This is a genomic window from Pseudomonas sp. GYB4201 (genome assembly GCF_056312595.1).
Window position 1 is genome coordinate 1 of the sequence record NZ_JBWGIG010000021.1, and the last position, 111,952, is coordinate 111,952.

The 111,952-nt window shown below is 63.7% G+C and carries 102 protein-coding genes and 2 pseudogenes (1 of these 104 cut by a window edge); 64 read left to right on the forward strand and 40 right to left on the reverse strand.

Annotated features, from left to right (window positions below; genetic code table 11):
- Nucleotides 1-119 precede the first annotated feature (119 nt).
- From AC0Z2B_RS19630 to AC0Z2B_RS19650, 5 genes are all read right to left on the reverse strand, one after another.
- Nucleotides 120-3,869, reverse strand: coding sequence for a sulfite reductase subunit alpha (locus tag AC0Z2B_RS19630; protein WP_476298849.1), 3,750 nt, complete (start codon nucleotides 3,867-3,869; stop codon nucleotides 120-122).
- Nucleotides 3,870-4,177: 308 nt separating this feature from the next.
- Nucleotides 4,178-4,555 carry a hypothetical protein gene (locus AC0Z2B_RS19635; RefSeq protein ID WP_476298851.1) on the reverse strand — a complete coding sequence of 126 codons (378 nt, stop codon included), beginning with the start codon at nucleotides 4,553-4,555 and terminating at the stop codon, nucleotides 4,178-4,180.
- 13 nt (nucleotides 4,556-4,568) lie between these two features.
- Nucleotides 4,569-4,964 (reverse strand): hypothetical protein, encoded by a 396-nt coding sequence (locus AC0Z2B_RS19640; RefSeq protein WP_476298853.1) that lies wholly within the window; start codon nucleotides 4,962-4,964, stop codon nucleotides 4,569-4,571.
- Nucleotides 4,954-6,132 (reverse strand): hypothetical protein, encoded by a 1,179-nt coding sequence (locus tag AC0Z2B_RS19645; RefSeq protein WP_476298855.1) that lies wholly within the window; start codon nucleotides 6,130-6,132, stop codon nucleotides 4,954-4,956. Before AC0Z2B_RS19645 ends, AC0Z2B_RS19640 begins: the two co-directional genes overlap by 11 nt.
- A 226-nt stretch (nucleotides 6,133-6,358) precedes the next feature.
- Nucleotides 6,359-6,745: a hypothetical protein gene (locus AC0Z2B_RS19650; protein WP_476298857.1), complete on the reverse strand. Its 387-nt coding sequence runs from the start codon at nucleotides 6,743-6,745 to the stop codon at nucleotides 6,359-6,361.
- 584 nt (nucleotides 6,746-7,329) lie between these two features.
- Here AC0Z2B_RS19650 and AC0Z2B_RS19655 point away from each other — a divergent pair.
- Both AC0Z2B_RS19655 and AC0Z2B_RS19660 read left to right on the forward strand, forming a co-directional pair.
- Complete coding sequence (locus AC0Z2B_RS19655) at nucleotides 7,330-9,135, forward strand: di-heme-cytochrome C peroxidase (RefSeq protein WP_476298859.1); 1,806 nt, start codon at nucleotides 7,330-7,332, stop codon at nucleotides 9,133-9,135.
- Nucleotides 9,132-10,307, forward strand: coding sequence for a catalase family protein (locus AC0Z2B_RS19660; RefSeq protein ID WP_476298861.1), 1,176 nt, complete (start codon nucleotides 9,132-9,134; stop codon nucleotides 10,305-10,307). Before AC0Z2B_RS19655 ends, AC0Z2B_RS19660 begins: the two co-directional genes overlap by 4 nt.
- 263 nt (nucleotides 10,308-10,570) lie before the next feature.
- Here AC0Z2B_RS19660 and AC0Z2B_RS19665 read toward each other — a convergent pair whose 3' ends face one another.
- Complete coding sequence (locus tag AC0Z2B_RS19665; protein WP_473005651.1) at nucleotides 10,571-10,825, reverse strand: DUF3077 domain-containing protein; 255 nt, start codon at nucleotides 10,823-10,825, stop codon at nucleotides 10,571-10,573.
- Between the two features lie 537 nt (nucleotides 10,826-11,362).
- Here AC0Z2B_RS19665 and AC0Z2B_RS19670 point away from each other — a divergent pair.
- A complete protein-coding gene (locus AC0Z2B_RS19670) occupies nucleotides 11,363-11,515 on the forward strand; it encodes a DUF3309 family protein (protein ID WP_249676383.1) in 153 nt (50 codons plus the stop codon).
- Between the two features lie 63 nt (nucleotides 11,516-11,578).
- Here AC0Z2B_RS19670 and AC0Z2B_RS19675 read toward each other — a convergent pair whose 3' ends face one another.
- From AC0Z2B_RS19675 to AC0Z2B_RS19685, 3 genes are all read right to left on the reverse strand, one after another.
- The gene (locus AC0Z2B_RS19675; RefSeq protein ID WP_416422963.1) at nucleotides 11,579-13,237 is read right to left on the reverse strand and encodes a cation acetate symporter; all 1,659 of its coding nucleotides are present in this window, start codon (nucleotides 13,235-13,237) and stop codon (nucleotides 11,579-11,581) included.
- A complete protein-coding gene (locus AC0Z2B_RS19680) occupies nucleotides 13,234-13,545 on the reverse strand; it encodes a DUF485 domain-containing protein (RefSeq protein WP_416422962.1) in 312 nt (103 codons plus the stop codon). The genes AC0Z2B_RS19675 and AC0Z2B_RS19680 overlap by 4 nt, the downstream gene beginning before the upstream one ends.
- A 323-nt stretch (nucleotides 13,546-13,868) precedes the next feature.
- On the reverse strand, nucleotides 13,869-14,726 hold the full coding sequence (locus AC0Z2B_RS19685; protein ID WP_416422961.1) for a glycine betaine ABC transporter substrate-binding protein: 858 nt from the start codon (nucleotides 14,724-14,726) through the stop codon (nucleotides 13,869-13,871).
- Nucleotides 14,727-14,997: 271 nt separating this feature from the next.
- Between AC0Z2B_RS19685 and AC0Z2B_RS19690 the strand changes: the two genes are divergently transcribed.
- Entirely contained in the window at nucleotides 14,998-16,548 is a 1,551-nt protein-coding gene (locus AC0Z2B_RS19690) for a glycoside hydrolase family 17 protein (protein WP_476298863.1), read from the forward strand.
- Nucleotides 16,549-16,634: 86 nt separating this feature from the next.
- Here the strand turns inward: AC0Z2B_RS19690 and AC0Z2B_RS19695 are convergent, their stop codons facing one another.
- Nucleotides 16,635-16,991, reverse strand: coding sequence for a hypothetical protein (locus AC0Z2B_RS19695; RefSeq protein WP_416422959.1), 357 nt, complete (start codon nucleotides 16,989-16,991; stop codon nucleotides 16,635-16,637).
- Nucleotides 16,992-17,204: 213 nt separating this feature from the next.
- On the opposite strand from AC0Z2B_RS19695, the gene AC0Z2B_RS19700 reads away from it, so the two are divergent.
- The 3 genes from AC0Z2B_RS19700 (at nucleotide 17,205) to AC0Z2B_RS19710 (ending at nucleotide 20,353) form a co-directional block, all read left to right on the forward strand.
- Entirely contained in the window at nucleotides 17,205-18,503 is a 1,299-nt protein-coding gene (locus tag AC0Z2B_RS19700; RefSeq protein ID WP_416422958.1) for a serine/threonine protein kinase, read from the forward strand.
- Nucleotides 18,496-19,272, forward strand: a complete 777-nt coding sequence (locus AC0Z2B_RS19705) for an MlaA family lipoprotein (protein ID WP_473005647.1) — start codon at nucleotides 18,496-18,498, stop codon at nucleotides 19,270-19,272. The genes AC0Z2B_RS19700 and AC0Z2B_RS19705 overlap by 8 nt, the downstream gene beginning before the upstream one ends.
- A gap of 226 nt (nucleotides 19,273-19,498) precedes the next feature.
- The gene (locus AC0Z2B_RS19710) at nucleotides 19,499-20,353 is read left to right on the forward strand and encodes a pirin family protein (protein ID WP_476298866.1); all 855 of its coding nucleotides are present in this window, start codon (nucleotides 19,499-19,501) and stop codon (nucleotides 20,351-20,353) included.
- 97 nt (nucleotides 20,354-20,450) lie between these two features.
- Here the strand turns inward: AC0Z2B_RS19710 and AC0Z2B_RS19715 are convergent, their stop codons facing one another.
- Both AC0Z2B_RS19715 and AC0Z2B_RS19720 read right to left on the reverse strand, forming a co-directional pair.
- Nucleotides 20,451-21,587: a patatin-like phospholipase family protein gene (locus tag AC0Z2B_RS19715; RefSeq protein WP_476298868.1), complete on the reverse strand. Its 1,137-nt coding sequence runs from the start codon at nucleotides 21,585-21,587 to the stop codon at nucleotides 20,451-20,453.
- A 140-nt stretch (nucleotides 21,588-21,727) separates the two neighbouring features.
- Nucleotides 21,728-22,663 (reverse strand): lipid A biosynthesis lauroyl acyltransferase, encoded by a 936-nt coding sequence (locus AC0Z2B_RS19720; RefSeq protein WP_416422954.1) that lies wholly within the window; start codon nucleotides 22,661-22,663, stop codon nucleotides 21,728-21,730.
- Between the two features lie 112 nt (nucleotides 22,664-22,775).
- Between AC0Z2B_RS19720 and minC the strand changes: the two genes are divergently transcribed.
- The 8 genes from minC to AC0Z2B_RS19760 all read left to right on the forward strand — a co-directional run bounded on the left by minC (nucleotide 22,776) and on the right by AC0Z2B_RS19760 (nucleotide 30,088).
- Entirely contained in the window at nucleotides 22,776-23,519 is a 744-nt protein-coding gene (gene minC / locus AC0Z2B_RS19725; RefSeq protein ID WP_416422953.1) for a septum site-determining protein MinC, read from the forward strand.
- A 139-nt stretch (nucleotides 23,520-23,658) separates the two neighbouring features.
- Nucleotides 23,659-24,471 (forward strand): septum site-determining protein MinD, encoded by an 813-nt coding sequence (gene minD / locus AC0Z2B_RS19730; RefSeq protein ID WP_027977290.1) that lies wholly within the window; start codon nucleotides 23,659-23,661, stop codon nucleotides 24,469-24,471.
- A complete protein-coding gene (gene minE / locus AC0Z2B_RS19735) occupies nucleotides 24,471-24,722 on the forward strand; it encodes a cell division topological specificity factor MinE (protein WP_008366588.1) in 252 nt (83 codons plus the stop codon). The genes minD and minE overlap by 1 nt, the downstream gene beginning before the upstream one ends.
- Before the next feature lie 89 nt (nucleotides 24,723-24,811).
- Entirely contained in the window at nucleotides 24,812-25,447 is a 636-nt protein-coding gene (locus AC0Z2B_RS19740; RefSeq protein WP_027977289.1) for an RluA family pseudouridine synthase, read from the forward strand.
- A 179-nt stretch (nucleotides 25,448-25,626) separates the two neighbouring features.
- Nucleotides 25,627-26,916 carry a M18 family aminopeptidase gene (locus tag AC0Z2B_RS19745; protein WP_416422952.1) on the forward strand — a complete coding sequence of 430 codons (1,290 nt, stop codon included), beginning with the start codon at nucleotides 25,627-25,629 and terminating at the stop codon, nucleotides 26,914-26,916.
- A 186-nt stretch (nucleotides 26,917-27,102) separates the two neighbouring features.
- Entirely contained in the window at nucleotides 27,103-27,270 is a 168-nt protein-coding gene (locus AC0Z2B_RS19750; protein WP_416422951.1) for a hypothetical protein, read from the forward strand.
- Nucleotides 27,271-27,350: 80 nt separating this feature from the next.
- Nucleotides 27,351-29,516 carry a mechanosensitive ion channel domain-containing protein gene (locus AC0Z2B_RS19755; RefSeq protein WP_473005643.1) on the forward strand — a complete coding sequence of 722 codons (2,166 nt, stop codon included), beginning with the start codon at nucleotides 27,351-27,353 and terminating at the stop codon, nucleotides 29,514-29,516.
- Nucleotides 29,517-29,605: 89 nt separating this feature from the next.
- Complete coding sequence (locus tag AC0Z2B_RS19760; protein ID WP_476298871.1) at nucleotides 29,606-30,088, forward strand: MEKHLA domain-containing protein; 483 nt, start codon at nucleotides 29,606-29,608, stop codon at nucleotides 30,086-30,088.
- Here the strand turns inward: AC0Z2B_RS19760 and phnR are convergent.
- On the reverse strand, nucleotides 30,063-30,782 hold the full coding sequence (gene phnR, locus AC0Z2B_RS19765; protein ID WP_476298873.1) for a phosphonate utilization transcriptional regulator PhnR: 720 nt from the start codon (nucleotides 30,780-30,782) through the stop codon (nucleotides 30,063-30,065). The genes AC0Z2B_RS19760 and phnR overlap by 26 nt on opposite strands.
- A gap of 343 nt (nucleotides 30,783-31,125) precedes the next feature.
- Between phnR and AC0Z2B_RS19770 the strand changes: the two genes are divergently transcribed.
- The 6 genes from AC0Z2B_RS19770 (at nucleotide 31,126) to AC0Z2B_RS19795 (ending at nucleotide 37,079) form a co-directional block, all read left to right on the forward strand.
- Entirely contained in the window at nucleotides 31,126-32,190 is a 1,065-nt protein-coding gene (locus AC0Z2B_RS19770) for an ABC transporter substrate-binding protein (protein WP_416422947.1), read from the forward strand.
- Between the two features lie 106 nt (nucleotides 32,191-32,296).
- Nucleotides 32,297-33,103: an alkaline phosphatase family protein gene (locus AC0Z2B_RS19775; RefSeq protein WP_476298875.1), complete on the forward strand. Its 807-nt coding sequence runs from the start codon at nucleotides 32,297-32,299 to the stop codon at nucleotides 33,101-33,103.
- Entirely contained in the window at nucleotides 33,100-33,942 is an 843-nt protein-coding gene (locus AC0Z2B_RS19780; RefSeq protein ID WP_473005641.1) for an ABC transporter permease subunit, read from the forward strand. The genes AC0Z2B_RS19775 and AC0Z2B_RS19780 overlap by 4 nt, the downstream gene beginning before the upstream one ends.
- Nucleotides 33,929-34,726, forward strand: a complete 798-nt coding sequence (locus tag AC0Z2B_RS19785) for an ABC transporter permease (RefSeq protein WP_416422944.1) — start codon at nucleotides 33,929-33,931, stop codon at nucleotides 34,724-34,726. The genes AC0Z2B_RS19780 and AC0Z2B_RS19785 overlap by 14 nt, the downstream gene beginning before the upstream one ends.
- Before the next feature lies 1 nt (nucleotide 34,727).
- Nucleotides 34,728-35,717, forward strand: a complete 990-nt coding sequence (locus tag AC0Z2B_RS19790; protein ID WP_473005639.1) for an ATP-binding cassette domain-containing protein — start codon at nucleotides 34,728-34,730, stop codon at nucleotides 35,715-35,717.
- Between the two features lie 708 nt (nucleotides 35,718-36,425).
- A complete protein-coding gene (locus tag AC0Z2B_RS19795) occupies nucleotides 36,426-37,079 on the forward strand; it encodes an HAD family hydrolase (RefSeq protein WP_476298877.1) in 654 nt (217 codons plus the stop codon).
- Here the strand turns inward: AC0Z2B_RS19795 and AC0Z2B_RS19800 are convergent.
- The 4 genes and pseudogenes from AC0Z2B_RS19800 to AC0Z2B_RS19815 form a co-directional block, all read right to left on the reverse strand.
- Complete coding sequence (locus AC0Z2B_RS19800) at nucleotides 37,064-37,654, reverse strand: tRNA-uridine aminocarboxypropyltransferase (protein WP_476298879.1); 591 nt, start codon at nucleotides 37,652-37,654, stop codon at nucleotides 37,064-37,066. The two genes, AC0Z2B_RS19795 and AC0Z2B_RS19800, sit on opposite strands and share 16 nt — an antisense overlap.
- A 156-nt stretch (nucleotides 37,655-37,810) precedes the next feature.
- Nucleotides 37,811-38,926 carry a methyl-accepting chemotaxis protein gene (locus AC0Z2B_RS19805; protein WP_476298956.1) on the reverse strand — a complete coding sequence of 372 codons (1,116 nt, stop codon included), beginning with the start codon at nucleotides 38,924-38,926 and terminating at the stop codon, nucleotides 37,811-37,813.
- A gap of 138 nt (nucleotides 38,927-39,064) precedes the next feature.
- Nucleotides 39,065-39,442 (reverse strand): annotated as a pseudogene (locus AC0Z2B_RS19810) (PAS domain-containing protein); the annotation flags it as partial.
- 93 nt (nucleotides 39,443-39,535) lie between these two features.
- Nucleotides 39,536-40,429, reverse strand: coding sequence for a LysR family transcriptional regulator (locus tag AC0Z2B_RS19815; RefSeq protein WP_416422940.1), 894 nt, complete (start codon nucleotides 40,427-40,429; stop codon nucleotides 39,536-39,538).
- Between the two features lie 249 nt (nucleotides 40,430-40,678).
- Here AC0Z2B_RS19815 and speB point away from each other — a divergent pair, with 249 nt between their 5' ends.
- From speB to AC0Z2B_RS19845, 6 genes and pseudogenes are all read left to right on the forward strand, one after another.
- Nucleotides 40,679-41,629, forward strand: coding sequence for an agmatinase (speB, locus tag AC0Z2B_RS19820; RefSeq protein ID WP_027977277.1), 951 nt, complete (start codon nucleotides 40,679-40,681; stop codon nucleotides 41,627-41,629).
- A gap of 10 nt (nucleotides 41,630-41,639) precedes the next feature.
- Complete coding sequence (locus AC0Z2B_RS19825) at nucleotides 41,640-42,047, forward strand: YybH family protein (RefSeq protein WP_416422939.1); 408 nt, start codon at nucleotides 41,640-41,642, stop codon at nucleotides 42,045-42,047.
- Nucleotides 42,048-42,096: 49 nt separating this feature from the next.
- Nucleotides 42,097-43,604, forward strand: a pseudogene (locus AC0Z2B_RS19830) (purine-cytosine permease family protein); the annotation flags it as partial.
- Nucleotides 43,605-43,685: 81 nt separating this feature from the next.
- On the forward strand, nucleotides 43,686-45,065 hold the full coding sequence (locus AC0Z2B_RS19835) for a sodium:solute symporter family protein (RefSeq protein WP_476298957.1): 1,380 nt from the start codon (nucleotides 43,686-43,688) through the stop codon (nucleotides 45,063-45,065).
- 137 nt (nucleotides 45,066-45,202) lie between these two features.
- A complete protein-coding gene (locus AC0Z2B_RS19840) occupies nucleotides 45,203-45,430 on the forward strand; it encodes a hypothetical protein (protein WP_476298881.1) in 228 nt (75 codons plus the stop codon).
- 10 nt (nucleotides 45,431-45,440) lie between these two features.
- Complete coding sequence (locus tag AC0Z2B_RS19845) at nucleotides 45,441-45,689, forward strand: phosphopantetheine-binding protein (protein WP_476298883.1); 249 nt, start codon at nucleotides 45,441-45,443, stop codon at nucleotides 45,687-45,689.
- Nucleotides 45,690-45,740: 51 nt separating this feature from the next.
- Here AC0Z2B_RS19845 and AC0Z2B_RS19850 read toward each other — a convergent pair whose 3' ends face one another.
- The 3 genes from AC0Z2B_RS19850 to AC0Z2B_RS19860 form a co-directional block, all read right to left on the reverse strand.
- Complete coding sequence (locus tag AC0Z2B_RS19850; protein WP_416422934.1) at nucleotides 45,741-45,866, reverse strand: PA1414 family protein; 126 nt, start codon at nucleotides 45,864-45,866, stop codon at nucleotides 45,741-45,743.
- A gap of 163 nt (nucleotides 45,867-46,029) precedes the next feature.
- On the reverse strand, nucleotides 46,030-46,434 hold the full coding sequence (locus tag AC0Z2B_RS19855) for a transcriptional regulator (RefSeq protein ID WP_416422933.1): 405 nt from the start codon (nucleotides 46,432-46,434) through the stop codon (nucleotides 46,030-46,032).
- A 218-nt stretch (nucleotides 46,435-46,652) separates the two neighbouring features.
- Nucleotides 46,653-47,990 (reverse strand): DEAD/DEAH box helicase, encoded by a 1,338-nt coding sequence (locus AC0Z2B_RS19860; RefSeq protein WP_416422931.1) that lies wholly within the window; start codon nucleotides 47,988-47,990, stop codon nucleotides 46,653-46,655.
- A 164-nt stretch (nucleotides 47,991-48,154) separates the two neighbouring features.
- Here AC0Z2B_RS19860 and AC0Z2B_RS19865 point away from each other — a divergent pair, with 164 nt between their 5' ends.
- The 3 genes from AC0Z2B_RS19865 to AC0Z2B_RS19875 all read left to right on the forward strand — a co-directional run bounded on the left by AC0Z2B_RS19865 (nucleotide 48,155) and on the right by AC0Z2B_RS19875 (nucleotide 51,940).
- Entirely contained in the window at nucleotides 48,155-49,408 is a 1,254-nt protein-coding gene (locus tag AC0Z2B_RS19865) for a mechanosensitive ion channel family protein (RefSeq protein ID WP_476298885.1), read from the forward strand.
- Between the two features lie 117 nt (nucleotides 49,409-49,525).
- Nucleotides 49,526-50,710, forward strand: a complete 1,185-nt coding sequence (locus AC0Z2B_RS19870; protein ID WP_476298887.1) for an MFS transporter — start codon at nucleotides 49,526-49,528, stop codon at nucleotides 50,708-50,710.
- A 12-nt stretch (nucleotides 50,711-50,722) separates the two neighbouring features.
- Entirely contained in the window at nucleotides 50,723-51,940 is a 1,218-nt protein-coding gene (locus AC0Z2B_RS19875; RefSeq protein ID WP_476298889.1) for an ATP-grasp domain-containing protein, read from the forward strand.
- Nucleotides 51,941-51,944: 4 nt separating this feature from the next.
- On the opposite strand, the gene AC0Z2B_RS19880 is transcribed toward AC0Z2B_RS19875, so the two are convergent.
- From AC0Z2B_RS19880 to AC0Z2B_RS19895, 4 genes are all read right to left on the reverse strand, one after another.
- Nucleotides 51,945-52,361, reverse strand: a complete 417-nt coding sequence (locus AC0Z2B_RS19880) for an Lrp/AsnC family transcriptional regulator (protein WP_476298891.1) — start codon at nucleotides 52,359-52,361, stop codon at nucleotides 51,945-51,947.
- Nucleotides 52,362-52,363: 2 nt separating this feature from the next.
- Nucleotides 52,364-53,227, reverse strand: a complete 864-nt coding sequence (locus AC0Z2B_RS19885) for a carboxylate/amino acid/amine transporter (protein ID WP_476298893.1) — start codon at nucleotides 53,225-53,227, stop codon at nucleotides 52,364-52,366.
- Nucleotides 53,228-53,507: 280 nt separating this feature from the next.
- A complete protein-coding gene (locus AC0Z2B_RS19890; RefSeq protein WP_416422925.1) occupies nucleotides 53,508-54,107 on the reverse strand; it encodes an FMN-dependent NADH-azoreductase in 600 nt (199 codons plus the stop codon).
- 143 nt (nucleotides 54,108-54,250) lie between these two features.
- Nucleotides 54,251-54,565: a 3-phosphoglycerate kinase gene (locus AC0Z2B_RS19895; protein WP_416422924.1), complete on the reverse strand. Its 315-nt coding sequence runs from the start codon at nucleotides 54,563-54,565 to the stop codon at nucleotides 54,251-54,253.
- Nucleotides 54,566-54,615: 50 nt separating this feature from the next.
- On the opposite strand from AC0Z2B_RS19895, the gene AC0Z2B_RS19900 reads away from it, so the two are divergent.
- From AC0Z2B_RS19900 to AC0Z2B_RS19915, 4 genes are read left to right on the forward strand one after another with little or no spacing between them, the layout of a single operon-like run.
- Nucleotides 54,616-55,539: a LysR family transcriptional regulator gene (locus AC0Z2B_RS19900; protein ID WP_416422923.1), complete on the forward strand. Its 924-nt coding sequence runs from the start codon at nucleotides 54,616-54,618 to the stop codon at nucleotides 55,537-55,539.
- A gap of 12 nt (nucleotides 55,540-55,551) precedes the next feature.
- On the forward strand, nucleotides 55,552-56,367 hold the full coding sequence (locus AC0Z2B_RS19905) for an alpha/beta fold hydrolase (protein ID WP_476298895.1): 816 nt from the start codon (nucleotides 55,552-55,554) through the stop codon (nucleotides 56,365-56,367).
- Nucleotides 56,361-56,924 carry a peptidylprolyl isomerase gene (locus AC0Z2B_RS19910; RefSeq protein ID WP_476298897.1) on the forward strand — a complete coding sequence of 188 codons (564 nt, stop codon included), beginning with the start codon at nucleotides 56,361-56,363 and terminating at the stop codon, nucleotides 56,922-56,924. The genes AC0Z2B_RS19905 and AC0Z2B_RS19910 overlap by 7 nt, the downstream gene beginning before the upstream one ends.
- 44 nt (nucleotides 56,925-56,968) lie before the next feature.
- Entirely contained in the window at nucleotides 56,969-58,801 is a 1,833-nt protein-coding gene (locus AC0Z2B_RS19915) for an ATP-binding cassette domain-containing protein (protein ID WP_473005629.1), read from the forward strand.
- Between the two features lie 25 nt (nucleotides 58,802-58,826).
- Here AC0Z2B_RS19915 and AC0Z2B_RS19920 read toward each other — a convergent pair whose 3' ends face one another.
- From AC0Z2B_RS19920 to hrpA, 4 genes are all read right to left on the reverse strand, one after another.
- Nucleotides 58,827-59,948 (reverse strand): GNAT family N-acetyltransferase, encoded by a 1,122-nt coding sequence (locus tag AC0Z2B_RS19920; protein WP_476298899.1) that lies wholly within the window; start codon nucleotides 59,946-59,948, stop codon nucleotides 58,827-58,829.
- A gap of 181 nt (nucleotides 59,949-60,129) precedes the next feature.
- Nucleotides 60,130-61,488, reverse strand: coding sequence for an OprD family porin (locus tag AC0Z2B_RS19925; RefSeq protein ID WP_476298901.1), 1,359 nt, complete (start codon nucleotides 61,486-61,488; stop codon nucleotides 60,130-60,132).
- Nucleotides 61,489-61,866: 378 nt separating this feature from the next.
- A complete protein-coding gene (locus AC0Z2B_RS19930) occupies nucleotides 61,867-62,988 on the reverse strand; it encodes a beta-ketoacyl-ACP synthase III (protein ID WP_476298903.1) in 1,122 nt (373 codons plus the stop codon).
- 205 nt (nucleotides 62,989-63,193) lie between these two features.
- Nucleotides 63,194-67,105 (reverse strand): ATP-dependent RNA helicase HrpA, encoded by a 3,912-nt coding sequence (gene hrpA, locus AC0Z2B_RS19935; RefSeq protein WP_476298905.1) that lies wholly within the window; start codon nucleotides 67,103-67,105, stop codon nucleotides 63,194-63,196.
- A gap of 258 nt (nucleotides 67,106-67,363) precedes the next feature.
- Between hrpA and AC0Z2B_RS19940 the strand changes: the two genes are divergently transcribed.
- The 3 genes from AC0Z2B_RS19940 (at nucleotide 67,364) to AC0Z2B_RS19950 (ending at nucleotide 70,374) form a co-directional block, all read left to right on the forward strand.
- A complete protein-coding gene (locus tag AC0Z2B_RS19940; RefSeq protein ID WP_416422915.1) occupies nucleotides 67,364-67,528 on the forward strand; it encodes a hypothetical protein in 165 nt (54 codons plus the stop codon).
- Nucleotides 67,529-67,590: 62 nt separating this feature from the next.
- Entirely contained in the window at nucleotides 67,591-68,955 is a 1,365-nt protein-coding gene (locus AC0Z2B_RS19945) for a glutamine synthetase family protein (RefSeq protein WP_476298907.1), read from the forward strand.
- A gap of 135 nt (nucleotides 68,956-69,090) precedes the next feature.
- Complete coding sequence (locus AC0Z2B_RS19950; RefSeq protein WP_476298909.1) at nucleotides 69,091-70,374, forward strand: NAD(P)/FAD-dependent oxidoreductase; 1,284 nt, start codon at nucleotides 69,091-69,093, stop codon at nucleotides 70,372-70,374.
- Between the two features lie 104 nt (nucleotides 70,375-70,478).
- Here the strand turns inward: AC0Z2B_RS19950 and fadD1 are convergent, their stop codons facing one another.
- A complete protein-coding gene (gene fadD1, locus AC0Z2B_RS19955) occupies nucleotides 70,479-72,176 on the reverse strand; it encodes a long-chain-fatty-acid--CoA ligase FadD1 (RefSeq protein ID WP_476298911.1) in 1,698 nt (565 codons plus the stop codon).
- A gap of 280 nt (nucleotides 72,177-72,456) precedes the next feature.
- Nucleotides 72,457-74,145, reverse strand: coding sequence for a long-chain-fatty-acid--CoA ligase FadD2 (fadD2, locus tag AC0Z2B_RS19960; RefSeq protein ID WP_476298913.1), 1,689 nt, complete (start codon nucleotides 74,143-74,145; stop codon nucleotides 72,457-72,459).
- Between the two features lie 207 nt (nucleotides 74,146-74,352).
- Here fadD2 and AC0Z2B_RS19965 point away from each other — a divergent pair, with 207 nt between their 5' ends.
- The 4 genes from AC0Z2B_RS19965 (at nucleotide 74,353) to AC0Z2B_RS19980 (ending at nucleotide 78,025) form a co-directional block, all read left to right on the forward strand.
- Entirely contained in the window at nucleotides 74,353-75,297 is a 945-nt protein-coding gene (locus tag AC0Z2B_RS19965; RefSeq protein ID WP_476298915.1) for a lysophospholipase, read from the forward strand.
- A 31-nt stretch (nucleotides 75,298-75,328) separates the two neighbouring features.
- On the forward strand, nucleotides 75,329-75,799 hold the full coding sequence (locus AC0Z2B_RS19970; RefSeq protein WP_416422909.1) for a MaoC family dehydratase: 471 nt from the start codon (nucleotides 75,329-75,331) through the stop codon (nucleotides 75,797-75,799).
- A 145-nt stretch (nucleotides 75,800-75,944) separates the two neighbouring features.
- Entirely contained in the window at nucleotides 75,945-77,393 is a 1,449-nt protein-coding gene (locus AC0Z2B_RS19975; RefSeq protein ID WP_476298917.1) for a PAAR domain-containing protein, read from the forward strand.
- Complete coding sequence (locus tag AC0Z2B_RS19980; RefSeq protein WP_476298919.1) at nucleotides 77,390-78,025, forward strand: hypothetical protein; 636 nt, start codon at nucleotides 77,390-77,392, stop codon at nucleotides 78,023-78,025. Before AC0Z2B_RS19975 ends, AC0Z2B_RS19980 begins: the two co-directional genes overlap by 4 nt.
- Before the next feature lie 321 nt (nucleotides 78,026-78,346).
- Here the strand turns inward: AC0Z2B_RS19980 and AC0Z2B_RS19985 are convergent, their stop codons facing one another.
- Nucleotides 78,347-78,508, reverse strand: a complete 162-nt coding sequence (locus tag AC0Z2B_RS19985; RefSeq protein WP_416422904.1) for a hypothetical protein — start codon at nucleotides 78,506-78,508, stop codon at nucleotides 78,347-78,349.
- 59 nt (nucleotides 78,509-78,567) lie between these two features.
- A complete protein-coding gene (locus AC0Z2B_RS19990) occupies nucleotides 78,568-78,912 on the reverse strand; it encodes an aspartate-semialdehyde dehydrogenase (RefSeq protein ID WP_416422903.1) in 345 nt (114 codons plus the stop codon).
- Nucleotides 78,913-79,102: 190 nt separating this feature from the next.
- Between AC0Z2B_RS19990 and rapA the strand changes: the two genes are divergently transcribed.
- The 6 genes from rapA (at nucleotide 79,103) to AC0Z2B_RS20020 (ending at nucleotide 87,259) form a co-directional block, all read left to right on the forward strand.
- Complete coding sequence (gene rapA, locus AC0Z2B_RS19995) at nucleotides 79,103-81,949, forward strand: RNA polymerase-associated protein RapA (protein ID WP_416422902.1); 2,847 nt, start codon at nucleotides 79,103-79,105, stop codon at nucleotides 81,947-81,949.
- 694 nt (nucleotides 81,950-82,643) lie between these two features.
- A complete protein-coding gene (locus tag AC0Z2B_RS20000; RefSeq protein ID WP_476298921.1) occupies nucleotides 82,644-82,796 on the forward strand; it encodes a hypothetical protein in 153 nt (50 codons plus the stop codon).
- Between the two features lie 84 nt (nucleotides 82,797-82,880).
- Nucleotides 82,881-84,083 carry an MFS transporter gene (locus AC0Z2B_RS20005; protein ID WP_476298923.1) on the forward strand — a complete coding sequence of 401 codons (1,203 nt, stop codon included), beginning with the start codon at nucleotides 82,881-82,883 and terminating at the stop codon, nucleotides 84,081-84,083.
- Nucleotides 84,067-85,044: a ThiF family adenylyltransferase gene (locus AC0Z2B_RS20010; protein ID WP_476298925.1), complete on the forward strand. Its 978-nt coding sequence runs from the start codon at nucleotides 84,067-84,069 to the stop codon at nucleotides 85,042-85,044. The genes AC0Z2B_RS20005 and AC0Z2B_RS20010 overlap by 17 nt, the downstream gene beginning before the upstream one ends.
- Nucleotides 85,031-85,888 carry an aKG-HExxH-type peptide beta-hydroxylase gene (locus AC0Z2B_RS20015; protein ID WP_476298927.1) on the forward strand — a complete coding sequence of 286 codons (858 nt, stop codon included), beginning with the start codon at nucleotides 85,031-85,033 and terminating at the stop codon, nucleotides 85,886-85,888. The genes AC0Z2B_RS20010 and AC0Z2B_RS20015 overlap by 14 nt, the downstream gene beginning before the upstream one ends.
- A 3-nt stretch (nucleotides 85,889-85,891) precedes the next feature.
- Complete coding sequence (locus AC0Z2B_RS20020; protein WP_476298929.1) at nucleotides 85,892-87,259, forward strand: ABC transporter substrate-binding protein; 1,368 nt, start codon at nucleotides 85,892-85,894, stop codon at nucleotides 87,257-87,259.
- Between the two features lie 128 nt (nucleotides 87,260-87,387).
- Here AC0Z2B_RS20020 and AC0Z2B_RS20025 read toward each other — a convergent pair whose 3' ends face one another.
- Entirely contained in the window at nucleotides 87,388-88,743 is a 1,356-nt protein-coding gene (locus AC0Z2B_RS20025; RefSeq protein WP_476298931.1) for a spinster family MFS transporter, read from the reverse strand.
- A gap of 244 nt (nucleotides 88,744-88,987) precedes the next feature.
- Between AC0Z2B_RS20025 and AC0Z2B_RS20030 the strand changes: the two genes are divergently transcribed.
- Entirely contained in the window at nucleotides 88,988-91,258 is a 2,271-nt protein-coding gene (locus AC0Z2B_RS20030; RefSeq protein ID WP_476298933.1) for a putative bifunctional diguanylate cyclase/phosphodiesterase, read from the forward strand.
- Between the two features lie 129 nt (nucleotides 91,259-91,387).
- A complete protein-coding gene (locus AC0Z2B_RS20035) occupies nucleotides 91,388-93,574 on the forward strand; it encodes a hypothetical protein (RefSeq protein ID WP_476298935.1) in 2,187 nt (728 codons plus the stop codon).
- A 99-nt stretch (nucleotides 93,575-93,673) separates the two neighbouring features.
- Here AC0Z2B_RS20035 and AC0Z2B_RS20040 read toward each other — a convergent pair whose 3' ends face one another.
- The gene (locus AC0Z2B_RS20040; RefSeq protein ID WP_476298936.1) at nucleotides 93,674-93,979 is read right to left on the reverse strand and encodes a DUF2288 domain-containing protein; all 306 of its coding nucleotides are present in this window, start codon (nucleotides 93,977-93,979) and stop codon (nucleotides 93,674-93,676) included.
- Between the two features lie 373 nt (nucleotides 93,980-94,352).
- On the opposite strand from AC0Z2B_RS20040, the gene AC0Z2B_RS20045 reads away from it, so the two are divergent.
- From AC0Z2B_RS20045 to AC0Z2B_RS20065, 5 genes are all read left to right on the forward strand, one after another.
- Nucleotides 94,353-95,471 (forward strand): branched-chain amino acid ABC transporter substrate-binding protein, encoded by a 1,119-nt coding sequence (locus AC0Z2B_RS20045; protein WP_416422894.1) that lies wholly within the window; start codon nucleotides 94,353-94,355, stop codon nucleotides 95,469-95,471.
- A gap of 224 nt (nucleotides 95,472-95,695) precedes the next feature.
- Entirely contained in the window at nucleotides 95,696-96,619 is a 924-nt protein-coding gene (gene livH / locus AC0Z2B_RS20050) for a high-affinity branched-chain amino acid ABC transporter permease LivH (RefSeq protein ID WP_476298938.1), read from the forward strand.
- The gene (locus AC0Z2B_RS20055; RefSeq protein ID WP_476298940.1) at nucleotides 96,616-97,872 is read left to right on the forward strand and encodes a high-affinity branched-chain amino acid ABC transporter permease LivM; all 1,257 of its coding nucleotides are present in this window, start codon (nucleotides 96,616-96,618) and stop codon (nucleotides 97,870-97,872) included. The genes livH and AC0Z2B_RS20055 overlap by 4 nt, the downstream gene beginning before the upstream one ends.
- Nucleotides 97,869-98,636 carry a high-affinity branched-chain amino acid ABC transporter ATP-binding protein LivG gene (gene livG / locus AC0Z2B_RS20060; RefSeq protein ID WP_416422891.1) on the forward strand — a complete coding sequence of 256 codons (768 nt, stop codon included), beginning with the start codon at nucleotides 97,869-97,871 and terminating at the stop codon, nucleotides 98,634-98,636. Before AC0Z2B_RS20055 ends, livG begins: the two co-directional genes overlap by 4 nt.
- On the forward strand, nucleotides 98,637-99,338 hold the full coding sequence (locus AC0Z2B_RS20065) for an ABC transporter ATP-binding protein (protein ID WP_416422890.1): 702 nt from the start codon (nucleotides 98,637-98,639) through the stop codon (nucleotides 99,336-99,338).
- 114 nt (nucleotides 99,339-99,452) lie between these two features.
- On the opposite strand, the gene AC0Z2B_RS20070 is transcribed toward AC0Z2B_RS20065, so the two are convergent.
- On the reverse strand, nucleotides 99,453-101,294 hold the full coding sequence (locus tag AC0Z2B_RS20070) for a potassium transporter Kup (RefSeq protein WP_476298959.1): 1,842 nt from the start codon (nucleotides 101,292-101,294) through the stop codon (nucleotides 99,453-99,455).
- A gap of 266 nt (nucleotides 101,295-101,560) precedes the next feature.
- On the opposite strand from AC0Z2B_RS20070, the gene rimO reads away from it, so the two are divergent.
- From rimO to tsaA, 6 genes are all read left to right on the forward strand, one after another.
- Nucleotides 101,561-102,898 carry a 30S ribosomal protein S12 methylthiotransferase RimO gene (gene rimO, locus AC0Z2B_RS20075; protein WP_476298942.1) on the forward strand — a complete coding sequence of 446 codons (1,338 nt, stop codon included), beginning with the start codon at nucleotides 101,561-101,563 and terminating at the stop codon, nucleotides 102,896-102,898.
- Between the two features lie 188 nt (nucleotides 102,899-103,086).
- Entirely contained in the window at nucleotides 103,087-103,554 is a 468-nt protein-coding gene (locus tag AC0Z2B_RS20080) for a GNAT family N-acetyltransferase (RefSeq protein ID WP_416422888.1), read from the forward strand.
- A gap of 50 nt (nucleotides 103,555-103,604) precedes the next feature.
- Nucleotides 103,605-104,315 carry an rRNA pseudouridine synthase gene (locus tag AC0Z2B_RS20085; RefSeq protein ID WP_416422887.1) on the forward strand — a complete coding sequence of 237 codons (711 nt, stop codon included), beginning with the start codon at nucleotides 103,605-103,607 and terminating at the stop codon, nucleotides 104,313-104,315.
- A gap of 34 nt (nucleotides 104,316-104,349) precedes the next feature.
- A complete protein-coding gene (locus tag AC0Z2B_RS20090; RefSeq protein WP_416422886.1) occupies nucleotides 104,350-104,811 on the forward strand; it encodes a YehS family protein in 462 nt (153 codons plus the stop codon).
- Between the two features lie 128 nt (nucleotides 104,812-104,939).
- Nucleotides 104,940-105,122: a hypothetical protein gene (locus AC0Z2B_RS20095; RefSeq protein ID WP_416422885.1), complete on the forward strand. Its 183-nt coding sequence runs from the start codon at nucleotides 104,940-104,942 to the stop codon at nucleotides 105,120-105,122.
- A gap of 9 nt (nucleotides 105,123-105,131) precedes the next feature.
- The gene (tsaA, locus tag AC0Z2B_RS20100; protein ID WP_476298944.1) at nucleotides 105,132-105,824 is read left to right on the forward strand and encodes a tRNA (N6-threonylcarbamoyladenosine(37)-N6)-methyltransferase TrmO; all 693 of its coding nucleotides are present in this window, start codon (nucleotides 105,132-105,134) and stop codon (nucleotides 105,822-105,824) included.
- Between the two features lie 159 nt (nucleotides 105,825-105,983).
- Here the strand turns inward: tsaA and fpr are convergent, their stop codons facing one another.
- Nucleotides 105,984-106,763 (reverse strand): ferredoxin-NADP reductase, encoded by a 780-nt coding sequence (gene fpr / locus AC0Z2B_RS20105; protein ID WP_416422883.1) that lies wholly within the window; start codon nucleotides 106,761-106,763, stop codon nucleotides 105,984-105,986.
- Nucleotides 106,764-106,883: 120 nt separating this feature from the next.
- On the opposite strand from fpr, the gene AC0Z2B_RS20110 reads away from it, so the two are divergent.
- Nucleotides 106,884-107,810, forward strand: a complete 927-nt coding sequence (locus tag AC0Z2B_RS20110; protein WP_416422882.1) for a LysR family transcriptional regulator — start codon at nucleotides 106,884-106,886, stop codon at nucleotides 107,808-107,810.
- A gap of 11 nt (nucleotides 107,811-107,821) precedes the next feature.
- Here AC0Z2B_RS20110 and AC0Z2B_RS20115 read toward each other — a convergent pair whose 3' ends face one another.
- A complete protein-coding gene (locus AC0Z2B_RS20115; RefSeq protein ID WP_416422881.1) occupies nucleotides 107,822-108,184 on the reverse strand; it encodes a diacylglycerol kinase in 363 nt (120 codons plus the stop codon).
- Nucleotides 108,185-108,257: 73 nt separating this feature from the next.
- Nucleotides 108,258-108,908 (reverse strand): response regulator transcription factor ErdR, encoded by a 651-nt coding sequence (erdR, locus tag AC0Z2B_RS20120; protein ID WP_416422880.1) that lies wholly within the window; start codon nucleotides 108,906-108,908, stop codon nucleotides 108,258-108,260.
- 226 nt (nucleotides 108,909-109,134) lie between these two features.
- Here erdR and AC0Z2B_RS20125 point away from each other — a divergent pair, with 226 nt between their 5' ends.
- On the forward strand, nucleotides 109,135-110,064 hold the full coding sequence (locus AC0Z2B_RS20125) for a DMT family transporter (protein ID WP_416422879.1): 930 nt from the start codon (nucleotides 109,135-109,137) through the stop codon (nucleotides 110,062-110,064).
- Nucleotides 110,065-110,127: 63 nt separating this feature from the next.
- On the opposite strand, the gene AC0Z2B_RS20130 is transcribed toward AC0Z2B_RS20125, so the two are convergent.
- Entirely contained in the window at nucleotides 110,128-110,841 is a 714-nt protein-coding gene (locus tag AC0Z2B_RS20130; protein WP_473005612.1) for a DTW domain-containing protein, read from the reverse strand.
- A gap of 172 nt (nucleotides 110,842-111,013) precedes the next feature.
- Between AC0Z2B_RS20130 and AC0Z2B_RS20135 the strand changes: the two genes are divergently transcribed.
- Nucleotides 111,014-111,442: a PA3611 family quorum-sensing-regulated virulence factor gene (locus AC0Z2B_RS20135; RefSeq protein ID WP_416422877.1), complete on the forward strand. Its 429-nt coding sequence runs from the start codon at nucleotides 111,014-111,016 to the stop codon at nucleotides 111,440-111,442.
- On the opposite strand, the gene AC0Z2B_RS20140 is transcribed toward AC0Z2B_RS20135, so the two are convergent.
- Nucleotides 111,443-111,637 (reverse strand): hypothetical protein, encoded by a 195-nt coding sequence (locus tag AC0Z2B_RS20140; protein WP_416422876.1) that lies wholly within the window; start codon nucleotides 111,635-111,637, stop codon nucleotides 111,443-111,445. It abuts the gene before it with no gap.
- A gap of 281 nt (nucleotides 111,638-111,918) precedes the next feature.
- Between AC0Z2B_RS20140 and AC0Z2B_RS20145 the strand changes: the two genes are divergently transcribed.
- Nucleotides 111,919-111,952, forward strand: the 5' portion of a protein-coding gene (locus AC0Z2B_RS20145) for an LOG family protein (protein ID WP_476298948.1). Its footprint extends 1,097 nt past the window's final position; the window shows 34 of its 1,131 coding nt (coding positions 1-34); its start codon is at nucleotides 111,919-111,921; the stop codon falls past the right edge of the window.

Consider the following 111,952-nt stretch of genomic DNA (forward strand, 5'->3'; position numbering starts at 1 on the left):
CCAGGCTGCGCTGGCCCTTGCGTACACTCACAAAATCCTGGTTGCAATACCGGCCAGCGCAGCCTGGCGGCAGCGGCTACGGGGCCAGGTTGGTGCGAAAACCTGCGCCGTGCCTTGTTTCAGTACACATCGCGCAGGTAGCGCTTGGCCTTGCTCATCTGCGCCACATAAGCCTCGGCGTCCACGCCGCCATGCTCGGCGATCACCGCCTTCAGCGCCGCGTCGACGTCCTTGGCCATGCGGCTGGCGTCGCCGCACACGTAGAAGTGCGCGCCCTGCTGCAGCCACGCCCACAACTGCGCGCCCTGCTCCAGCATGCGCTGCTGCACATAGACCTTCTGCGCCTGGTCGCGGGAAAAAGCCGTGTCCAGGCGTTGCAGGTGGCCCTGCTGCAACCAGCGCTCCAGCTCGTCGCGGTAGTAGAAATCAGTGGCCTGGCGCTGCTCGCCGAACAGCAGCCAATTGGGGCCGCTGGCGCCACTGGCCTGGCGCTCCTGCAAGAAGGCGCGGAACGGCGCGACGCCGGTGCCGGGGCCGACCATGATCATCGGCGCGGCGGGGTCGGCGGGCACTTTGAAGTGCTTGGACGGCTGCACGAAAATCGACACCAGGCCGTTGCTGGCGCGGTCGGCGAGGAACGCCGAGCACACGCCGCTGCGTGCGCGGTCGTTGTGGCGGTAGCGCACGGTGGACACGGTGAGGTGCACCTCGTTGGGGGTGGCCTGGGCGCTGGAGCTGATGGAGTACAGCCGTGGTTGCAGCGGTTTGAGCAGGCCCAGCAATTCATGGATGCTGACTTCGGTGGGGAATTCGTCCAGCAGGTCGAGCAGCTGTCGGCCCCATAGCCACTGGTTCAAGCCTTCCTTGTTGTCCGCCACCAGCAACTCGGCCAGCCGCGCGCTGCCGCTGCGCTCGGCCACCAGCGCCAACCAGGCGGGGGTGATACGGGTGATTTCGTAATGCTTGTGCAGCGCCTGGGCCAGGGCCATCTCGCCCTGCTCGGGCACCTGCACGTGCTGGCTGCTGTCCAGGCCCAGGGCGGCGAGCAGTTCCTCCACCAGGGTCAGGCAGTTGGTGGGCCACACGCCCAGGGCATCGCCGGCCTGGTAGTGCAGGCCGGTGTCGCTCAGGTCGAAGACGATCTGCCGAGTTTCCTTTTCCGCACCTGCTGCGTTGAGCAGGCGGTTGTGCTTGATGCGCACCTGGCAGGGGCGCTGGCGGCTGTAGCCGCTGTAGTCCCTGGCCACCGCAGGCCGGGCTGGGGCAGTGCCCGTCAGCGCCAGGTTGATCTGGCCCAGCCACTGCTCGGCGACCTCCTGGTAGTCGGGCTCGCAGTCCACCCGCGGCACCAGCGTGGTGGCGCCCAAATGTTGCAGGCGGGCGTCGAGCTTGCGGCCGAAGCCGCAAAACTGCTCGTAGCTGCTGTCGCCCAAGGCCAGGACCGAATAGCGCACCCCGGCCAGTTGCTCGGCGCCCCCCTCCTGCAACGCTGCCCATAGCCCACTGCCGTTGTCCGGCGCCTCACCGTCGCCAAAGGTGCTGGTGATCAACAGCACGCTGCGCGCCTGGCGCAATTGCGGCAGGCTGACTTCATCCATGCAGTTGACCTGCACCTGCAGCCCCGCACCCCGCAACTGCTCACCGCAGAGGCTGGCCAAGGCCTCGGCGTTGCCGGTCTGGGAGGCCCACAGCACCCACTGCTCGGGCACCGCCGCGTCAGGCTGGCAAGCGCCGGCTTCGACCGTGGGTATCAAGGCACCGCTGACTCGGCTCAGGGCCACGGCGCTGAACTTGAACTCCGGCTGCCACGACACCGGGTCGATGGCGTCGCTGGTCATGGCGTTGACCGCCAGGTCGTCGCCGTACAGGTCGTTCCAGTGGAACGGCGCGAACAGGTTGCCCGGCAGCACCCGGTCGCTGAGCCGCGCCGGCAGCACCGCGTGGCCGCGGCGGGTTTGCAGGCGCACCTGGTCGCGCTCGGCGATGCCCAGGCGCGCGGCGTCCTCAGGGTGCACTTCCACGAACGGCCCGGGGTTGAGCTTGTTGAGACTGGCAACCTTGCCGGTCTTGGTCAGGGTGTGCCATTGGTGCTGCACGCGGCCGGTGTTGAGCACCAGCGGGAAGTCATCGTCGGGCAGTTCGGCGGGGGCCATATGCGGCCGGGCGAAGAACCGCGCGCGGCCGTCGTCGCTGGGAAAGCGCAGGCCGTCGGGTGTGAGGTAGCGCACCGGGTTGCGGTCGTCGCCGCGGCCAGGCTCGCACGGCCATTGCAGCGGCGTCTGGCGCAGGCGCGGGTAATCGGCGCCGCGCACGTCGTAACCGGTGTCGGGGTTGTAGAAGCCCTTGATCTCTTCGAAAACGGCTTCGGCGCTGGGGTAACTGAACGCGGCCTCAAAGCCCATTTCGCAGGCCACGCGGGCGATGATCTGCCAGTCCGGCAAGGTCTCGCCGGGCGCGTCCACGGCCTTTTGCATCAGCGTGAGATTGCGCTCGGAATTGATCATCACGCCTTCGGCCTCGGCCCACAGGGCGCCGGGTAGCAGGATGTCGGCGTAGCGGTTGGTTTCGGTGTCGAGGAAGGCGTCCTGGGTGATCACCAGTTCGGCGGCTTGCAGCGCGTCGATCACCCGCTGGCGGTTGGGCACGCTGGCCACCGGGTTGGTGCAGATAATCCAGCAGGCCTTGATGGCGCCGTCGCGCATCTGTTCAAACATATCAATGGTACCGGCGCCGGTGTCGCTGCGCAGGGTGCCGGGCGGTAAATGCCACTGTTGCTCGACGAAGGCGCGGTCGCGGTCCACCAGCAGCGAGCGCTGCCCCGGCAAGCCCGGGCCCATGTAGCCCATCTCGCGGCCGCCCATGGCATTGGGCTGGCCGGTCAGCGAGAACGGCCCGCTGCCGGGGCGGCAAATGGCGCCGGTGGCCAGGTGCAGGTTGCACAGGGCGTTGGTGTTCCAGGTGCCGTGGGTGCTCTGGTTCAAGCCCATGGTCCAGCAACTCATCCAGTTGGGTGCCTCACCGATCCAGTCGGCGGCCTTGCGGATATCCGCTTCGGCAAGGCCAGTGAGCTGCGCGACGGTAGCCGGGGTGTAGTCGGCGAGAAATTCGGGCAGTGCCTCCCAGCCCTGGGTGTGACGGGCGACGAAGGCCTGGTCGACCTTGCCGTTGTGCAGCAGCAGGTGCAGCAAGCCGTTGAGCAGCGCCAGGTCGGTACCCGGGCGGATCTGCAGGAACAGGTCGGCCTTGTCCGCCGTGGCGCTGCGCCGCGGGTCCACCACGATCAGCCGGGCGCCCGCCTTGACCCGGTCCAGCAGGCGCAAAAACAGGATGGGATGACAGTCGGCCATGTTCGCGCCGCTGACGAAAAACAGGTCGGCCTGGTCGAAATCCTGATAGGAGCCCGGCGGCCCGTCGGCGCCCAGCGACTGCTTGTAGCCGCTGCTGGCGCTGGCCATGCACAGCCGCGAGTTGGACTCGATGTGGCGGGTGCGAATGAACCCCTTGGCCAGCTTGTTGGCCAGGTACTGCGCTTCCAGCGACATCTGCCCGCTGACATAGAAGGCCACGGCGTCCGGCCCATGGGCGTCGATCAGCGCGCGCAGGCGCCGGGCGGTGGCGCTGATGGCCTGGGCCATGGGCGTGCGCGCCGGGTCGCGGGCCCGCTCGCTACGCACGTAGGCGTGCTCCATGCGGCCGCTGTCGGCCAGCGGCTGGTGGCAGCTGCTGCCCTTGGTGCACAGCCGGCCAAAATTGGTGGGGTGGGCCTTGTCGCCGGCCACCTTGGTCACGCGGTTATCGGTGACGCTCATGATGATGCCGCAGCCAACACCGCAATAGGGGCACACACTGCGAACCGTGGTACTGCTCATGGGCCTGCCTCGACCTGGAAAAACAAAAAGGCGCCGGCTGCCCCGCGCTCTACTGAGCGGGGGCAACACGGCGCCTTTGTCGTGATGGGTGCAGTCGACGTTGACTGCGGATACGTGAGTATTTGCAAAGGACGCGCCAGCTTGGCGCAGGGCCCTGTTTGCGGGGTGGGATGTGCAGGGCGGCCTTCAGTGACGCACTACCTTGCAGCACACGCACCAAAACAGGCTGCGCTGGGCCTGTGCCTCACCGGAGATTTCCGGAGTGCACGCAGGCCAGCGCAGCCTGACGGCTGCGGCTTAGCAGTGGATTAATCGACCAGTAAAAATCCGCCTATGAGCCACATGAACGAAATCGCCGAGAGAAAAAACTTCACCTTCGCCAGACGCATCAACCGACTTGGGAAATTGGCGATGTCGTCAGCGCTTAGCTCTCCCGATCGGATGACCAAACCGGAAAGCGTCACCATCCCGGATATTTTCGAGACCAGCATCATTCGCCCCAGCAGCCCGCCGGAGTCAACGGTCCCTGCCCGCATGGCGATGTGGGGGCTGCGGCTCAATGCTTCGATCATGGATGTTAGGTGATACCGGCTCAGGTATAGGCCCAATAGTAGATTACCCAAGGCCAACGGCAGTACAGGGCCGTAGGCGATTAGGGTCAGTACGGGAGCATTGGAAATATCCACTTATAGCATCGCCTTACAGTTTTCTACCCATGTCCAAAACAAAGTAAGCGGCGGCAAACCAGACGATAATCAAGTAAGTCATCAGGCTTTTGATGAGGAACAACCGTCTGAGATGCGGTGGGAACTGCTTGATATCCAGAGGATCAAGAACACCGGCACGAATCCCTGGCCCAGACCAACCAAGCGCCCCCCAGATTTTTGCGATCAAGACCATCCGACCGAACCAGCCTTGCCCCAGAAGCACCGGAGCGCCTACGCTGAATTGGCGAGAGTTCCTTAGCGCCTCAAGCATCTGGCCCAAGTATCGACGGCTTAAGTAAAAGCTGTATCCCGTACTCACAAAGCACATGAGAATTGGACCGCCCGCAAAAACGAGCGTCAGCCAAAACTTGACCGAGTCATAGCCCATTCTGCTGCCCTCCTTCGAAAATCAGATCACCAACGTACTCTCCCCCTACCCCGCCATAATTCGTACCAACCCAAGCCCCCGCGCCTACCAGCGTGGCAACACATACAACACCACCGACACCCGTGGTAACGCCTAGCGCCAGGCAAATGGGGCCGGATACCTTCAGCCCCACATCTGCGCCTAAAAGCCCTCCCCCTGCCGAGCCGATAAACTTCCCTCCTTCGACGTACTTTATCTTCCGGCAAGCAACTGACTGCCCTTGCGCGCTGCATACCTCCTGGATAGCCAACAAGCCAGACAGGCCGCCGATCCCGATGCCTATGTACCCGCCAACATTCATGTACTTGGCGGCTCGGCTGATCGCATTTACATGCGTTGCGTACCCAGGAATTTGTGCGGGGGCTCCGGCCTTGTTCCAACTATGCACCAGACTGCGGCTCGAAATGCCTAACGCTGTCTTCAATTTGGGATTGTCACCAAAGGTGGTAAAGGATCGTAACTTGGTTGAATTCAGCATGTGCGCATCCAACTGTGCCAACAGTTGCCTGCGCCGAAGCAGGAACTCGGCAGACTTCAAATCACGATGCTGCCCATACGCTTGCTGATGAAGCACCTCAATGCTCTTCAACGTATCGCGCACACTCACCAAATGCTTCTCCATTATCGCCGCACTCACCCCCAACCACGTCGAGCCCTCGCCGATAAAGCTGCCGATTTCCGCGCGATGGCGCACCATGAAATTCGCCTCGTCAGGCGTGAGTGGCCCTAGGGCAATTTTGACCCGTTCGGCGGCCTGCATCATCTGGGCTTCAGCGAAGGTGCAGGAGGTGTTGGTGGGATCGCTCAGCACGATCAGGCTGCCGGCTTTGATGATGCTAGGCAGCGCTGGATTGAGCGCACTGAACTTCGGCATTGCCCCTGGAGGCAAGTCATCGAACAGGTCTCGGTAAAGCCGCCCAATGGGCATACTTTCAGGAACGATATAGAAACCTGGGTCAGCGGGGGATAACTGCGGGGGCCGAAGCATTTCGCGTGCAGGCAAAGTAGGTGGCTGCACAGAGGCGGCAGCCGCCATCCGGTTTGGCATCGCAGGTTGAGGAACACGTGGCATCGGGCTGCGCTCCCCGCGAGAATCTGTACGCAGATTGGTTTTGTTATTTTCAGTCACTGACGATTCCTTTTGGCAGGCACGCAGCCTAGCAATCCAGGAAATCAGGGCAATAAACGCTTTGTCAGGAAATGTTGCGTTCTGCGAGTAGTTTGCAGCACACGCACCAAAAATGTATCCGCATGCAGCTCTGGGCCTATACCTGGCTGGAGGTTCTAAGCGGCACACGGGCCAGCGCAGCCTGGCGGCAGCGGCAACGCGGATTGGGCATCAGATGAAAATGGCTTTATTGAGCAAGCTTCGCCACCAAGGTGGCGGTAATCGCCCACAGGATGATCACGCACGTCAGCACATCCTTGATTCGAAAAAACCTCCTGAGACCGGGAGGGAAATTCTGAATATCCGCAGGGTCAAGCACACCAGCACGAATGCCCGGCCTCGGCCATGAAATGGCGCCCCACACGGTTGCCAACAGCATCATTCGGCTGGACCAGCCTTGCTTGAGCAGCGCCGGGGCTAGGAGCGAAAACTGACTCGACCGCCCCAAGGCATGCACCATCGCATCCAAGTGACGACGGCTTAGGTAAAAACTGAACCCAAGGCTGACGAAACACAGCAGTATCGGCCCGGCGTAAAGCGCCAGGGCCCACCAGGTGGAAGAAAAGTCACTCATTAGCGCAAGGCTTTCTCATAGACAACATCTCCCAAGTTTTCACCAATGATGGCGCCGATTGTAGTACCGGCCCACGCGACCATTCCCACCACTGATGCAACACGCACTACCCTCCGGTGCCGGTTTATACCCCCAAGGTCAGACATCGCGGCGCCGCAGCCTTCAACCTTGCCTCTGCACCACCACGTTATGCGGCGGGCAGAGCCAAATTGAGCACCTTGGACTTCGCTGTCTACGCCTGCGCCATTTCGTCCAACAATGGTTCAGTACAGGCGTGCAATGGGCATGCTTTTGGGGAGGAAATAGAAGCCTGGGTCGAGCAAGGGCGACGCTGGCTGGCCAGCGCTCTCGTCCTTGGCAGTGTTGTAGCGGGTCACTGACGATTCCTTTTGGCAGGCCCGCAGCCTAGCAATCCAGGAAATCAGGGCAATAAACGCTTTGTCAGGAAATGTTGCGATACCAGCGCCGATGCCGCAGAAAATTTTGGTGTTAAAAAAGCTACACAATGTAGGGGAATAGCCACTTGCCACTGTATATATAATCAGGCATAAAAGGGGACTGTTTCCCTGATATGGATATCTGCCGTGCGTTTCGTCTCCCGCGCCCTGCTGGTGCTATTGTTTGGCCTTTTCGTCGTGTTGGCGGTGGTGCTGTACTACACCGCGCGCCCCAACCTGCCCCGCTACGAGCCGGCGCAGACCCTGCGCTACCTGGACCAGTGGAGCGCCGCCGACCGCCAGCTGTACTACTTCACGCCCCAGGGCACCCAGGTCAAGGGCCTGCATTACGACTGGTTCACCAACCTGGAATTGCCGTTCTCCCAGGACCGCTTCGCCGCCCCCGAGTACCTGGCGCGATTCGGCTTCCTCACCGAGCCGCACCAGCAGGCCAGCGCCGCCAACCCCGGCAACCTGCCGGTAGGCTTCGCCCGCCACCGCAACGACGGTGACAACGCCGAGTACCTGGACATCACCTGCGCCGCCTGCCACACCGGCGAGCTGCGCCTGAACGGCCAGGCCGTGCGCATCGACGGCGGCACCGCCCAGCACGTGCTGCCTTCCAGCGTACCGACGCTCAAGGGCGGCAGTTTTGGCCAGGCGCTGGTGTCGAGCCTGGCGGCCACCTACTACATCCCGTGGAAGTGGAGCCGCTTCGCCCACCGCGTGCTCGGCGAGCGCTATGACAGCGACCGCGACCTGCTGCGCAAGCAGTTCAAGGCCTCGCTGGACACCTTCGCCCACACCGCCTGGAACGACTGGCACCGCAACCTCTACCCCACCCAGGAAGGCCCCGGCCGCACCGACGCCTTCGGGCGCATCGCCAACGCCACCTTCGGCGACGCCATCTCGCCCACCAACTACCGGGTGGCCAACGCCCCGGTGGACTACCCGCAGCTGTGGGACATCTGGACCTTCGACTGGGTGCAGTGGACCGGCTCGGCGCAGCAGCCCATGGCCCGCAACGTCGGTGAATCCCTGGGCGTGGGCGCCACCCTGAAGTTCTTCGACGAGCACGGCCAGCCGCTGACCGGCGACGACCGCTACGCCTCCAGCGTGCGGGTCAAGGACCTGTACAGCATCGAAACCGCACTGCAGCACCTCAAGGCGCCAGCCTGGCCCGAAGACATCCTCGGCAAGGTCGACCTGCAGAAGGCTGCAGCGGGCCACGTCTTGTTCACCGACAACTGCGCGGGTTGCCATGTGCCGCCCACTGACAAGAGCAGCGGGCGCCCGGTGCGCCAGATGGTACTGGTACCCACAGAAACCATCGGCACGGACCCCACCGCCGCCAACAATATCGCCACCTACCGCTACGACGTCAGCAGCCTGAAGTGGACACCCGAAGACCTGAAGGGCCTGAACGTGACCCTACAACCCGACCCCGGCCCGCTGGACCTGACCAAGGTTTCGGTGGCCCAGGGCCTGGCGTACGTCACCGCGTTCGTGGAGCGGCACGCCTACAAGGCCGCCGGCATCAGTGAAGCCGACCAGGCCCGCTACAACGGCTTCGGCCTGCCGATCGGCGTGCTGGAAGTGCTGGCCTATAAAGCCCGCCCCCTGGCCGGCGTATGGGCCACCCCACCGTTCCTGCACAACGGCTCGGTGCCCAGCGTGTACCAGTTGCTGTCGCCCCAGGATGAACGCCAGCGCACCTTCTACCGTGGCAGCCTGGAATATGACCCGGCCAACCTGGGCTACCACACCGTGCGCTTCGACGGCGCCTTCCTGTACGACACCGCCATCACCGGCAACCACAACAGCGGCCACGAATTCCGCGACGGCCCGCGCGGGCGTGGCGTGATCGGCCGCTACCTGGCCCCGGAAGAACGCCGCGCACTGATCGAATACCTGAAAGTTCTGGGCGGCCCGCTCGAGGAAAAATTGCCATGATGTTCAGCGACTCGTCCCGCCTGCCGGGCTTCTTCGGCCGCCTGTGGCTGCGCCTGGGCCGCGGCCTGTTCAAACTGGCGCTGTGGTTGCTGGTGCTTGGCGCCCTGGGCCTTGCCATCGGCTACGGCTACTACGCGTGGAAATTCTCCGGCCCCGTGCCGGCCGAGGAACAGGTGCCGCCCGGCGAGGCGGCCATGACCCAGGACATCATCCAGACCGCCATTCGCATCGTCGACCAGCACCGCGAGCCCACGCGCTACCTGCGTGACGCCCACGCCAAAGCCCACGGTTGCGTGACCGCCGAAGTCAGCGTGCCGCAGAACCTGCCGGCCGACCTGCGCCAGGGCGTGTTCGCCCAGCCGGGCAAGGTCTGGCAGGCCTGGATGCGCCTGTCCAACGGCAACGCCTACCCGCAGTTCGACCAGCTGCAGGACGCCCGCGGCATGGCCATCAAGCTGCTCGACGTACCCGGCCAGCAACTGATGGCCGACCAGGCAGGCAAGCACGAGCAGGACTTCGTGATGTTCAACCACGCCAACTTCTTCGTCAGCGACGTGGCCGAATACCGGCAGAACATCGGCGCCCAGGCCGACGGCAAGCAGGTGCTGGCCTTCTTCCCCAGCTGGGACCCGCGCAGCTGGCAGCTGCGCCACCTGCTGATCGCCAAGGCCACCCTGGCCGACGCGCCCGCCAGCCCTACCCTGGCCACCTACTATTCGGTGTCGCCGTACAAGTTCGGCAGCGCCAACGCCAAATTCCGCGTGGTGCCCGACCCTGGCAGCTGCCCGCCCTACACCGTGGCGAAGCAGAACCAGGACCTGCCCAACTTCCTGCGCACCGCCCTGCACCAGCAGCTGACCACCGACCAGCAGCCGGCGTGCTTCATGCTGCAGATCCAGCGCCAGGATGCGCGCAAGTACATGCCCATCGAGGACACCAGCGTGCAGTGGAAGGAAAGCGATGCGCCGTTCCAGACCGTGGCCATGATCCGCGTGCCACCCCAGGACTTCGACACCCCGGCGCAGAACCTGATGTGCGACAACCTCTCGTTCAACCCCTGGCACGGCATCGAGGCCCACCGCCCCATCGGCGGCATCAACCGCCTGCGCAAGGCCGTGTACGAAGCCGTCAGCGACTACCGCCACGCACGCAATGCGGCGCTGAACCCGTAGCAGCTGCCGCCAGGCGGCGTCCGCGGTGAACCTGAAACTACGCGGCGCCTGTGACGCGGCCTGGTGGCCGCTGCTACGGGGCGGTGTGCGTAGGATTTCGCGTAGCCGCTGCCGCCAGGCTGCGCTGGCCCCTGAGTGCACTGGAGATCTCCAGCGAGGTTGAAGGCCACCTCAGCAATCGCCGCGAAGACCGTGGTTGCTACGGGTATCAGGTTTTGCGCACGGTATCAGCGGTCATGATGCCGTGCGGGAACGGTGATATTTCAGACGCAGGCGTCTACCAGCGCCTTGGCCTTGGTGAGCAGCGGCAGCACCGCGCGGGCGAAGGCCTTGTCGTGGGTGGCGTCGCTGTCGGCGATTTCGTAGGCGGTGGCGTGGGCGTAGCCCAGCAACAGGGAAACCTGGGCCAGGGCGTCTTCGCTGGGGATGCCGGGGTTCACGGCGAACATGGGTTGGCCCGTGCTGTCGGTGGGGCCGAAGGGGGTGAGTTGGGTGACGGTTGGGATGTCGGAAGTCATGAACAAGTCTCGTATTGGTTAGGTAAGCCAACCACCGCTTGCACGCGATGGGTGGCAGCTGCACGCAGGTGTGCAAGACCAGGAACGAGTAAACCCGGCAGGACCGAAGCCCTCCCGCGCACAGCTACCATAATCGTCGAGGCGTACGGATACGCCGGCTCGAATCTTACAATAGCCGCACTCGTTTGACCCAGGCTTGCACGCCTGCTCGCTGTGTTTGCAGCGAGGCCCGGAGACTAGCCCCCCTGCCCCCGAGGCTCAAGTCAGACGTTTCCGAAACTGTTTCCGCGCTTGTAGGACGCACCCCGGCCCGTAGCAGCTGCCGAAGGCTGCGTCCGGGGCACTGCGGGGCTGGGGACGCAGCCTTCGGCAGCTGCTACGGGGGGTGTTGTTTTTGGGGGTGGGGGAAGTTCGACAAACGGCGGGCAAAATATTTTCGGACTTTTTTACGAACCCCAGAGTCGGACTTAATAAGCCGTCACGCTTTTTCCTGACGCTAAAAGCCTGCACCCCAAAAGTCGAATAAAGGATAACGCCATGGGCACCATACTTATCATCATCCTCATCCTGCTGTTGGTCGGTGGTCTTCCTGTGTTCCCGCACTCCAGAAGCTGGGGCTACGGGCCGTCCGGTATTATCGGCGTGGTGCTGGTAGTGCTGTTGATATTGGTATTGCTCGGCAGGATATAACCGGTAAAAAGCCATACAAAAAAGGCAGCCCGAGGGCTGCCTTTTCATTACGCGCTTTATAACTTAGTGGGCCACTGCCCCGCTGGCGCCCAGGCCGGTTTGCGAACGCACGAACTGTGGCATGAACAACGCCCGTTCATCATCGGCCGCCTTGGACTTGTCGGTGATGGAGAAGAACCAGATACCCACGAAGGCAATGATCATCGAGAACAGCGCCGGGTATTCGTAGGGGTAGATGGGTTTCGCGTGGCCGAGAATCTGCACCCAAATGGTCGGGCCCAGGATCATCAGGCCCACGGCACTGATCAGCCCCAGCCAGCCGCCGATCATGGCACCACGGGTGGTCAGGCGTTTCCAGTACATGGAAAGGAACAGCACCGGGAAGTTGCAGCTGGCGGCGATGGAGAACGCCAGGCCCACCATGAACGCAATGTTCTGGTTCTCGAACAGGATGCCCAGGCCGATGGCCAGGATCCCCAGGGCGATGGTGGTGATTTTCGAGACGCGAATCTCTTCTTTCTCGTTGGCTTTGCCCTTCTTGATCACGCTGGCGAACAGGTCATGGGACACCGCCGAGGCACCGGCCAGGGTCAGCCCGGCGACCACCGCCAGGATGGTGGCGAAGGCCACGGCCGAGATGAAGCCCAGGAAGATGCTGCCGCCCACGGCATCGGCCAGGTGCACCGCTGCCATGTTGTTGCCGCCGAGCAGCGCGCCAGCCGCGTCCTTGAACGCCGGGTTGGTGCTGACCAGCAGGATGGCACCAAAGCCGATGATGAAGGTGAGGATGTAGAAGTAGCCGATGAAGCCGGTGGCGTACAGCACGCTTTTACGCGCTTCCTTGGCGTCGGACACGGTGAAGAAACGCATCAGGATATGCGGCAGGCCAGCGGTGCCGAACATCAGCGCCAGGCCCAGGGAGAACGCCGAGATCGGATCTTTCACCAGGCCGCCGGGGCTCATGATGGCCTCGCCCTTGGGGTGAACCTTGATGGCTTCGGAGAACAGCGTGTTGAAGTCGAAGTTGACGTGCTTCATCACCATCAGCGCCATGAAGGTGGCACCCGACAGCAACAGCACGGCCTTGATGATCTGCACCCAGGTGGTGGCCAGCATGCCGCCGAACAGCACGTACAGGCACATCAGGATGCCTACCAGCACCACGGCCACGTGGTAGTCCAGGCCGAACAGCAGCTGGATCAGCTTGCCGGCGCCGACCATCTGCGCGATCAGGTAGAACGCCACCACCACCAGCGAACCGCAGGCCGACAGGGTACGGATCTCGGTCTGCTTGAGGCGGTAGGAAGCCACGTCGGCAAAGGTGTATTTGCCCAGGTTGCGCAAGCGCTCGGCGATCAGGAACAGGATGATCGGCCAGCCCACCAGGAAGCCGATGGAGTAGATCAGGCCGTCGTAGCCAGAGGTGAACACCAGGGCCGAAATACCCAGGAAAGACGCCGCCGACATGTAGTCACCGGCAATGGCCAGGCCGTTCTGGAAACCGGTGATGCGCCCGCCCGCCGCGTAATAGTCGGCCGCGGACTTGTTGCGTTTGGAAGCCCAGTAGGTGATGCACAGGGTGGCGCCCACGAACACCACGAACATGACAATGGCCGAGACGTTGAGTGGCTGTTTCTGCACCGCGCCGGTAATGGCATCGGCGGCGAACAGCGCCGGGGCGAACCCAAGAAGGCCGAGGCTGGCCAATAATCGCTTGATCATTGTTGCGCCTCCTTGAGAATTTCCTTGTTCAGGTCATCGAACTCGCCGTTGGCACGGCGTACGTAGATGCCCGTCAATATGAATGCACTGAGAATCAACCCGACACCAATGGGAATACCCCAGGTGATGGACGATTCGGGGGTCAGTTTGGCGCCCAATATATGGGGACCGTAGGCGATCAGTAGAATGAACGCCGCATAAAGCCCAAGCATGATCGCCGAGAGTATCCAGGCGAATCGTTCCCTTTTTTGCACCAGCTCCTTGAAGCGCGGGCTGTTTTGTATCGATAGGTAAATGCTGTCGTTCATTGTTTTTATCCTCGCAGCACAGATGGGGTGACGCTGTTCCACTTTAGGCTGCTGTGAAAGCGGCTCCAGACGACCTTAGTATTAGATCGACATTACCGCTTTGCCAGTCGACATAGTTGCTTAGCTTACTTATGACAATAATAAAACCTGTAGCCGCTGCCGCGAGGCTGCGCTGGCCCGCATTAACAACCGGATATTTATAGCGTACAAGGGGGCCAGCGCAGCCTGCGGCAGCGGCTACGGGATTTGCGCAAACAATAAAAAACCGCCGAGGCAGTTAAACCCCGACGGTTCTGGAAGTTGCGGTATAGAGCGGTTGCGGGTTATTTAGCCGTCCACTCCGCCACGCGGTCAGGGTGCTTGGCCACCCAGTCCTTGGCCGCGGCTTCAGGCTTGGCGCCTTCCTGCACGGCCAGCATCACCTCGCCAATCTCGTCCTTGGAGTTCCAGTGGAATTTCTTCAGGAAGGTAGCCACTTCCGGCGCCTTGGTGTCCAGTTCCTTGCTACCGATGCTGTTCACGGTTTCAGCCGCGCCGTACACGCCTTTCGGGTCGTCGAGGAAGCGCAGTTTCCACTTGGCGAACATCCAGTGCGGCACCCAGCCGGTCACGGCGATGGATTCATGCTTGTCGTAGGCGCGGCCCAGTTCGGCGGTCATGGCGGCGCCGGAGCTGGCCTGCAGTTTGTAGCCGGTCAGGTCGTAGTCCTTGATGGCCTGGTCGGTCTTGAGCATCACGCCGGAACCGGCGTCGATGCCGACGATCTTGTCCTTGAAGGTCTTGTCGGTCTTCAGGTCGGCGATGGACTTGGCGGCCACGTACTCGGGCACGATCAGGCCGATCTTGGCGTCCTTGAAGTTGGGGCCGTAGTCGACCACCTTGTCCTTGTTCTTGGCCCAGTACTCACCGTGGGTAACCGGCAGCCAGGCCGACAGCATGGCGTCGAGCTTGCCGGTGGCCACGCCCTGCCACATGATGCCGGTGGCCACGGGCATCAGTTTCACGTCGTAGCCCAGCTTCTGCTTGATCACTTCCGAGGCCACGAAGGTGGTGGCGACGCTGTCGGACCAGCCATCGACATAGCCGATGCTCAACGTTGGCTTGGTCTCGGCGCTGGCCAGGGTGGAACTTGCAGCAAGTACCAGAGCGGTGGCCGCTCCCAGGATTTTCTTCATCTTCATCCAGACTTCCCCAAAAGGCTGCGCTCGACGGCGGTCGAGCATCGTTGGCGTGCACGGCGCTGGCAAATCGCCTTGTAGTGCCCAGTGATCATCAACCTCGCGGGCCGAGCATCCTGCTCTGGCTGCGACCTTGAGGCAGCGAGAAACGACATCACCTTGCCATTAGCGCCACCGACCAACGGTCGTCTGCCCGAACTTTGCATGGTGAATGCATAAGCGCCGGGCAAATACAGGTAACATGCGCGGCTTTGTTGCCTGACGAAAATAGCCAATGCCCGCCACATCCCGCTCCACCCTGTTGCCGTACCTGTTTGCCTGTGTGCTCGGTCTGCTTGCCCTCGCCGGTTTCTGGTACGGGCTGGGCAAGCCGGTGGTGCTGCCCGACGCGGCCAGCGCCACGCATAAACTGCAGTGCGCCTCGTACACGCCGTTCGACAAGGACCAGTCGCCGTTCGACCAGCCGTTCAAGCTGCGCCCCGAGCGCATGGACGCCGACCTTGCGCTGCTGGCCACCCGTTTCGAGTGCATCCGCACCTACTCCATGACGGGCCTTGAGAGCATCCCCGCCCTTGCCCGCAAGCACGGCCTGAAGGTGATGATCGGTGCCTGGGTGAACGGCAACCCGGTGGACACCCAGAAGGAAATCAAGGCGCTGATCACCGCCGCCAACGCCAACCCCGACGTGGTGACGGCGGTGATCGTCGGCAACGAAACCCTGCTGCGCAAGGAAGTCACCGGCAAGCAGTTGGCCACGCTGATTCGCCAGGTGAAGAGCCAGGTCAAGCAGCCGGTCACCTACGCTGACGTCTGGGACTTCTGGCTGCAGTACCCGGAAGTGGCGCCGGAGGTGGACTTCCTCACCATCCACCTGCTGCCCTACTGGGAAGACAACCCCAGCGGCATCGACAAGGCCCTGGCCCATGTGGCCCAGGTGCATGACGAGTTCGCCAAGCGCTTCGCGCCCAAGGACATTCTGATTGGCGAGACCGGCTGGCCCAGCGAAGGCCGCCAGCGCGAGACCGCCCTGCCCAGCCGCGTCAACGAGGCGCGCTTTATTCGCGGCGTGGTGGCCATGGCCGAACAGCGCGGCTGGCACTACAACTTGATCGAGGCCTTCGACCAGCCGTGGAAGCGCGCCAGCGAAGGCGCCGTGGGCGGCTACTGGGGCCTGTTCGACGCCGACCGCCAGGACAAGGGCGTGCTGCAGGGCCCGGTCACCAACGTGCCGTTCTGGCCGCAGTGGCTGGGCGCCGGCGTGCTGCTGTGGCTGGCCACCCTGGCCTTCGCCGGGCGGATGAACAACCGCCGCAGCGCCCTGCTGCTGCCGCTGCTGGCGGCCGTGGGGGCCAGCAGCCTGGGCGCCTGGGGCGAGCTGGTGCGCATCAACGCGCGCTTCGCCGAAGAATGGGTGTGGGCAGTGCTGCTGGTGGGCTTGAACCTGATCGTGCTGGCCCATGGCGTGCTGGCCCAGGCGCAGCGCAGTGGCTGGCGCGAGCGCCTGTTCGCCTGGCTGGACCGCCGTGGCGGCTGGTGGCTGGGGGCCGCAGGCTTCGCGGCAGCAGTGATGATGCTGGCGCTGGTGTTCGACGCCCGCTACCGCAGCTTCCCGAGTGCGGCGCTGGTGTTGCCGGCGCTGGTGTACCTGCTGCGCCCGGTGCGAGTGCGCAGGCCCGAGGCGCTGCTGCTGACGGCGATCGTGGCCGTGGGCATTCCGGTGCAGCTGGCCATCGAAGGCCTGCAGAACCAGCAGGCCTGGTGGTGGGCGATTGTCAGCGGCCTGATGGTGTGGGCGCTGGCGCGCAGCCTGCGCACCTCGCGGTAACCGCGCGGGCCTCATCGCGCCCAAGGGCGGCTCCTACACCGATCCGCGTAGGGGCCGGCCTTGGCCGCGATGCAGGCGACGCCAAATCAGCGTCTTACCAAGCGCAGGCCGGCGATCACCACGGCGAACACCGCCAGGCTGGCGCTGTACAGCACCAGCCCGGGAATGCCGATGACCAGCGCCAGCACCGCAAGCCACCAACCCAGGCAGCGCGGCACCAGGAAGCCAACCACGGCGGCCGCCAGCGCCGCCATGGAAATCATCCGGAAGTGAATCAGGTAGCCCAGCCCCGAGCGCAGCTGGCATTCCCAGCGGCTGGCCTCGTCGCTGCACAGCCCCACCCAGCGGGCATCCTCCATCAACCCGTAACGCACGCCATAGCTGGCAGCCAGGCTCAGGGCAACCAGGACGAAAAGCACGATCAGCGACGTACGGCGGGACATGACACACTCCGGAAAGGAAAAACGGCGCCAAGAATAACCACCCCGCCCTGTTATGCAAGGCGAAAACAGCCAATGTAGCTATTGTGTCTGTTGGTGTATCACGCCCGTACAATATTTAGCGTGTCAAAAGCAGTCATACTGGGCAACTTGCCACCAACGCGGTGGTCAGAGCCTGCGTACTTCACTTAGCTTTCGCCTTTTAGGGACACCGTCATGCTTCGAATACTGCACTTCGCTGCCTTGCTGGGCGGCCTCATTCTGAGTGCGTCCGCGCTAGCCAAGGATGTCGACGTCGCCACCTACGGCTACCCGTTGACCAACCCGTTCGAAGCCACGATTGCCTCGACGCCGCCGGACCTGCGCCCCAAGTTGCCCGCCGATGATGACATCAAGCAGGCCGACCACACGCTGAACCTGCGCCCGGACCGCGACTTCACCCTGCCGGACAACTTCTGGGCGGTGAAGAAACTGCGCTACCGCCTGGCCTACCAGGACCACGCCGCGCCGCTGATCTTCATCATCGCCGGCACCGGCGCGCCGTACACCAGTAGCCTCACCGAGTACCTGAAGAAGCTGTACTACCAGGCCGGCTACCACGTGGTGCAGCTGTCGTCGCCCACCAGCTACGACTTCATGAGCGCCGCCTCGCGCTTCGCCACGCCCGGGGTCACCAAGGAAGACGCCGAAGACCTGTACCGGGTGATGCAAGCCGTGCGCGCGCAGAACCCCAAGCTGCCGGTCACCGACTTCTACCTGACCGGCTACAGCCTGGGCGCGCTGGACGCCGCCTTCGTCAGCAAGCTGGACGAGACCCGCCGCAGCTTCAACTTCAAGAAGGTGCTGCTGCTCAACCCGCCGGTGAACCTGTACACCTCCATCAGCAACCTCGACAAGCTGGTGCAGGCGCAGGTGAAGGGCATCAACAACACCACCACCTTCTATGAAGTGGTACTGCAGAAGCTCACCCGCTACTTCCAGCAGAAGGGCTACATCGACCTCAACGATGCCCTGCTGTATGACATCCAGCAGTCCAAGCAGCACCTGTCCAACGAACAGATGGCCATGCTGATCGGCACCTCGTTCCGCTTCTCGGCGGCCGACATTGCCTTCACCTCGGACCTGATCAACCGCCGCGGGCTGATTACCCCGCCCAAGTTCCCGATCACCGAGGGCACCAGCCTGACGCCGTTCCTCAAGCGCGCGCTGCAGTGTGACTTCGACTGCTACCTGACCGACCAGGTCATCCCCATGTGGCGCGCCCGCACCGACGGTGGCAGCCTGCTGCAGCTGGTGGACGAGGTGAGCCTGTACGCCCTCAAGGACTACCTGCACGACAGCCCGAAAATCGCCGTGATGCACAACGCCGACGACATCATCCTCGGCCCGGGCGACCTGGGTTTCCTGCGCAAGACGTTCGGCGACCGCCTGACCGTTTACCCCCACGGTGGCCATTGCGGCAACCTCAATTACCGCGTCAACGCCGACGCCATGCTGGAGTTCTTCCGTGGCTAAGACCTTCCTCCTGGCCGCCGCACTGCTGTGTGCCGGCATGGCCCACGCCGACGAGCAACCGACCCACGCCGACGCCGATGGCTTCACCGAGCCGCTCAAGCAGCTCAAGTTCAACCCCGGCCTGGACCAGCGCGAGTTCGAGCGTTCGAGCCTGACCGCGCTGAACGTCTACGACCCGGTGGAGAACTGGAACCGCCGCGTCTACCACTTCAACTACCGCTTCGACGAGTGGGTGTTCCTGCCGGTGGTCAACGGCTACCGCTACATCACCCCCGGCTTCCTGCGCAGCGGCGTGAGCAACTTCTTCAGCAACCTGGGCGACGTGCCGAACCTGGTCAACAGCCTGCTGCAGCTCAAGGGCAAGCGCTCGCTGCAGATCACCGGCCGCCTGCTGCTCAACACCACCATCGGCGTGGCCGGCCTGTGGGACCCGGCGACGAAGATGGGCCTGCCGCACCAGACCGAGGACTTCGGCCAGACCCTGGGCTTCTACGGCGTGCCGGCCGGGCCGTACCTGGTGCTGCCGGTGTTCGGGCCGTCGAACCTGCGTGACACCACGGGCCTGCTGTTCGACTACGGCGCCGAGTCGCAGATCAACTTCCTCAACGTGTCCCAGGAAAGCAGCCGCCACCCGGAAATCTGGGCGTTGCGCGCGGTGGACAAGCGCTACACCACCAGCTTCCGCTATGGCTCGCTGGACACCCCGTTCGAGTACGAGAAGGTGCGCTACATCTACACCGAATCGCGCAAGCTGCAGATCGCCGAGTAATAGCGCGGCGCTTCGGACGCGGCCTGGCGGCCGCTGCTACAAAACCCGTAGCAGCGGCCGCCACGGGCCCCCCCCACAACCACCCCCCGCCGCCCCGCCCCCCAGGCCGCGTCGCCTTCACAAAGCATCAATCCCATCGATAGTTGATAGCCAAAATAGTCGCTATTCGTTCGATATTTCCCGCGCAACAATAGAGCCATTCCCACCCTCCTACAGGAGTTGTGCAATGACTCAATTTCGCAAGATCATCGGTATCCAGGCCGGCCAGGCCACTTCCGACGGCGCTGGCGTCAGCCTGACACGCGTTATCGGCGGCCCCGGCATCGAACGCTTCGACCCCTTCCTGATGCTCGACGAGTTCGGCTCCGACAACCCCGACGAATACATCGCCGGCTTCCCGCCGCACCCGCACCGTGGCTTCGAAACCATCACCTACATGCTCGAAGGGCGCATGCGCCACGAAGACCACCTGGGCAACGTCGGCCTGCTGCAAGGCGGTGGCGTGCAATGGATGACCGCTGCCCGCGGCATCATCCACAGCGAGATGCCCGAGCAGGAGGAAGGCGTGATGCGCGGCTTCCAGCTGTGGCTCAACCTGCCTGGCAAGGACAAGCTCGGCACCCCCGGCTACCGCGACATCCAGCCCGAGGACATTCCGCGCCTGACCACCCCGGACGGCATCGACGTGGTGGCCATCGCCGGCACCTTCGACGACGGCCAGGTGCAGCAACTGGGCGCCGTGCAGCGGCCGCACACCGAACCGCACCTGTTCGACCTGCGCCTGCCAGCCGGCGCCAGCATCAGCCCGCGCCTGCCCGAGGGGCACCGGGTGATGCTGTACGTGTACGAAGGCGCGGTGCAACTGCCCGGCCATGCCGGCAGCGTGGCGGCCAGCCGCCTGGTGCGCTTGAGTGACAGTGGCGAGCTGCGCATCGACAGCGCCGAGGGCGCACGGGTACTGGTACTCGCCGGCAAGCCGCTGAACGAACCGGTGGTGCAATACGGCCCGTTCGTGATGAACAGCCGCGAAGAGATCGAACAGGCCCTGCGCGACTTCCGCGACGACCGCCTGACGGCCTGACCCCACCACCCCCCGTAGCAGCGGCCGCAGGCCGCGTCCTGAAGCGCCACGTATCACTTGATACAACGGGGGCGCCGGACGCAGCCTGCGGCAGCTGCTACGGGGGTTGGAGGAAGGCCAGGATTTCAGCCTGCTTGGCCAGCGCATCGCGCCGCCCCAGCTCGATCAGTTCACTGCAGTATCCCGCCTCGAACAGCAGGTAACTCAACAACCCCGCCCCACTGGTTTTCGTCGCCCCCGGCCCGCGCAGGAACAGGCGCAACGCCGCTGGCAGTTCATGCCGGTGCCGCGCGGCGATCTCGTCCAGCGGCTGGCTGGGCGACACCACCATCACCTCCACCGGGTTCAAGCCCAGCGGCGCGCTGTGCACGTCGGCCGGCAACAACCGCCCCAGCTGGTTGAGGCGTTGCAGCAGTTCCAGGTCGTCTTCCAGGCTGTCGATGAAGGCACTGTTGAGCAGGTGCCCGCCGATCTGCGCCAGGCTCGGCTGCTGGTCGCTGCCGGCCAGTTGGCCGCCGTCCGGGCCGCGGGCGTTGCCGCTGACGCCCACCACCAGCACCCGCTCGGCGCCCAGGTGCAGCGCCGGGCTGATGGGCGCGGACTGGCGCATGGCGCCGTCACCGTAGAAGTCATCGCCGATGCGCACCGGAGGGAACAGCAGCGGGATGGAGGCGCTGGCCAACAGGTGCTCGACGCTCAGGCGGGTCGGCACGCCGATACGGCGGTGGCGCAGCCAGGGCTGGATGCCGCGGCTGCCCTGGTAGAAGGTCACTGCCTGCCCGGAGCTGTAGCCGAACGCCGTCACCGCCACCCCGTGCAGGGCGCCAGCGGCCAGGGCGCCCTCGATGCCGGTGAGGTCCAGACGCTCGCGCAGCAGCGCGCCCAGCGGGGCGTTGTCCACCAGCGCCACCGGCACGCTGCCGCCAATGCCCAGCAGGCTGTGACGGATGAAGCGGCTGGCTTGGCGCACCACGCCGGGCCAGTCGCTGCGCACCACCTGGTGGCTGGCGAAACCGCGCCAGAACCCTTCCAGGCGCTGCACCGAGGGCACGAATTGGCGGGCGCCGCTGGCCAGGGTCACGGCGTTGATGGCGCCGGCCGAGGTGCCGACGATCACCGGGAAGGGGTTGGAGGCGTCGGCGGGCAGCAGCTGCGCGATGGCCGCCAGCACGCCCACCTGGTAGGCGGCGCGGGCGCCACCACCGGAAAGGATCAGCCCTGTGATCGCAGGCATTGCTCCCCCTGACCTAACGACTACCTCTAAATCGGCGGGGCACACCGCCGCCTGTAGCAGCTGCCGAAGGCTGCGTCCGGCGCACGCACTGCATCAGCTAGACCCCAGCGCCTGCGACGCGGCCTTCGGCCGCTGCTACGTTACCGGCGGCGCTTTTCGTAGAGTCTAGGCGAGCCCGGCGGCCGCGACTTGAAGCGCCGGTGCGCCCACAGGTACTGCTCCGGGCACTCGCGAATCGAGGCTTCCACCCACTGGTTGATGCGCAGGCAGTCGGCCTCTTCGCTCTCGCCGGGGAAATCCGCCAGCGGCGGGTGAATCACCAGGCGGTAGCCGCTGCCATCGGCCAGGCGCTGCTGGGTGAAGGGAATCACCCGAGCCTTGCCCAGCCGCGCGAATTTGGTCGTGGCCGTGACCGTGGCCGCCGGAATGCCGAACAGCGGCACGAAGATGCCCTGCTTGGCGCCGTAGTCCTGGTCAGGCGCGTACCAGATGGCGCGGCCCTTGCGCAGCAGCTTGAGCATGCCGCGCACGTCCTCGCGCTCCACAGCCAGGGAATCGAGGTTGTGACGCTCGCGGCCCTGGCGCTGGACGAAGTCGAACAGCGGGTTGCCGTGCTCGCGGTACATGCCGTCGATGGTGTGGCGCTGGCCCAGCAATGCGGCACCGATTTCCAGGGTGGTGAAGTGCAACGCCATGAGGATGGCACCCTCGCCGGCCTGCTGGGCAGCCTGCAGGTGTTCAAGCCCTTCGATGTGCGCAAGCCGCGCCAGGCGGGCCTTTGGCCACCACCAGCTCATGGCCATTTCGAAGAAGGCGATGCCGGTGGAAGCGAAATTTTCCTTGAGCAAACGGGTTCTTTCGACGAGCGGTAGTTCTGGGAAACACAGCTCCAGATTGCGCGCCGCAATACGGCGGCGTTCGCCGGCGATGCGGTACATGCCAAGGCCCAGCAGGCGGCCGATCACCAGCAAGGCGCGGTACGGCAGCTGCACCACCAGCCACAACAGGCCCAGGCCCAGCAGCAGCGGCCAGAAACGGGGGTGAAGAAAGGTTCGGTTAAAACGCGGGCGATCCATTACAGATTCCGGACAGACAACATGGCCGCGCATTCTACATGGGTTCGCCCGGCTTGCGGCTGGCGGGCGTTCTCGTTATAAGTCTCGGCACTTTTCGTTACAAGGCGCCTTTTTGCCGACCATGAGCCAGACCGAACCGCTAGACCAGGAAAACGTGTTCCAGCTGAAGGGCAGCATGCTCGCCATCACCGTGCTGGAACTGGCCCGCAACAACCTTGAAGGCCTGGACCGCCAGCTGGCGGCCAAGGTTGCCCAGGCCCCGAATTTCTTCAGCAACACCCCGCTGGTACTGGCGCTGGACAAGCTGCCGGCCAGTGAAGGGGCGGTCGACCTGCCCGGCCTGATGCGCGTGTGCCGCCAGCATGGCCTGCGCACCCTGGCCATTCGCGCCAGCCGCATCGAGGACATTGCCGCCGCCATCGCCATCGACCTGCCGGTGCTGCCGCCGTCCGGCGCGCGTGAACGGCCGATCGAACTGGAGCCGCCCAAGCCCAAGCCGCCGGAGAAACCGCCGGCGCCGGTGGTAAATCCGACGAAAATCATTACCTTGCCGGTGCGCAGTGGCCAACAGGTCTATGCTCCGGGGGGCGACCTGGTGGTCATGGCCACCGTCAGCTCCGGTGCGGAACTTCTGGCCGATGGCAACATCCATGTGTACGGCCAAATGCGCGGCCGGGCCCTGGCGGGTATCAAGGGCGACACAAAGGCGCGCATCTTCTGCCAGCACCTGGGTGCCGAGCTGTTGTCCATCGCCGGCCAGTACAAGGTCTCGGAAGACCTGCGCCGCGACCCCTTGTGGGGGGCGGGCGTACAAGTCAGCTTGTCTGGTGATGTGTTGAACATCACCCGCCTTTAACGGATACTGCCGCCATTTTCCGTACAACTTTTAAACTTGGCGGCAAACGGCCATTATCACGGCCTGCCGACTGCAGTTGTTTACAAGTCATGCTTTCATTCAGGGACTAGCAATCCTTTTTCATTAGGGGTGATACACCTTGTCCAAGATTCTCGTGGTTACATCCGGCAAAGGTGGTGTGGGCAAGACCACCACCAGCGCCGCCATCGGTACCGGCCTGGCCCTGCGCGGCCACAAGACTGTCATCGTCGACTTCGACGTGGGCCTGCGCAACCTCGACCTGATCATGGGCTGTGAACGCCGCGTGGTGTACGACTTCGTCAACGTGGTGAACGGCGAAGCCAACCTGCAGCAGGCCCTGATCAAGGACAAGCGCCTTGAGAACCTGTACGTGCTGGCGGCCAGCCAGACCCGTGACAAGGACGCGCTGACCAAGGAAGGCGTGGAAAAAGTGCTGATGGAACTCAAGGAAACCTTCGAGTTCGTGGTTTGCGACTCGCCAGCGGGCATCGAGACCGGCGCCCACCTGGCCATGTACTTCGCCGACGAAGCCATCGTCGTCACCAACCCCGAAGTGTCCTCGGTACGTGACTCGGACCGCATGCTGGGCCTGCTGGCCAGCAAGTCGCGCCGCGCCGAGCGCAACGAAGACCCGATCAAGGAACACCTGCTGCTGACCCGCTACAACCCCGAGCGCGTGAGCAAGGGCGAGATGCTGGGCGTGGAAGACGTCAAGGAGATCCTGTCGGTGACCCTGCTGGGCGTGATTCCCGAGTCCCAGGCGGTGCTCAAGGCCTCCAACCAGGGCGTACCGGTCATCCTCGACGACCAGAGCGACGCCGGCCAGGCCTATAGCGACGCCGTCGACCGACTGCTGGGCAAGAACGTGGAACACCGCTTCCTCGAACAGCAGAAGAAAGGATTCTTTGAGCGGCTCTTTGGGGGTAACTGATGAGCATTTTTGACTTCTTTCGTTCCAAAAAGGTCAATACCGCGTCGGTAGCGAAAGAGCGTCTACAGATCATCGTGGCGCACGAACGTGGCCAGCGCAGCACCCCGGACTACCTGCCTGCCCTGCAGAAGGAGCTGGTGGAAGTGATCCGCAAGTACGTCAACATCGGCAACGAGGACGTACAGGTGGCGCTGGAAAACCAGGGCAGCTGCTCGATCCTGGAACTCAACATCACCCTGCCTGACCGCTAACCCGGCCTGGCAGCACCCGCGGCGATTGCCGGTGTCCCCTGGTGGGAATACCGACAATCGCCGTTGGCGTTTCTACCGAGACAATTTCAATGCCGCTGTCGAACATCCACATCCTGCATCAGGATGACGCCATCCTGGTGATCAACAAGCCGACCCTGCTGCTGTCGGTGCCTGGCCGTGCCGAAGACAACAAGGACTGCCTGATCACCCGCCTGCAGGAAAACGGCTACCCCGAGGCGCGCATCGTGCACCGCCTGGACTGGGAAACCTCGGGCATCATTCTGCTGGCCCGCGACGCCGACACCCACCGCGAGCTGTCGCGACAGTTTCATGACCGCGAAACCGAAAAGGCCTACACCGCCCTGGCCTGGGGCCAGCCGGAGCTGGACAGTGGCAGCATCGACCTGCCGCTGCGCTACGACCCGCCCACCAAGCCGCGCCACGTGGTGGACCACGAGCAGGGCAAGCACGCCCTGACCTTCTGGAAGGTGCTGGAGCGCTGCGGCGACTGGTGCCGCGTGGAGCTGACGCCGATCACCGGCCGCTCGCACCAGCTGCGCGTGCACATGCTGTCCATCGGCCACCCGCTGCTGGGCGACGGCCTGTATGCGCACCCCGAGGCCCTGGCGGCGTACCCGCGGCTGTGCCTGCACGCCAGCATGCTGAGCTTCACCCACCCCACCACCGGTGAGCGCGTACGCTTCGAGTGCCCTGCGCCGTTCTGACTTCGCCCCGCCTTGAAACCTTCCACCGTAGCCGCTGCCGCAGGCTGCGCTGGCCCTCAACCACACTGAAGATCTCCAGTGTGCAAGCGGGCCAGCGCAGCCTGACGGCAGCGGCTACAAACGCGCCCACAGCTGCGTTCAATACGTTAAACTCGCGCCATTGCTGTCTGGAGCCAACTATGCGCGAAGCTTTGAACCAGGGCCTGATCGACTTCCTCAAGGCCTCCCCCACGCCCTTCCACGCCACCGCCAGCCTGGCCATGCGCCTGGAAGCGGCCGGCTACCAACGCCTCGACGAGCGCGACACCTGGGCCACCGTGGCCGGCGGGCGCTATTACCTGACCCGCAACGACTCCTCCATCATCGCCTTCAAGCTGGGCCGTCATTCGCCCCTGCTGGGCGGCATCCGCCTGGTGGGCGCCCACACCGACAGCCCGTGCCTGCGCGTGAAGCCGCAGCCCGAGCTGCAGCGCCAGGGTTTCTGGCAGCTGGGCGTGGAAGTCTACGGCGGCGCCCTGCTGGCGCCATGGTTCGACCGCGACCTGTCGCTGGCCGGCCGTGTCACCTTCCGCCGCGACGGCAAGGTGGAAAGCCAGCTGATCGACTTCAAGCTGCCGATCGCCGTGATCCCCAACCTGGCCATTCACCTCAACCGTGAAGCGAACCAGGGCTGGGCCATCAACGCCCAGACCGAGCTGCCGCCGATCCTGGCCCAGGTAGCCGGTGACGAGCGCCCGGACTTCCGCGCCCTGCTCACCGACCAGTTGGCCCGTGAACACGGCCTGAACGCCGACGTGGTGCTGGACTACGAGCTGAGCTTCTATGACACCCAGAACGCTGCGGTAGTGGGCCTGCACGGCGAGTTCATCGCCGGCGCGCGCCTGGACAACCTGCTGTCGTGCTACGCCGCGTTGCAGGCGCTGCTCAACGCCGACAGCGAGGAAACCTGCGTGTTCGTGGCCAACGACCACGAAGAGATCGGCTCGTGCTCGGCCTGCGGCGCCGACGGCCCGATGCTGGAGCAGACCCTGCGGCGCCTGCTGCCCGACGGCGACGACTTCGTGCGCACCATCCAGCGCTCCTTGCTGGTGTCGGCCGACAACGCGCACGGCGTGCACCCCAACTACGCCGAGAAGCACGACGCCAACCACGGCCCGAAACTCAACGCCGGCCCGGTGATCAAGGTCAACAGCAACCAGCGCTACGCCACCAACAGCGAGACCGCCGGTTTCTTCCGCCACCTGTGCATGGCCGAGGAAGTGCCGGTGCAGAGCTTCGTGGTGCGCAGCGACATGGGTTGCGGCTCCACCATCGGCCCGATCACCGCCAGCCACCTGGGCGTGCGCACCGTGGACATCGGCCTGCCGACGTTCGCCATGCACTCCATCCGCGAGCTGTGCGGCAGCCAGGACCTGGCACACCTGGTGAAAGTGCTGGAAGCGTTCTACCGCAGCCGCGAGCTGCCGTAACCCCCGCCCCCGTAGCAGCGGCCGCAGGCCGCGTCCACTGGCGCCGCGTAGTTGAAGCCGAACCGCGCCGGGGCCGGACGCAGCCTGCGGCACCTGCTACGGGGTAAATTTCATGATCCGGATCAAACCCGGCTGCGCTGGCGGGCCTAAACTTAGTACAGGCCCCCTCGCACAAGGACAACGGTCATGGACGAATTCACCTCCCTGCTCATCCAGGTCAGTGCCAGCCTCGGCTTGCTGACCTTCGGCTTCAGCCTGCGCGAACGCAATATCGGCGTGCTGATGCTCTGGCTCGGCATGCTCTGCCTGCTCGGAATAGTCCTGTATAAAATCCTCGTGCGAATCGGCGCATAACCGCTCGCCTTGGGCCTTGGCGCCTCGTACACTCCCTCGATCAAGAATTACCCTGGGTTCATTGTCGAGTGTCTGTCTCCTTGCGTCTGCCTGCCCTGTTTTTCCTCCTGCTGACCTGCCTGCTGGCCGTGCTGCCACAGGCTGAGGCGGCCGGCCTGCCGAGCCTGCTCGGCAGCGGCCAGAAAGCCCAGCCACAACCCACCGAGCCGTTGGCGCAGTCACTGGACCAGGTGATCAATTCCCTGGAAAACGACCAGCAGCGCACGCAACTGCTCACTGACCTCAAACGCCTGCGCGACACCACCAAGAAAGCCCAGCCGGCCGGTGAAGAAGGCGTGCTGGGGTTGATCGGCAGCACCCTGGGGCAGTTCGAGAAACAGTTCGCCGGCGAAGACAGCCCATTCAACCGCTGGTCCAACGAGTTCGACCAGGCCGGGCAAGAGCTGTCCGACCTGATGCTGCCGGTGGCCCAGTGGCCGCCGATCATCTTCGGCTTCGTGCTGATCATCCTGGTGTGGAGCCTGCTGGCCTACGCCCTGAACTGGATCAGCCACCACATCCGCATGCGCTTCGGCCTCAGCGAGGAACTGCCCCAGCACCCGCGCACCCTCGACCTGCTGCGCTTCGCCCTGCGCAAGCTGGGGCCCTGGCTGGTGGCACTGATCATCACCGTGTGGGTGGGCTACGCCCTGCCCTCGTCGCTGGGCAAGGACCTGGCCATGGTGCTGGCCTACGCGCTGGTGGTGGGCACCTGCTTCTCGGCCATCTGCGTGGTGGCCTTCTCGCTGCTGGACGGCCCGCACCGCCACCGCGCCCTGTACATCCTGCGCCACCAGGCGTTCCGGCCGCTGTGGCTGATCGGCAGCTTCGCCGCCTTCGGCGAGGCGCTGAACGACCCGCGCCTGGTGGCCAGCCTGGGTTCGCACCTGGCCCACACCGCCGCCACCCTGGCCAACATGCTGGCGGCGCTGTGCACCGGCATGTTCATCCTGCGCTTCCGCCGCCCGGTGGCCCACCTCATCCGCAACCAGCCGCTGGCCCGGCGCCTCACCCGCCGCGCCCTGAGCGACACCATCGAGATCCTCGGCACCTTCTGGTACCTGCCGGCGCTGGTGCTGGTGGGCATTTCGCTGCTGGCCACCTTCATCGACGCCGGCGACACCAGCACCGTGCTGCGCCAGTCACTGGTGTGCACGGTGCTGCTGGTGCTGTGCATGGTCTGCAACGGCCTGGTACGCCGCCACGCGGTGCGCCCGCACAAGCGCATGAAACGCCACGCGGTGTACTCCGAGCGCCTGCGCAACTTCGGCTACACCCTGGTGCACCTGCTGATCTGGCTGTGCTTCATCGAGCTGGGGCTGCGGGTGTGGGGCATGTCGCTGATCCGCTTCACCGAAGGCGACGGCCATGACATCAGCGTCAAGCTGTTCAGCCTGGCCGGCACGCTGATCCTGGCCTGGCTGGTGTGGATCCTGGCCGACACCGCCGTGCACCACGCCCTTACGCACTCGCGCAAGGGCCTGGCCAACGCCCGCGCGCAAACCATGATGCCGCTGATCCGCAACGTGCTGTTCATCGCCATCTTCATCATCGCCGCCATCGTCGCCCTGGCCAACATGGGTATGAACGTCACGCCGCTGCTGGCCGGTGCCGGCGTCATCGGCCTGGCCATCGGTTTTGGCGCCCAGTCGCTGGTTGCCGACCTGATCACCGGCCTGTTCATCATCATCGAGGACTCCCTGGCCATCGACGACTACGTGGACGTGGGCGGCCACCTGGGCACGGTGGAAGGCCTGACCATCCGCACCGTGCGCCTGCGCGACATCGACGGCATCGTCCACACCATTCCGTTCAGCGAGATCAAAAGCATCAAGAACTACTCGCGGGAGTTCGGCTATGCGATTTTCCGGGTCAACGTGCCGCACACCATGGACATCGACACCGCCATCAAGCTGATGCGCGACGTGGGCCAGAAAATGCGCACCGACCCACTGCAACGCCGCAACATCTGGTCGCCGCTGGAGATCCAGGGCGTGGAAAGTTTCGAGTCTGGTACAGCCATCCTGCGCGCCCGCTTCAAGACCGCGCCCATCAAGCAATGGGAGGTGTCGCGGGCGTTCAACCTGGCGCTCAAGCGCCAGCTGGACGAGTCCGGCCTGGACCTGGCCACCCCGCGCCTGAGCGTGCAGGTGGTGACCAGCGCCGGTGGCACGGTGACAGCGGAGGCCGCTGCACCTTCGACCTGAGTTTGTCCGATCCGACAATAGACCTAGGGCGCCACACGGGTTAGCGTTGTGGCTTCGACTTCTTCCAAGTGCAGTAGAGGGAACCCGCGATGCTTGGCCCCGACCTTGCCAGCCAGCTGATGCAGATCGACGAGGCGTATTTCAGGCACACCGGCAAGCACCTGCCCATGGCCATCCCCGGCGCGCCGGTGGACCTGTCGTGGGTGCACGACCAGGCGCCCTACGGCCTGCTGGCCCATGACGGCAGCGACAACCCGCGCTTCATCTACGCCAACCGCCAGGCGCTGCGCTGCTTTGACTACCCGCTGGACAGTTTCCTCGGCATGGTCTCGGAGCTCAGCTCGCCGCCCGAGCAGCGCGCCGCACGCCAGCATTACCTGGAGCGCGTGCGCAAGGCCGGCTACAGCTTCAACTACCAGGGCGAACGCTACTCGCGCAGCGGCCAGACCTTCCAGATCTACGACGGCGAGATCTGGGAGCTGTCACCGCCCGAGGCGTCGCTGCGCATCGGCCAGGCGTCGCTGTTCTGGCTGACGGAAGTGGAAATCAAGGCGGCGAGACATCGGCACTGAGCCGGATGGCGTCGTGCCGCCAATACTCCAGGTCACAGTCGATCAGCCGCCCCTGCTGGTCATGGTTGACCCGGGTGATGCGCAACCCGGGGCTGCCCAGCGACACCCGCAACGCACTGGCGGCCTCGGCCCGCAGCGCCGTCGGCGCCATTTCAAAACGCACCCGGCCATACTCGATGCCGTAGTGGCGCGCGTAGATCTCGGTCAGCGGCTGGTTCAGGTCAAGGTCGAGAATGCCGGGGAAGTACTGCGGGTTCAGGTAGTGCTCCACGTACAGCACCAGGCGCTGGTCGATGCAGCGGGTGCGGCACAGCTGGATCACGCTGGACAGCGGCGGCAATTGCAGGTTGGCGCAGATCGCCGCCGACGCGGGCACCAGCCGGCCTGACAGCAGCTGGGTGGACGGCTCGCGGCCCTGCTCGCGGACCATGGCGTGGAAGTGGCTGCGCTTCATCAGGTCGTAGGTCAGGCGTGGCGGCGAGATGAACCAGCCGCGGCGTTCCTCGCGGTAGATCAGCCCCCGGGCCTCCAGTTGCACCAGCGCCTCGCGCAGGGTGATGCGCGTGGTGTCGAACACTTCGCTGAGCTTGCGCTCGGCCGGCAGCTTGCAACCGGCGGCCAGCAGGCCATGCTGGATTTGCTCTTGCAGCGCCTGGCAGATGGCGGTGACGGCTCGGGGTGCACTGTTACGCATCGTTTCAACCTGTCTGGACTAGACCAGCGACAAAAAGGGGCAGCGCTGGCGGCGGTGGGCCATGGCTGCAGCCTAGGCAAAATAAATGACCGCGGGATGACAAGCATCGCGGAAAAGCCCTACATCAAGCAGCGCAAGCCGTTGCAGATCAGGCAGTTAAATCTGAACTACGCTTATTCCCCACGGGCAGCGCCAAGGCCGCTGCAAGGCCCGCGCCAGCCCGCCATACATCAAATTGTCATCACCCCCACCTAGATTGGCTCAGGTCTTGCTGATCTAGACCACCTCGCGACACCGTCCAGATAAAAACCAGCGTTCGCTGAACGCGCCCAAGGAGCTTCGGATGAAAAAGCTTTTCCTGGCATCACTGGTAGGCATGGGCATCACCATGAGCATCAACGCCATGGCTGCCGACGTCGATTTGAACACCCTGGAAGCGGCCGCCAAGGCCGAAGGCGCGGTCAACAGCGTCGGCATGCCCGATGACTGGGCCAACTGGAAAGGCACCTGGGCGGGGCTGCTGGCCAAGTACGGCCTGACCCACATGGACACTGACATGAGCTCGGCCCAGGAAGTGGCCAAGTTCGCCGCCGAGAAAGACAACGCCAGCGCCGACATCGGCGACGTGGGCGCCGCCTTCGGCCCCATCGCCGAGAAGCAGGGCGTGACCCAGCCCTACAAGCCGACCACCTGGGACCAGGTGCCGGATTGGGCGAAAGACAAGGACGGCCACTGGGCCCTGGCCTACACCGGCACCATCGCCTTCATCATCAACAAGCAGCTGGTCAAGGATGAAGACGCGCCCAAGAGCTGGGCCGACCTTGAGAAAGGCAAGTACAAGGTGGCCATCGGTGACGTGAGCACCGCGGCCCAGGCGGCCAACGGCGTGCTCGCCGCAGCCATTGCCCGCGGCGGCGACGAAAGCAACCTGCAGCCTGGCCTGGAGCTGTTCACCAAGCTGGCCCAGCAGAAGCGCCTGTCGCTGGCCAACCCCACCATCCAGACCCTGGAAAAGGGTGAAGTGGAAGTGGGCGTGGTGTGGGACTTCAACGGCCTGAGCTACCGCGACAAGATCGACCCCACCCGCTTCACGGTGCTGATCCCCTCCGACGGCACGGTGATTTCCGGCTACACCACCATCATCAACAAATACGCCAAGCACCCCAACGCGGCGAAGCTGGCGCGTGAGTACATCTTCAGCGACGAAGGCCAGTTCAACCTGGCGCGCGGCCATGCCCGGCCGATTCGTGCCGAGCACCTGAAGCTGCCGGATGACGTGGCCTCCAAGCTGCTGCCCAACGAGCAGTACAAGAACGCCAAGCCGATCAAGAACGCCGACGCCTGGGAGAAGAGCTCCAAGGAGCTGCCGCAGAAGTGGAACGAGCAGGTCATCATCGAGATGAACTGATACCCCCCGTAGCAGCTGCCGCAGGCTGCGTCCCAGGCCCGTGCATCACCAGCGCCTGCGGACGCGGCCTGCGGCCGCTGCTACGGGAGCCTCTGGAGTTTCGCCCATGAACCACAAAACCCTCCTGGTGCTGCTCGACGGCCTCAGCCATCAGGTCGCCGAGCACGCCATGGGCCACTTGCAGGCCTACGTCGGTGCCGGCAAGGCCGCGCTGTACCAGCTTGAGTGCGAGCTGCCGGCGCTGTCGCGGCCGTTGTACGAATGCATTCTCACCGGCGTGGCGCCCATCGACAGCGGCGTGGTGCACAACAACGTCAGCCGCCTGTCCAACCAGCGCAGCGTGTTCCACTACGCCAGCGCGGCGGGCAAGGTCACCGCGGCGGCCGCCTACCACTGGGTCAGCGAACTGTACAACCGCTCGCCGTTCAACGCCGCCCGCGACCGCCACACCCAGGCGCCGCAGCTGCCCATCCAGTTCGGGCATTTCTACTGGGCGGACAACTACCCCGACTCGCACCTGTTCGCCGACGGCGAAGACCTGCGCCTCAAGCACCAGCCGGACTTCCTGCTGATCCACCCCATGAACATCGACGACGCCGGGCACAAGCACGGCCTCGACAGCGCCCAGTACCGCAACAGCGCCCGCGGCGCCGACGTGATCCTGGCCGATTACCTGCAAGGCTGGCTCGACGCCGGCTACCAGGTGCTGATTACCGCCGACCACGGCATGAACAACGACCGCTCCCACAACGGCCTGCTGCCCGAAGAACGGCAAGTGCCGCTGTTCGTGCTGGGCGACGCCTTCAGCCTCGACCCCGCGGCACGCCCGCGCCAGACCGAGCTGTGCGGCACCCTGTGCGAGCTGCTGGGCGTGCCCCACGACAAACCGCTGTGCCGGGAGTTGCTCAAGTGAGCCAGCCAACCAGAGGGCGCGGCTGGGCCATCCTGCTGCTGATACCCTTCGCCGCCGTGTTCTTCATCTTCCAGATCGCCCCGCTGCTGTGGGTGGCCATCCACAGCCTGCAGACCGACAGCGGCTGGAACCTGGACAACTTCATCAGCGCCTTCAGCTCGCGCTTCTACCGCCAGGCCATGCAGTTCAGCCTGGAGATCAGCTTCTGGTCGAGCCTGTTCGGCATCATCATCGCCGTGCTGGGCAGCTACTCCCTGCGCCGGGTCGACTCCAAGCTGCGCGACTTCGTCAGCGCCTTCGCCAACATGACCAGCAACTTCGCCGGGGTGCCCCTGGCGTTCGCGTTCATCATCCTGCTGGGCTTCAACGGCAGCTTGACCATGATCCTCAAGCAGGCCGGCATCATCGAGGACTTCAACCTGTACTCCAAGACCGGGCTGATCATCCTCTACACCTACTTCCAGATACCCTTGGGGGTGTTGCTGCTGTACCCGGCCTTCGACGCCCTGCGCGAGGACTGGCGCGAGTCGTCCGCGCTGCTGGGCGCCAGCGCCTGGCAGTACTGGCGGCACATCGGCCTGCCGGTGCTGACCCCGGCGCTGCTGGGCACTTTCGTGATCCTGCTGGCCAACGCCCTGGGCGCCTACGCCACGGTGTACGCGCTGACCACCGGCAACTTCAACGTGCTGCCCATTCGCATCGCCGCCATGGTGGCCGGCGACATCAGCCTGAACCCCAACCTGGCCGCCGCCCTGGCGATGATATTGGTGGGCATGATGACCCTGGTCACCGTGGTCCACCAGTGGCTACTCAAGAGGAGCTACCATGTCGCGCGCTGAAGCCAGCCCGGCGGCGCTGTACCACCGCGTGGTGGTGTGGCTGCTGTTCCTGATCCTGCTGCTGCCCCTGGCGGGCACCCTGCTCTACTCCCTGGCCACCAGCTGGTCGGCGACCATCCTGCCCAGCGGCCTGACGTTCCAGTGGTACGTGCAGTTGTGGAGCGACACGCGCTTCCTGCACGCGTTCGGCCAGTCGCTGATCGTCTGCGTGGGCTCGCTGGCCTTGTCGGTGGTGCTGATCCTGCCGCTGCTGTTCGTGGTGCACTACCACTTCCCGCGCCTGGACGCGCTGATGAACATCCTCATTCTGCTGCCCTTCGCGGTGCCGCCGGTGGTGTCGTCGGTGGGCCTGCTGCAGCTGTACGGCTCCGGGCCCATGGCCATGGTCGGCACGCCGTGGATCCTCATCGGCTGTTACTTCACCGTAGCGCTGCCGTTCATGTACCGGGCCATCACCAACAACCTGCAGGCCATCAACCTGCGCGACCTGATGGACGCCGCCCACCTGCTGGGCGCCAGCACCTTCAAGGCGGCGCTGCTGGTGGTGCTGCCCAACCTGCGCAAGGGCCTGCTGGTGGCGTTGCTGCTGTCGTTCTCGTTCCTGTTCGGCGAGTTCGTGTTCGCCAACCTGCTGGTGGGCACCCGTTACGAGACCCTGCAGGTGTACCTGAACAACATGCGCAACAGCAGCGGGCACTTCAACAGCGCGCTGGTGATTTCCTATTTCGTGTTCGTGCTGGTGCTGACCTGGGCCGCCAACCGCCTGAACAAGGACAAAGACTGATATGAGTTTCGTCAGCGTCGAACAACTGCAGAAGCACTACGGCGACACCCCGGTGTTCAGCGACATCAACTTCACCATCGCCCGGGGCGAATTCGTGACCCTGCTGGGCCCCTCGGGCTGCGGCAAGTCGACCCTGCTGCGCTGCATCGCCGGGCTGACCCCGGTGAACAGCGGGCGCATCCTGCTTGACGGCCACGACCTGGTGCCGCTGAGCCCGCAGAAGCGCGACATCGGCATGGTGTTCCAGAGCTACGCGCTGTTCCCCAACATGACCGTGCAGCAGAACGTGGCCTTCGGCCTGCGCATGCAGAAAGTCGCCAAGGACCAGGTCACCCAGCGCGTGGACGAGGCCCTGCGCCTGGTAGAGCTGCATGACCTGGCCAACCGCTACCCGCACCAACTGTCCGGCGGCCAATGCCAGCGCGTGGCCCTGGCCCGCTCGCTGGTCACCCGCCCGCGCCTGCTGTTGCTGGACGAACCGCTGTCGGCCCTGGACGCGCGCATCCGCAAGCACCTGCGCGAACAGATCCGCGCCATCCAGCAGGAACTGGGCCTGACCACCATCTTCGTCACCCATGACCAGGAAGAAGCCCTGACCATGAGCGACCGCATCTTCCTGATGAACAAGGGCCTGATCGTGCAGAGCGGCGACGCCCAGAGCCTCTACACCGCCCCCACCGACGCCTTCGCCGCCGGCTTCATCGGCAACTACAACCTGCTCGACAGCGACCAGGCCGGCAAACTGCTGCAACGCCCGGTACACACCCGCCTGGCCATCCGCCCGGAGGCCATCAGCCTGAGCCTGACCGGCGAGCTGGAAGGCGAGATCCGTAGCCACAGCTTGCTGGGCAACGTGATTCGCTACCGGGTGCATGCGCGCGGCGTGGAACTGGTGGTCGACGTGCTCAACCGCTCGGCGAGCGATTTGCTGCCCAACGGGCAACGGGTGTCGCTGGCTATCGATGCACAGGCACTTTGTGAGGTAGCCTGACAAAAGAGCTTTTGATGTTGATCCGCTGTTGATCTGCTTGTGATCTGGCTTTTGATCTTGATCTGGCTTTTGATTTTGATTGTATGCCCCGTAAAGCGCCAGGGCCGACTGGAGGCGTCGATCAACGGGCTGCCCGAAGGGCCGAGGCCGCAGGCCGAAGAGACGGTAACCCGCCCGCTTCTATAGCGGGTGCCGTCTGCCCGTTGAGCGGCGCCGGAAGGAGGGGACCCGTAGCGCAGCGGAGGGCCCAAGCAGGGGCAAGCCCTTTTTGGTGACTTTTTGGGGCGACTGCCAAAAAGTTACCGCACCACGAAAATGGATATGTCCAAAACCTCCAGAAGCGAGATTCAAAGGTCATGAACATATCCATTACCGAGGTGATGCACAGTCACCTTTCCGCCCTTACGGCGGCTCACTTTTTGTCAAACGCCACAAAAAGTAAGCAAAAAAGGCTTGCCCCTGCTTGGTCCCTCCGCTTCGCTGCGGGTCCCCTCCCTCCGGCGTCGCCCAAGCGGCCGACGGCCCGGAATAGAAGCGCCTCCGGTTCCGTCTTCCCCGGCTACGCCGTGGACCGCTTGGCCAACGCCTCCAGTCGGCCCTGGCGCTTTATGGGGCACACAATCAAGATCAAAGGCCTCACGGGATCAAGATCAAAAGCGGGATAGCGGTGCGGCTGAAATTTGTGAACCAATCTGAAGGACTACTTGTATGGCACTGGCAATCTTCGACCTGGACGAAACCCTCATCCACGGCGACTGCGCAACCCTGTGGAGCGAACAAATGGGCCGCCTAGGCTGGGTCGACCCCGAATCGTTCATGCGCAAGAACAACGAACTCATGGACGCCTACAGCCAGGGCAAGCTGGCCATGGAAGACTACATGGCCTTCAGCCTGGAACCCATGATCGGCCGCACCCCCGAGGAGGTCGAGCACCTGGTGGGCCCCTGGGTGGAGGATTTCATCGAGCCCATCATCTTCAGCGAAGCCACCAGGACCATCGCCGCCCACCGCCGGGCTGGCGACCGCATCCTGATCATCTCTGCCTCGGGCACCCACCTGGTCGGCCCCATCGCCGAGCGCCTGGGCGTGGACGAGATACTGGCCATCGACCTCGACGTGCAACACGGCGTATACAGCGGCGCCACCGTGGGCACCCTGACCTACCGCGAAGGCAAGATCACCCGCCTGCTGGAATGGCTGGACCAGGAAGAAGAAAACCTCGAGGGCGCGACCTTCTACTCCGACTCACGCAACGACCTGCCGCTGCTGCTCAAGGTCGACCACCCCCAGGTGGTCAACCCCGACCCGGTGCTGCGCGAACACGCCGAAAAGGCCGGCTGGCCGATTCACTCCTGGACGTGATTGCGCCGGTAGACGTCCTCACCCATGGCCGCGATCTGGCCGTCGATCAACGCGTCGAAAGGCGCCAGCAGCGCCTGGAATGACGCGGGGGCTTCCAGCACTTCCAGGGCCTGGGTGATGGCCTCGATGGTGGACAGCGCGCCAGCCGCAGGCGCCTTGCGCAAGCGGTAGCGCGAAGGCGGCGCGCCGTCGAGGGTCACCCGTGGCAACGCCGCCAGCACGGGGTTGAGGTGCAGCAGCTTGCGCGCCTTGCGCCAGGTGCCGTCGGGCACCACCAGCAGCATCGGCTGCTGCCCCGCGGAACTGGCGGCCAGCGGCTGCGCGTCCTCGCCGGGGAACAACAGGCAGGCGCGGTAGCCGGGCGGGTTGAGCAGGACCGGGTCAACCGTTTCGCCCACCACCAACTCGGCGTTCACCAGCCCCAGCGCCGCCAGGCGCGCGGTGTTGAGGGCGTGGTTGACCTCGCTGGGGTGCTGCAGGATAAGTACGCGGGTACGGCTGGGCAGGCTGGGGATCAGCGCGCACAGGCAGCGGGATTCAGGGCGGTTGCAGCGGGGGCAGATGATTCGAGGCATGCCCCATTTTGCCACAGAACCCAGCTTCCACGCCCATCAACTGTAGCCGCTGCCGAAGGCTGCGCTGGCCCTTGCATACCCCGCAGATCTCCAGCGAGGCTCAGGGCCAGCGCAGCCTGGCGGCAGCGGCTACGGGACGGCGAAACCCGCGACAGGTCAGCGGCTAAAGCGCTCTGCCAGGTCGTGCAGGTACTCCGCCATGCGCTCCAGTTCCTGGCTGACTTGCGCGCCCTCGCGCGCCTGGGTGGCGCTGCGGTCGCACAGCTGGGCGATGCGGGTGATCTGCTGGTTGATGTCCTCGGCCACGTGGCTCTGCTGCTCCGAGGCCGTGGCCATCTGCTGGCTCATGCCGGTGATGCGGCTCACCGCCTGGGTGATGCCCACCAACGCGGTCTGCACGGCCTCGACACTCTGCACGCTGTCCCTGGAGATCTGCTCGCCACGGGTGGCGGTGTGCACGGCGCGGTCGGCGCCGGCTTGCAGCGAGGTGATGATCTGGTGGATCTGCTCGGTGGAGGTGCGCGTGCGCATGGCCAGCGAGCGCACTTCGTCGGCCACCACGGCAAAGCCCCTGCCCTGCTCGCCGGCGCGCGCCGCTTCAATGGCGGCATTGAGCGCCAGCAGGTTGGTCTGCTCGGCAATGGCGGTGATCACGTCGGCGACGCTGCCGATGGACTGGGTCTCCTGGGCCAGGGCGTTGACCGCCTGGCCAATCTCGCTGACCGCGCCACTCATCAGGCCCATGGCCTGCAGGCTCTGCTGGGCCAGGGCGCTGCCCTGCTGGGCGAGCTGGTCGGCGTCGGCGGCGGCCACGGCGGTGTTCTGCACGTTGTGCGCGACCTCCTGGATGGTGGCGGCCATCTCGGCGATGGCCGTGGCCGACTGGTCGGTCTCGCTGCGCTGGCGGTCCAGCAGCTCGGCCTGGGCGCCGGACAGGCCCGACGACTGCGAGGCGCGCTCGCGCACGCTGACGCCGGCGTCCACCAGCCGGGTTAGCGCTGTCTGCAACCGCGCTTCTTCACTGAACATGGCCAGGTCCAGGCGCCCCTGGGCGCCGGGTGTGTCGCTGTAGGTGAGGGCCACCAGCGGGCTGGTGAAGGATTTCGGGTGGTCGCCCAGGGTGCGTTCGATGTCGCGCACCTGGCGCCGTTCGGTCAGCGCCCAGGCGCCCACCAGGCTGGCCAGCACCACCAGCAACGCCGGGTAGCCATCGAGGAGGAAGTGGCTGACCACCGAGACCACCGCCGCGGCCAGGATCGGCCAGCCCCGCAGGAACGCCTTGCCCAGACGCGCCGCTGGCGCCACCGGGGATTTGCCGGCCCGCAGGCGTGCATACAGTTCACTGGCGCGGCGGATCTGCTCGCGGCTGGGCACCGAGCGCACCGACTCGAAACCGCTGATGCGGCCGTGCTCGTAGATGGCGGTGACGTAGGCGCTCACCCAGTAGTAATCGCCGTTCTTGGCGCGGTTCTTCACCACGCCCATCCACGGCTTGCCCAGCTTGATGGTCTCCCACATCTGTGCGAAGACTGCCGGCGGCATGTCCGGGTGGCGCACCAGGTTGTGGGGCTTGCCCACCAGCTCGTCGTAGGTGAAGCCGCTGATGCTGACGAAGGCATCGTTGCAGTAGGTGATGTTGCTGTTCAGGTCTGTGGTGGAGATCAGCCGCTGGTCGCTTGAAAAGGTGCGTTCGTGTTCGGTAATGGGCAAATTCATGCGCATCGTTGGGCCGTCCCTGCTGTCGATGAGAAAATGTGTCATCAAGCTCTGAAAGGTGTAGCAGAGCATTTCAGGGCTGTAGGGGCGTTCGACGCGCCGAGTATCGGCAAACGCACAAATAATGGCGTTTTAGCGGTGCGACCCAGCGCCGCACCGCTGGATTCATACCGGCGTGAGCTGCGCCTTGAGCAGGTCGCGGAAGGTCTGGATCAAGGGTTCGCGGCTGCGACCGCGGCGAGTGATCATGGAAAATGGCGCCTGATAGCCGAAAGTGGCCGGTGATAGCACCCGCAGGTCGCCTTTGTCGGCCCAAGGCTGGGCGTAATGTTCGGGCAGGTAGCCGATGTAGGCGCCCGACAGCACCAGGATCAGCTGCGCCTCCATGCTCTCTACCGTGGCGGCGCTGTGCTTGAAGCCGTGGCGGGCCAATTCGGCCTGGCTCCAGTAGCCACGGCCGACCATGCGCTGCTGGGTAATCACCTGCTCGGGAATGCGCCGCTCGGCGTACAGCGGGTGGCGGTTGCTGCAGTACAGCCAGTGCTGCTCGCGGTACAGCGGCTGGTAGACCAGGCCACTCATGCGCGTGGAAAACGCGCCGATGGCCAGGTCCAGGCGGTTTTCCTGCACCCCCAGTTGCAGCTCGTAGGGGCTGGACACCGACAGGTGCAGGTGCACCGCCGGGTGCTCCTGGCAGTAGGCGCCGATGGCCTCGGCGAACGGCAGCGCGCGGTCGCTGACGGTGGAGTCGATGACCCCCAGGTTGAGGGTGCCGCGCAGCTCGCCCTTGAGGGCGGCGGCGTACTGCTCGAAACCTTCCATTTCCGCCAGCAGGCGCAGGGTCTCCTGGTGGAACAGCTCGCCCTTGCTGGTCAGGCTGAAACCGCCGCGGCCGCGGTGGCACAGCACAATGCCCAGGGCCGCTTCCAGCTGGCTCATGTAGGTGCTGATGGCCGAGGTGGACAGGTTCAGCTCCTGCTGGGCGTTGGCGAAGCCCTGGTGGCGGACGACGCTGACGAAGATGCGCAGCAGTTTCAGGTCGGGAAGTGCGTTGGCCATGGCATCACATCAGGAGTTCAAGGGCCCGTAGCAGCTGCCGAAGGCTGCGTCATCGCACGAAAAAGCGACGCAGCCTTTGGCCGCTGCTACGGGGGGTGTGGGATTAGTGTAACGCCATTACTTCAGAAAAATCTGAACTAAGTATTTCTCTGTAGCGATTCTTCAGGGTCACTACCTTTATGCAGACTCCGCCTCAACGTGCCGGCCTTGACCGAGCGCAAAGAAAAAATACAAACGATGAGGTAACCCGTGGACAAGATTCTTCACCAACCACTGGGCGGTAACGAAATGCCGCGTTTCGGCGGCATCGCCACCATGATGCGCCTGCCCCACCTGCAAACCGCAGCCGGCCTGGACGCAGCCTTCGTCGGTATTCCGCTGGACATCGGCACCTCCCTGCGCTCCGGCACCCGCTTCGGCCCACGCGAGATCCGCGCCGAATCGGTCATGATCCGCCCCTACAACATGGCCACCGGCGCCGCCCCCTTCGACTCGCTGTCGGTGGCCGACATCGGCGACGTGGCGATCAACACCTTCAACCTGCTGGACGCCGTGCGCATCATCGAAGAAGCCTACGACGAGATCCTGGAACACAACGTCATCCCGCTGACCCTGGGCGGCGACCACACCGTGACCCTGCCGATCCTGCGCGCCATCCACAAGAAGCACGGCAAGGTAGGCCTGGTGCACATCGACGCCCACGCCGACGTCAACGACCACATGTTCGGCGAGAAAATCGCCCACGGCACCACCTTCCGCCGCGCCGTGGAAGAAGGCCTGCTGGACTGCGACCGCGTGGTGCAGATCGGCCTGCGCGCCCAGGGCTACACCGCCGAGGACTTCAACTGGAGCCGCAACCAGGGCTTCCGCGTGGTGCAGGCCGAAGAGTGCTGGCACAAGTCGCTGGCGCCGCTGATGGAAGAAGTGCGCGCCAAGGTCGGCGACGGCCCGGTGTACCTGAGCTTCGACATCGACGGCATCGACCCGGCCTGGGCGCCTGGCACCGGCACCCCGGAAATCGGCGGCCTGACCACCATCCAGGCCATCGAGATCGTGCGTGGCTGCCAGGGCCTGGACCTGGTCGGCTGCGATCTGGTAGAAGTCTCGCCGCCCTACGACACCACCGGCAACACCTCGCTGCTGGGCGCTAACCTGCTGTACGAAATGCTCTGCGTGCTGCCGGGCGTGGTCCACCGCTGAGGACATGGCCATGAGCAAACAAGAACAAGTATTGCAAGCCGCCCGCGACCTGGTCACCGCCTTTGCCAGCAACGACCGCGAGGCGTATTTCGACGCCTTCACGGCCGATGCCACTTTTGTGTTCCACACCCTTGCGCAGCCCCTGTTGTCCCGCGATGCCTATCGTGAGGTGTGGGACGGCTGGCGGCGCGAGGATGGCTTCGAGGTGATTGAATGCACCTCGAGCAACGCCGTCGTCAGCCTGCAGGGTGACGTGGCGATATTCATGCATGACGTGGCCACCCAGCTGCGCATGCAAGGGGAGCTGTACTTTAGCCAGGAGCGCGAGACCATTGTGTTTCGCCAACAACAAGAAGGCCGCTGGCTGGCCTGCCACGAACACTTGTCCGCTGCACCCTCGACACTGCCCTCCCCTTGACCGCCGCGACGCCCGCGTAGACGGGCGCCCGCAATGATCGGAGCAGATCATGAACAATAACAACAGCACGACCAGCATCAGCCAGATAGAAACCTTCGGGGTCGAACAGATCCCGGACCACGAAAGGAATGCCAAGCCCCTCGACCTGTTCCGCCTGATCTTCGGCGGCGCCAATACCTTTTCCACCGCGGTGCTGGGCAGCTTTCCGGTGCTGTTCGGGCTGTCGTTCCAGGCGGGCCTGGTGGCCGTGCTGCTGGGCACCTTGGTCGGCGCGCTGATCCTGGCGCCCATGGGCCTGTTCGGCGCCATCAACGGCACCAACAATGCGGTGTCTTCCGGTGCGCACTTCGGCGTGCACGGGCGCATTGTCGGCTCGTTCCTGTCGCTGCTGACCGCCATCGCGTTCTTCTCGCTGTCGGTGTGGAGCTCGGGTGACGCCCTGGTGGGCGGCGCCAAGCGCCTGATCGGCCTGCCCGAAACCGACCTGACCCTGGGCCTGACCTACGGGCTGTTCGCGGTGCTGGTGCTGGCCGTGTGCATCTACGGCTTCCGCTTCATGCTGTGGGTCAACAAGATCGCCGTGTGGACCGCCAGCATCCTGTTCCTGTCGGGCATCGCCGCCTTCGCCGGGGCCTTCGACGTGAACTACGCCGGTACCGTCAGCCACGGCCAGGCCGGCTTCTGGGCGGCCTTCATCGGCGCCTCGCTGGTGGCCATGAGCAACCCGATCTCGTTCGGCGCGTTCCTGGGCGACTGGTCGCGCTACATTCCGCGCAGCACCTCCAAGGCGCGCATCATGGGCGCAGTGGTGTTCGCCCAGCTGGCTACCCTGCTGCCGCTGCTGTTCGGCCTGGCCACCGCGACCATCGTCGCCACCCAGGCGCCGGACTACATCGCCAACAACAACTACGTCGGCGGCCTGCTGGCGGTGTCGCCGGGCTGGTTCTTCCTGCCGGTGTGCCTGTTGGCGGTGATCGGCGGCATGTCCACCGGCACCACCTCGCTGTATGGCACCGGCCTGGACATGTCCAGCGTGTTCCCGCGCCTGTTGTCGCGGGTGCAGGCCACGCTGCTGATCGGCCTGATGTCGATCGCGTTCATCTTCATCGGCCGTTTCGCCTTCAACCTGGTGCAGAGCGTGTCGACCTTCGTGGTGCTGATCATCACCTGCACCACGCCGTGGATGGTGATCATGCTGATCGGCCTACTGGTGCGCCGCGGCTGGTACTGCCCCGATGACCTGCAGGTGTTCACCCGCGGCGAACAGGGTGGCCGCTACTGGTTCCACCACGGCTGGAACTGGCGCGGCCTGGGGGCCTGGATTCCCAGCGCCCTGGTAGGCCTGTGCTTCGTCAACCTGCCGGGGCAGTTCGTCGGCCCGCTGGGCAACCTGGCCGGCGGCATCGACATCAGCCTGCCAGTGACCCTGGGCCTGGCGGCGGTGGTGTACCTGGTACTGCTCAAGCTGGTGCCCGAAGCGGCAGCGGTGTACGGCCCAAACGGTAAAACCGGCAGCACCTCCATCGCCGCCGGCGCCACCCCAGCCTAACCGTAGCAGCGGCCGCAGGCCGCGTCCTGGGTAACAGGACGCAGCCTGCGGCAGCTGCTACGTACACAATAAGATCGGAGAAACTCCCCATGGCTTTGGATATTTTCGTCGTCGCGATCTACGCGGCGGGCATGCTGCTGCTTGGCTGGTACGGCATGCGCAAGGCAAAAACCCATGAAGACTACCTGGTGGCCGGCCGCAACCTGGGCCCGTCGCTGTACATGGGCACCATGGCCGCCACCGTGCTGGGCGGCGCGTCCACCGTCGGTACCGTGCGCCTGGGCTACGTGCACGGCATTTCCGGCTTCTGGCTGTGCGCGGCCCTGGGCCTGGGCATCGTCGCCCTCAACCTGTTCCTGGCCAAGCCGCTGCTCAAGCTGAAGATCTTCACCGTCACCCAGGTGCTGGAGAAGCGCTACAACCCCATGGCGCGCCAGGCCAGCGCGGTGATCATGCTGGCCTACGCGCTGATGATCGGCGTGACTTCGATCCTGGCCATCGGCACCGTGCTGCAGGTGCTGTTCGGCCTGCCGTTCTGGCTGTCGGTGGTGCTGGGTGGTGGCGTGGTAGTGGTGTACTCGACCATCGGCGGCATGTGGTCGCTGACCCTGACCGACATCGTCCAGTTCGTGATCAAGACCGTCGGCCTGATGTTCATCCTGCTGCCCATCTGCCTGTACCGCGTGGGTGGCTGGGATGAGCTGGTGGCCAAGCTGCCGGCGTCCAGCTTCAGCTTCACCAGCATCGGCTGGGACACCATCATCACCTACTTCATGATCTACTTCTTCGGCATCCTGATCGGCCAGGACATCTGGCAACGGGTGTTCACCGCCAAGAACGAAAAGGTCGCCGTGTACGCCGGCACCACCGCTGGCCTGTACTGCATCGTCTACGGCCTGGCCTGCGCGCTGATCGGCATGGCCGCCCACGTGCTGCTGCCGGACCTGGACAACGTCAACAACGCCTTCGCCGCTATCGTGAAAGCCAGCTTGCCCGATGGCATCCGTGGCCTGGTGATTGCCGCGGCCCTGGCCGCCATGATGTCCACCGCCAGCGCCGGCCTGCTGGCCGCCTCCACGGTGCTGACCGAAGACCTGCTGCCCAAGCTGCGCGGCGGCAAGCAGTCGAGCCTGGGCATCAACCGCCTGTTCACCCTGCTGACCGGTATCTGCGTGCTGGGTATCGCCCTGGTGGTGAACGACGTGATCAGCGCCCTGACCCTGGCCTACAACCTGCTGGTGGGCGGCATGCTGATCCCGCTGATTGGCGCCATCTTCTGGAAACGTGCCACCACTTCCGGGGCCATTTGCAGCATGACCCTGGGCTTCATCACCGCCCTGGTGTTCATGTTCAAGGACGGTCTGGATGCCAACACCCCCATCTACTACAGCCTGGCGGTGGGCCTGGTGAGCTTCGTGCTCGTCAGCCTTTTGTCACGCCGCCCGGCGCTGGCAGCCAAACTGGCCTAAGATGTTGAAAAAAGCCGTATCCCTGGTAGTTGCCTAAACCAAGGGGTGCGGCGCTTTCACCAGGAAGGCCGCTGTTGTTCTGACAGTACCGCAAACGAATTGCCGGACGGAGCGTGCACGCATTTCGGAGGTCTGCCATGAACCGCACAGACATTCAGTTGTATATCCACAGCACCATCGAGCAACAACTGGCGGCGCAGCAATGCGACCCGCCGCGCCTGGACCTGGCCGAGCTGTTCCGCCGCCTGGAAAAGCTCTTCGGCGTGCCGCTGGACCCTGATCGGGTACTGTGCCAGGTCAGCACCATCAACGACCTTTCCCGCTTGATTCAACGGATGAATCCCCACGACCGCGCTTCCGCGTAGGGGCCTCGCCATGCCGCGATTCGGTATTCGCAAGACCGTGCACAATTTCATCAGCGACTTTCTGGGGGACGGCGACTTCGACGATGATGTCAGCCTCGAATCCCTCGGGCTGGAAAAACGCGACATCATGGAATTGATCACGCGCCTGGAGGACGAATACGGGCTGACGGCGTTTACCGTCGAGGAGGACAAGTTGCTTGAGCAGGCGGTGACAGCCAATGACCTGTGGCAGTTCCTGCAGCAAATAGCACGTCGTTGAGCAGCGTAGCCGCAGCCTTGCGGCAGCGGCTACAGTGCGATGACAACAACCCTAGCGGCGCGGTTGGCGGCGACGGTCTTTGTCTTCGGTGGGAATCGGGATTGGCTGCAGCGGCGGCGGAATCAGGCCCAGGGCAACGCCAAGGTCATGGAGCCAGTTGTACAGAGTGCGGTTCATAGAGCCCCCCTTAGGGTAAACCTGAGCGACGGGTCAATGTTTGCGTCGTCTCAAGCAGATCATAGTCCTGATTGCCATCATGCGCACCGGGTAAAGTGCGGCAAAAGGTCTCAATCAGGACGGATTTCATCTGCCAGCCAGCGTGTGCCCGACGACCGGTCGGTTACACCGACCCACCGGCAATCTGCGCCTTGCTGGCCACCTCATCGAAGGTGTCCGGCAGCAGCGCGTCCTGCTGTTCATCCAGCACCTGGCGGGGGTGTTCATGCCCCGGAATGCTGGTGTCGATCAGGCTCAACAGGCTGGAACCGCGCGGGGTCAGCACGAAGTTCTCGCCGTTGCCGCCCTCATCCTCGGGGCGCGGGGCGATGTAGCCGCGGTCCAGCAGCAGTTTTTCGTACTCGCCGGCCAGGGCCTTGAGGTGGTCCAGGTCGCCTGGCGCGCCCCCGTCTGCGGCTACCTGGGCGGCGTGTTGCTCGGCGTAGGGGCGCGGGGTGAAGCTGTGCCCGGCGCCGTTCTGCACCTCATGCAGCAGGCGTTCGATCAAATCCCAGTTATACGTTGTCATCCTGAGCTACCTCCAACACAGAGTGAAAGGGCCTACACAGGTTGTGACCCGCGCGCTGCGCAGCCGTTCACGCTGAACTGTTGGCTCAGGAAAGCCGGTGCCTGAAAACGCCGAAGCCGCTGCCGCAGGCCGCGCCGGCCCTGTGCCACACTGGAGATCTCCAGGGGTCGCACGGGCCAGCGCAGCCTACGGCAGCGGCTACGGGTGGGTGTTACGGATTACTCGGCGTCAGCGGCCGGCTTGCGGCGCTTCAACGGCGCCATGCCGTCGCTGCTCACCAGCTGCTCGGCCTTGGGCTTGTTGACCGTCTTGCGCTTGGTCGGGCCCTTGGCGGCGGTTTTCTTGTCGCCTTTCTTGGCGTCGGTCTTTTTCTTCTTCACGCCCACGGCCTTGCCCGAAGCCTTGACCTTCTTCGGCCCGCTGTAGGTGCCTTTCACTTCCTTGATGACGCGGCGCTCGAACTTCTGCTTCAGGTAGCGCTCGATGCTCGACATCAGGTTCCAGTCGCCGTGGCAGATCAGCGACACGGCCAGGCCTTCGTTGCCGGCGCGGCCAGTACGGCCGATGCGGTGCACGTAGTCATCGCCGCTGCGGGGCATGTCGAAGTTGACCACCAGGTCCAGGCCGTCCACGTCCAGGCCACGAGCGGCCACGTCGGTGGCCACCAGGATCTTCACGCCGCCCTGCTTGAGGCGGTCGATGGCCAGCTTGCGGTCCTTCTGGTCCTTGTCGCCGTGCAGCACGAACGCCTTGTATTCCTGGGCCACCAGGCGGCCGTAGATGCGGTCGGCCATGGCCCGGGTGTTGGTGAAGATGATCGCCTTCTGGTAGGTCTCGTTGGCCAGCAGCCAGTTGAGAATCTGTTCCTTGTGCACGTTGTGGTCAGCAGTGACGATCTGCTGGCGGGTGCCTTCGGCCAGCTGGCTGACGTTGTTGATCAGCAGGTGCTCGGGGTCTTTCAGCACCTTGCCGATCATGTCGCGCAGGCCGGCGCCGCCGGTGGTGGCCGAGAACAGCAGGGTCTGGGCGCGGTCCTTGCACTCGTCGCTCAGGCGCGTGACGTCTTCGGCGAAGCCCATGTCGAGCATGCGGTCGGCTTCGTCCAGCACCAGCACTTCGACCTTCTTCAGGTCCAGGTTGCCGGCGTTGAGGTGTTCCAGCAGGCGGCCAGGTGTCCCGATCAGGATGTCCGGCACCTTGCGCAGCATGGCGGCCTGCACCTTGAAGTCTTCACCGCCGGTGATCAGGCCAGACTTGATGAAGGTGAACTGCGAGAAGCGCTCCACTTCCTTCAGGGTCTGCTGGGCCAGCTCGCGGGTCGGCAGCAGGATCACCGCGCGAATTTCCACGCGAACCTTGGCCGGGCCGATCAGGCGGTTGAGGATCGGCAGCACGAAGGCTGCGGTCTTGCCGCTGCCGGTCTGCGCCGTCACCCGCAGGTCACGCCCTTGCACTGCCAGCGGGATAGCCGCTACCTGCACCGGGGTAGGCTCGACGAAATTCAGCTCGGCCACGGCTTTGAGCAGGCGTTCATGCAAGGGGAATTGGGAAAACACGGGTGTTACCTCGGCGAAGTACATAAATTCAACTGCATAGCGTAACGGTTTGCGCGGCAATAAGCCGAACTTCTTTACGTGCGGTAACGCACTTTTTGCCAAATTGTCGTGTCGATGGGCTCTAATGACCGGCCCGACCGCTGACCGGACGCCCGTCGCACCCCATGGATATTCACGCTTTCTGGCTCCAGGCCCAGGCCCTGTGGGCCGCCCTGGAACATCAACCGCTGCTGCGCACCGGCCTGGCCCTGGCCGTGCTGCTGGCCATCGCCCTGGGCCTGGGCCGCCTGGCCCGCCAGGTGCTGCTGTACGGCATGCGCCTGCTGGCCCGCCAGCCAGCCCTGCACTGGCTGGACGACCTGCACCGCAACAAGGTGTTTCACCGCCTGGCGCAGACGGTGCCGTCGCTGGTCATCCAGTTCGGCCTGGCGCTGGTGCCGGGCCTAAGCGACAAGACCACCCTGTTCATCGGCAACCTGGCCCTGGCGGTCACCTTCCTGTGCCTGACCCTGGGCCTGGGCTCCCTGCTCAACGGCCTGCTGGACATCTACGCGCGCACCGAGCACGCCCGCACGCGCTCCATCAAGGGCTACGTGCAGCTGGCAAAGATGATCCTGTACATCTTCGCCGCCATCGTCATCGTCGCCACCCTTATCGACCGCTCGCCGCTGTTGCTGCTGTCGGGCCTGGGCGCCATGTCGGCGGTCATCCTGCTGGTGTACAAGGACACCCTGCTGTCGTTCGTGGCCAGCGTGCAGCTCACCAGCAACGACATGCTGCGCGTGGGCGACTGGATCGAGATGCCCCAGGTGGGCGCCGACGGCGACGTGGTGGACATCACCCTGCACACGGTGAAGGTGCAGAACTTCGACAAGACCATCGTCAGCATCCCCACCTGGCGACTGATGTCCGAGTCGTTCAAGAACTGGCGCGGCATGCAGCAGTCCGGCGGCCGGCGCATCAAGCGTAGCCTCAACATCGACGCCAGCGGCGTGCGTTTCCTCACCGACGAGGAACAGCAGCACCTGGCCCGCGTGCACCTGCTGACCGACTACGTGGGCCGCAAGCAAGCCGAAGTCGCCAGCTGGAACCAGGCCCAGGGCGAAGTCGCCGACCTGCCCGCCAACCGCCGGCGCCTGACCAACCTGGGCACCTTCCGCGCCTTCGCCCTGGCCTACCTGAAAAGCCACCCCGACATCCAGCCGAACATGACCTGCATGGTCCGCCAGATGCAGACCGACGCCCAGGGCGTGCCGCTGGAAATCTACTGCTTCACCCGCACCACGGTGTGGGCCGAATACGAGCGTATCCAGGGCGATGTGTTCGACTACCTGCTGGCGGTGTTGCCGGAGTTTGGCTTGAGCTTGTATCAGCAGCCAAGTGGGGCGGACATGCGGGTGGGCCTGGTGCGTCCCTAACCGCTGCCACACGCTTTAGTAAATTTCACTACCCCAACCGTTCTTTTCCAACTGCCCCCGCCCCGCCCCGGCTTATAGCATTGATGCCCTGCCACGCATCCTTTGCCACGGGGCCCCATGAATAACACCAAGGTAGCGCTGCCGGCGTTCTATACCATCGTCACCGTGTTTACTGGCCTGGACATGGCCATTGTCATCGCCATGGTCTGGTTCGGCCTGCAAACCACCGGATCCACCTTCCTGGTGGGCGCCACGCTGTGTATTGCCACGGTGGTGCCCTATGCCCTGGAGCAGTACCTGGGCCGTTATTTCACGGTCGGGCTGAGCATGAGACGGTTGCTGTATATCCGCCTCGCGGTGTTCGTCGCCATCCTGGGGTTGTCGTTGACCCAAGCGGCGCTGATGCCGGTCGGTTTCCTGGGCATCGCGTTCCTGGTGGGGGTGACCGATTACTTCACCATCAGCACCCTGGAATCGCAGAACACCAAGCTGGTGCTGGCCGGGCGGATTAACAGCGACACCTCGGCGCGCCTGATGCAGACCTCTATCCAGATCGGCGCCTTTGGCGGAGCGATGCTGGGCGGGATGATCGTCGACGCGCTCCCGGTCAACCAGACGCTGCAGATCATCGCCGTCGCCGCCATTGCCGCGCTGGGCGCCATCGCCCTGGTCGGGGGCATCCCGGCCGAGGTCAGCGCGGCGTCCGAGCCGGGCAGTTCGCCGGCGACCGCCGCCAGCCTGGACAGCCAACTGTGCCTGCTGATCGTGGTGCTGAGCCTGATCGGTTTCCACATCGGCGCGTTCAACAGCCTGGTGCCCATCGTGTTCCAGAAGCTCAACGGCTGGCACGCCACCCTGTTCGGCACCGCCAGTGGGCTGGCCGGCCTGGGCGCTTTCTGTGCGGCGGTGTTGCCGCGGGTGCGGCTGGGCAGCTACGCCGCGGTGGCGCTGATCGTCGTCGCCGACGTGGCCATTGTCTACTTCGCCAACCCGTGGGCGGTGCTGACCGCAGCGTGCCTGCTGGGTTTCTGCATCAACAGCCTGCGTATCCAGTTGCGCCGCCAGCTGATCGAGGCTGCGCCCGACGCCCATGCCGCCGACCTGATCGCGGCCAGGAGTTCGCTGTATTACCTGCTGGTCAGCGGCGCCGCGCCCATGCTGCTGACCCTGTTCACCACCCACGCCATGCTGGGCTTCGAAGGGGCGCGGGCGCTGATGGTCGCTACTGCCCTGCTGCTGGGCAGCGCCGTGCTGCTGCGCACGCGCTGGCCCGCACCGCGCGCCGCCATTGCGGCCAAGTAGGAACCTGCGCCCATGAAGACTATCGTCATCGTCGACCCGTTTTCCACCGGCAAGCTCTACGCACCGCTGCTCAATGCCCTTGGCCTGAGTTGCATCGCCATCATTTCCCGCCCCAACCTGCCAGCGCACTTTACCCAAGACCTGGCACCCGGGCATTTCGTCCATGTGCTGGACTGGAGCCCCGAGGCCGCACACTTCCTCGACGCCCTGGGAGTACAGGCGGTGATCGCAGGGTGCGAGACCGCCATCCACCTCACCGACCGCCTCGCCAAGCAACTTGGCCTGCGGGGCAACAGCCCCGTCACCAGTGGCGCGCGGCGCAACAAATACATCATGCAGCAGGCGCTGGAACAGCGCGGTGTGACCCACATCCCGACCCGCCTGGTAACCCGCCCACGGCAGATCGCGCAGGCGCTGGAGGCCGTGGATGACGGGCGCCAGTACGTGGTCAAGCCCATCAATTCCGCCGCCTCCCAGGGGGTGGTGTTTGCCACGGGCCGCCAGGCGGTGGCCCAGGCCCTGGGCAGCGCCGGGTGGGAGCAGAAGAACGACCTGGGGGAAACCAACCTGGGGTTTGTGCTGCAGCCGTTCATCAGCGGGCCGGAATACGTGGTCGACATGGTCGCGTTCAGTGGCCAGTACCATATCGCCTCGGTGTGCCGGTACACCAAGATCCGGCGCAACGGCAGCCCCTTCGTCTACGACAGCCTCGACACCCTGGACCCGGCGGACGAGGCGCTGGCGCCGCTGCTGGCCTACGCCCGCCAGGCCGCCGCCGCGCTGGACGTGGCAGTCGGGCCGCTGCACATGGAGATCATCTGGGCGAAAGACGGCCCGGTGATGATCGAGGCCGGCGCGCGCCTGCACGGCGGCATTGCCCCACAGCTGTTCCAGCAGGTGTACCAACCGGACCTGTTGTCGCTGGCCGTCGACAGCTACCTGGGCCGCCCCGCGCCTGCGGGACCGGGCTACTCGCGGCAGGCCCGGCATGGCCGCATCGGCTTCTTCTGGACCGACCAGCCAGGCACCTTCCAAGGCCCCGGCAACGAACGCGCGGCGGCCACGGTGCCCGGCTACGGCGGCCACCGCTACTTCGTCAGCCCAGGCAGCGCGCTGCCCGCCACCCTCGACTTCGCCACCTGCCCGGGGCTGTTCTGGCTGAGCCACGACGACCCGGACCAATTGGACCGCGGCGCTGAACAGCTGCGCGCCTTGCTATGGGGCCACTGAGACCTCAGCGCCAGGCGGTGAGCACCGGGTTGATGACCACTTCCCGCACCTGCTCCAGGGCCAGGATCTGGCCCTTGAGCGCCATCAGCTCTTCGAAGGTGCGATAGCTGACCTGCAGCAACATGTCGGTGTCACCGAACAGCGAGTAGGCATGGATGATCTGCGCGTGCGCCTGGAGCTGCGGGAACACCAGGTGGCAGCTGTTGCCCTCCAGTTGCAGCATCAGGAAAGCGCTCTGGTCACCCTTGTCGTCTTCGGCGACGTTGATGGTGAAGCCGAGGATGACGCCGCTGTCGACCAGCTTCTGCACCCGTGCCTCCACCGCCGTGCGCGACTTGTGCACCTGCCGCGCCAGCTGCGCCAGGCTGACCCTGGCGTCTTCCTTCAACGCAGCGATGATCTGCTTGTCGACCTTGTCCATGTTCACGTTCCTGCAGGCTCACCCGCGCCACGGCGGCTGATCCACAGCGACGCCAGTATCACCGCGCCGCCCAGCGCCAGGCGGCCCAGGGGCTCGCTGTGGTTCCAGAACAACAGGTTCATCAGCAGCCCGGTGGGGATGTGCAGGTTGTTCATCACCGCCAGGGTGCCGCCGCTGACCTGGCTGGCGCCCTTGTTCCAGGCGTACATGCCCAGCGCCGTGGCCACCAGGCCGAGGAACACCAGCACGCCCCACTGGGTCAGGTCTTGCGGCAGGTGCTGGGGGTTGCCGAACGCCAGGAACGCCGGCAAGGCCACCAGCAACGCGCCGACGAAGAAGTAGCCGAAACGGCGGTACTGCGGCTCGTCGCTGGGGTAGCGCGCCACCAGCCGCTTGTACAGCACCTGGCCGGCGGCGTAGGTGAAGTTGGCCAGTTGCAGCAGCAGGAAGCCCATGAAGAAGTCCGGGGCGATGCGGTCGAAGCGGATGATCGCCGCGCCCGCCACTGCCACCAGGGCGGCCAGCAGCGCCCAGGGGTTGAAGCGGCGGTTGAGGGCGTCTTCGATCAGGGTCACGTGCAGCGGCGTGAGGATGGTGAACAGCAGCACCTCGGGCACGGTCAGCACGCGGAAGCTCAGGTACAGGCACACGTAGGTGACACCGAACTGCAGCGCGCCGATCAGCAGCATCGAGCGCACGAACCCCGGCGCCATGCCGCGCCAGCGGCTCAGCGGAATGAACACCAGGCCGGCAATGATGACGCGCGCAAGCACGGCGAAGTAGCTGTCCACGTGGCCAGCCAGGTAGACGCCGATGAGGTTGAAGGAATATGCCTGAATCAGTGTGACGAGAAGTAGATAGCCCATGGGTGCCCCTTGCGTGAGGCGGCGACCTTAATCAATTGCCCGGCACGGGGCAACCCACGGGGTCGCGGTGGCGCCCCGTAGCCGCTGCCGCAGGCTGCGCTGGCCCTGTGCCTCGCTGCACATCTGCAGGGTTCATGCAGGCCAGCGCAGCCTGGCGGCAGCGGCTACGGGCCTGGCGTGGGATGCGGGCAATAAAAAAACCCGGCACGCGTGGGGGACGCGGCCGGGTTGAAGCACCAAGGAGCGGGAAGTGCAGAAAAAGGAGCAATCAATCGATGAATCAAGCCACCTGGGCCACCAGCGCCTTGGCCTGGTTCAGGCCTTTCTCGCTGAAGTCGCCACCCAGGTTCATGCCCTCGGCATGAATGAACTGCACGTCGTGGATGCCGATGAAGGCCAGCACCTGGCGCAGGTAGGGTTCCTGGTGGTCAGCGCTGCTGCCGGCGTAGATGCCGCCACGGGCGGTCAGCACGATGGCGCGCTTGCCGGTGAGCAGGCCCTGGGGGCCGGTCTCGGTGTACTTGAAGGTCACCCCGGCGCGCAGCACGTGGTCGAGCCAGGCCTTGAGGGTGCTGGGAATGGCGAAGTTGTACATGGGCGCGGCCAGCACCAGCACGTCGGCAGCCAGCACTTCCTCGGTCAGCGCGTTGGAGCGGGCCAGGGCCTGCAGTTCCTCGGCGCTGCGCTGGGCCTCGGGCTTCATCCAGCCACCCAGCAGGTCGGCGTCCAGGTGCGGCACCGGGTCGGTGGCCAGGTCGCGCACGCTGATGACGTCCGCCGGGTGGGCCGACTGCCACTGGTCAATGAACTGCGCGGTGAGCTGGCGCGAGATGGAACCGTCTTTGCGGGCGCTGCTTTCGATGATCTGTACGCGGGACATGGGCTTGGCCTCCAATCAGGTGCGCTGAGTTGATGGAGGCCATGTTAGAGAGGGAATAGTTGATAAAAAAGCGCAAAAAACCGCTTCAACCTATCAATTAAGTTGATTTACCAAGCCGTTCCTCTACTCTATTTCCCATGCGCTCATGCTGGCTTGCAGGTGATCGTCAGGCGCAACTTGAGAATGTCGCGGTTGAAGCGCTGCAAGGCGCTGGCGGTCTGCCCGGGTTCCACCCGCACCTTGCGGGTGCGCGGGGATTCGGGGCCGTTGCGGAAGACCACGGTGCATTCCGCGGCTTCCGGCCCGTCGTTGCGCAGGTCGATCGAACCCATGTCACCGGCGGTGTCATAAGTGGTGTAGGAGATTTCGGTACCCGCCAGGTGTTTTTCCACCTCGATGGGGTAGGCGAAGGCAGCCACGGGCAACAGCGTCAGCAAGAGCGCACAGCAACTTTTCATTCGGCAGTCTCCAATAGGGAATTGCCAGCTTAGGACATCAGGAGCCGATGATGAAAGCGCCCCGCGTTACCCTGGATCAGTGGCGAACCTTGCAGGCAGTGGTCGACCATGGCGGTTTCGCCCAGGCCGCCGAAGCCCTGCACCGTTCCCAGTCGTCGGTCAGCTACACCGTGGCGCGCATGCAGGACCAACTGGGCGTGCCGCTGTTGCGCATCGACGGGCGCAAGGCCGTGCTCACCGAGGCCGGCGGCGTGCTGCTGCGCCGCTCGCGGCAGCTGGTGAAGAACGCCAGCCAGCTGGAAGACCTGGCCCACCACATGGAACAGGGCTGGGAGGCCGAGGTGCGCCTGGTGGTGGACGCCGCCTACCCCAGCGCCCGCCTGGTGCGCGCGCTGACCGCGTTCATGCCGCAGAGCCGCGGCTGCCGGGTGCGCCTGCGCGAGGAGGTGTTGTCGGGCGTCGACGAGGTGCTGACCGAGGGCGTGGCTGACCTGGCCATCAGCAGCTACAGCATCCCCGGCTACCTGGGCACGGAAATGAGTGCCGTGGAATTCGTCGCCGTCGCCAGCCCGGACCATGCCCTGCACCGCCTCAACCGCGAGCTGAGTTTCCAGGACCTGGAAAGCCAGCTGCAGGTGGTGATCCGCGACAGCGGCCGCCACCAGCCCCGCGACGTCGGCTGGCTGGGCGCCGAGCAACGCTGGACCGTGGGCAGCCTGGGCACCGCCGCCACCTTCGTCGGCAGCGGCCTGGGCTTTGCCTGGCTGCCGCGGCACCTGATCGAGCGCGAGCTGCGCGAAGGCCTGCTCAAGCCACTGAAACTGGAACAGGGTGGCAGCCGCCACCCCACCTTCTACCTTTACTCCAATAAGGACAAACCCCTGGGCCCGGCCACGCAGATCCTCGTCGAACTGCTGCGCCAGTTCGACACCGCGCCCCTGGATGCGCCCTTCGCAGCCCCTCAACAAGCCTGACAGGAGTCGGCCATGGCCTTTTTCGAACACGACGGTTGCGCACTGCACTACGAAGAATACGGCCAGGGCGAACCCCTGCTGCTGGTCCATGGCCTGGGTTCCAGCGCCCCGGACTGGGAATACCAGGTGCCCGACCTGGCCCCCCATTACCGCGTCATCGTGGTGGACCTGCGCGGCCACGGCCGCTCCGACAAGCCCCATGAACGCTACAGCATCGAAGGTTTCGCCGCCGACCTGGCGGCGCTGCTGGAGCGCCTGGGCACCGGCCCGGTGCACTACGTGGGCCTGTCCATGGGCGGCATGACCGGCTTCCAGATGGGTGTCGACTACCCCGCCCTGCTCAAGAGCCTGACCATCGTCAACGCCGCGCCCGAGGTCAAGCTGCGCAAGCCCGACGACTACTGGCAATGGTTCAAGCGCTGGGGCCTGATGCACCTAGTGAGCATGGGCGCCATCGGCAAGGGCCTGGGCGGGAAACTCTTCCCGCTGCCCGAACAGGCCGAGCTGCGGCGCAAAATCAGCGAGCGCTGGGCCCACAACGACAAGCGCGCCTATATCGCCAGCTTCAACGCCATCGTCGGCTGGGGCGTGCAGGAACGCATCGGGCAGATCCGCTGTCCCACCTTGATCATCAGCGCCGACCGCGACTACACCCCGGTGGCACTCAAGGAGCAGTACATCAAGCTGATGCCCAACGCAAAACTGGCGGTCATCGCCAATTCGCGGCACGCTACGCCCCTGGACCAACCCGAATTATTCAACCGGACACTCAAGGACTTCCTCGCCACAGTGTCCTCCACCCCCAAGGATCAACGAGTCCCATGCTGAAAAAAATCGCCCTCGCCGCCTGCTCCCTGATGTTCGCCAGCCAACTGATGGCCGCCGACGCCCAGCACCCCCACGTGCTGATGGACACCAGCTTCGGCAAGGTGGAAATCGAACTGGACATGGTCAAGGCCCCCATCAGCAGCAAGAACTTCCTGGCCTACGTGAACAGCGGCTTCTACAACAACACCATTTTCCACCGCGTGATCCCCGGCTTCATGGTGCAGGGCGGCGGCTTCACCCCGCAGATGACCGAGAAGGAAACCCGCGACCCCATCAAGAATGAAGCCGAGAACGGCCTGAAGAACGTGCGTGGCACCCTGTCGATGGCGCGCACCAGCGTGGTTGACTCGGCCACCAGCCAGTTCTTCATCAACGTCAACGACAACGCCATGCTGGACCACGGCAACCGCGACTTCGGCTACGCCGTGTTCGGCAAGGTGGTGAGCGGCATGGACGTGGTCGACCAGATCGTCCACGTGCAGACCACCAGCAAGGGTGGCATGCAAGACGTGCCTGCCGACCCCATTCTGATCAAGTCGGCCAAGCGCGTCGACTGACGGCCTGCCCCGAAGGCCAGGCCCAGCACAGGAGTTTTCGCCCCATGCTTTACCGCCGTTTCGAAAAATGGATCGATATCTTCCGTGAGGCGCCCACCGAGTCGCCACCCACCCGGGTGCTGGCCTTCTACGTGTACTACCTGCGCCAGGTCTGGCCCAGCTTCGCCGCCCTGCTGGTAGTGGGGCTGGTGGGCGCGCTGATCGAGGTAGCGTTGTTCAGCTACCTCAGCCGCATCATCGACCTGGCCCAGGGCACGCCCAACGTGCACTTCTTCACTGACCACGGCCTGGAACTGACGTGGATGGCCGTAGTGGCCCTGGTGTTGCGGCCGATCTTCGTCGGCCTGCACGACCTGCTGGTGCACCAGACCATCAGCCCGGGCATGACCAGCATGATCCGCTGGCAGAACCACAACTACGTGCTCAAACAGAGCCTGAATTTCTTCCAGAACGATTTCGCCGGGCGCATCGCCCAGCGCATCATGCAGACCGGCAACGCCCTGCGTGACTCGGCGGTGCAGGCGGTGGACGCGCTCTGGCACGTGCTGATCTACGCCATCAGCTCGTTGATCCTGTTCGCCGAGGCGGACTGGCGCCTGATGATCCCGCTGATCAGCTGGATCCTCGCCTACATCGTCGCCCTCTACTACTTCGTACCACGGGTGAAGGAGCGCTCGGTGATCTCCTCCGATGCCGGCTCCAAGCTGATGGGCCGCATCGTCGACGGCTACACCAACATCGCCACCCTGAAGCTGTTCGCCCACACCAACATGGAACAGCGCTACGCCCGCGAGGCCATCAGCGAGCAGACGGAAAAATCCCAGCTGGCCAGCCGCGTCATCACCAGCATGGACGTGGCCATCACCACCCTCAACGGCCTGCTGATCGTCGGCACCACGGGCCTGGCCCTGTGGCTGTGGACCCAGTCGCTGATCTCGGTGGGCGCCATCGCCCTGGCCACCGGCCTGGTGATTCGCATCGTCAACATGTCCGGCTGGATCATGTGGGTGGTCAACGGCATCTTCGAGAACATCGGCATGGTCCAGGACGGCCTGCAGACCATCGCCCAGCCGGTCAGCGTCACCGACGCCAAGAACGCGCCCAAGCTGAAGGTGGACCGCGGCGCGGTGCGTTTCGACAACGTCGACTTCCACTACGGCAAGGGCAGCAAGATCATCGAGAGCCTGACCCTGGACATCCGCCCCGGCGAGAAGATCGGCCTGATCGGCCCCTCCGGCGCCGGCAAGTCCACCCTGGTGAACCTGTTGCTGCGCCTGTATGACCTGCCGGGCGGGCGCATCCTCATCGACGGCCAGGACATCGCCCACGTCAGCCAGGAAAGCCTGCGCGCGCAGATCGGCATGATCACCCAGGACACCTCGCTGCTGCACCGTTCCATCCGCGACAACCTGCTGTACGGCCGCCCCGGCGCCAGCGAAGCGCAACTGTGGGACGCCGTGGTGAAAGCGCGCGCCGACGAATTCATCCCGCACCTGTCCGACGCCCAGGGCCGCACCGGCCTGGACGCCCACGTGGGCGAGCGCGGCGTGAAGCTGTCCGGCGGCCAGCGCCAGCGCATCGCCATCGCCCGGGTGCTGCTGAAAAACGCGCCCATCCTGATCATGGACGAAGCCACCTCGGCGCTGGACTCGGAGGTGGAAGCAGCGATCCAGGAAAGCCTGGAAACCCTGATGCAGGGCAAGACCGTGATCGCCATCGCCCACCGCCTGTCCACCATCGCCAAGATGGACCGGCTGGTGGTGCTGGAGAAGGGCCGCATCGTCGAGCTGGGTAGCCACAAGGAGCTGCTGGCGCACCAGGGGTTGTATGCGCGGTTGTGGCACCATCAGACGGGCGGGTTCGTGGGGATTGATTGAGGCGGGACGCCGCCTTCGGCGGCTGCTACGGGGTGTCTGGCTGGCGGTAAGGCAGCGCCGCCCGCGCCTCTTCGGCGTATGCCCTCACCCCGGCGCGCTCTTCGTGGAGGAATTCCGCTACTGCGTTCTTTAGCCCCGGATGGCTCAGGTAATGCCACGACCGGGTAATCACCGGTTCGAACCCGCGAATCAGCTTGTGCTCGCCCTGCGCCCCGGCGTCGAAGCGCTGGAAGCCCTGGGCGATGGCGTAGTCCATGCCCTGGTAGAAGCAGGTCTCGAAGTGCAGGCGGTCGAACTCGGCCAGGCAGCCCCAGTAGCGGCCGTACAGGGTGTCGCCGCCCACCAGGCTGAAGGCCATGGCCACTGCCCTGCCGCCCTGGCGGGCGAAGACCACGCGGATGGCCTCGGGCATGCGTTCGGCCAGCAGGCTGAAGAAGTTGCGCGTCAGGTAAGGGGCCTGGCGACGCACCGCGTAGGTGTTGGCGTAGCAGGCGTAGACGAAGTCCCACTCGGCTTCGGTGAGGCTGTGGCCCTCGCGCCAGTCGAACTCGAAGCCCTGCCCCGCTACCTGCTCGCGCTCCTTGCGCATCTGCTTGCGCTTGCGCGAGGCCAGGCCGTCGAGGAAGTCCTGGAAGTCGCGGTAGCCGCGGTTGTGCCAGTGGTACTGGCAGCCCAGGCGCTCCAGCCAGCCGGGCTGGTCGGTGATCAACGCGTCCAACGCCGGGTCGGTGAAGTTGATGTGGGCGCCAGATAGCGCTTCCACCTCCACGTACCCCGGCAGCGCCTGCAACAAGGCCTGGCCGCTGCCCAGCAGGCGCGGCCCGGCCACCGGGCTGAAGGGCACGGCGCACAGCAACTTGGGGTAATAGTCGATGCCGGCGCGGCGGCAGGCGTCGGCCCAGCCGTGGTCGAACACGTATTCGCCGTAGGAGTGCCATTTGCGGTAGGCGGGCATGGCCGCGACCAGCGTGCCGTCCTCAATGTGCAGCAGGTGCTCGGGACGCCAACCGGACTGTTTGCCCAGGCTGCCACTGTCTTCCAGGGCGCTGAGGAAGGCGTGGCGCAGGAATGGCTGGTCGATGGGCAGCAAGGCGTCCCAGTCGCTGGCGGCGACTTCATCCAGGCTGTGCGCGACGTGCAATGGCATGGCAATCCCCTCGTTGGAAGGGGCAAGAATGCCATATTTGCGCCCTGACCTGTAGCAGCGGCCGCAGGCCGCGTCGATGACCGCGGTGCCTGGGACGCGGCCTGCGGCCGCTGCTACGGGCAAAAAAAGCCCCGCACTGGGCGGGGCAAGAGAGAGCTTTAACGGATGAGGAAAAAGCGCGTTACAGCAGTGGCAGTGTGTAGCTGAGGATCACACGGTTTTCGTCCTGGTCGCGCTGGCCTGGAATGTCGTTGCGCCACATGGCGTTTTTCCAGGTGAAGCCCAGGCCCTTGAAGGTGCCTTCCGGTACCACGTAGGCCAGGGTCAGGTCGCGTTCCCATTCCGAGCGGCCGGAGCCGGCGACGGTGCCGTTGGAGGCCACGGTGTCGATGTTGTCGCCACGCAGGTAGACCAGGCCGACGGTTGCGCCTGGCAGGCCCAGGGCAGCGAAGTCATACGAGTAGCGGGCTTGCCAGGTGCGCTCGCCAGCACGGCCGAACTTCTGGATTTGCATGTCGGTGATGGTGCCGTTGGACGAACCGTCGCCCTGGTTCAGCCACGGGAAGTCCGAGCTGCCATTGCTGACCTGGTAACCGCCACCGAAGGTGTGACCGGCCACGGTGTACAGGAACAGGCCGCTGTACAGGTTGTTATCGACCGGGCCCTTGCCGCTGGCCACGCCACTGTAGTTACCGGTGGTGTAGTAGGCCGAATCGTTGCCGTTGGCGCCGTCGTCGGTGCTGTGGAACGCACGCAGGTCAGACTTCAACACACCCGGGCCGATGGCCCAGTTGTGGGTCAGGCCCAGGAAGTGCTGTTTGTAGAAGTCGTTCAGCTCACCGTAGTAGTACTGCAGCAGCAGGTCCTTGGTGACCTTGTAGTCGGCGCCGCCGTAGTAGAACTTGTTGCTGCGCTCGCCGATGTTGCTGTTGCCGCTGCCGTTGGCGCCGCTGATGGAGAGGTTTTCGTAGTTGCTGGAGTTACGGCCCTTGGCCTGGTCGATCTGACCAGCGACCAGCGTCACGTCCTTGATATCGTTCGAGGTGATCTGGCCACCCTCGAAGGTCTGTGGCAGCAGGCGACCGTCGTTGTACTGGATGACCGGCAGCTTGGGCATCAGGGTACCGATCTTCAGCTCGGTCTTGGAGATCTTGGCCTTGGCGGTGAGGCCGACGTTGCCGAAGTCATCCACGGCCTTGTTGCCGTCGCTTGGGAACACGGTGCCGCCGTCCAGGGCACCGGTGGGGTTGCCGTGCTTGTACGGGCTGGAGTCCAGGCGCACGCCCAGCATGGCCAGGGCATCGACGCCGAAGCCCACGGTGCCGGCGGTGTAGCCCGACTGGAAGTCCACGACGAAAGCCTGGCCCCATTCGGCCTGGTAGTTGGCGTTCTTGGCCGCGCCCGAATCACGGTTGTCGGTGTTGATGTAGTAGTTGCGCAGCTTCAGGGTCGCCTTGCTGTCTTCAAGAAAGCCTTCGGCCATAGCCTGCTGCGCCATGATACCCAGAGCCATGGTCAGGGCCACGGTGGACTTGTTCATTGATTTACTCCTTTGAGTACTGCTTTTTTAAGTTTTTTCAGCGGCGCTGCCTGGTATGCGAACGCAAGTCCGGCAAGCTTTATGGGAGGGCATCTTGACCAGCGGATATTTCAGCGAGGTGGCTCGTTTATTAAGATTTGATGACAGCGGAACTTTTTGAAATGAAGATTAGTTAATGTTCGAACGCAGAAATGGGGCCTGTAGCGCCGCCAGACACGCCTAGACATGAAAGAAGGTTCATGTAGCAGCGGCCAAAGGCCGCGTCACGAACGCTGCAAGAAGGGGAAATGAGAGGGGGCCCGGACGCCGCCTGGCGGCAGCTGCTACGGGGAGTGAAAACGCCACCGTTGCGGTGGCGTTTTGGTCGAGCGGCAGGGGTTACAGCTTGCGCAGGATCACGCTGCCGATGGAATAGCCAGCGCCAAACGAGCTGAGTACCGCCAGCGAGCCCTTGCCCAGGTCGTCCTGGTGCTTGTGGAAGGCGATCACCGAGCCCGCTGAGCTGGTGTTGGCGTAGGTGTCGAGGATCACCGGTGCCTCTTCTTCGGTAGCCTCGCGGCCCAGCAGCTTCTTGACGATCAGGTGGTTCATGCTCAGGTTGGCCTGGTGCAGCCAGAAGCGCTTGACGTCGTTGACGTCGATGCGGTTCTCGCCCAGGTGCTGGCCGATCAGCTCGGCCACCATCGGGCACACCTCGCGGAACACCTTGCGGCCTTCCTGCACGAACAGCTTGTCCGGGGCACCGATGCCCTCCTCCGCCGCGCGGTTGAGGAAGCCGAAGTTGTTGCGGATGTTGTTGGAGAACTGGGTCAGCAGCTTGGTGCTGACCACCTCGAACTGGTACGGCGAAGTGGCCAGGTCGGCACGCTCGACCACCACCGCGGTGGCGGCGTCGCCAAAGATGAAGTGGCTGTCGCGGTCACGGAAGTTCAGGTGGCCGGTGCAGATCTCCGGGCTGACCACCAGCACCGCGCGGGCCTGGCCCAGGGCCACGCTGTTGTAGGCGGCCTGGATGCCGAAGGTCGCCGAGGAGCAGGCCACGTTCATGTCGAAGCCGAAGCCCTGCACACCCAGCGCCTGCTGCACTTCGATGGCCACGGCCGGGTAGGCGCGCTGCAGGTTGGAGCAGGCGACGATCACCGCGTCGATGTCGGCGGCAGTCTTGCCGGCGCGTTGCAGCGCCTGCTCGGCGGCGGCCACGGCCATCTGGCAGAGGATCGACTGCTCGTCGTTGGAACGCTCCGGCAGGCGTGGCTTCATGCGCTGCGGGTCGAGGATGCCGGCCTTGTCCATGACGAAGCGGCTCTTGATGCCCGAGGCCTTCTCGATGAAGGCGGCGCTGGACTCGGTCTGCGCGGCCAGTTCGCCACGCTCGATGGCGGCGGCGTTGTCGGCGTTGAACTGGTGCGCCCAGGTGTTGAAGGACTGCACCAGCTCTTCGTTGGAGATGCTGTCGGCCGGTGTGTACAGGCCGGTGCCGCTGATGACGACGTTATGCACGCTCGTTCCTCTATTATTGGTAGCCGGTGCGGGGCAGCGGCAGAGTGAGTCGCAGTCAATATGGCACTGTAGTACCAATTTACAAAAAGTATTGCCACGGGCGCGAAGGGGGTCAGGCAACCCTGGCTTCGCGGGCGAATCGATGGGCAATTGTGCCAGATTTGCCGAAAAAGTGCCCTTTTCACGATAAAGGGCACTCCTGGCGTCAGGCCTCTACCTGGCTCCACTGTTTGCTTAGGCGCTTGTCGGAGATCGGCACTTTGGTGCCCAGCTGCTGGGCGAACAGCGACACGCGGTATTCTTCGATCAGCCAGCGGTACAGCTCCAGCTCCGGGTCGCGCTTGCCTTCCTGGGCGTGCTTGGCCTGGCGCGCCTGGTACTGGGCCCAGACGTTGCCCAGTTCGATGCTCCACACGCGGTCCTTCTGCACCTGGCTGCCCAGCTTCTCCAGGCGCATTTCCACGGCCTTGAGGTAGCGCGGCAGCTCCTTGAGCCAGGCCGACGGCGTCTGCCGGACGAAGCCGGGGTACACCAGCTGGCTCATTTGCGCCTTGATGTCGTTGAGCGCCACGGCCTGGGCCAGGTCGATCTTGCCCTTGAAGCGCTTCTGCAGGCCATGCCACAGCTTGAGGATGTCCAGGGTCTGGCGCGCCAGGCGTTCGGCGTGCTCGGCCCAGGCACCGCGCTTGCGCTCGGCCAGCGCCGCCAGGCCGGCGCCGTCGCGCGGCAGGCTGGCTTCGCCTTCAAGAATGCAGGTGTCGAGGCTGGCCAGCAGGATATCTTCCACCAGCGCCTCGATGCGCCCCAGCTCACGGTACAGCAGGCCCAGCTCGGTCTGGCCCGGCAGCTTGCCGCGCAGGAACTTGGCCGGCTCGGCCAGTTGCTGCAACAGCAGGCGCTGCAGCGCGCGGCGATGCTGGAATTCGGCTTCGGCGGCGGTGGAGAAACGGCCTTCCTTGACGGTGCCGTTCTCTTCAACCAGCGCCGGGTACACGGTCATCGACAGCCCGGCAATCTTCTGCTGGGTGGTCTCGGCCACGGCGGCGAAGGCCTTGGCCTCCACTGGCTGCTGGCTCTTGGCCGACTGCGGCGCCGCCAGGGCAGCCTGGCTGGCCTGCACGAAGCGGGCGGTCAGCTCGGCCAGGTCGCGGCCTTCACCAAGGAACTTGCCCTGGCCGTCCAGCACTTCGATGTTCATGCGCAGGTGGCTGTCCACCTGCTGCTCGGCCTCGGCCCAGGCCTCGTCGCTGACCCGCGCACCGGTCATGCGCAGCAGCTCGCGGCCCAGGGCCTGGGGCAGCGAGCCGTCGCCGAAGCTGATTCGCGCCAGCGCCGCGCGGACAAAGTCCGGCACCGGCACGAAGTTCTTGCGGATGGCCTTGGGCAGGTTACGCACCAGGGCAATGCACTTGGCTTCCAGCAGGCCGGGCACCAGCCACTCCAGGCGCTCGTTGGGCAGCGCCGGCAGCAACGGCGCCGGCACGCTCACGGTGACACCGTCGCGGGGGTGGTTGGGCTCGAAGTGGTAGCTCAGGGCCAGGGTCAGGTCGCCCAGGCGCAGGGTGTCCGGGTACTGGCCGGCAGTGACTTCGCTGGCCTCGCGGGCCAGCACGTCTTCCTCGCGCATGATCAGCAGCTTCGGGTGCTTCTGGCTCTCGGTCTTGTACCAGTGGTCGAAGGTCGCCGTCTGGTGGATCTCGGCCGGCACCCGCGCGTCATAGAAGGCGTACAGGGTTTCCTCGTCGGCGAGGATGTCGCGGCGCCGCGCCTTGGCTTCCAGGGCGTCCAGCTGCTCGAGCAGCTCGCGGTTGGCCACCAGGCATTTGGCCCGCGACTGGATCTCGCCACGCACCAGGCCTTCGCGGATAAACAGCTCGCGCGACACCACCGGGTCCACCGGCCCGTAGTGCACGGGGCGGCGGCCGACCACGATGAGGCCGAACAGGGTGATCTGCTCGTACGCCACCACCTGGCCGCGCTTCTTCTCCCAATGGGGCTCGAAGTGGTTCTTCTTGATCAGGTGGCCGGCCAGGGGCTCGATCCAGTCGGCGTCGATCTTGGCCACCATGCGCGCGTACAGCTTGGTGGTCTCCATCAGCTCGGCAGTCATCAGCCACTGCGGGCGTTTCTTGCCGATGCCCGACGAGGGGTGAATCCAGAAACGCCGCTGGCGGGCGCCCAGGTAGTCGCCTTCCTCGGTCTTCTGGCCGATCTGGCTGAGCAGGCCGGAGAGAATCGCCTTGTGGAATTTCGGGTAGTCGGCCGGCTCCTTGTTGATGGTCAACTGCAGGTCGCGGCAGATCAGGCTCAACTGCCGGTGCGCATCGCGCCACTCGCGCAGGCGCAGGTAGTTGAGGAAGTTCTTGCGGCACCAGTTGCGCAGCGGGCTGGCGGTCAGGGCCTGGCGCTGCTCTTCGAAGCCGCGCCACAGGTTGACCAGGGCGGCGAAATCGGAATCGGCGTCTTTCCACTGCGCGTGGGCCTGGTCTGCGGCCTGCTGGCGCTCGGGCGGGCGCTCGCGCACATCCTGCACCGACAGCGCACTGGCGATGATCAGCACTTCCTGCAGGCTGCCCTGCTTGGCCGCCTCCAGCAGCATGCGGCCCATGCGCGGGTCCACCGGCAGGCGCGCCAGCTGGCGGCCGATGGGCGTGAGCTGGTTCTCGCGGTTGACCGCCGACAGCTCCTGCAGCAGGTTGAAGCCGTCGGTGATGGCCTTGCCATCCGGCGGCTCGATGAACGGGAACTGGTCGATCTCGCCCAGGCGCAGGTGCAGCATCTGCAGGATCACCGCGGCAAGGTTGGTGCGCAGGATCTCGGGGTCGGTGAATTCGGGGCGGGCGATGAAATCCTCTTCGCTGTACAAGCGAATGCAGATGCCCGGCTCCACCCGGCCGCAGCGGCCCTTGCGCTGGTTGGCGCTGGCCTGGGACACCGCCTCGATGGGCAGGCGCTGGACCTTGGCGCGGTAGCTGTAGCGGCTGATGCGCGCGGTGCCGCTGTCGATCACGTAGCGGATGCCCGGCACGGTCAGCGAGGTTTCGGCGACGTTGGTCGCCAGCACCACGCGGCGGCCCGGGTGGCTCTGGAAGATCTTCTGCTGCTCGGCCGGCGACAGGCGCGCGTACAGCGGCAAAATCTCGGTGTGCTTGAGCTGGGCCTTGCGCAGCATTTCCGCGGCGTCGCGAATCTCGCGCTCGCCGGGCAGGAACACCAGCACGTCGCCCGGGCGCTTGCCTTCGCTGCGCTCGAACGCGGCAATTTCATCCAGGGTAGCGATGATCGCCTGGTCGACGGTGAGGTCGTCCTCGACGCTGTTGCCCTCCTCGTCCTGCTCGCTGGTCAGCGGCCGGTACCAGGTGTCCACCGGGTAGGTGCGGCCCGACACTTCGATGATCGGCGCGTCGTCGAAGTGCTTGGAGAAGCGTTCCAGGTCGATGGTCGCCGAGGTGATGATCACCTTCAGGTCCGGGCGGCGCGGCAGCAGGGTCTTCAGGTAGCCCAGCAGGAAGTCGATGTTCAGGCTGCGCTCGTGGGCTTCGTCGACGATGATGGTGTCGTAGCGTTCCAGGAAGCGGTCGTGCTGGGTCTCGGCCAGCAGGATGCCGTCGGTCATCAGCTTGACCAGGGTGTTGGCGTCGCTCTGGTCCTCGAAGCGCACCTGGTAGCCCACCAGCGCGCCCAGCGGCGTGGCCAGTTCCTCGGCCACGCGGGTGGCCACGCTGCGGGCGGCGATCCGCCGGGGCTGGGTGTGGGCGATCAGGCCGTGCTGGCCGCGGCCCAGCTCCAGGCAGATCTTGGGCAGCTGGGTGGTTTTGCCCGAGCCGGTCTCGCCGGCGATGATCAGCACCTGGTGCTCGGCAAGGATCTTCTTGATCTCGTCGCGCTTGGCGGCAATCGGCAGGCTGTCGTCGTAGCGAATGGTCGGCACGCTCTGCCGGCGCGCGGTGACCTGGGCCATGGACGCCTGCGCCCGCTCGACCCACTGCCCCAGCTTGACCTCGTCGGGCTTCTTGCGCAGCTCGTGCAATTGCCGACGCAGGCGATGGCGATCGCCGATCATGGCCTGGTCGAGGTTCTTGAACAGTGTGTCGATAACGGGATTGTGGTCGGTCATCAGGTACGCAAATGGCTACGCGGCAAAAAGAATGGGCAGGATTGTCGCAGATTTGGCCCCTTCATTCCTAATCCCTCCGCGAATCCGTAGCCGCTGCCGCCAGGCTGCGCTGGCCCTGGCGTTCGCTGCAGATCTTCCGTGGGCACGATGGCCAGCGCAGCCTGCCGGCAGCGGCTACATTGTTTAACGCCAGCCGTACTGAAGGTACGACAATCCCGATTTAACCACCCGGGACCACCATGCAACCATCCAGGCACCATGAACGCCACCCCGCTTCCCCCCGCCAGCACCGAACCGCGCACCCCGCGCCGTAGCGTCTGCCTGCGCCCCGGGGAGAACCCGCTGTTCAACGTGATCCTGGCCTTCTGGGCCCTGTGGCACTGCCGCCACGCCCGCCCGCCGGACGCCGCCCTCGCTGCCTGACCAACCTTGTACTCCCGTCATCGCGACGGGCCGTTCACGTGTGCGCAAGCGAGAGCCCACCCATGCATTTTGCCCCCCTGCAACAGGCCCAGGCGTTCCTGGACCAACACCCGCATATTGAAATGTTCGAACTGTTCATCCTCGACGCCAACGGCGTGCCACGCGGCAAGCTGCTGCACCGCGATGAACTGCTGGCCGTGTACCAGAGCGGCCGGCCGCTGCCTAGCACCATCCTGGGCCTGACCCTGAACGGCGACGACGTGGAAAACTCCGGCCTGGTGTGGGACGTGGGCGACATCGACTGCCGCGCCTACCCGCTGGAAGGCAGCCTCGTGCCGCTGCCGTGGCGCAAGATTCCGACCGCGGCGGTGCAGGTCAGCATGCACCCCACCGAGGGCCTGCCCGCCACCGTGGCCGACCCGCGCCATGTGCTGGTCAAGGTGATCGATGCCTTGAAGGCCGACGGCTTGCACCCGGTGATGGCCTGCGAGCTGGAGTTCTACCTGCTCGATGCCAAGCGCGACGCCAACGGCCGCCCGCAACCGGCGCTGGACGCCGACGGCGCCCGCCCGCGCAGCACTCAGGTGTACGGCCTGCGCGAGCTGGAGCAGATCGAGCCGTTCCTCGCCGACCTGTATGCCGCCTGCAAGCAGCAGGGCATTCCGGCGCGCACGGCGATTTCCGAATACGCCCCCGGCCAGGTGGAGATCACCCTGGAGCACGGCGGCGCGCTGTTGGCCATGGACCAGGCGGTGCGCTACAAACGCATCGTCAAGGGCGTGGCGCACCAGCACGGCATGCAGGCCTGCTTCATGGCCAAGCCCTTCGATGACCTGGCCGGCACCGGCATGCACATGCACGTCAGCCTGGCCGACGCCGACGGCCACAACCTCTACGCCAGCGAAGACAAGGCCGGCACGCCGCTGCTGCGCCAGTCGGTGGGCGGCATGCTTGCCCACCTGCTCGACAGCCTGCTGCTGTTCTGCCCCAACGCCAATTCCTACCGGCGCTTCCAGGCCAACAGCTACGCGCCCCTGGCGCCCACCTGGGGCGTCGACAACCGCACCGTCAGCCTGCGCGTGCCGGGCGGGCCGGCCAACACCCGGCACATCGAACACCGCATCTGCGGCGCCGACGCCAACCCGTACCTGGCCGCGGCGGCCATCCTGGCGGCCATTCACGACGGCATTCGCCAGCAGCGCGACCCCGGCGCGCCGGTGCAGGGCAACGGCTATGCGCAGGCCACGCACTTCCTGCCCACTGACTGGCTGACCTCGCTGACTGCCCTGGAGCGTTCCGAATGGGCGCGCGAGGCCCTGGGCGATGGGTTCCTCAAGGTGTACCTGGCGGTCAAGCGCGCCGAGTACCGGCAGTTCATGGCCGAGGTAGGCGAACAGGATTGGCGCTGGTACCTGACCAACGCCTGATCCTGCTTCACCCCAATATCCGTAGCCGCTGCCGCCAGGCTGCGCTGGCCCTCGTTTACGCTGAAGATCTCCAGCGAGGCGCAGGGCCAGCGCAGCCTGCGGCAGCGGCTACATCATCCGTTTTCAGGAATAGCCATGACTCAACGCATCAACTCCTACTACACCGCCACCCTCAACCAGGAAACCGACTTCCCGGTGCTGCAGGGCCTCCATAGCGTCGACGTGGCCATCATCGGCGGCGGCTTCACTGGCGTGGCCACCGCCGTGGAACTGGCGGAAAAAGGCCTGAAGGTGGCCCTGCTGGACACCCACAAGATCGGCTGGGGCGCCAGCGGGCGCAACGGTGGCCAGGTCACCGGCAGCCTTTCCGGCGACGAGGCCATGCGCAAGCAGATGCGCCGCAAGCTGGGCGCCGAGGTGGATGATTTCATCTGGCACCTGCGCTGGCGCGGGCACCAGATCATCGAGCAGCGGGTGGCGAAATACGGCATTGAGTGCGACCTCAAGCACGGCCACCTGCACGCGGCCATGAAGCCGTCGCACCTGACCGAACTGCGCGCCTCGCTGGAAGAAGCCCAGGCCCGTGGCATGGGCGACCAGGTGACGCTGCTGGACCAGGCCGGCGTGCGCCAGCACCTGGACAGCCCGCTGTACCTGGGCGCCCTGAAGAACACCCGCAACATGCACCTGCACCCGCTCAACCTGTGCCTGGGCGAGGCCCGCGCGGCGCAGTCGCTGGGGGCGCTGCTGTTCGAGCACAGCGAGGTGCTGGACATTGTCCATGGCCCGCGCCCCGCCGTGGTCACCGCCAACGGCCGCATAGAAGCCGGGCAGGTGCTGCTGGCCGGCGACGTCTACCACAAGCTGGAACCGGGCAAGCTCAAGGGCAAGATCTTCCCGGCCATGGGCGGCATCGTCACCACCCGCCCGCTGGGCGAACTGGCGCGCCAGCTCAACCCCCAGGACCTGGCGGTCTACGACTGCCGCTTCGTGCTGGACTACTACCGCATGACCGCCGACGGCCGCCTGCTGTTCGGTGGCGGCGCCAACTATTCCGGCAAGGACTCGCGCGACATCGCCGCCGAGCTGCGGCCATGCATCGAGCGCACCTTCCCGCGCCTGCAGGGCGTGGACATCGAATTCGAGTGGAGTTGCGCCATGGGCATCGTGGTCAACCGCATCCCGCAACTGGGCAAGCTGTCGGACAACGTCTGGTACTGCCAGGGCTATTCGGGGCATGGCATCGCCACCAGCCACATCATGGGCGAGATCATGGCCAACGCCATGACCGGCACCCTGGGGCAGTTCGACACCTTTGCCGGCTGCCAGCACATCAAGGTGCCCATGGGCGATGTGCTGGGCAACCCGTTGCTGGCGGTGGGGATGTGGTACTACGGGATGCTGGAAAAACTGCGCTGAAAAACGCCTGTAGCCGCTGCCGCCAGGCTGCGCTGGCCCTATGCCTCGCCGGAAATCTCCAGCGTACGTAAGGGCCAGCGCAGCCTGCGGCAGCGGCTACAGGGTTAGGCGATCTTTTTCAGGCCCAGCTTCTTCAGTTCTTCATCACGCAGTTCACGGCGCAGGATCTTGCCGACGTTGGTGGTCGGCAGGCCGTCGCGGAACTCCACCGAGCGCGGCACCTTGTAACCGGTGACGTTGGCGCGCATGTGCTCCATCACCTGGTCCTTGGTCAGCGTCACGCCCGGCTTGGCGACGATGAACATCTTGATGGCCTCGCCGGACTTCTCGTCCGGCACGCCGATGGCCGCGCACTGCAGCACGCCCGGCAGGGTCACCAGCACGTCTTCCAGCTCGTTGGGGTAGACGTTGAAGCCGGACACCAGAATCATGTCCTTCTTGCGGTCGACGATGCGCATGTAGCCGTCGTCCTGGATCACCGCGATGTCGCCAGTCTTCAGCCAGCCGTCGGCGTCGAGGATCTCGTCGGTGGCATCCTGGCGCTGCCAGTAGCCCTTCATCACCTGCGGGCCCTTCACGCACAGCTCGCCCACTTCGCCCAGGGCCAGTTCGCGGCCGCTGTCATCGGTGACCTTGCAGCGGGTGGACGGCACCGGGATGCCGATAGTGCCCACCTGAATGTTCTGGATCGGGTTCACCGACGCCACCGGGCTGGTCTCGGTCATGCCGTAGCCTTCGCAGATGGCGCAGCCGGTCACGCTTTTCCAGCGGTCGGCAGCGGCCAGTTGCAGGGCCATGCCGCCCGACAGGGTGACCTTCAAGGCCGAGAAGTCGAGGTTGCGGAAGTCGGCGTTGTTGCACAACGCCACGAAGAGGGTGTTCAGGCCGACGAAGCCGCTGAACTTCCACTTCGACAGTTCCTTGACCATGGCCGGCAGGTCGCGCGGGTTGCTGATCAGGATGTTGTGGTTGCCGATCAGCATCATCGCCATGCAATGGAAGGTGAAGGCGTAGATGTGGTACAGCGGCAACGGCGTGATGAGGATCTCGCACCCTTCGTTGAGGTTGGAGGCCATCAGCGCCTTGCACTGCATCATGTTGGCGATCAGGTTGCGGTGGGTGAGCATCGCGCCCTTGGCCACGCCGGTAGTGCCACCGGTGTACTGCAGCACGGCGACGTCTTCGGCGTTGGGGTTGGCTTCGCGCACGGGCTGGCCGTGGCCCTTGGCGAGCACGTCGTTGAATTTGACGGCGGTGGGCAGGTGATAGGCCGGCACCATCTTCTTCACGTACTTGATCACGCTGTTGACCAGCAGGCGCTTGACCGGCGGCAGCAGGTCGCCGACCTGGGTGACGATCACGTGCTTGACCGAGGTCTTGGGCACCACGTTCTGTGCCAGGTGGGCCATGTTGGCCAGGCACACCAGGGCCTTGGCGCCGGAGTCGTTGAACTGGTGTTCCATTTCCCGTGCGGTGTACAGCGGGTTGGTGTTGACCACGATCAGGCCGGCGCGAATCGCACCGAACACCACCACCGGGTATTGCAGCACGTTGGGCAGCTGCACGGCGATTCGATCACCGGGCTGCAAGTCGGTATGCTGTTGCAGGTACGCCGCGAAGGCGCCAGACAGTTCGTACAATTGACCGTAGGTGAGCGTCCTGCCCAGGTTGCTGAACGCCGGCTTGTCGGCGAAGCGCTGGCAGGACTGCTTCAATACAGCCTGAATGTTCGGGTACTCATCAGGATTGATGTCCGCAGCAATACCTGCTGGGTACTTATCCTTCCAGAAATTTTCGATCATGGAAGCCCACTCCTCCAGCACAGCGAATTCATCACCGCTTCGTATGCGATTATTATTGATAGGTGATCACGGTACGTGAAGCACCGATCGATCGAAAGCGCGCCGAGAGTAGCAGCTTTGGAAAAGGTCGCATAGAGGCCGAATTGGCCCGACCGGTCACGGAAATGACTCTATGAATTCCAGTAGTCATTTTTAGAGTAAAAATACTATTGTGCTGGGACCCGGCCTGCGGCCGCTGCTACAAAACCCCTGTAGCAGCGGCCGCAGGCCGCGTCACGGCTCAGGCAATATCACGCAACTCGCGCCGCAAAATCTTGCCCACCGCCGTCATCGGCAGCGACTCGCGCAGCACGATGTGCTTGGGCACCTTGTAGCCGGTGAAGTTGGCCTTGCAGTAGGCCTTCAGCTCCTCGAGGCTCACGCCACTTTCACGCGGCACCACGAACAGCTTCACCGCCTCCCCCGAACGCTCGTCCGGTATGCCGATACAGGCGCAGTTGGCCACCTTGGGGTGGGCCATCACCACGTCCTCGATCTCGTTGGGGTACACGTTGAAGCCCGAGACGATGATCATGTCCTTCTTGCGGTCGACGATGCGCACGAAGCCGTCGGGGTCGATCACGCCGATGTCACCGGTGCGCAGCCAGCCCTCGGCGTCCAGCGCCTCGGCGGTGGCGTCGGGGCGCTGCCAGTAGCCCTTCATCACCTGCGGACCCTTCACGCACAGCTCGCCACGCTCGCCGCCGGGCAGCTCGTTGCCCTGGTCATCGATGATCTTCAACTGCGTGCCCACCACCGGCAGGCCCACGGTGCCCAGGCGCGCGGCGGCGCCGTAGGGGTTGGTGCTGACCACCGGAGAGGTCTCGGTCAGGCCGTAGCCCTCGACGATGCGGCAACCGGTGAGCTTTTCCCAGCGGTCGGCGGTGGCCTTCACCAGCGCCGTGCCGCCGGAGTTGGTGACCTTGAGGTGGGAGAAGTCCAGGTCCTTGAAACCGGGGTGTTCCATCAGCGCCACGAACAGCGTGTTGAGGCCCAGCAGCGCGGTGAACTGCCACTGCTTGAGCTCCTTGATGAACGCGGGGATGTCGCGCGGGTTGCTGATCAGCACGTTGTGGTTGCCGGTGACCATCATGCCCATGCAGTTCGCCGTGAACGCATAGATATGGTACAGCGGCAGCGGCGCGATCATGACCTCCTGGCCTTCGCGCAGGATCTTCACGCCGTGCTCGTCGGTCTGCTCGAAACAGCACAGCACCTGCTGCATGTTGGCCACCAGGTTGCCGTGGGTGAGCATCGCGCCCTTGGACAGGCCGGTGGTGCCACCGGTGTATTGCAGCACGGCGATGTTGTCGAGGGTCAGCGGCACCGGCGTCGGCGTGTGCCCGCGGCCCATGCCGAGGGCGCGCTTGAGCGAAATGGCCTGGGGCAGGTCGAAGGCCGGCACCTTCTTCTTCACCTTGTCCACCAGGGTGTTCACCAGCCAGCCCTTGGCGGCGGGCATCAGGTCGCCCATGCGCGCCTCGATCAGGTAGCTGATACCGGTATCGGGCAGCACTTCCTGCACCAGCTTGCCGAACATGTTCAGGTACACCAGCGCGCGGGCGCCGGAGTCCTTGAACTGGTGGCGCATTTCCCGGGCGGTGTACAGCGGGTTGGTGTTGACCACGATCAGGCCCGCGCGCAAGGCGCCGAACACCACGATGGGGTATTGCAGCACGTTGGGCAGCTGCACGGCGATGCGGTCGCCGGGCACCAGGTCCGTCTCGTGCTGCAGATAGGCGGCGAATTCCGCGCTATGGCGCTCAAGCTCCGCGTAGGTGAGGGTCACGCCCAGGTTGCTGAAGGCCGGGCGGTCGGCGAATTTGCGGCAGGAACGCTCGAACACCTCGACCACCGACTTGTAGGCCCCCAGGTCCAGCGTGGTGGGCACCCCGGCGGGGCGTTTATCGTTCCAGAATTCAGCTTGCATTATTATTGTCCTCTTGCCTGAGCCGATTCAGGCCGCCCATTCCGTACGCAGCGGCCGGTGCTTTGCCGACGTTAGCAGTTAAGCAAGCACTGGCAAACACGCCAGGTGCCGTCATTAACATCGTGAATCTAAATGCTGCGCCGCGCTGGATTCGCGCCATGGGCTATACAATGAGCTCGTCCCCACCGCACCGCGCAAGGAACCGCCATGCCCGCCGAGGCGTTCTGGCTTGAAGCCAGTGATGATTGCCGTTTGTACGTCCATGCCTGGCGGCCCGAGGCGCCGCCCAGGGCCGTGGTGGTGCTGGTGCACGGCATGGCCGACCATGGCGGCCGCTACCAGCGCCTGGGCCAGGCGCTGGCCGCCGCCGGGCTGGCGCTGTACGCCCCGGACCTGCGCGGCCACGGCCACACCGCCGAAGGCGGCGTGCTGGGCCACTACGCCGACGCCAACGGCTGGAACCGCGTGCTCGACGACCTGGCCGTGCTGGCCCGCCACGCTCGCCAGGCCCACCCGGGCGCGCCGCTGTTCCTGCTGGGCCACAGCATGGGCAGCTACCTGGTGCAGGGCTACCTGCTGCACCACAGCGCCAGCGTGCAGGGCGCGATTCTCAGCGGCTCCAACTACCAGCCGGCGCTGTTCTACCGTGCCGCGCGCCTGGTGGCCCGCCTGGAACGCCTGCGCCAGGGCCCGCGCGGGCGCAGCGCGCTGATCGAATGGCTGTCGTTCGGTTCGTTCAACAATGCGTTCAAGCCCAGCCGCACCGCGTTCGACTGGCTGAGCCGCGACCCGGCCGAGGTGGACCGCTACATCGCCGACCCGCTGTGCGGCTTCCGCTGCACCAATCAATTATGGCTCGACCTGCTGGCAGGCCTGGCGCAAATCAGCCAGCCGGGCAGTCTTGCGCAGATCGATCGCGGCCTGCCGCTGCTGATCATCGGCGGTACATGTGATCCGGTCAGCCAGGGCAAGCGTCTCACTGATCTGGCCCGTGCACTGGGGCGCACCGGCAACCGCCAGGTGGAGCTGGTGCTCTACCCCGACGCCCGCCACGAAGTGCTCAACGAACTCAACCGCGAGCAGGTCACCGCCGACCTGCTCGCCTGGCTGCAGCGGGCCCTGGCCATCCAGCGCCCGGCCCGCAGCGAATAACCGCACTACTGACGAAAAGGAACAGTCACCCATGACCCAGGTCACCAACACCCCGTACGAAGCCCTCGAAGTGGGCCAGAAAGCCACCTTCAGCAAGACCGTCGAAGAGCGTGACATCCAGCTGTTCGCCGCCATGTCCGGCGACCACAACCCGGTGCACCTGGACGCCGAGTTTGCCGCCGCCACCATGTTCAAGGAGCGTATCGCCCACGGCATGTTCAGCGGTGCGCTGATCAGCGCCGCCGTGGCCTGCGAGCTGCCTGGGCCGGGCACCATCTACCTGGGCCAGAAAATGAGCTTCCAGAAGCCGGTGAAAATTGGCGACACCCTGACCGTGCGCCTGGAAATCCTGGAAAAGCTGCCGAAATTCCGCGTGCGCATCGCCACCCAGGTGTACAACCAGCGTGACGAGATGGTGGTGGACGGCGAAGCCGAGATCCTGGCGCCGCGCAAGGAGCAGACCGTGAACCTGGTGAGCCCGCCGGCCATTACCATCGGCTGATGACGAGGTAGCCGCTGCCTGCTGGCAGCGGCTACAACCTTGCTTCAAGACCTTTCCTACGCCTCATTGCGAAACATCTGATTTTCCCCTCCCGACTGCTGCCCTAGCGTGACCGTCCCTGCACAAAAACAAGGACACGTCAGCCATGCAGCGCTACCACATCACCGTGGGTGCCCGTACTACCGCTGGCGGCACCGTGACTTCGGGCTCCAGCCGCAGCACCATCAATGACCAGCCAATGGCCCGCGAAGGCGACGAGGTAGACTGCCCGGCCTGCGCCAGCACGGGGCGGATTGTCTGCGACGGCCTGCATCTTTCGGAAACCATCGAAGGGCGCGAGGTGGCCCTCGATGGCGACGTGTGCCGATGCCTGTGCAGCCCCCCGCCGCGGCTGATCGCCAACCAGACCCTGCGCTCCCAGATCATTGCCGATAGTGCCATCCCACCCACGGCCAGAGCGGCCTCACACCCCACCGCTGCCGCTCCCTCACGCCCCACAAGCCCGGCGCGTGCCGTCAGCGTCGGCACCCCGAACATCGCTTTCGCGCAAGGCTCGGCCTGCGAAGACCTGTGGCGCGAGTATCAACTTCAGGCCGAAGCCATCGTCGCGCCGGGCGGCACCCTGATAGCGGACGCCAAGGCCCGCAACCGCGCCATCAACGCCGCCTACGCACGCCTATGGCTGGAAGACCCACGCTTCCAGTGGGCCGGGCTGGCGGCATTCGCCTCCAAGCAGGTGGGCTGCGGCCTGCTGCACGCGTCGGAGTCCATCGAGAAGGTCCAGGCCGAACATGACACCCGCCAGCACCTGGAGCAAAGCGCCCGGCGCGGCTTCTTCGGGCTGTTCAGCAGCCGCAACGAGCGGGAGCGGCAGGAGAAAGTCGACGCGTTCAAGCAGAGCCGGCACGAGCATCAAGCCGCCCGCGACAACAACCCGGTGCCAAACATTGACCTTCGGCGCACGGGCGAGCCGTTATCGCTGGTGCAGCAGCAGTTGCAGCATGTGTACGACATGCTGGCGATGGGGAATACCACGCTGTTCCTGGATGTTTATCCGCTGCATCTTTTTTATCGGGAGCGGGGGTTGGGGGCGTTGGAGGCGTGTTTGCCGGTACGTGCTGAACTGTATGAGAGGCATCCAGTGCTGTGGCTGGTTCAGCGGGAGACGTTGGCGTTCGGCAGAGTTCATGACGAGGTTCTGAATACGTTCCGTGCGATTGAAGCGAACGACATACCCGCGAGTGTCAAACATCTCGCTACCCACGAACAGGTCAATATCCTGCAGCCCGTTATGTACCGCGACCCGCAATTTGTACGCCTGCTACGCGGCAATCACGTTTCTTTCGTGGTTGGCTTCCCATCTGGCGCTGCCCAAGCCATTGAGCTGACTTTGGCCAGCCAATGCCAACGCCTCGATGACGGGAGAACCATCAGCTTCGGGAGCAACCCGCTTGCCGATTTGTCGGATATCAACCAGCGCATGCCGTTTGTACTCGGGGCCGCCGCAAAATTCGATCAACTGGTTAGCGGGAGCGACCGCAGGCAGATCGAATTGAGCCTGCACATTATCGCTACTGACCGAGGCGCTCCATGAGCCTGAAACAACACTTGGGCTGGCGGCACGTGATGATTGCCCTGGCGATAATGTTCCTGATCATGTTCAAGGTGTTTTCGGACGACCCCGAAATTGCGTTAGTCATCGGCGAGCCCTATGAGGACATGCGCCAACGATCCTCAGCCTACATTCCCCCTGCACTCCCCGGAGAAATATGGTTCAACATTCCGGACTCCGACGTGCGTCTGAACTTTATTGATCCCACCTACGGATTTGTAACGCCACTGGCCCGCTTCTTCACAGTGATTTACAACAAGGGGCTGATCGGCAGTGTGCGAATGTCTCCTCAAACAGAGCCACTACTACTCGACGAAACCCTCAAAATTGCGTTGGATTTACAGGACCAGTGGCGTCGAACCGGGTGGACACTCACCCGGCCGAGCGATTTTCCAGCCATCGCCGACACGCCTGCCTGGCGAGAACGCTTTAGACAAAGACGCACAGGCATCACTACGTATTGGCAGGCAGAAGATCGATACCAGGTGGTCATGAGTGTCAGCAAATTTACCGACCGCAGGCGCCCGGATGAAGAGCGCTATCTCATCTCGCTGGCGGTATCAAAGCCTTTCGTGAAACCTTGGGAAGCGTATTCGACGCCGGTCGTGCCGTAGCAGCTGCCGCCAGGCTGCGTCCTGGAGCAACGCAGGACCGCCGCCGGACGCAGCCTTCGGCAGCTGCTACGCGAATGCGGATACCCCATAGACCGCGATGCAGACGACGCCATTTCAAGACAGTTGCTGCTACATCGCTTGCAACGTGGCACGGACAGTTTGTGGGGGGATTTCCAAGCGGTTATTGAAGGGCAAAAAAATGGGCGACCGAAGTCGCCCTAAATGCCTTGCGTGCTCTGTTGAAGCGCAAACCGCGTTTGCGTTCGATGGAGCAAAGATTAGCGAAGCACGGGCCAGGGGAAACTGACCCAGGTCAAGGTTTCAACGCTTCTTGGGCTTTTTCTTCGGCTTTTTCTTCGCCGCGCCCAGGGGCATGGCCTGCTCGAACTGCTGGCGCATGTCGTTCAGGCGCTTGTCGTTGAGGTCGTGGACACGCTTGGCGCGCTCCGCGGAGAAGTCGATCAGCTTGTCGTCCTGGCTCATGGTCACTACGTCAGGTGGGGCGAAATAGGCCTTCATAATGGCGGCAGACGCCCGCCGGATCAAACCTCGATGTCCACCCACAGGCCCTGGCGCGGTTCGTCGTCGATCAACGGTGCCACCGGCACGGTGTTGTCGGCGTTGAGTTCGTGGCCCGGCACCGGCAAATGCGCCTCGGGGTCGTTCTCGGCCTCTTCGCGCTGGCGCTGGCGGCGGCGCTGGCGCTCGGCTTCCTCGCGCAGCAGCAGGGCGGCGGTTTCCTGGTCACGCTGGCGCAGGTCGATCTCGCTCTCGTCCGAGGTCGGCTGCGTGGGCGCCACCGGCGCGATCACCGTGGGCGCTGGTCTGACCGGGTCCAACTGCGACGTCACCGGGACTACGCTGAGTGGAAGGATGGGTGGCAACATGTTCGAGTTCTCCTGTTGCCGGGGTAACGGCGGCAGGTGGTTCGGCTTGAAAGGTTTCTCCTTGAAGTATCGACTCCGTCACAAACAGTTTAGTGCAATCGGCGTGAGCAGCTTCCCGACGAGACTCTTTGGCCCTGAGCCCCATCATCCGGTACCATAGTCGGCTTTTTCATGGCGGGAGTCAGGCAGCATGGCGCAGCAGTATCAACCGGGGCAACGCTGGATTAGCGACAGCGAAGCAGAGCTAGGTCTTGGCACCGTTCTGGCACAGGACGGTCGCTTGTTGACCGTGCTCTACCCGGCCACTGGCGACACTCGCCAATACGCCCTGCGCAACGCGCCGCTGACCCGGGTGCGGTTCTCTCCAGGTGACCAGATCACCCATTTCGAAGGCTGGAAGCTGACCGTCCAGGAAGTCGAGGACGTCGACGGCCTGCTGGTGTACCACGGCCTGGACGCGCAGAACCAACCCTGCACCCTGCCCGAGACCCAGCTGTCGAACTTCATCCAGTTCCGCCTGGCCAGCGACCGCCTGTTCGCCGGCCAGATCGACCCGCTGGCCTGGTTCTCGCTGCGCTACAACACCCTGGAGCACACCAGCAAGCAGCTGACCTCCTCGCTGTGGGGCCTGGGCGGCGTGCGCGCGCAACCCATCGCCCACCAGTTGCACATCGCCCGTGAAGTGGCCGACCGCATCGCCCCGCGCGTGCTGCTGGCCGACGAAGTGGGCCTGGGCAAGACCATCGAGGCCGGCCTGATCATCCACCGCCAGCTGCTGTCGGGCCGTGCCGCCCGCGTGCTGATCCTGGTGCCGGAGAACCTGCAGCACCAGTGGCTGGTGGAAATGCGCCGCCGCTTCAACCTGGAAGTCGCGCTGTTCGACCGCGAGCGCTTCATCGAAAGCGACGCCACCAACCCCTTCGAGGACGCGCAACTGGCGCTGGTCTCGCTGGAGTGGCTGACCGAGGACGAAAAAGCCCAGGACGCACTGTTCGCCGCCGAATGGGACCTGATGGTGGTCGACGAAGCCCACCACCTGGTGTGGCACGAGACCAAGGCCAGCCCGCAGTACGCGCTGGTGGAGCAACTGGCCGAGGTCATCCCCGGCGTGCTGCTGCTCACCGCCACCCCGGAACAGCTGGGCCAGGACAGCCACTTCGCGCGCCTGCGCCTGCTGGACCCGAACCGTTTCCATGACCTGGCCGCCTTCCGCGCCGAGAGCGAGCACTACCGCCCGGTGGCCGAAGCCGTGCAGGAGCTGCTGGACAAGGGGCGCCTGTCGCCCAAGGCCCACGAAACCATCCACAACTTCCTGGGCGCCGAGGGCGAGGCCCTGCTGACCGCCGTCAACGACGGCGACGCCGAGGCCAGCGCGCGCCTGATCCGCGAACTGCTGGACCGCCACGGCACCGGCCGCGTGCTGTTCCGCAACACCCGCGCCGCCGTGCAAGGCTTCCCCGAGCGCAAGCTGCACCCGTACCCGCTGGCCAACCCGGACGAGTACATGGAGCTGCCGCTGGGCGAGCACGCCGAGCTGTACCCGGAAGTGGCCTTCCAGGCCCAGGCCGAGACCGACGAGGAAAACCGCTGGTGGCGCTTCGACCCACGCGTCGAATGGCTGATCGACCAGCTGAAAATGCTCAAGCGCACCAAGGTGCTGGTGATCTGCGCCCACGCCGAGACCGCCATGGACCTGGAAGACGCCCTGCGCGTGCGCTCCGGCATCCCGGCCACGGTGTTCCACGAGGGCATGAACATCCTCGAGCGTGACCGCGCCGCCGCCTACTTCGCCGACGAAGAGTTTGGCGCCCAGGTGCTGATCTGCTCGGAAATCGGCAGTGAAGGCCGCAACTTCCAGTTCGCCCACCACCTGGTGATGTTCGATCTGCCGGCCCACCCGGACCTGCTGGAACAGCGTATCGGCCGCCTGGACCGTATCGGCCAGAAGCACGTCATCGAACTGCACGTGCCGTACCTGCAGGACAGCCCGCAAGAGCGCCTGTTCCAGTGGTACCACGAGGCGCTGAACGCTTTCCTCAACACCTGCCCTACCGGCAACGCCCTGCAGCACCAGTTCGGCCCGCGCCTGCTGCCACTGCTCGAAGGCGGCGACGAAGACAACTGGGACACCCTGGTGGCCGAGGCCCGCGGCGAGCGCGAGCGCCTGGAAAGCGAGCTACACACCGGCCGTGACCGCCTGCTGGAGCTGAACTCCGGCGGTGGCGGCGAAGGCAAGGCGCTGGTCGCCGCCATCGAAGAACAGGACGACCAGTTCGCCCTGCCGATCTACATGGAAACCCTGTTCGACGCCTTCGGCATCGACAGCGAAGATCATTCCGACAACGCCCTGATCCTCAAGCCGAGCGAAAAAATGCTCGACGCCAGCTTCCCGCTGGGCGACGACGAAGGCGTGACCATCACCTACGACCGCCACCAGGCGCTGTCGCGTGAAGACATGCAGTTCATCACCTGGGAACACCCCATGGTGCAGGGCGGCATGGACCTGGTGCTGTCCGGCTCCATGGGCAACACCGCCGTGGCGCTGATCAAGAACAAGGCGCTCAAGCCCGGCACCGTGCTGCTGGAACTGCTGTACGTCAGCGAAGTGGTGGCCCCGCGCGCCCTGCAACTGGGCCGCTACCTGCCGCCCCAGGCGCTGCGCTGCCTGCTGGACGCCAACGGCAACGACCTGTCGTCGCGCGTCTCGTTCGCCACCCTCAACGACCAGCTGGAAAGCGTGCCCAAGGCCAGCGCCAACAAGTTCATCCAGGCCCAGCGCGACGTCCTCACCCCGCGCATCAACGCCGGCGAGACCAAGGTCCTGCCGCGCCACCTGGAACGCGTGGCCGAAGCCAAGCGCCGCCTGGCCGCCGAAACCGAAGAAGAACTGGCCCGCCTGACCGCCCTGCAGGCCGTCAACCCCACCGTGCGCACCAGCGAACTGGATGCACTACGCAAGCAGCGTGAACAGGGGCTGGCGATGTTCGAGAAGGCGGCGTTGAGGTTGGAAGCGATTCGGGTGTTGGTGGCGGGTTGACCGCTTAGCCTGATCCGGAAAAGAAGCCCGCGCGATGCGGGCTTTTTTTATGGTTTTTTTCGCGCGGCCACGCTTGCCCTCCCCCATCGCACATCAACTACTGGCGCTTTCGTACGAACGCAAAGCAAAGATCCAGAACATTCTTGAAATGCAGAGTGAGATCAGGCAACCCAGAGTTGAGCCCATTACTCATATTGAACGCAGTGTGCGAGCAGCCTTCACGGGGGCTGGCAATCTTAGAGAAAGTAGCGCTTCGATTGTAGAAGATTCGAGTGCGAGTCAAGGATTGACCGCTTAGGCTGAGCTGCAAAAGGGTACTGCACGCCCTTCCGGATACTACACATCGCACATGTAACAGGTAACAAAAATGAGGTCTTGGGGGAACACAATGAGCACTCTTTGCCTAGCCTAATGACTAGCTTTCGGGCTAGCCCAAAAAAACTTGAATATTCTGTGCTGCAAATTCTCACCCATCTGTTCCGCCTTTTAGAAACATCTCAGGGCAACCCCCAGATTCAAAAGAAAAAATTAAATTTCTCCAAAGAAACAGCGAAAAACCCAGTTACAATCCGAGGAATTGCAATAGCCACGAACGCCTCCTAGTATCGAATTACCGCAAAGGGCTTTCAACCATCGCGGGAAAAACTGCAGTTGCAGTTACCATCTATCAATAACAATACAAAGGATAGAAATAATGAACGAAACCATCTCACAAACCCCAATCGAAACACTTTCGCCCGAGCTGGAAGAGCTGCTCGACAACATCAAAACAGTTGACCTAAGCACGTTTGAAATCGCCGAAATCGAAATTGACTCCGGCGTAAAAATGACCACACACCGCACCTGAGTTAAATCCTCCGGGAGGCGCCCCCGGAGGACTCATAAAATCATCCCATAGAGAGGCAAATTACCTTGAACGTCAGGAGTCAGCATGCGGCCAACTCAACCATTTCAGACCGACGCCACCAGCAAACGGCTCGCTCTATTTTATTTTCTCGCCACATTCTCAGTTGAGCGCGGGGTCTTCGTATTCTTTTTAAAAGAACACGGCTACAGCCTAATTGAAATCGGCCTACTCCAGACAATTTTTTCAGCCTGCTTATTTTTATTTGAGCTACCTAGCGGATATCTCGCGGATAAATTTGGTCGCACCACAGCACTAGCAACAGGCGGCCTAACAGCAGGGATCAGCTTATGGGGCCAATTCATTTTAGTATCTAGCATGCCGCTGACTGCCGCTTGCTTCATTCTGTACGCATTATCGTTCTCACTCATTTCAGGGTCCTTAAGCAGCGCCCTCTATAAGAACCTAAAGAGCCTGGACGCACTCCACCTGTATTCTCGACACTACGCAACCATCCAATTTGCGGGCAGCTTATCACTGGGGCTTGCGATGATTTCCGCAGCACCCATATTAGAGATCGGGGGTTGGAAAGCCATTTACACGACATCAATAATTATGGCCGTACTGAGTGTAATAGCTGTAGCGCCACTCGTTAGAAGAGAAGCATCGAGCAACAACACGGCCCAACACATACCACAACTGAAAATCTTCATAAAAGAACTAATAGCCATTACTCCCATTGCACTACCATTCGCAACAATACATGCAGCAATGACACCATATTTCCTCTATGCCAGCTCCTCATTCCATGAGTCGGGAATGAGCAAAGGCGCGGCCAGCGCTGCCGTAGGCACCGTAGAAATAATCAGTGCTATGGCAGGAATGTGTGCCGCGCGCTTTTTCCCAAACGTTCCAGCACAATCTACCCCAGCACTAATGATAATGACCGCAGTTATCATTGCAGGAAACCCTCTTTACTCTCCATCCTTAAGCATCGTCGCCTTCCTGGCAGCAAACACATTGACGCTATGGGCCGCAATATTAACCAACAACCTAATAAACTCAAAAATCAAAGCAGAACATTTGAGAACCACAACCTTATCAGCTGCCTCTTTCTTGGACATGCTATTCATTTCAGCCGGATTCATCACCTATGGCATCATTGCAAAACTGCACCCCAGCGCTACGTCACTACTAGCCATTTCTCTTTACCCACTCACAGGAGCGATCCTACTGATAGTAACCTTTAAATCAGCATCCAAAAGAGGCAACAATGTTTTATCTAAATAGCGACATCATCATTAGAACTGACCAGACCATTCTATTAACAGGAAAGAGAACCTTCTCAATCGAAAAACCAACCCCATCGACCTCCAAATTAATTCAAGCGCTTCACTCAGGCATCAGGGATACTGACTTCAAAAGGCTTGAAAATGAAAGCACCCTAACGGTTGCATTCGCAAGGCTCAAGAGCCTTGACCTGATCATCCAAATACCTGATAACACTGCCAATCATTTCATCAGGAAAAGCGAGCTATTCTTAGCACGCACTTTTGAGAGGCCGGACATTGCAAGGTCAAAAATCTCAAAAATGCATATCACCATTCTAGGCTGTGGAGGCATAGGGGCCAACCTAACTTACCACTTAGCCATGAGCGGATTCAAAAAATTTACCTTTATAGATTCCGACTCAATAGAAGCCTCCAATATAAATAGACAGTACCCTTACGGACCAAGTGACGTAGGAAAACTTAAAACCGAGCAGTTAGAAAGTTTCGTTCACGCCATTCATCCCGACGCCGAAACACTTTCCATATCAGCACGAATCAAGACATTTGACGACCTCAGCCATTTATCACCCACAACGAACTTGATCATTTGCGGAGTGGACACCCCTCCCATCCTCATAAAAAAGATAGTCGCACTATTCGCGCGCGCCAAAGAGATTGACGTAGCTTTCTGCGGAGTAGGATACGAGGAAATAAGCATAGGCCCCTTACTCACCTCGCATGCTGCCAAAACCAATTATATCAACAGCCTAGAGAGACTGGACAAAAACATAAACTATTCACTACTCACCCCCTGCAGAGGTTCATTAGGCGCCACCAACTCAATGGCGACCTCGACACTAGCCGCCCAACTCATCCACCACTACTGCGCCTCAGCCCCGCCCCCCATTAAAAATAATGAACTGCTAATAAACCCTTGGTCACTCTCTTTGATTCGGAAAACCTCCTATGACAAATATTGACCAACTAATGGCGCATTTCACACCTTCTTATGAAGTCAACTGCCTCATTATAAAAATCCTGCATGAAGTATTTAAGAGAAACGAGACCGCATTTTCAGAACATCTAAAGCACTCATACAGAAACGTCTCAAACCACGCGACCGAAATCGACACAATATCGCTACGCCACTTTAACACTGACTCCCCACCCTGGATTCGCGAAATTATAGACGCAACAATCCAAGACCTGCACCAAGCCAATGAACATGGAATCACCATCCTTCCAACCACCCGTACACTTAGCAATCCAAGAGTCGCACAACTGTCAATACAGACAATCAAGCAATATTGCCCTATCACCTTTGATCTAATCAAAAAAATGGTAAACGAAGCAGTGCTTGTCGGCGGACGAGGATTACGAGGAGCCTCATCGAAAAAACATCTTGGGATTATTCTTGTGGGAATTAGTGAGAACGCATCCATTAGCGATTACATTGACACTTTCACGCACGAGGCGTCCCATATAGACCTGTACATTCGTAGTTTCGCAACACCATTTATCAGCAATCCTCAGCATCTCCTTGCCAGCCCAATCAGGTCTACTCTCAGGCCTGCTGAAGCTGTTCTACACGCAACATTCGTAACAGCCAGAGTCGCCTTAACCCTTACAAATATTGCTCATCACACACAGGACAGGAACCTCAAACAAAAATCTGAAGCACTAGCGGCCAAAAACCTGAAACAAGCCGTGATGGGAATTTCAATACTCGAGAGATCACAACTACTAACACTCCCAGGCGAGCAGCTGATTTCAAATATAAGATCAAGCATGGACAATATTTTTTATCACTGCCAGCGAGGTTAGAAAATGGCTCATCAGCTCAAATCAATCGCCATCGCCGTCGACGCACTTCCATACCAAAACAGCATCCAAACGGTATGCGACTATGGTGGCCAGCAGATTTTTGCCAAATGCGCCCTCCCCCTGTATACATACCGCAATGGTCAACTCGTAGGCCTTGCAGCGGAACACTGTCAGTTTTCCAAAGACAGAAAAAAACTGACCGTCAAGCTCCGCAGGGGGCTTTTCTGGTCCGACGGAAGCCCAGTTGTCGCCAACCACTATGCTAATAGTTTCAAAGAGATCATTCGCTCACCCTTCAACAGATTTAGCAATCTACTCTCAGATATCTCAGGCTATGGCGAATACGCGAACTTCCAGTCAGACGACATCGGTATCGCCGCCGTCGAAAAACTCACATTAGAACTGACCCTTCGCAACAGAAACAAATGGCTACCAAGCATGCTTAGCCAACTCAATTTTTCGCCGAGCTGTGACAATCCTGAACTAAGCGCTGGCCCCTACTGCGTCAAACATCAGTCGAGTATTTTTGTTGAACTAGTAAAAAACAGGTGGCACCCCTCACACAACCAATCAACCGCCGACAGATTAACATTCATCAACTATGAACCCTATCACGATCGCTCAGCATGTATCGAAGATTACTTTCGCGGGATGATAGACATAACATGCGACACGGTAATGAGACTCGAAGACTACAAAAAATACAGCCACCTACATGAATTCCACTCACAGCTGACCACTCTCGGAGTTTTTCTTGTACCCGGAACGTCCTTCACCTCTCTTCCATCTCAACTACGACAATCGCTATTCCATATATTCAACAGGCAAGAGATAAGTGAATCCCTTTTGGGCTTCGCCACGCCCCTGACGAGCTATCGCGGGCTATACATCGAGGAGGTAGTGCGTGCCACCGAGGACGTGCCCCCCCTCTCGCAGCACACTATAACAATGTTGTACGATGAGTTTTACCCTAACCTCACGATCGCTAAAGTGCTGCAGACGCAACTGACGCGGTTAGGCATTAAAACACAGCTTAAGCCTGTAGCTTTTGGCGACTGGTCTGCCCCATCAGACTTGCGGCTTACGATAAGCCCGCCTGCCTTGTACGGCCCGCTTGGCTTTTTCAAAAAAGACCTGTTCCAGGGCTATTTGACTTCCACCCTGCTTGCTAAAGCGAAGTTTCTATATTCCTTATACCTAAGCGGATTATCTGCCGAAGTTGAAACTGCGGCCGCTACAGGAATGGAAAAAATTATTTCGAATGAAGGGCTTTCTATTCCTTTAGTAGCACTACCTACTGCGGTACTAGTAAGAAAAAACATTTGCTACAGCTCCTTCTATGAAATAGGCGCACCTGTGCAGATGCTTTGATTGGAAACTTTGCAGGCCCCATTCAACTAACGTGGGCTGTTCAATTACCGTCCTCACGGTAGGGCGGACTGGCGATATCGCTGGCATTTGCGGTACTCGCTAGCTATCCGCCCCCATTTACCTGGGCTCTAAGCTACTCCCCCCACCACCACCCCACCCTCCGCCCGAACCACCACCATCCCCTCCCGCATCCGCTGCGCATCCCGCTTGAAGCTCCTGGCCGCCAACCCCAGGAACACCAACGTCATCACCAACGCCACCGGTATCGACAACATCGCGTCATGCAGCCCTTCGGCCTTGAACACCTCGCTGATTTCACTGGCCCCGGCGGCGGCCATGGCCTGGTGGGCGAAGCGGTCGCTGAGCAGCCCGGCCACTACCGGCCCCATGGAGCCGCCCAGCAGGTACAGCCCGGCGAAGAACAGCGCCATGGCGGTGGCGCGCATGCGTGGGTGCACCACTTCCAGGATGGCGGTGTAGGCGCAGGTATAGAAGGCGTAGCTGAAGAACCAGCCCAGGCCGAACACGGTGACGAACAGGCCGATGTCGATGCGCCCGGCCATCAGCGCCCAGGCGGTGGCGCTGGCGGCGACTACCATGCAGCTGGCGGCCAGCACCAGGCGGCCGTTGGCCAGGCGTTGCTGGACTTTGTCGGCCACCCAGCCGCCCAGGGTCAGGCCTACCAGGCCAGTGACGCCGACGATGACGCCGGTGGACACCGCGGCCTGGTGCAGCGGCAGGTGGAAGTAGCGTTGCAGCAGCGGCACCATGAAGCTGTTGCAGGCGTAGGTGGCGAAGTTGAACGCCAGGCCCGCCAGCACCAGCCAGCAGAAGGTGGGGATGGCCAGCAGCCGGCGCAGGGGTTTGTCGAGCGGCTGCTGGGACACCGGCTCGGCCTCGGCGGCGCCGCGCGCCGGTTCGCGGATGGTGAACATGAACAGCGCCAGCAGCAGCCCCGGCACCGCCGCGACGAAGAACGGCGCGCGCCAGTTGCCGAAGAACTCGACCATGGCGCCGATGGTGAAGAACGCCAGCAGCAGGCCCAAGGGCAGGCCGAGCATAAAGATGCCCATGGCCCGGCCGCGGCGCTGGGGCGGGAACAGGTCGCCGATCAGCGAGTTGGCCGCCGGCGCGTAGCTGGCCTCGCCGATGCCGATGCCCATGCGCACCAGCAGGAAGGTCCAGAAGCCGCCCACGAAGCCGTTCACTGCGGTCAGCGCGCTCCATACCGCCAGGCCCCAGCCCATCATCTCGCGACGCGAGCCAGTGTCGGCCATGCGCCCCAAGGGGATGCCGGCCACGGCGTACACCAGGGTGAAGGCGGTGCCGGCGATGCCCAGTTCGAAGTCACTGAGGTGCCACTCCATGCGCAGCGGCTCGATGATGATGGCCGGGATGGTGCGGTCGAAGAAGTTGAACAGGTTGGCCAGGAACAGCAGGAACAGGATGCGCCACGCGTGGGGCGCCTGGGCGGATGTCGGCATGAGTGGGCTCGCTATTCTTGTTATTGGGCCTGATGAAATCTAGAAGGTGAATTCGCGCATGTCCGTTGCATCAGCTAGCGTGATGGTGAGGCATTGACAGACGGGGCGCTGGTTATCGCGGATGGCTATTGTGTTGATTACGAAATGATTGGAAGCACTTTGCCAGCAGGCAAGGGCCACCTTCTATACTGTTCCTGAATAGCCACCTCTGGGTGGTGTGGGGGCGTTTGTCCAGAGGCACGCTATGGATTGGCTCGGCTTACATTTCATCGGCGACTTGCCCGAAACCGGGCAGATCCTGCTCAACTGCAGCCACAACCCGTTCCTGGTACTGCTGGCCTACCTTGTGGCCTGCGCCGGCAGTTTCGCCACCCTCGACATGGCCGAGCGCATCAGCCACGTCGAGCGCCCCAGCGCCCGCCACCAGTGGCGCTGGATTGGTGCGCTGTGCCTGGCCGGTGGCATCTGGGCCATGCACTTCATCAGCATGCTGGCCTTCGAAACGCCCATCGAGATGCATTTCGACCTGCCGATCACCGTGGTCTCGCTGCTGATCGCCCTGGTGGCCGGCTTGTTGGCCATGAGCACCCTGAGCCGCGAAGTCATCACCCTGCCCGACTACATCAAGTCGTCCATCGGCATCGGCCTGAGCATCGCCGGCATGCACTACGTGGGCATGGTCGCCATGCGCTCCAATGCCACCCAGTATTTCGAGCCCAAGCTGTTCGTGCTGTCCATCCTCGTGGCCATTGGCGCCAGCTTCGCCGCGCTGATGCTGGCACGGCACTTCCGCAACGGCAGCGGCACCTTCCACCAGTTGCTCAAGTACAGCGCCAGCCTGCTGATGGGCGCCGGCATCGTCGCCACGCACTTCCTGGGCATGTGGTCACTGGTGATGGCCGTGCCCCAGGGCAGCGCGCTGCATGCGCCCATGGTCGACAACAGCCTGGAACTGGGGCTGACCGTGGCGTTCATCACCTTGCTGATCATTGCCAGCAGCCTCAGCGCGGCGCTGGCCGACAAAAAGCTGCAGAGCAAGGAACACGACCTGCGCCGGGTCAACGCCCTGCTCAGCCAGCTGGACCAGGCGCGGGTGTCGCTGCAACAGGTAGCCCACTACGATGCACTGACCAACCTCATCAACCGCCGCGGCTTCAACCAGCTGTTCGGCGAAAAACTGATCGAGCAGAAGCTCAACGGCGGCATGCTGGCGGTGATGTTCCTCGACATCGACCACTTCAAGCGCATCAACGACAGCCTCGGCCACGACGCCGGCGACGAACTGCTCAAGGTCATCGCCGGCCATATCAAGGCCGCCACCCGTAGCCACGCCGACGTGGTGGCGCGCTTTGGCGGCGACGAGTTCTGCATCCTGATTGCCATGAACAACCGCGACGAAGCCCGGCACATGGCCCAGCGCATCATGCTGAAGATGAAGGAACCCATCGACCTGGCCGGCCGGCGCATGGTGATGACCACCAGCATCGGCATCAGCGTGTTCCCCGATGACGGCGACACCTGCGAGGAGCTGCTCAAGCACGCCGACCTGGCGCTGTACCAGTCCAAGGGCGCGGGCCGCAATGCGCTGCATTTCTTCAGCGCCAACCTGCGCACCAAGGCGACGCTTGAGCTGCAACTGGAGGAAGAGCTGCGCAATGCCTTGCGCTCGGGTGACGAGCTGGAGCTGTTCTACCAGCCCATCTTCGACCTGCACAGCGGCCAGGTGTCCAAGCTGGAGGCGCTGATCCGCTGGCGCCACCCGCAGCACGGCCTGCTCAGCCCCGACCGCTTCATCGCCATTGCCGAGACCAACGGCCTGATCGCCGAACTGGACAACTGGGTGCTGCAACGGGCCTGCCGCGACCTGGCGCACCTGGGCCATAACGGCTGCGAGCAACTGAAGATCACGGTGAACTGCTCGGCCCTGAACCTGGCCCGCGAAGAGCTGGTGGGCGAGATACGCGAGGCCCTGGCCGAAGCCGGCGTGGCGCCCCAGCGCCTGGAGCTGGAGGTGACCGAGAACGCGCTGATGGGCAACATCACCACCACCATCAGCCTGCTGTCGCAGATCCGCGCGCTGGGCGTGTCGCTGTCCATCGATGACTTCGGCACCGGCTATTCGTCGTTGGCCTACCTCAAGCGCCTGCCGCTGGACACCCTGAAGATCGACCGCTCGTTCATCCAGGACATCCCCCGTTCGGCCGCCGACATGGAGATTGTCCAGGCCATTATCGTCATGGCCCACACCCTGCACCTGCAGGTGGTGACCGAAGGCGTGGAAACCGTGCAGCAGTACGAATTCCTCAGCCGCTACGGCTGCGACTACGTGCAGGGCTACCTGCTGAGCCGGCCGGTGCCGCTATCGGAGCTGCGGCCGATCCTTGACCAGCTCAACCAGTACCCTGGCAACAGCAACAGCTACCCGGTGCCCGCCCGCGCCAACGACGAACGCGTGGTGCGCGACCTGTTCGCCGAGGCGCCCGCCACCCAACCCCTGGCCCGCCCGGCCAGGTAAACCCCTAGGCTCCGCCAGGGGCAGCCCCTATCGCTGGGAAAGAGGGTGCGCTGTAAAGTCGCGGCTTCTTTTTCCATGATGGCGCGTTGATATCGATTGTACGCGCCGCCTGCCAGGCCGACTCGTACCATGAATGCCAAGAATAACGCTGCTCCAGCGACCCACGAGGCGCCGCTTGCCGGTGCGCCTGAACCCGCCCTGGCCCCTGCGGGCAGCTACCTGCCCCGCCCCGCCAACGCGCAGCAGTACCTGTATTTCACCGAGACCGACACCCAACGCATCCTCGACAACCTCGACGGCCTGCGCGACCTGGTGTTCCCCCATGCAGCCGCCCAGGACGACGACGGCCCGCTGCGCCACGACCAGCAGTTTCCCTCCGTATGCCTGATCGGCCTGGGCCGCTGCGGCTCCAACATCGCCCTGGACGTGGCGGAGTTGGTGTACAACGCGCGCAAGTTCTACCTCGAGCAGCTGAACAATGATGACCGCGCCGGGGAAAAATCCTACAGCCCGGCCCGCTGGCTGCAGCACAACCTGCGCCTGGGCGGCGGCAAGGCCAGCAAGCCGGTGTTCCTGGTGGAGCCGCTGGTGATGCTGGGCGACCTGGACAAGGACATCGCCGGCCGTATCCGCTTCTCGCGCAAGGGCGAGAAGAGCGGCTTCATCCGCGACTACAGCAAGATGAAGATCATGGACCTGTCGGAGGTGCACGCCGGCGGCGCCGGCAATGCGCCGATCCTGGGCCAGTACCTGGCCAAGATCATTCTCAACAAGGACACCCAGCGCTTCTCCAGCGCCGACTGGAAGCTGATCCACTCGTACCTGATCGACTCCTGCGGCATCAAGGCCAACCAGTCGCGCCTGTACTTCTACATCTTCAGCGCCGGCGGTGGCACCGGCTCGGGCATGGCCTCGGAGTTCGGCCTGGCCCAGCAGTATTCGTACATGAACAAGACCTTCGACACCAAGCCGGCCGACGAACACGACGGCAAGAGCGGCCACTCGTTTGTGTTCGAGCCGATCTTCACCAGCGGTATCTGCGTGCTGCCGAATATTTCCGATCACCGCAGCGAAATGTCCGAAGCCCTGCACATCAATGCCGGACGGCTGCTGTGCAAATACCTTTCGGAAGAATGGGACTTCTCCTACAACTTCGACCAGGAAGACAGCAGCGAAGCCAGCGTGATGGGGCGTATCCGGCCGTGGAACTCGATGATGCTGATCTCCAACGACATCATGCGCTACGCCGAGGAAAGCGACGACGGCACCATCCAGAACATCGACGTCAACGCCATGGAGAAGCACGCCAACCAGTACATCTCCCAGCAGATTTTCAACATCCTCACCGCCCAGGCAGTGACCACCGATTACGACCAGAATTACTTCCGGCGTGCCGGCATCGACATCGGCGAGACCATCCGCCTGGATGCCAATGACCTGTTCATGAGCCTGGCCGGCCCGGTGGCCATTGCCTATGCCGAATCGGTGGTGCCGGAGACCCCGGTGCCCACCGGCGACAAGTTCAAGGTGTTCGAGAAAGAGCAGCCGCGCCTGGACATCGACGACCTGTTCCTGCGCTCCATCGACCTGCCGCACTTCAACCGCGTCACCCAGGCCATCGAGGGCATCAGCCTGCTGCCCATCGAGGCCCGCCGCTACCGCGCGGCCCTGGAGCAGTACCAGGCCTCGGGCTACGACGCCGCGGCGCTGCACGACCTGCATTTCTTCAAGAACTGCTCGTCGGTGGTGTCGATCGTCTCGCTGCCCAAGGACTACAAGCTGTCCTATATGGACCTGAACCGGCTCAAGACCCACCTAAACAGCCTGTTCCCCAACACCACGCTCAAGCGCTACGCGCTGGTGATCGGCGCCTCGGCCAACCTGTCGCTGACCACCCTGATCGCCAAGAGCCCGTGCCTGTCGGATGACTTCCTGACCCTGATCGTGGCGTTCATCAAGCGTTGCTTCGCGCGCAACGACTACCGCTTCGACGACACCCTGGACAACGCCATCCTCGACTACATCGTCAGCGAGCACTTCGACGAGGCGCACCTGGACGAGTTGCTGAACGAGTTCGAGAACCCGGCGAAGATCCTCGACACCAACTGGTACGCGATCAAGCCGATGTATGAGAAGAAGTACCGGGAGTTGATCAACGACAAGAGCAAGTTCGTGTCGATCAATGATATTCGCCTGTCGCGCGAATGCGTGAAGAAGGCGGTGAAGTACTTGCGGGAAATCTACCGTCACCGCATCGGCAAGACCCGGGTGATCTCGCTGAACACCCACACCGGCAAAACCGACTACACCGAGTGACCCGTAGCAGCTGCCGCAGGCGGCGTCCCAGCGCCCATGGGTGGGGTGGCCGGACGCAGCCTGCGGCAGCTGCCACGGAGCACCGTTGTGGTGCGTGAATTACTCCGCTGCCCTTTCCTGGATCAGCACCCAGGGCGACACTACTACCGCCCACAGCGTCGGGTCACGCTCCACGCAGTCCAGCGCCTGCGATTCAGACACCTTGTCGAGCAAACCTTCGCTCATCCACTGCGCCACTTTCGCGCCATCATCCGTGGCCACGGCCTCGGCGGCAGCGACCAAATCCAGCGCAGGCTCGACCCACAACAGGGCACCGCGGGCAAAAAACGGTTGCAGCTCCTGCCATCCGATAACGGCGGTCTCGCCGAGCAGCTTGGCATAGAGGGTGCTAGGTTGTTCAGTCATGGGTTTCACCAAAAATAAAATCTGGCGCAATGATAACGCCCGGATTGCCTTGGAAAAACCCGGTTTCAAATAAGTGATTGATTGGCAAGTTCGGAAAAGCCAAGGATGACGACCTGCTGCACCGGTTGCGCCGCCGTAATTCTGTAACTTCCTGTCGATAAAGCGACACTCTGGCCATTTGCCCCCAGGCGCCAGCTTTTCAATGGAACAAGCGGCGCTCTACACTGTACCGGTACAGTTACCGGGGGCTGATCGGGGTGTCTGCCGTTCGCTCGGGCAGTCGTGGAAACACACGACACCCGTCTCGACACGACCCGGTCCTGCAGCTTTCGCCGCAAGACTATAAAAAATACAACAGTTAGAGTGGAGCATTATGACTAAGCAGATTTCCAAGCTGTTCGCCGCCATGGTCCTGGCGGGGGTTGCCAGCCATTCGTTCGCTGCCGACACCATCAAGATCGGCATCGCCGGCCCTAAAACCGGCCCGGTTACCCAATACGGCGACATGCAGTTCATGGGCGCCAAGATGGCCATCGAGCAGATCAACGCCAAGGGCGGCGTCGATGGCAAGAAGCTCGAGGCGGTCGAATACGATGACGCCTGCGACCCGAAACAAGCCGTGGCAGTGGCCAACAAAGTGGTCAACGATGGCGTCAAGTTCGTCGTCGGCCACCTGTGCTCCAGCTCTACCCAGCCTGCTTCGGACATCTACGAAGACGAAGGCGTGATCATGATCACCCCGGCGGCCACCAGCCCGGAAATCACCGCGCGCGGCTACAAGATGGTCTTCCGTACCATTGGCCTGGACAGCGCCCAGGGCCCTGCGGCCGGCAACTACATTGCCAAGTTCGTGAAGCCCAAGCTGGTTGCCGTCATCCACGACAAGCAGCAATACGGCGAAGGCATCGCCACCGCCGTGAAGGCCACCCTGGAGAAGGACGGCATCAAGGTGCCGGTGTTCGAAGGTATCAACGCCGGCGACAAGGACTTCTCGTCGCTGATTGCCAAGCTCAAGCAAGCCAACGTCGACTTCGTCTACTACGGCGGCTACCACCCCGAGCTGGGCCTGATCCTGCGCCAAGCCAAGGAAAAAGGCCTGAACGCCAAGTTCATGGGCCCTGAAGGCGTGGGCAACGACTCCATCTCGCAAATCGCCCAGGACGCTTCCGAAGGCCTGTACGTGACCCTGCCGAAATCCTTCGACCAGGACCCGGCCAACAAGGAACTGGCCGACGCCTTCAAGGCAGCCAAGAAGGACCCGAGCGGCCCGTTCGTGTTCCCGGCCTACTCGGCGGTTGAAGTCATCGCCGACGGCATCAAGGCTGCCGGTAGCGAAGACACCGCCAAGGTGGCCGCGGCCATCCACGCCGGCACCTTCAAGACGCCTACTGGTGACCTGAGCTTCGACGCCAAGGGCGACCTGAAGGACTTCAAGTTCGTGGTCTACCAATGGCACTTCGGCAAGCCGAAGACCGAAGTCAGCCCTCAGTAAACGCTGCCTGACACGCCACGGAGCCCACTGCGCGAGCAGTGGGCTTTGTTTTACGAGGTATCGGGCCGCCGTTCCGTGATCCGGAAGGCGGCCCACCTGAAAATCTCAAAACCGTCACCAGCGGTTCGCTGGCATAAAGCTTCGCATCCGGGCCAGCCCTTTGCGCGAGCGGGAAAATGACTCCACCAGTGAAATGCGTATCAGGTTTTTAGGAGCGCGCGGTAATGCCTGACATCTATCACTTCTTCCAGCAGCTGGTTAACGGCATGACCGTTGGCAGCACGTATGCCCTCATCGCCATCGGCTACACGATGGTCTACGGCATCATTGGAATGATCAACTTCGCCCACGGCGAGGTCTACATGATCGGCTCGTACGTGGCGTTCATCGCCATCGCCGGCCTGGCCATGCTGGGCCTGGACAACGTGCCATTGCTGATGACCGCGGCGTTCTGCGCCAGCATCGTCGTCACCAGTGCCTATGGCTACAGCATCGAACGCATTGCCTACCGCCCCCTGCGCGGCAGCAACCGTCTGATCCCGCTGATCTCGGCCATCGGCATGTCGCTGTTCCTGCAGAACACGGTTCTGCTCTCGCAAGACTCCAAGGACAAATCGATACCCAACCTGATCCCGGGCAACATCAGCTTCGGGCCAGGGGGGGCACAGGAAGTGCTGGTCTCGTACATGCAGATCGTGGTGTTCGTGGTGACTGTGGTCGCCATGCTCGGGCTGACCCTGTTCATCTCCCGTTCCCGCCTGGGCCGCGCCTGCCGCGCCTGCGCCGAGGACATGAAGATGGCCAACCTGCTGGGCATCAACACCAACAACATCATCGCCCTGACCTTTGTCATCGGCGCGGCCCTGGCGGCCATCGCCGCGGTGCTGTTGAGCATGCAATACGGGGTGATCAACCCCAACGCCGGTTTCCTGGTGGGCCTGAAGGCCTTCACCGCGGCCGTGCTGGGCGGTATCGGCAGCATTCCGGGCGCTATGCTCGGCGGGCTGGTATTGGGTGTGGCCGAAGCCTTTGGCGCCGACGTGTTCGGCGACCAGTACAAGGACGTGGTGGCGTTCGGCCTTTTGGTTCTGGTGCTGTTGTTCCGGCCGACCGGCATTCTGGGCCGCCCGGAGGTTGAAAAAGTATGAACAAGACTCTTAACTCGGCGTTCTTCAGCGCCCTGCTGGTGTGGGCCGTGGCCTACCCGGTGCTGGGGCTGAAGCTGTCCATCGACGGCATCAAGCTGATCGTGGAAGGTGCCAGCACCACCACCCTGCTGATCATCGCCGCCTGCTCGGTGCTGATGTTCCTGCGGGTGTTGTTCAACGCGCAGATCAGCGCCGCCTGGCGCGCGTCGCCAAAAGTGCCGTCGATGCCAGCCGGTGCCAGCGACTTCCTGACCCAGCCCAAGACCCAGCGCTGGATCCTGCTGGGCCTGATCGTGGTGGCCTTCATCTGGCCGTTCTACGGTTCGCGCGGCGCGGTCGACCTGGCCACCCTGGTGCTGATCTACGTGATGCTGGGCCTGGGCCTGAACATCGTGGTAGGCCTTGCCGGCCTGCTGGACCTGGGCTACGTGGGTTTCTACGCGGTGGGTGCCTACACCTACGCCATGCTGTCGCACTACTATGGCTTCAGCTTCTGGGTGTGCCTGCCGCTGGCGGGCCTGGCGGCGGCCGTGTTCGGCTTCCTGCTGGGCTTCCCGGTGCTGCGCCTGCGCGGTGACTACCTGGCCATCGTGACCCTGGGCTTCGGTGAAATCATCCGCCTGTTCCTGCGCAACCTGACCGACCTCACCGGCGGCCCCAACGGCATCAGCAACATTCCCAAGCCGACCCTGTTCGGCCTGTCGTTCGACCGCACCGCCGCAGAAGGCGCGCAGACGTTCTACGACTACTTCGGCATCGCCTACAACCCGGTGGGCAAGGTGATCTTCCTGTACCTGGTGGCACTGATGCTGGCCCTGGCCGCGCTGTTCATCATCAACCGCCTGCTGCGCATGCCCATCGGCCGTGCCTGGGAAGCGCTGCGCGAAGACGAGATCGCCTGCCGCGCGCTGGGCCTGAACCCCACCATCATCAAGCTCTCGGCCTTCACCCTGGGCGCCTGCTTCGCCGGTTTCGCCGGCAGCTTCTTCGCCGCGCGCCAAGGCCTGGTGACCCCCGAGTCGTTCACCTTCATCGAGTCGGCCATGATCCTGGCCATCGTGGTGCTGGGCGGCATGGGCTCGCAGCTGGGCGTGATCCTGGCGGCGATCGTGGTGATCCTGTTGCCGGAAGTGACGCGCGAGTTCGCTGACTACCGCATGTTGATGTTCGGCGCCATGATGGTGCTGATGATGATCTGGCGTCCCCAAGGACTGTTGCCGATGCAGCGCCCCCACATGGAGCTGCGAAAATGACGCAGAACATTCTTGAAGTAAGTGGCCTGAGCATGCGCTTCGGCGGCCTGCTGGCCGTCAACGGCGTGGGCCTGAGCGTGAAGGAAAAGCAGGTGGTGGCCCTGATCGGCCCCAACGGCGCTGGCAAGACCACCGTGTTCAACTGCCTGACCGGCTTCTACACGCCCACCGGCGGCACCATCCTGCTGGACGGCGCGCCCATCCAGGGCATGCCCGGCCATCAGATCGCCCGCAAGGGCGTGGTGCGGACGTTCCAGAACGTGCGGCTGTTCAAGGACATGACCGCCGTGGAAAACCTGCTGATCGCCCAGCACCGGCACCTGAACACCAACTTCCTCTCGGGCCTGTTCAAGACCCCCGCGTTCCGCCGCAGCGAGCGCGAGGCCATGGAGTACGCCGAGTTCTGGCTGGAGAAGGTCAACCTCAAGGAATTCGCCAACCGCCCCGCCGGCACCCTCGCCTACGGCCAGCAACGGCGCCTGGAGATCGCCCGCTGCATGATGACGCGCCCGCGCATCCTCATGCTCGACGAGCCGGCCGCCGGCCTCAACCCGCGCGAGACCGACGACCTCAAGGCGCTGATCGCCACCCTGCGCCAGGAGCACAACGCCACGGTGCTGCTGATCGAGCACGACATGAAGCTGGTCATGAGCATTTCCGACCATATCGTGGTGATCAACCAGGGCACGCCCCTGGCCGACGGCACGCCGGAGCAGATCCGCGACAATCCTGAAGTGATCAAAGCCTACCTGGGGGAAGCGTAAATGCTGCTGTTCGAAAACGTTTCCACGTTCTACGGCAAGATCCAGGCGCTGCACAGCGTCAACGTCGAGGTAAAACAGGGTGAGATCGTCACCCTGATCGGCGCCAACGGCGCCGGCAAGTCGACCCTGCTGATGACCCTGTGCGGCTCGCCCCGCGCCCACTCCGGCAGCATTCGCTACCTGGGCGAGGAACTGGTGGGCCAGGAGTCCTCGGACATCATGCGCAAGAGCATTGCCGTGGTGCCCGAGGGCCGCCGGGTGTTCGCCCGCCTGACCGTGGAGGAGAACCTGGCAATGGGCGGTTTCTTCACCGACAAGGGCGACTACCAGGCGCAGATGGACAAGGTGCTGGAGCTGTTCCCGCGGCTCAAGGAGCGCTTCAACCAGCGCGGCGGCACCATGTCGGGCGGCGAGCAGCAGATGCTGGCCATCGGCCGGGCGCTGATGAGCAAGCCCAAGCTGCTGTTGCTCGACGAGCCGTCGCTGGGGTTGGCGCCGATCATCATCCAGCAGATCTTCGACATCATCGAACAACTGCGCAAGGATGGCGTGACGGTGTTCCTGGTGGAGCAGAACGCCAACCAGGCGCTGAAGATCGCCGACCGTGCCTACGTGCTGGAGAACGGCCGGGTGGTGATGCAGGGCACGGGTGAAGCCCTGCTGACCGACCCGAAGGTACGCGAGGCGTACCTGGGCGGTTAAAGGCCACGCAATACTGCGTAGCCGCTGCCGCCAGGCTGCGCTGGTCTCTACATACGCTGGAAATCTCCAGCGAAGCAGAGGGCCAGCGCAGCCTGGCGGCAGCGGCTACGGTCTTTACATCTCGACCTGGGTTCCCAGTTCGATCACGCGGTTCACCGGCAGCTTGAAGAAACGCAGGTTGCCGTTGGCGTTCTTCAACATGAACGCGAACAACCCCTCGCGCCAACGCGCCATGCCCACCAGCTTGGACGGGATCACCGTCTCGCGGCTGAGGAAGTAGGTGGTGCGCATCGGGCTGAAGTCCAGGTCTTCCAGGTGGCACAGCTTCAGCGCGCCCGGCACGTCCGGCTCGTCCATGAAGCCGTAATGCAGGATCACCCGGAAGAAGCCTTCGCCGTAGGATTCCACCTCGAAACGGCGGTTGGCCGGCACCCGCGGGTCATCTTCGTTGACCACCGTCAGCAACACCACCTGCTCGTGCAGCACCTGGTTGTGCAGCATGTTGTGCAACAGCGCATGGGGCACGGCGTCGGAGCGCGCGGTGAGGAACACTGCGGTGCCCTGCACGCGGTGCGGCGGCTGCACGCGAATGCTGCTGATGAAGATCGGCAACGGCAGCGCGCCTTCGTCGATGCGGTCCACCAGCAGCTGCTTGCCGCGCTTCCAGGTGGTCATCAGGATGAACAGCACGGTGCCGGCGAGCACCGGGAAGGCACCGCCCTGGATGATCTTCGGCACGTTGGCGGCGAAGAACAGGCCATCCACCATCAGGCAGATCAGCAGCAACGGCACGGCGAAGATCGGCGGCCACTTCCACATCAGCAGCATCACCGCCGACACCAGGATGGTGGTCATCAGCATGGTGCCGGTCACGGCCACGCCGTAGGCCGAGGCCAGCGCGCCGGACGATTCGAAGCCCAGCACCAGCAGGATCACCCCGCACATCAGCGTCCAGTTCACAGCGCCGATGTAGATCTGGCCCTGCTCGTCGCTGGAGGTGTGCTGGATGTGCATGCGTGGGATATAGCCCAGCTGGATAGCCTGCTGGGTCAGCGAGAACGCACCGGAAATCACCGCCTGGGAGGCGATGACCGTGGCCACGGTAGACAGCACGATCAGCGGCAGCAGCGCCCAGTTCGGCGCCAGCAGGTAGAACGGGTTGCGCGCCGCCTCAGGGTCGGCAAGGATCAGCGCGCCCTGGCCGAAGTAGTTCAGCACCAGCGCCGGCAGCACCAGGATGAACCAGGCACGGGCGATAGGCCGGCGGCCAAAGTGGCCCATGTCGGCGTACAGCGCCTCGGCGCCGGTCAGCGCCAGCACCACCGCGCCCAGCACGGCGATGGCAATGCCCACGTGGCTGGAGAAAAAGCGCACGCCCCACATCGGGTTCATGGCCTGCAGCACCTCGGGCTGGTGGGAGATGCCCAGCGCGCCGAGCACGCCCAGCACCACGAACCACAGCACCATCACCGGCCCGAACAGCTTGCCGATGCGCGCGGTGCCGTGGCGCTGGATCAGGAACAGCCCCACCAGCACGATCAGCGCCAGCGGCACGACCCAGTGCTCCAGGCCGTCGAACGCCAGTTCCAGGCCCTCGACCGCCGACAGCACCGACACCGCCGGGGTGATCATGCTGTCGCCGTAGAACAGCGCCGTGCCGATCAGCCCGCACACCACCAGCATCGAGGTGAGCTTGGGATACGGCGCCGCCGCCCGCCGCGCCAACGCCGTCAGGGCCATGATGCCGCCCTCGCCCTGGTTGTCGGCGCGCAGCACGAACAGCATGTACTTGATGGACACGACCCAGATCAACGACCAGAAGATCAGCGACAGAATGCCCAAAACGCCATCATGATTGCTGGGAATACCATAGCCACCGGAGAACACCTCCTTGAGGGTATACAACGGGCTGGTACCGATATCGCCGTAGACTACCCCGACGGCGGCCACCAGCATCGCGAGCGGCTTTGCCGCCGAATGACCGGCTTGCGCCTGACTACTTGCCTGAACCATCAACCACTCCTACAACCTTGGACTTTGGGTGTTTCAAAATACTTCGAGACTCAACGCGGCGAAGCATAGCGCAGCACTCGTCGTATTTCCCTGCATAAAGCTGGTCAAGTGGCTTTCTCGTCGCTAGAATTGCGCACTTTTTGATCAGAGGCGCGTAAAGTGCCCGTCAGGGTTGCCTATGGCAGCTCTAATTAACACCGAGGTTAGTCATGTCCACCACTCCCGCGCCGTCCGCCCCCAAGGTTGGCTTCGTCTCCCTGGGCTGCCCAAAAGCCCTGGTCGACTCCGAACGCATCCTGACCCAGCTGCGCATGGAAGGCTATGAAGTCGTACCGACCTACCAGGACGCCGACGTCGTGGTCGTCAACACCTGTGGCTTCATCGACAGCGCCAAGGCCGAGTCCCTGGAAGTGATCGGCGAAGCCCTGGCCGAGAACGGCAAGGTCATCGTCACCGGTTGCATGGGCGTGGAAGAAGGCGCCATCCGCAACGTGCACCCCAGCGTGCTGTCGGTCACCGGCCCGCAGCAGTACGAGCAGGTGGTGAACGCGGTCCACGAAGTGGTGCCACCGCGCCAGGACCACAACCCGCTGATCGACCTGGTGCCGCCGCAAGGCATCAAGCTGACCCCGCGCCACTACGCCTACCTGAAGATTTCCGAAGGCTGCAACCACAGCTGCAGCTTCTGCATCATCCCGTCCATGCGCGGCAAGCTGGTCAGCCGCCCGGTGGGTGACGTGCTGAGCGAGGCCGAGCGCCTGGTCAAGGCCGGCGTCAAGGAACTGCTGGTGATCTCCCAGGACACCAGCGCCTACGGCGTCGACGTGAAGTACAAAACCGACTTCTGGAACGGCCGCCCAGTGAAGACGCGCATGCTGGAGCTGTGCGAGGCACTGAGCAGCCTGGGCGTGTGGGTGCGCCTGCACTACGTGTACCCGTACCCGAACGTCGACGACGTGATCCCGCTGATGGCCGCCGGCAAGCTGCTGCCGTACCTGGACATCCCGTTCCAGCACGCCAGCCCCAAAGTGCTGAAGCTGATGAAGCGCCCGGCCTTCGAAGACAAGACCCTGGCGCGCATCAAGAAATGGCGCGAGCAGTGCCCGGACCTGATCATCCGCTCCACCTTCATCGTCGGCTTCCCTGGCGAGACCGAGGAAGACTTCCAGTACCTGCTGGACTGGCTGACCGAAGCGCAACTGGACCGCGTTGGCTGCTTCCAGTACTCGCCGGTCGAAGGCGCCCCGGCCAACGACCTCGACGCCGAGATCGTGCCTGACGACGTCAAGCAGGACCGCTGGGACCGCTTCATGGCCCACCAGCAGGCCATCAGCGCCGCGCGTCTGCAGATGAAGATCGGCAAGGAAATCGAAGTGCTGATCGACGAAGTGGACGAACAGGGCGCCGTGGGCCGCTGCTTCTTCGACGCACCGGAAATCGACGGCAGCGTGTTCATCGAAGGCGCCGAAGGCCTGAACCCGGGCGACAAGGTCATGTGCCGCGTGGTGGATGCCGACGAGTATGACCTGTGGGCCGAGCGTATCTAAGCGCCCTGCTCCCCTGAAAAAACCTGCCCCTGCGGCAGGTTTTTTTATGCTTTATTTAATGCCAGCAACCTGTAGCCGCTGCCGCCAGGCTGCGCTGGCCCTGAGCCACACTGAAGATCTCCAGCGCACTCAAGGCCCAGCGCAGCCTGGCGGCAGCGGCTACAGTAAAGGTTCAAGGAGAGACCGACATGGGCAAACATCTGCTGGTGCATACCCCCAAGGCCAACGACTACGCCGAGCTGACCCGGGTCTGGGAAGCCTCGGTGCGCGCCACGCATCACTTCCTGCCGGACAGCTACATCACCCTGCTGGGCGAACTGGTGTACAAGCACTACCTGGACGCGGTGATGCTGATCTGCTGCCGCGACGAACGCCAGCGCATCACCGGTTTCGCCGGGGTGGCAGCGGGCAAGGTGGAGATGCTGTTCATTCACCCCGACCACCGCGGCCAGGGCATCGGCAAGCGCCTGCTGCACTTTGCCATCGACCACCTCAACGCCGACCAGCTGGACGTCAACGAACAGAACGAGCAGGCGTTCGGTTTCTACATGAAGCAGGGCTTCGAAGTGGTGGGCCGCTCCGAGGTCGACGGCATGGGCCAACCCTACCCGTTGCTGCACTTGCGCCGGGTGCAGCGACAATCTGCGCGGGCTTAACCGGGCCGGGGCGAGTACACTAGCGGCCTTCTCTTGTTACGGCTCTTGTCATGTCTGATCCCATTCGCCTCTCCAAACGCCTCATCGAACTGGTCGGGTGCTCCCGCCGCGAGGCCGAACTGTTTATCGAAGGGGGCTGGGTGACGGTAGACGGCGAAGTCGTCGACGAGCCGCAGTTCAAGGTGGCCGACCAGGTCGTGGCCCTGAGCGCCGACGCCAAGGCCGAACAGCCCGAGCCGGTGACTCTGCTGCTGCACCAGGAAGCCGGCCAGTCCCTGGACGACGCCCAGGCCAGCCTCGGCGCCGCCAGCCTGTCGGCCGACCACAGCTTCAGCAAGCGCCCGCTCAAGGGCCACTTCCTGCGCCTGACCTGCGGCGCCGAGCTGCAGCCCAACGCCAGCGGCCTGCAGGTGTTCACCCAGGACTGGAAGATCCTGCGCAAGCTGACCGCCGACGCGGCCAAGATCGAGCAGGAATACGTGGTGGAGGTCAGCGGGCAGATGTCCGAGCACGGCCTCAACCGCCTCACCCACGGCGCCACCTACAAGGGCAAGCCGCTGCCGGCCGTGAAAGCCAGCTGGCAGAACGAGACCCGCTTGCGCATCGCCATGAAAAACCCGCAGCCGGGCATCATCGCCCAGCTGTGCGCCAGCGTCGGCCTCACCGTGGTGGGCATGCGCCGCATCCGCGTGGGCGGCGTGTCGCTGGGCAAGGTGCCCGCGGGGCAATGGCGCTACCTGGCCGGCAACGAAAAGTTCTGATTCTTCTTTTTTCGCAACACTCGGGATTCACACCATGATTCACAATGACGTACTGCGCAGCGTGCGCTACATGCTCGACATCAGCGACGCGAAAGTGGTCGACATCATCAAGCTGTCCGGCATGGACGTGGCCAAGGCCGATGTCATCAGCTACCTGAAGAAGGACGAGGAAGAGGGCTTCGTGCACTGCCCCGACCTGGTCATGGCCCATTTCCTCGACGGCCTGGTGTTCTTCAAGCGCGGCAAGGACGACAGCCGCCCGGCCCAGCCGATCGAGACGCCGGTGACCAACAACATCATCCTGAAGAAACTTCGCGTGGCTTTCGAACTCAAAGAGGACGACATGCACGCCGTGCTCAAGGCCGCCGATTTCCCGGTGTCCAAGCCTGAACTGAGCGCGCTGTTCCGCAAGGTCGGCCATAACAACTACCGCCCGTGCGGTGACCAGTTGCTGCGCAACTTCCTCAAGGGCCTGACCCTGAAAGTGCGCGGCTGACCGAACGCCCCGTAGCAGCTGCCAAAGGCTGCGTCATGGGCTAACACGGTGCCGCCTGCAGACGCAGCCTTTGGCAGCTGCTACGGGGGCACCGCTTTTCTACCCGGTGTGTTTTCCAGGAGTTCGACATGTTCACGCGTCTATTGCTTATCGCTGCAGTGGCGTTTCCGTTGCTTGCCTCTGCCGGCCAGGCCCCCTGGTACAAATGGCAGAGCATCACCCAGAACGGCGCCATGGTCTGCTCGCAAACCAACCCCGGTGCTGGCTGGCAGCGCATGTCCGGCCCCTACGACAACGCCGGTTGCCGTTGAACCCTGCCCATGACCTATAGCGTTTCGCCCATCGGTTTCGTCCGTTCGTGCTTCAAGGAAAAATTCGCCATCCCCCGCCAGCCGCAATTGGCACCCGCCGCCCGGGGGGTGCTGGAGCTGGTCGCGCCGTTTGACCAGGGTGACGCAGTGCAGGGCCTGGAACAGGTGAGCCACGTGTGGCTGCTGTTCCTGTTCCACCAGGCGCTGGAAGACAAGCCACGCCTGAAGGTGCGGCCGCCGCGCCTGGGCGGCAACAAGTCCATGGGCGTGTTCGCCACCCGCGCCACCCACCGGCCCAACGGTATCGGCCAGTCGGTGGTGCGCCTGGACAAGGTGGAGGCCGGCAAGCTGTGGTTGTCGGGCATCGATCTGCTGGACGGCACCCCGGTGCTGGACATCAAGCCCTACGTGCCCTACGCCGACAGCCTGCCCCACGCCCGCAACGACATGGCTGGCGAAGCGCCAGCGGCGATTGCCGTGACCTGGGCGGATAGTGCCCTACTGCAGGCACACAGCCACGCCACGCGGCTTGCAGAGCCCCTGGTGGCCCTGATTGAGCAGTGCCTGGCCCAGGACCCGCGCCCGGCGTACCAGGTGCCGGCGCCGGAACGCGAATATGGGGTGCGGTTCTGGGACGTGGAGGTGCGCTGGCATTACCCGACGCTCGATACCATCCGCGTTCTGGAAGTGGTAACCGCGTAGCCGCTGCCGCCAGGCTGCGCTGGCCTTGATGGTCGCTGGAGATCTTCGGTGAGGCACAGGGCCAGCGCAGCCTGCGGCCGCGGCGAGGGGTGCCGGGCGCGTTGAAATGACGGGCATAAAAAAACCGCCCCTCGGGGCGGTTTTTTATTGAGCGAGGGCTTACTTCTCGACGAAGGCGCGCTCGATCAGGTAGTCACCCGGCTCGCGCATGCGCGGCGATACGGTCAGGCCGAAGCTGTTGAGCACTTCGCTGGTCTCGTCGAGCATGCTCGGGCTGCCGCACAGCATGGCGCGGTCGTCCTGCGGGTTGATCGGCGGCAGGCCGATGTCGCGGAACAGCTTGCCGCTGCGCATCAGGTCGGTCAGGCGGCCTTCGTTCTCGAACGGCTCGCGCGTCACGGTTGGGTAGTAGATCAGCTTCTCGCGCAGGGCTTCGCCGAAGAACTCGTTCTGTGGCAGGTGCTCGGTGATGAACTCGCGGTAGGCGACTTCGTTCACGTAGCGCACGCCGTGGCACAGGATGACCTTGTCGAAACGCTCGTAGGTTTCCGGGTCCTGGATCACGCTCATGAACGGCGCCAGGCCAGTGCCGGTGCTCAGCAGGTACAGGTGCTTGCCGGGCTTGAGGTCATCGAGTACCAGCGTGCCGGTGGGCTTCTTGCTGATGATGATCTCGTCGCCTTCCTTCAGGTGCTGCAGCTGGGAAGTCAGCGGGCCGTCCGGCACCTTGATGCTGAAGAATTCCAGATGCTCTTCCCAGTTCGGGCTGGCGATGGAGTACGCGCGCATCAGCGGGCGGCCGTTGGGCTGCTGCAGGCCGATCATCACGAACTGACCGTTCTCGAAGCGCAGGCCCGGGTCGCGGGTGCACTTGAAGCTGAACAGGGTGTCATTCCAGTGATGGACACTGAGTACACGTTCGTGGTTCATGTTGCTCATGTACGGGGGCTCCTCAGAAAACGCGTGCGCCGAACGAGAGCGCGATTGCGCGATATTCTAACGGCAGCGACAATATCTGTTAATTGAATTATCAAGATATGGGTTATCGGTTATATAGATATGCGATTTACTCTACGCCAGCTCCAGGTTTTCGTCGCTGTGGCCCAGCAGGAAAGTGTTTCCCGCGCCGCCAGCCTGCTGGCGTTGTCGCAATCGGCCGCCAGCACCTCCATCACTGAACTTGAGCGCCAGTCCAGCTGCCAGCTGTTCGACCGCGCCGGCAAGCGCCTGAGCCTCAACGCCCTGGGCCATCAGCTGCTGCCCCAGGCGGTGGCCCTGCTCGACCAGGCCAAGGAAATCGAAGACCTGCTCAACGGCAAGTCCGGGTTCGGCTCCCTGGCCGTGGGTGCCACCCTGACCATCGGCAACTATTTGGCCACCTTGTTGATCGGCAGCTTCATGCAGGTGCATCCGGAAAGCCAGGTGAAGCTGCACGTGCAGAATACCGCCAACATCGTGCACCAGGTGGCGCACTATGAAATTGACCTGGGCCTGATCGAAGGCGACTGCAACCACCCGGACATCGAAGTGCAGCCCTGGGTGGCCGACGAATTGGTGGTGTTCTGCGCCCCGCGCCACCCGCTGGCGGCGGTGGGCAAGGCAACCCTGGACGAGCTGACCCGCGAGGCGTGGATTCTGCGCGAACAAGGCTCAGGCACGCGCCTGACCTTCGACCAGGCCATGCGCCATCACCGCTCCATGCTCAACGTGCGCCTGGAGCTGGAACACACCGAAGCCATCAAGCGCGCGGTGGAGTCGGGGCTGGGCATCGGCTGCATCTCGCGCCTGGCCCTGCGCGACGCGTTTCGCCGGGGCAGCCTGGTGCCGGTGGAAACCCCGGACCTGGACCTGACCCGGGAATTCTTCTTCATCTGGCACAAGCAGAAATACCAGACCCAGGCCATGCGCGAGTTCCTCGAACTGTGCCGGGCCTTCACCGCCGGGGTGGCGCGCAGCGACGAGATCGTGCTGCCGGCCATCCCCTGAGCAGCGCCGGGTCAGAGCAGGATCACGCCCCACACCAGGGCGATCATGCACAACACCACGAATTGCGCGGCGCTGCCCATGTCCTTGGCGTTCTTGGACAGCGGGTGGCGGTCCAGGGAAATGCGGTCGATAGCAGCCTCGACGGCCGAGTTGAACAGCTCCACGATCAGCGCCAGCAGGCACACGGCGATCAGCACGGCGCGCTCCACGCGGCTCACGTGCAGCAGGAAGGCCAGCGGGATCAGCACCACGTTGAGCAGCACCAGCTGGCGGAAGGCGGCCTCGCCGACGAAGGCGGCGCGCAGGCCATCCAGGGAATAGCCAGTGGCGTTGAAGATGCGTTTCAGGCCGGTCTGGCCTTTATATGGAGACATGAAGGGTCAACTGTTACAAAGAAAAAGGGAAGCTAATGCAGCATTTGTCAAAAAAGTGTGAAGGCAAAGTGCCTTACGACGACGAAATTGACTCAAGTTGTTGCAGCAGCAGCGCGGCCTGGGTGCGGGTGCGCACCCCCAGTTTACGGAAGATCGCCGTGACGTGGGCCTTGATGGTGGCCTCCGACACGCTCAGTTCATAAGCGATCTGCTTGTTCAGCAAGCCCTCGCAGACCATGGTCAGCACCCGGAACTGCTGCGGCGTCAGGCTGGCAAGGCCTTCGCTGGCGGCCTTGGCCTCGGCCGAGACGCTGACCGCCTCGAACGCCTGGGGCGGCCACCAGACGTCGCCATCCAGCACGTTGCGCACCGCTTCCTGGATCACTTCCAGGGGGCTGGACTTGGGGATGAAGCCGCTGGCGCCGAATTCGCGCGCGCGCACCACCACCGCCGCCTCTTCCTGGGCGGACACCATCACCACCGGCACCTGCGGGTATTGCCCGCGCAGCAGCACCAGGCCCGAGAAGCCATAGGCCCCCGGCATGTTCAAATCCAGCAGCACCAGGTCCCAGTCGGCCTTGGCGGTAAGCTGCGCTTCCAGCTCGGCAATGCTTGCCACTTCCACCAGGCGGGTGTCAGGCCCCAGCCCCAGGGTCACGGCCTGGCGCAAGGCGCCACGAAAAAGGGGGTGGTCATCGGCTATCAGGATGTCGTATGTGGCCATCGATCTAATGATCCTGTTCTGTGCAGGCACGCAAGGAGTCGGTGCCTGCCGAGGCGACTCGAGCTTTATTTTAACGCCAACTCACGGTCAGGGTTGGCGATTGCGGCAGTTCAGGCGCCCGGGTCGGCGCCAAGGATGCCGACGCCTGACAGGGTGGTCAAGTTCGGTGGTTTGCGGCTAAAGTCGCAGCCCGTTTTTCGCCACCCTTCACAACAAGAGAATACCCATGCGTCGCCAAGCCTTGCGTGCTGACCTGCTGATGTTATTGACCGCCATGATCTGGGGCAGCGGCTTCGTCGCCCAGACCGCCGGCATGCAGCACATCGGGCCCTTCCTTTATTCCGGGCTGCGCTTCGCCCTGGGTTCGCTGTGCCTGCTGCCCCTGGTGCTGGGCCGCGGCAACCCCAGCCAACCGCCGCGCGAACCGTTCATGACCCGCGGCCTGTGGCTGGGCGGCGTGCTGATGGGCCTGGCGCTGGCGCTGGGCATCAACCTGCAGCAGGTGGGCCTGCTGTTCACCAGCGTCACCAACTCCGGTTTCATCACCGGCCTCTACGTCATTGTAGTGCCTGTGCTGGGCATGCTGATGGGCCACAAGACCGGCATGGGCACCTGGCTGGGCGCGGGCCTGGCGGTGCTGGGGATGTTCCTGCTGAGCGTGGGCGACAACTTCCACGTGTCGTCCGGCGACTGGCTGCAGCTGGCCGGCGCGTTCGTGTGGGGTGGCCACGTGGTGCTGGTGGGCGTGTTCGCCAGCCGGCATGACCCCATTCGCCTGGCGTTCCTGCAATTTGCCACCTGCTCGGTGGTGAGCCTGGTGCTGGCGTTGGTGATGGAGCCAATCGCCCTGGACGCGATCATCGCCGCCGGCCCGGCCTTGCTGTACGGCGGCATCGTCGCCGTGGGCATCGGCTACACCCTGCAGGTGGTGGCGCAGAAGGACGCCATCGCTTCCCACGCGGCGATCATCCTGTCGCTGGAAGCGGTGTTCGCCGCCATCGCCGGGGCGTGGCTGCTGGGTGAGTCGCTGCAGATGCGCGGCTACCTGGGCTGCGGGCTGATGCTGGCGGGGATGTTGATTGCGCAGCTATGGCCGCAAAAGCACTCTACCCCCGTAGCCGCTGCCGCAGGCTGCGCTGGCCCCGAGCCACGCTGAAGATTACAGCGCACCGTCAGGCCAGCGCAGCCTGGCGGCAGCGGCTACGCAGAATGCATCGTTTCAGGAAACCAGGGCCTGCAGGCGAACATGGACCTCGTCCTGTTCGTCCAGCGGCAACTGGAACTTGGCCGCCAGGTAGTGGCCGGTGAACACGTCCAGCCAGGCGTCGAGCACGCTGGCCGCCTGCTGGTCGCCGGCCAGTTCCAGGCACAGCGCCGCCACTTCCGCGGTGCAGAAATGATCGTCGCGCTTGGAGCGCCGCAGCTTGTAGCGCGACAGCTGGTCGCTGGCCAGGCTCAGCACCGGGAAACGTTCCAGGTACGGGCTCTTGCGGAACATCTTGCGGGCTTCGGTCCAGGTTGCGTCCAGCAGGATAAACAGCGGGCGCTTGCCTGGCGTGGCGGCCACCTCGGTCACCACCCGCTCCGGCGCCACGAACTCGCCCGGGAAGACGATATAGGGCTGCCACTGCGGATCGTCCAGCAGCGCCAGCAACTGTTCGTCCACGTCGGTACGCGACCAGGTGAAGGCCTGGGTATCAGGCAGGATATCGGCGATCAGCCAGCCGGTGTTCGACGGCTTCAGCGGCTCGACGTCGTGCATCAGCAGGCACACCGCGCCATGGGCCTCGACCGTCGGGCGGAATTTGCACAGGCAGTAATCGAAGATCACCCGGCAGCCCGGGCAACGCGGCGCGCGCGAACCACGGGCGGTGAACGGCTGGAGGCAACGGGCCAGGCGTTCGGAACGCAGGCGGGAAACGGCGTGGGACATGGGTCTACAGCACTCGCGGGCAACGACTGGCAACGGTCGCCAGCCTGAACGAGCGTGAGTTTATCAGAGCTTTGACTGCCGGACCGTCGGGTTTGCCCCTATAATCGGCGGCTTTATGAACGCACAGTCCGGTTGCTGGTCCAACGGCCAGTCACCGAATCAGGAGAGTTTCATGCTGCGCTTTATCGCCCCCCTTACCCTCTTGCTGGCCCTGCCCCTGGCGTCCCAGGCCGCATCGTTGCAGGAGTTCGAGCTGGGCAAGCTGCTTCAGCAGGTCGCCGAGCAGAGCAACGCCGGCACCCCGCGCGAAATCAACGAGAACATCCTGGACCAGGGTTACACGGTTGAAGGCAGCGAGCTGGTCGACCACCTGAGCGTCCAACAGGGCGAGGCCGCCAACATGCGCGCCAACCCTGAAGCGGTGCGTGTGCAGCTGGGCCGTAGCGTGTGCAGCAACAAAGGCTTCCGTAACTTGATGAACAAGGGCGCCGCCCTGCGCTACGAGTTCACCGAGAACCACACCAACCTGGCCGTTACCACCCAGCGCTATACTGCGGAGCACTGCGCGATGCTGGATAACAAGGGCGGCAAGAAGAAGTAATCAGCCAATGCGTTCGCGGCGTTGCGCGTCATCAGCGCGCAGCTCCGCCACCAGTGCCTGCATGTAGCGCGAGCGCCGCTGGGCGCCGTCCAGCCGCCGCAGGCATTCTTCCTCAAGCGTGACGTTATTGGCCTGGGCCGCCCGGTTCAGCAGCACCAATAACTCGTTGTCCACTTCCAGGCTGATTCGCTTCATCCTGCCTCCGTGCGCCATTGTCCTTCGACGACATTATTTTGCCATCTCTGTTTAACCAGTAAATCAGAGCTTTCGGCCTATTGGATCCGTCCAGACGAGCGGTCACCGCCGACGCATAAGGCGCATCTGCCCGCCAGCAGCTAGATTTACATCAATGCCCCTCGTGGGCTGACTGCAATGTCCATGGCGTAGCCTGGACGGCCAGCGACACAAGCCGTGTCGCGGCCCGGCCGAACTGCTCGGCGCGGGCCAAAGGTTCATATGCAGAAGGAGATGGTTGAATGCCTTACGAACCGAATGATTTCCTGTCCAGCC

What these genes read in the sequence shown, in the direction of transcription:
- AC0Z2B_RS19630 (WP_476298849.1), bottom strand. Translation starts at nt 3,869, where the DNA reads ATGAGCAGTACCACGGTTCGCAGTGTGTGCCCCTATTGCGGTGTTGGC.
- AC0Z2B_RS19640 (WP_476298853.1), bottom strand. Translation starts at nt 4,964, where the DNA reads ATGGGCTATGACTCGGTCAAGTTTTGGCTGACGCTCGTTTTTGCGGGC.
- AC0Z2B_RS19650 (WP_476298857.1), bottom strand. Translation starts at nt 6,745, where the DNA reads ATGAGTGACTTTTCTTCCACCTGGTGGGCCCTGGCGCTTTACGCCGGG.
- AC0Z2B_RS19660 (WP_476298861.1), top strand. Translation starts at nt 9,132, where the DNA reads ATGATGTTCAGCGACTCGTCCCGCCTGCCGGGCTTCTTCGGCCGCCTG.
- AC0Z2B_RS19665 (WP_473005651.1), bottom strand. Translation starts at nt 10,825, where the DNA reads ATGACTTCCGACATCCCAACCGTCACCCAACTCACCCCCTTCGGCCCC.
- AC0Z2B_RS19670 (WP_249676383.1), top strand. Translation starts at nt 11,363, where the DNA reads ATGGGCACCATACTTATCATCATCCTCATCCTGCTGTTGGTCGGTGGT.
- AC0Z2B_RS19675 (WP_416422963.1), bottom strand. Translation starts at nt 13,237, where the DNA reads ATGATCAAGCGATTATTGGCCAGCCTCGGCCTTCTTGGGTTCGCCCCG.
- AC0Z2B_RS19680 (WP_416422962.1), bottom strand. Translation starts at nt 13,545, where the DNA reads ATGAACGACAGCATTTACCTATCGATACAAAACAGCCCGCGCTTCAAG.
- AC0Z2B_RS19685 (WP_416422961.1), bottom strand. Translation starts at nt 14,726, where the DNA reads ATGAAGATGAAGAAAATCCTGGGAGCGGCCACCGCTCTGGTACTTGCT.
- AC0Z2B_RS19690 (WP_476298863.1), top strand. Translation starts at nt 14,998, where the DNA reads ATGCCCGCCACATCCCGCTCCACCCTGTTGCCGTACCTGTTTGCCTGT.
- AC0Z2B_RS19695 (WP_416422959.1), bottom strand. Translation starts at nt 16,991, where the DNA reads ATGTCCCGCCGTACGTCGCTGATCGTGCTTTTCGTCCTGGTTGCCCTG.
- AC0Z2B_RS19700 (WP_416422958.1), top strand. Translation starts at nt 17,205, where the DNA reads ATGCTTCGAATACTGCACTTCGCTGCCTTGCTGGGCGGCCTCATTCTG.
- AC0Z2B_RS19710 (WP_476298866.1), top strand. Translation starts at nt 19,499, where the DNA reads ATGACTCAATTTCGCAAGATCATCGGTATCCAGGCCGGCCAGGCCACT.
- AC0Z2B_RS19715 (WP_476298868.1), bottom strand. Translation starts at nt 21,587, where the DNA reads ATGCCTGCGATCACAGGGCTGATCCTTTCCGGTGGTGGCGCCCGCGCC.
- AC0Z2B_RS19720 (WP_416422954.1), bottom strand. Translation starts at nt 22,663, where the DNA reads ATGGATCGCCCGCGTTTTAACCGAACCTTTCTTCACCCCCGTTTCTGG.
- minE (WP_008366588.1), top strand. Translation starts at nt 24,471, where the DNA reads ATGAGCATTTTTGACTTCTTTCGTTCCAAAAAGGTCAATACCGCGTCG.
- AC0Z2B_RS19740 (WP_027977289.1), top strand. Translation starts at nt 24,812, where the DNA reads ATGCCGCTGTCGAACATCCACATCCTGCATCAGGATGACGCCATCCTG.
- AC0Z2B_RS19745 (WP_416422952.1), top strand. Translation starts at nt 25,627, where the DNA reads ATGCGCGAAGCTTTGAACCAGGGCCTGATCGACTTCCTCAAGGCCTCC.
- AC0Z2B_RS19750 (WP_416422951.1), top strand. Translation starts at nt 27,103, where the DNA reads ATGGACGAATTCACCTCCCTGCTCATCCAGGTCAGTGCCAGCCTCGGC.
- AC0Z2B_RS19760 (WP_476298871.1), top strand. Translation starts at nt 29,606, where the DNA reads ATGCTTGGCCCCGACCTTGCCAGCCAGCTGATGCAGATCGACGAGGCG.
- phnR (WP_476298873.1), bottom strand. Translation starts at nt 30,782, where the DNA reads ATGCGTAACAGTGCACCCCGAGCCGTCACCGCCATCTGCCAGGCGCTG.
- AC0Z2B_RS19770 (WP_416422947.1), top strand. Translation starts at nt 31,126, where the DNA reads ATGAAAAAGCTTTTCCTGGCATCACTGGTAGGCATGGGCATCACCATG.
- AC0Z2B_RS19775 (WP_476298875.1), top strand. Translation starts at nt 32,297, where the DNA reads ATGAACCACAAAACCCTCCTGGTGCTGCTCGACGGCCTCAGCCATCAG.
- AC0Z2B_RS19785 (WP_416422944.1), top strand. Translation starts at nt 33,929, where the DNA reads ATGTCGCGCGCTGAAGCCAGCCCGGCGGCGCTGTACCACCGCGTGGTG.
- AC0Z2B_RS19790 (WP_473005639.1), top strand. Translation starts at nt 34,728, where the DNA reads ATGAGTTTCGTCAGCGTCGAACAACTGCAGAAGCACTACGGCGACACC.
- AC0Z2B_RS19795 (WP_476298877.1), top strand. Translation starts at nt 36,426, where the DNA reads ATGGCACTGGCAATCTTCGACCTGGACGAAACCCTCATCCACGGCGAC.
- AC0Z2B_RS19800 (WP_476298879.1), bottom strand. Translation starts at nt 37,654, where the DNA reads ATGCCTCGAATCATCTGCCCCCGCTGCAACCGCCCTGAATCCCGCTGC.
- AC0Z2B_RS19815 (WP_416422940.1), bottom strand. Translation starts at nt 40,429, where the DNA reads ATGGCCAACGCACTTCCCGACCTGAAACTGCTGCGCATCTTCGTCAGC.
- AC0Z2B_RS19825 (WP_416422939.1), top strand. Translation starts at nt 41,640, where the DNA reads ATGAGCAAACAAGAACAAGTATTGCAAGCCGCCCGCGACCTGGTCACC.
- AC0Z2B_RS19835 (WP_476298957.1), top strand. Translation starts at nt 43,686, where the DNA reads ATGGCTTTGGATATTTTCGTCGTCGCGATCTACGCGGCGGGCATGCTG.
- AC0Z2B_RS19840 (WP_476298881.1), top strand. Translation starts at nt 45,203, where the DNA reads ATGAACCGCACAGACATTCAGTTGTATATCCACAGCACCATCGAGCAA.
- AC0Z2B_RS19845 (WP_476298883.1), top strand. Translation starts at nt 45,441, where the DNA reads ATGCCGCGATTCGGTATTCGCAAGACCGTGCACAATTTCATCAGCGAC.
- AC0Z2B_RS19850 (WP_416422934.1), bottom strand. Translation starts at nt 45,866, where the DNA reads ATGAACCGCACTCTGTACAACTGGCTCCATGACCTTGGCGTTGCCCTG.
- AC0Z2B_RS19855 (WP_416422933.1), bottom strand. Translation starts at nt 46,434, where the DNA reads ATGACAACGTATAACTGGGATTTGATCGAACGCCTGCTGCATGAGGTG.
- AC0Z2B_RS19865 (WP_476298885.1), top strand. Translation starts at nt 48,155, where the DNA reads ATGGATATTCACGCTTTCTGGCTCCAGGCCCAGGCCCTGTGGGCCGCC.
- AC0Z2B_RS19870 (WP_476298887.1), top strand. Translation starts at nt 49,526, where the DNA reads ATGAATAACACCAAGGTAGCGCTGCCGGCGTTCTATACCATCGTCACC.
- AC0Z2B_RS19875 (WP_476298889.1), top strand. Translation starts at nt 50,723, where the DNA reads ATGAAGACTATCGTCATCGTCGACCCGTTTTCCACCGGCAAGCTCTAC.
- AC0Z2B_RS19880 (WP_476298891.1), bottom strand. Translation starts at nt 52,361, where the DNA reads ATGGACAAGGTCGACAAGCAGATCATCGCTGCGTTGAAGGAAGACGCC.
- AC0Z2B_RS19885 (WP_476298893.1), bottom strand. Translation starts at nt 53,227, where the DNA reads ATGGGCTATCTACTTCTCGTCACACTGATTCAGGCATATTCCTTCAAC.
- AC0Z2B_RS19890 (WP_416422925.1), bottom strand. Translation starts at nt 54,107, where the DNA reads ATGTCCCGCGTACAGATCATCGAAAGCAGCGCCCGCAAAGACGGTTCC.
- AC0Z2B_RS19895 (WP_416422924.1), bottom strand. Translation starts at nt 54,565, where the DNA reads ATGAAAAGTTGCTGTGCGCTCTTGCTGACGCTGTTGCCCGTGGCTGCC.
- AC0Z2B_RS19900 (WP_416422923.1), top strand. Translation starts at nt 54,616, where the DNA reads ATGAAAGCGCCCCGCGTTACCCTGGATCAGTGGCGAACCTTGCAGGCA.
- AC0Z2B_RS19905 (WP_476298895.1), top strand. Translation starts at nt 55,552, where the DNA reads ATGGCCTTTTTCGAACACGACGGTTGCGCACTGCACTACGAAGAATAC.
- AC0Z2B_RS19910 (WP_476298897.1), top strand. Translation starts at nt 56,361, where the DNA reads ATGCTGAAAAAAATCGCCCTCGCCGCCTGCTCCCTGATGTTCGCCAGC.
- AC0Z2B_RS19915 (WP_473005629.1), top strand. Translation starts at nt 56,969, where the DNA reads ATGCTTTACCGCCGTTTCGAAAAATGGATCGATATCTTCCGTGAGGCG.
- AC0Z2B_RS19920 (WP_476298899.1), bottom strand. Translation starts at nt 59,948, where the DNA reads ATGCCATTGCACGTCGCGCACAGCCTGGATGAAGTCGCCGCCAGCGAC.
- AC0Z2B_RS19925 (WP_476298901.1), bottom strand. Translation starts at nt 61,488, where the DNA reads ATGAACAAGTCCACCGTGGCCCTGACCATGGCTCTGGGTATCATGGCG.
- hrpA (WP_476298905.1), bottom strand. Translation starts at nt 67,105, where the DNA reads ATGACCGACCACAATCCCGTTATCGACACACTGTTCAAGAACCTCGAC.
- AC0Z2B_RS19940 (WP_416422915.1), top strand. Translation starts at nt 67,364, where the DNA reads ATGAACGCCACCCCGCTTCCCCCCGCCAGCACCGAACCGCGCACCCCG.
- AC0Z2B_RS19945 (WP_476298907.1), top strand. Translation starts at nt 67,591, where the DNA reads ATGCATTTTGCCCCCCTGCAACAGGCCCAGGCGTTCCTGGACCAACAC.
- AC0Z2B_RS19950 (WP_476298909.1), top strand. Translation starts at nt 69,091, where the DNA reads ATGACTCAACGCATCAACTCCTACTACACCGCCACCCTCAACCAGGAA.
- fadD1 (WP_476298911.1), bottom strand. Translation starts at nt 72,176, where the DNA reads ATGATCGAAAATTTCTGGAAGGATAAGTACCCAGCAGGTATTGCTGCG.
- fadD2 (WP_476298913.1), bottom strand. Translation starts at nt 74,145, where the DNA reads ATGCAAGCTGAATTCTGGAACGATAAACGCCCCGCCGGGGTGCCCACC.
- AC0Z2B_RS19965 (WP_476298915.1), top strand. Translation starts at nt 74,353, where the DNA reads ATGCCCGCCGAGGCGTTCTGGCTTGAAGCCAGTGATGATTGCCGTTTG.
- AC0Z2B_RS19970 (WP_416422909.1), top strand. Translation starts at nt 75,329, where the DNA reads ATGACCCAGGTCACCAACACCCCGTACGAAGCCCTCGAAGTGGGCCAG.
- AC0Z2B_RS19975 (WP_476298917.1), top strand. Translation starts at nt 75,945, where the DNA reads ATGCAGCGCTACCACATCACCGTGGGTGCCCGTACTACCGCTGGCGGC.
- AC0Z2B_RS19980 (WP_476298919.1), top strand. Translation starts at nt 77,390, where the DNA reads ATGAGCCTGAAACAACACTTGGGCTGGCGGCACGTGATGATTGCCCTG.
- AC0Z2B_RS19985 (WP_416422904.1), bottom strand. Translation starts at nt 78,508, where the DNA reads ATGAGCCAGGACGACAAGCTGATCGACTTCTCCGCGGAGCGCGCCAAG.
- AC0Z2B_RS19990 (WP_416422903.1), bottom strand. Translation starts at nt 78,912, where the DNA reads ATGTTGCCACCCATCCTTCCACTCAGCGTAGTCCCGGTGACGTCGCAG.
- rapA (WP_416422902.1), top strand. Translation starts at nt 79,103, where the DNA reads ATGGCGCAGCAGTATCAACCGGGGCAACGCTGGATTAGCGACAGCGAA.
- AC0Z2B_RS20000 (WP_476298921.1), top strand. Translation starts at nt 82,644, where the DNA reads ATGAACGAAACCATCTCACAAACCCCAATCGAAACACTTTCGCCCGAG.
- AC0Z2B_RS20005 (WP_476298923.1), top strand. Translation starts at nt 82,881, where the DNA reads ATGCGGCCAACTCAACCATTTCAGACCGACGCCACCAGCAAACGGCTC.
- AC0Z2B_RS20010 (WP_476298925.1), top strand. Translation starts at nt 84,067, where the DNA reads ATGTTTTATCTAAATAGCGACATCATCATTAGAACTGACCAGACCATT.
- AC0Z2B_RS20015 (WP_476298927.1), top strand. Translation starts at nt 85,031, where the DNA reads ATGACAAATATTGACCAACTAATGGCGCATTTCACACCTTCTTATGAA.
- AC0Z2B_RS20020 (WP_476298929.1), top strand. Translation starts at nt 85,892, where the DNA reads ATGGCTCATCAGCTCAAATCAATCGCCATCGCCGTCGACGCACTTCCA.
- AC0Z2B_RS20025 (WP_476298931.1), bottom strand. Translation starts at nt 88,743, where the DNA reads ATGCCGACATCCGCCCAGGCGCCCCACGCGTGGCGCATCCTGTTCCTG.
- AC0Z2B_RS20030 (WP_476298933.1), top strand. Translation starts at nt 88,988, where the DNA reads ATGGATTGGCTCGGCTTACATTTCATCGGCGACTTGCCCGAAACCGGG.
- AC0Z2B_RS20035 (WP_476298935.1), top strand. Translation starts at nt 91,388, where the DNA reads ATGAATGCCAAGAATAACGCTGCTCCAGCGACCCACGAGGCGCCGCTT.
- AC0Z2B_RS20040 (WP_476298936.1), bottom strand. Translation starts at nt 93,979, where the DNA reads ATGACTGAACAACCTAGCACCCTCTATGCCAAGCTGCTCGGCGAGACC.
- AC0Z2B_RS20045 (WP_416422894.1), top strand. Translation starts at nt 94,353, where the DNA reads ATGACTAAGCAGATTTCCAAGCTGTTCGCCGCCATGGTCCTGGCGGGG.
- livH (WP_476298938.1), top strand. Translation starts at nt 95,696, where the DNA reads ATGCCTGACATCTATCACTTCTTCCAGCAGCTGGTTAACGGCATGACC.
- AC0Z2B_RS20055 (WP_476298940.1), top strand. Translation starts at nt 96,616, where the DNA reads ATGAACAAGACTCTTAACTCGGCGTTCTTCAGCGCCCTGCTGGTGTGG.
- livG (WP_416422891.1), top strand. Translation starts at nt 97,869, where the DNA reads ATGACGCAGAACATTCTTGAAGTAAGTGGCCTGAGCATGCGCTTCGGC.
- AC0Z2B_RS20065 (WP_416422890.1), top strand. Translation starts at nt 98,637, where the DNA reads ATGCTGCTGTTCGAAAACGTTTCCACGTTCTACGGCAAGATCCAGGCG.
- AC0Z2B_RS20070 (WP_476298959.1), bottom strand. Translation starts at nt 101,294, where the DNA reads ATGCTGGTGGCCGCCGTCGGGGTAGTCTACGGCGATATCGGTACCAGC.
- rimO (WP_476298942.1), top strand. Translation starts at nt 101,561, where the DNA reads ATGTCCACCACTCCCGCGCCGTCCGCCCCCAAGGTTGGCTTCGTCTCC.
- AC0Z2B_RS20080 (WP_416422888.1), top strand. Translation starts at nt 103,087, where the DNA reads ATGGGCAAACATCTGCTGGTGCATACCCCCAAGGCCAACGACTACGCC.
- AC0Z2B_RS20085 (WP_416422887.1), top strand. Translation starts at nt 103,605, where the DNA reads ATGTCTGATCCCATTCGCCTCTCCAAACGCCTCATCGAACTGGTCGGG.
- AC0Z2B_RS20090 (WP_416422886.1), top strand. Translation starts at nt 104,350, where the DNA reads ATGATTCACAATGACGTACTGCGCAGCGTGCGCTACATGCTCGACATC.
- AC0Z2B_RS20095 (WP_416422885.1), top strand. Translation starts at nt 104,940, where the DNA reads ATGTTCACGCGTCTATTGCTTATCGCTGCAGTGGCGTTTCCGTTGCTT.
- tsaA (WP_476298944.1), top strand. Translation starts at nt 105,132, where the DNA reads ATGACCTATAGCGTTTCGCCCATCGGTTTCGTCCGTTCGTGCTTCAAG.
- fpr (WP_416422883.1), bottom strand. Translation starts at nt 106,763, where the DNA reads ATGAGCAACATGAACCACGAACGTGTACTCAGTGTCCATCACTGGAAT.
- AC0Z2B_RS20110 (WP_416422882.1), top strand. Translation starts at nt 106,884, where the DNA reads ATGCGATTTACTCTACGCCAGCTCCAGGTTTTCGTCGCTGTGGCCCAG.
- AC0Z2B_RS20115 (WP_416422881.1), bottom strand. Translation starts at nt 108,184, where the DNA reads ATGTCTCCATATAAAGGCCAGACCGGCCTGAAACGCATCTTCAACGCC.
- erdR (WP_416422880.1), bottom strand. Translation starts at nt 108,908, where the DNA reads ATGGCCACATACGACATCCTGATAGCCGATGACCACCCCCTTTTTCGT.
- AC0Z2B_RS20125 (WP_416422879.1), top strand. Translation starts at nt 109,135, where the DNA reads ATGCGTCGCCAAGCCTTGCGTGCTGACCTGCTGATGTTATTGACCGCC.
- AC0Z2B_RS20130 (WP_473005612.1), bottom strand. Translation starts at nt 110,841, where the DNA reads ATGTCCCACGCCGTTTCCCGCCTGCGTTCCGAACGCCTGGCCCGTTGC.
- AC0Z2B_RS20135 (WP_416422877.1), top strand. Translation starts at nt 111,014, where the DNA reads ATGCTGCGCTTTATCGCCCCCCTTACCCTCTTGCTGGCCCTGCCCCTG.
- AC0Z2B_RS20140 (WP_416422876.1), bottom strand. Translation starts at nt 111,637, where the DNA reads ATGAAGCGAATCAGCCTGGAAGTGGACAACGAGTTATTGGTGCTGCTG.